108 protein-coding genes and 1 pseudogene are annotated in these 115,343 nt (G+C 56.3%); 49 read left to right on the forward strand and 60 right to left on the reverse strand.

The annotated features are described in order from the left end of the window. Nucleotides 1-466: 466 nt before the first annotated feature. Nucleotides 467-1,009: a hypothetical protein gene (locus IFT53_RS20980; RefSeq protein WP_192067560.1), complete on the reverse strand. Its 543-nt coding sequence runs from the start codon at nucleotides 1,007-1,009 to the stop codon at nucleotides 467-469. Between the two features lie 234 nt (nucleotides 1,010-1,243). Beyond that, the gene (locus IFT53_RS20985; RefSeq protein WP_192067558.1) at nucleotides 1,244-1,606 is read right to left on the reverse strand and encodes an ArsR/SmtB family transcription factor; all 363 of its coding nucleotides are present in this window, start codon (nucleotides 1,604-1,606) and stop codon (nucleotides 1,244-1,246) included. Nucleotides 1,607-2,576: 970 nt separating this feature from the next. Between IFT53_RS20985 and IFT53_RS20990 the strand changes: the two genes are divergently transcribed. The 9 genes from IFT53_RS20990 (at nucleotide 2,577) to IFT53_RS21030 (ending at nucleotide 9,784) form a co-directional block, all read left to right on the forward strand. Then, a complete protein-coding gene (locus tag IFT53_RS20990) occupies nucleotides 2,577-2,999 on the forward strand; it encodes a helix-turn-helix domain-containing protein (protein WP_311273468.1) in 423 nt (140 codons plus the stop codon). 16 nt (nucleotides 3,000-3,015) lie between these two features. Continuing rightward, nucleotides 3,016-3,741 (forward strand): helix-turn-helix transcriptional regulator, encoded by a 726-nt coding sequence (locus tag IFT53_RS20995; protein ID WP_192067556.1) that lies wholly within the window; start codon nucleotides 3,016-3,018, stop codon nucleotides 3,739-3,741. A 181-nt stretch (nucleotides 3,742-3,922) separates the two neighbouring features. Further along, nucleotides 3,923-4,990 (forward strand): class I SAM-dependent methyltransferase, encoded by a 1,068-nt coding sequence (locus IFT53_RS21000; protein WP_192067554.1) that lies wholly within the window; start codon nucleotides 3,923-3,925, stop codon nucleotides 4,988-4,990. Between the two features lie 75 nt (nucleotides 4,991-5,065). Continuing rightward, nucleotides 5,066-6,394 carry a hypothetical protein gene (locus IFT53_RS21005; protein WP_244656422.1) on the forward strand — a complete coding sequence of 443 codons (1,329 nt, stop codon included), beginning with the start codon at nucleotides 5,066-5,068 and terminating at the stop codon, nucleotides 6,392-6,394. 326 nt (nucleotides 6,395-6,720) lie between these two features. Beyond that, nucleotides 6,721-6,972 carry an AbrB/MazE/SpoVT family DNA-binding domain-containing protein gene (locus tag IFT53_RS21010; protein WP_192067551.1) on the forward strand — a complete coding sequence of 84 codons (252 nt, stop codon included), beginning with the start codon at nucleotides 6,721-6,723 and terminating at the stop codon, nucleotides 6,970-6,972. Continuing rightward, complete coding sequence (locus IFT53_RS21015; RefSeq protein ID WP_192067549.1) at nucleotides 6,969-7,367, forward strand: type II toxin-antitoxin system VapC family toxin; 399 nt, start codon at nucleotides 6,969-6,971, stop codon at nucleotides 7,365-7,367. Before IFT53_RS21010 ends, IFT53_RS21015 begins: the two co-directional genes overlap by 4 nt. Before the next feature lie 169 nt (nucleotides 7,368-7,536). After that, nucleotides 7,537-7,815 carry an HU family DNA-binding protein gene (locus IFT53_RS21020; protein WP_192067547.1) on the forward strand — a complete coding sequence of 93 codons (279 nt, stop codon included), beginning with the start codon at nucleotides 7,537-7,539 and terminating at the stop codon, nucleotides 7,813-7,815. 635 nt (nucleotides 7,816-8,450) lie between these two features. Further along, nucleotides 8,451-8,831 carry an ArsR/SmtB family transcription factor gene (locus tag IFT53_RS21025; protein WP_192067580.1) on the forward strand — a complete coding sequence of 127 codons (381 nt, stop codon included), beginning with the start codon at nucleotides 8,451-8,453 and terminating at the stop codon, nucleotides 8,829-8,831. Nucleotides 8,832-8,836: 5 nt separating this feature from the next. Next, entirely contained in the window at nucleotides 8,837-9,784 is a 948-nt protein-coding gene (locus IFT53_RS21030) for an arsenic resistance protein (protein WP_192067545.1), read from the forward strand. 58 nt (nucleotides 9,785-9,842) lie between these two features. Here IFT53_RS21030 and IFT53_RS21035 read toward each other — a convergent pair whose 3' ends face one another. The 8 genes from IFT53_RS21035 to IFT53_RS21070 form a co-directional block, all read right to left on the reverse strand. Next, entirely contained in the window at nucleotides 9,843-10,721 is an 879-nt protein-coding gene (locus IFT53_RS21035) for a glycosyl hydrolase 53 family protein (RefSeq protein ID WP_192067544.1), read from the reverse strand. A gap of 50 nt (nucleotides 10,722-10,771) precedes the next feature. Further along, nucleotides 10,772-11,146, reverse strand: coding sequence for a VOC family protein (locus IFT53_RS21040; RefSeq protein WP_192067541.1), 375 nt, complete (start codon nucleotides 11,144-11,146; stop codon nucleotides 10,772-10,774). A 69-nt stretch (nucleotides 11,147-11,215) separates the two neighbouring features. Continuing rightward, complete coding sequence (locus IFT53_RS21045; RefSeq protein ID WP_192067539.1) at nucleotides 11,216-14,476, reverse strand: error-prone DNA polymerase; 3,261 nt, start codon at nucleotides 14,474-14,476, stop codon at nucleotides 11,216-11,218. Then, nucleotides 14,476-15,990, reverse strand: a complete 1,515-nt coding sequence (locus tag IFT53_RS21050) for a Y-family DNA polymerase (RefSeq protein ID WP_192067538.1) — start codon at nucleotides 15,988-15,990, stop codon at nucleotides 14,476-14,478. Before IFT53_RS21050 ends, IFT53_RS21045 begins: the two co-directional genes overlap by 1 nt. Further along, nucleotides 15,911-16,663 (reverse strand): ImuA family protein, encoded by a 753-nt coding sequence (locus IFT53_RS21055; RefSeq protein ID WP_192067536.1) that lies wholly within the window; start codon nucleotides 16,661-16,663, stop codon nucleotides 15,911-15,913. Before IFT53_RS21055 ends, IFT53_RS21050 begins: the two co-directional genes overlap by 80 nt. Nucleotides 16,664-17,654: 991 nt before the next feature. Then, nucleotides 17,655-19,376: a GAF domain-containing sensor histidine kinase gene (locus IFT53_RS21060; RefSeq protein ID WP_192067534.1), complete on the reverse strand. Its 1,722-nt coding sequence runs from the start codon at nucleotides 19,374-19,376 to the stop codon at nucleotides 17,655-17,657. Nucleotides 19,377-19,493: 117 nt separating this feature from the next. Beyond that, nucleotides 19,494-19,868: a response regulator gene (locus IFT53_RS21065; protein WP_192067533.1), complete on the reverse strand. Its 375-nt coding sequence runs from the start codon at nucleotides 19,866-19,868 to the stop codon at nucleotides 19,494-19,496. Further along, nucleotides 19,868-21,271 (reverse strand): sensor histidine kinase, encoded by a 1,404-nt coding sequence (locus IFT53_RS21070; protein ID WP_192067531.1) that lies wholly within the window; start codon nucleotides 21,269-21,271, stop codon nucleotides 19,868-19,870. The genes IFT53_RS21065 and IFT53_RS21070 overlap by 1 nt, the downstream gene beginning before the upstream one ends. A 372-nt stretch (nucleotides 21,272-21,643) precedes the next feature. On the opposite strand from IFT53_RS21070, the gene IFT53_RS21075 reads away from it, so the two are divergent. Next, nucleotides 21,644-24,196 carry an HWE histidine kinase domain-containing protein gene (locus IFT53_RS21075; protein ID WP_244656421.1) on the forward strand — a complete coding sequence of 851 codons (2,553 nt, stop codon included), beginning with the start codon at nucleotides 21,644-21,646 and terminating at the stop codon, nucleotides 24,194-24,196. Between the two features lie 128 nt (nucleotides 24,197-24,324). Here the strand turns inward: IFT53_RS21075 and IFT53_RS21080 are convergent, their stop codons facing one another. Further along, a complete protein-coding gene (locus IFT53_RS21080; protein WP_067650325.1) occupies nucleotides 24,325-24,567 on the reverse strand; it encodes a helix-turn-helix transcriptional regulator in 243 nt (80 codons plus the stop codon). Nucleotides 24,568-24,689: 122 nt separating this feature from the next. On the opposite strand from IFT53_RS21080, the gene IFT53_RS21085 reads away from it, so the two are divergent. From IFT53_RS21085 to IFT53_RS21110, 6 genes are all read left to right on the forward strand, one after another. Beyond that, nucleotides 24,690-25,334, forward strand: coding sequence for a hypothetical protein (locus IFT53_RS21085; RefSeq protein ID WP_192067530.1), 645 nt, complete (start codon nucleotides 24,690-24,692; stop codon nucleotides 25,332-25,334). A gap of 287 nt (nucleotides 25,335-25,621) precedes the next feature. After that, nucleotides 25,622-27,217 carry an ABC transporter substrate-binding protein gene (locus tag IFT53_RS21090; RefSeq protein ID WP_192067528.1) on the forward strand — a complete coding sequence of 532 codons (1,596 nt, stop codon included), beginning with the start codon at nucleotides 25,622-25,624 and terminating at the stop codon, nucleotides 27,215-27,217. An 11-nt stretch (nucleotides 27,218-27,228) separates the two neighbouring features. Further along, complete coding sequence (locus tag IFT53_RS21095; RefSeq protein ID WP_192067526.1) at nucleotides 27,229-28,200, forward strand: ABC transporter permease; 972 nt, start codon at nucleotides 27,229-27,231, stop codon at nucleotides 28,198-28,200. An 11-nt stretch (nucleotides 28,201-28,211) separates the two neighbouring features. Beyond that, nucleotides 28,212-29,081 (forward strand): ABC transporter permease, encoded by an 870-nt coding sequence (locus tag IFT53_RS21100; RefSeq protein WP_192067524.1) that lies wholly within the window; start codon nucleotides 28,212-28,214, stop codon nucleotides 29,079-29,081. After that, nucleotides 29,082-30,764 carry a dipeptide ABC transporter ATP-binding protein gene (locus tag IFT53_RS21105; protein ID WP_192067523.1) on the forward strand — a complete coding sequence of 561 codons (1,683 nt, stop codon included), beginning with the start codon at nucleotides 29,082-29,084 and terminating at the stop codon, nucleotides 30,762-30,764. 80 nt (nucleotides 30,765-30,844) lie between these two features. Continuing rightward, nucleotides 30,845-32,083, forward strand: a complete 1,239-nt coding sequence (locus tag IFT53_RS21110; RefSeq protein ID WP_192067521.1) for a CapA family protein — start codon at nucleotides 30,845-30,847, stop codon at nucleotides 32,081-32,083. Nucleotides 32,084-32,142: 59 nt separating this feature from the next. Here the strand turns inward: IFT53_RS21110 and IFT53_RS21115 are convergent, their stop codons facing one another. From IFT53_RS21115 to IFT53_RS21130, 4 genes are all read right to left on the reverse strand, one after another. Beyond that, nucleotides 32,143-32,361: a helix-turn-helix domain-containing protein gene (locus tag IFT53_RS21115; RefSeq protein WP_192067519.1), complete on the reverse strand. Its 219-nt coding sequence runs from the start codon at nucleotides 32,359-32,361 to the stop codon at nucleotides 32,143-32,145. 504 nt (nucleotides 32,362-32,865) lie between these two features. Next, nucleotides 32,866-33,090: a hypothetical protein gene (locus IFT53_RS21120; RefSeq protein WP_192067518.1), complete on the reverse strand. Its 225-nt coding sequence runs from the start codon at nucleotides 33,088-33,090 to the stop codon at nucleotides 32,866-32,868. A gap of 204 nt (nucleotides 33,091-33,294) precedes the next feature. Next, the gene (locus tag IFT53_RS21125; RefSeq protein ID WP_192067516.1) at nucleotides 33,295-34,704 is read right to left on the reverse strand and encodes an amidase; all 1,410 of its coding nucleotides are present in this window, start codon (nucleotides 34,702-34,704) and stop codon (nucleotides 33,295-33,297) included. Nucleotides 34,705-35,204: 500 nt separating this feature from the next. Continuing rightward, a complete protein-coding gene (locus IFT53_RS21130) occupies nucleotides 35,205-35,591 on the reverse strand; it encodes a hypothetical protein (protein WP_192067514.1) in 387 nt (128 codons plus the stop codon). A gap of 207 nt (nucleotides 35,592-35,798) precedes the next feature. Between IFT53_RS21130 and IFT53_RS21135 the strand changes: the two genes are divergently transcribed. The 3 genes from IFT53_RS21135 (at nucleotide 35,799) to IFT53_RS21145 (ending at nucleotide 42,741) form a co-directional block, all read left to right on the forward strand. Next, nucleotides 35,799-36,833 (forward strand): DUF3991 and toprim domain-containing protein, encoded by a 1,035-nt coding sequence (locus tag IFT53_RS21135; protein WP_192067578.1) that lies wholly within the window; start codon nucleotides 35,799-35,801, stop codon nucleotides 36,831-36,833. A gap of 64 nt (nucleotides 36,834-36,897) precedes the next feature. Further along, entirely contained in the window at nucleotides 36,898-37,503 is a 606-nt protein-coding gene (locus tag IFT53_RS21140) for a DUF1419 domain-containing protein (protein ID WP_192067576.1), read from the forward strand. 144 nt (nucleotides 37,504-37,647) lie between these two features. Next, nucleotides 37,648-42,741: a DEAD/DEAH box helicase family protein gene (locus IFT53_RS21145; RefSeq protein ID WP_192067513.1), complete on the forward strand. Its 5,094-nt coding sequence runs from the start codon at nucleotides 37,648-37,650 to the stop codon at nucleotides 42,739-42,741. 164 nt (nucleotides 42,742-42,905) lie between these two features. Here IFT53_RS21145 and IFT53_RS21150 read toward each other — a convergent pair whose 3' ends face one another. Then, nucleotides 42,906-43,163: a hypothetical protein gene (locus IFT53_RS21150; protein ID WP_192067511.1), complete on the reverse strand. Its 258-nt coding sequence runs from the start codon at nucleotides 43,161-43,163 to the stop codon at nucleotides 42,906-42,908. 289 nt (nucleotides 43,164-43,452) lie between these two features. Between IFT53_RS21150 and IFT53_RS21155 the strand changes: the two genes are divergently transcribed. The 3 genes from IFT53_RS21155 (at nucleotide 43,453) to IFT53_RS24095 (ending at nucleotide 46,490) form a co-directional block, all read left to right on the forward strand. Then, nucleotides 43,453-43,770 (forward strand): hypothetical protein, encoded by a 318-nt coding sequence (locus IFT53_RS21155; protein ID WP_192067509.1) that lies wholly within the window; start codon nucleotides 43,453-43,455, stop codon nucleotides 43,768-43,770. A gap of 332 nt (nucleotides 43,771-44,102) precedes the next feature. Then, entirely contained in the window at nucleotides 44,103-45,848 is a 1,746-nt protein-coding gene (locus IFT53_RS21160; RefSeq protein ID WP_192067507.1) for a ParB/RepB/Spo0J family partition protein, read from the forward strand. A 306-nt stretch (nucleotides 45,849-46,154) separates the two neighbouring features. Next, nucleotides 46,155-46,490 carry a DUF7007 domain-containing protein gene (locus IFT53_RS24095; RefSeq protein ID WP_342365849.1) on the forward strand — a complete coding sequence of 112 codons (336 nt, stop codon included), beginning with the start codon at nucleotides 46,155-46,157 and terminating at the stop codon, nucleotides 46,488-46,490. A 36-nt stretch (nucleotides 46,491-46,526) separates the two neighbouring features. Here the strand turns inward: IFT53_RS24095 and IFT53_RS24100 are convergent, their stop codons facing one another. Beyond that, nucleotides 46,527-46,904, reverse strand: a complete 378-nt coding sequence (locus IFT53_RS24100; protein WP_342365848.1) for a hypothetical protein — start codon at nucleotides 46,902-46,904, stop codon at nucleotides 46,527-46,529. Between the two features lie 518 nt (nucleotides 46,905-47,422). On the opposite strand from IFT53_RS24100, the gene IFT53_RS21170 reads away from it, so the two are divergent. From IFT53_RS21170 to IFT53_RS21180, 3 genes are all read left to right on the forward strand, one after another. Next, a complete protein-coding gene (locus IFT53_RS21170) occupies nucleotides 47,423-48,010 on the forward strand; it encodes a hypothetical protein (RefSeq protein WP_192067505.1) in 588 nt (195 codons plus the stop codon). Between the two features lie 286 nt (nucleotides 48,011-48,296). Further along, nucleotides 48,297-49,223 carry an ArdC family protein gene (locus IFT53_RS21175; RefSeq protein WP_192067503.1) on the forward strand — a complete coding sequence of 309 codons (927 nt, stop codon included), beginning with the start codon at nucleotides 48,297-48,299 and terminating at the stop codon, nucleotides 49,221-49,223. 671 nt (nucleotides 49,224-49,894) lie between these two features. Beyond that, nucleotides 49,895-50,206 carry a DUF736 domain-containing protein gene (locus IFT53_RS21180; RefSeq protein WP_042615792.1) on the forward strand — a complete coding sequence of 104 codons (312 nt, stop codon included), beginning with the start codon at nucleotides 49,895-49,897 and terminating at the stop codon, nucleotides 50,204-50,206. Nucleotides 50,207-50,751: 545 nt separating this feature from the next. Here IFT53_RS21180 and IFT53_RS21185 read toward each other — a convergent pair. The 5 genes from IFT53_RS21185 to traC all read right to left on the reverse strand — a co-directional run bounded on the left by IFT53_RS21185 (nucleotide 50,752) and on the right by traC (nucleotide 54,244). Next, on the reverse strand, nucleotides 50,752-51,000 hold the full coding sequence (locus tag IFT53_RS21185) for a WGR domain-containing protein (protein WP_065661775.1): 249 nt from the start codon (nucleotides 50,998-51,000) through the stop codon (nucleotides 50,752-50,754). A 271-nt stretch (nucleotides 51,001-51,271) separates the two neighbouring features. Further along, entirely contained in the window at nucleotides 51,272-51,739 is a 468-nt protein-coding gene (locus IFT53_RS21190; RefSeq protein WP_342365847.1) for a thermonuclease family protein, read from the reverse strand. A gap of 58 nt (nucleotides 51,740-51,797) precedes the next feature. Beyond that, nucleotides 51,798-53,738: a Ti-type conjugative transfer system protein TraG gene (traG, locus tag IFT53_RS21195; protein ID WP_192067501.1), complete on the reverse strand. Its 1,941-nt coding sequence runs from the start codon at nucleotides 53,736-53,738 to the stop codon at nucleotides 51,798-51,800. Further along, nucleotides 53,725-53,940 (reverse strand): type IV conjugative transfer system coupling protein TraD, encoded by a 216-nt coding sequence (gene traD / locus IFT53_RS21200; RefSeq protein WP_065661776.1) that lies wholly within the window; start codon nucleotides 53,938-53,940, stop codon nucleotides 53,725-53,727. Before traD ends, traG begins: the two co-directional genes overlap by 14 nt. Nucleotides 53,941-53,944: 4 nt before the next feature. Beyond that, entirely contained in the window at nucleotides 53,945-54,244 is a 300-nt protein-coding gene (gene traC, locus IFT53_RS21205) for a conjugal transfer protein TraC (RefSeq protein WP_077121869.1), read from the reverse strand. Between the two features lie 252 nt (nucleotides 54,245-54,496). On the opposite strand from traC, the gene traA reads away from it, so the two are divergent. Genes traA through IFT53_RS21225 form a run of 4 tightly spaced genes read left to right on the forward strand, consistent with a single transcriptional unit; the run spans nucleotide 54,497 to nucleotide 60,165 of the window. Continuing rightward, complete coding sequence (gene traA, locus IFT53_RS21210) at nucleotides 54,497-57,823, forward strand: Ti-type conjugative transfer relaxase TraA (RefSeq protein ID WP_192067573.1); 3,327 nt, start codon at nucleotides 54,497-54,499, stop codon at nucleotides 57,821-57,823. A 26-nt stretch (nucleotides 57,824-57,849) separates the two neighbouring features. Next, nucleotides 57,850-58,386, forward strand: coding sequence for a conjugative transfer signal peptidase TraF (traF, locus tag IFT53_RS21215; protein ID WP_042615884.1), 537 nt, complete (start codon nucleotides 57,850-57,852; stop codon nucleotides 58,384-58,386). Next, a complete protein-coding gene (locus IFT53_RS21220; protein WP_192067499.1) occupies nucleotides 58,376-59,539 on the forward strand; it encodes a conjugal transfer protein TraB in 1,164 nt (387 codons plus the stop codon). The genes traF and IFT53_RS21220 overlap by 11 nt, the downstream gene beginning before the upstream one ends. Before the next feature lie 17 nt (nucleotides 59,540-59,556). After that, on the forward strand, nucleotides 59,557-60,165 hold the full coding sequence (locus IFT53_RS21225; protein ID WP_192067498.1) for a TraH family protein: 609 nt from the start codon (nucleotides 59,557-59,559) through the stop codon (nucleotides 60,163-60,165). 168 nt (nucleotides 60,166-60,333) lie between these two features. Here IFT53_RS21225 and IFT53_RS21230 read toward each other — a convergent pair whose 3' ends face one another. The 3 genes from IFT53_RS21230 to IFT53_RS21240 all read right to left on the reverse strand — a co-directional run bounded on the left by IFT53_RS21230 (nucleotide 60,334) and on the right by IFT53_RS21240 (nucleotide 61,621). After that, nucleotides 60,334-60,708, reverse strand: coding sequence for a DUF5615 family PIN-like protein (locus IFT53_RS21230; RefSeq protein ID WP_192067496.1), 375 nt, complete (start codon nucleotides 60,706-60,708; stop codon nucleotides 60,334-60,336). After that, nucleotides 60,705-61,337, reverse strand: a complete 633-nt coding sequence (locus IFT53_RS21235) for a DUF433 domain-containing protein (RefSeq protein ID WP_192067494.1) — start codon at nucleotides 61,335-61,337, stop codon at nucleotides 60,705-60,707. The genes IFT53_RS21230 and IFT53_RS21235 overlap by 4 nt, the downstream gene beginning before the upstream one ends. Before the next feature lie 62 nt (nucleotides 61,338-61,399). Continuing rightward, the gene (locus tag IFT53_RS21240; protein ID WP_065661784.1) at nucleotides 61,400-61,621 is read right to left on the reverse strand and encodes a helix-turn-helix domain-containing protein; all 222 of its coding nucleotides are present in this window, start codon (nucleotides 61,619-61,621) and stop codon (nucleotides 61,400-61,402) included. Between the two features lie 217 nt (nucleotides 61,622-61,838). On the opposite strand from IFT53_RS21240, the gene IFT53_RS21245 reads away from it, so the two are divergent. Further along, nucleotides 61,839-62,162: a transcriptional repressor TraM gene (locus IFT53_RS21245; RefSeq protein ID WP_065661785.1), complete on the forward strand. Its 324-nt coding sequence runs from the start codon at nucleotides 61,839-61,841 to the stop codon at nucleotides 62,160-62,162. Between the two features lie 2 nt (nucleotides 62,163-62,164). Here the strand turns inward: IFT53_RS21245 and IFT53_RS21250 are convergent, their stop codons facing one another. The 13 genes from IFT53_RS21250 to traI form a co-directional block, all read right to left on the reverse strand. Beyond that, nucleotides 62,165-62,869, reverse strand: a complete 705-nt coding sequence (locus IFT53_RS21250) for an autoinducer binding domain-containing protein (RefSeq protein ID WP_192067571.1) — start codon at nucleotides 62,867-62,869, stop codon at nucleotides 62,165-62,167. Nucleotides 62,870-63,131: 262 nt separating this feature from the next. Then, entirely contained in the window at nucleotides 63,132-64,430 is a 1,299-nt protein-coding gene (gene trbI / locus IFT53_RS21255) for an IncP-type conjugal transfer protein TrbI (RefSeq protein ID WP_192067493.1), read from the reverse strand. Nucleotides 64,431-64,442: 12 nt separating this feature from the next. Further along, a complete protein-coding gene (gene trbH / locus IFT53_RS21260) occupies nucleotides 64,443-64,883 on the reverse strand; it encodes a conjugal transfer protein TrbH (protein ID WP_192067488.1) in 441 nt (146 codons plus the stop codon). Between the two features lie 2 nt (nucleotides 64,884-64,885). After that, nucleotides 64,886-65,695 carry a P-type conjugative transfer protein TrbG gene (gene trbG, locus IFT53_RS21265; RefSeq protein ID WP_192067487.1) on the reverse strand — a complete coding sequence of 270 codons (810 nt, stop codon included), beginning with the start codon at nucleotides 65,693-65,695 and terminating at the stop codon, nucleotides 64,886-64,888. Nucleotides 65,696-65,711: 16 nt separating this feature from the next. Further along, entirely contained in the window at nucleotides 65,712-66,374 is a 663-nt protein-coding gene (locus IFT53_RS21270; RefSeq protein ID WP_192067485.1) for a conjugal transfer protein TrbF, read from the reverse strand. A gap of 20 nt (nucleotides 66,375-66,394) precedes the next feature. Then, complete coding sequence (gene trbL, locus IFT53_RS21275; RefSeq protein ID WP_192067483.1) at nucleotides 66,395-67,576, reverse strand: P-type conjugative transfer protein TrbL; 1,182 nt, start codon at nucleotides 67,574-67,576, stop codon at nucleotides 66,395-66,397. Then, a complete protein-coding gene (gene trbK / locus IFT53_RS21280) occupies nucleotides 67,570-67,764 on the reverse strand; it encodes an entry exclusion protein TrbK (protein WP_192067482.1) in 195 nt (64 codons plus the stop codon). Before trbK ends, trbL begins: the two co-directional genes overlap by 7 nt. Beyond that, nucleotides 67,761-68,567, reverse strand: a complete 807-nt coding sequence (gene trbJ / locus IFT53_RS21285; RefSeq protein ID WP_192067480.1) for a P-type conjugative transfer protein TrbJ — start codon at nucleotides 68,565-68,567, stop codon at nucleotides 67,761-67,763. Before trbJ ends, trbK begins: the two co-directional genes overlap by 4 nt. Further along, nucleotides 68,539-70,995 carry a conjugal transfer protein TrbE gene (locus IFT53_RS21290; RefSeq protein WP_192067478.1) on the reverse strand — a complete coding sequence of 819 codons (2,457 nt, stop codon included), beginning with the start codon at nucleotides 70,993-70,995 and terminating at the stop codon, nucleotides 68,539-68,541. Before IFT53_RS21290 ends, trbJ begins: the two co-directional genes overlap by 29 nt. Before the next feature lie 10 nt (nucleotides 70,996-71,005). Further along, nucleotides 71,006-71,305 (reverse strand): conjugal transfer protein TrbD, encoded by a 300-nt coding sequence (locus IFT53_RS21295; protein WP_042615771.1) that lies wholly within the window; start codon nucleotides 71,303-71,305, stop codon nucleotides 71,006-71,008. Further along, on the reverse strand, nucleotides 71,298-71,681 hold the full coding sequence (locus IFT53_RS21300) for a TrbC/VirB2 family protein (RefSeq protein WP_192067477.1): 384 nt from the start codon (nucleotides 71,679-71,681) through the stop codon (nucleotides 71,298-71,300). Before IFT53_RS21300 ends, IFT53_RS21295 begins: the two co-directional genes overlap by 8 nt. Then, complete coding sequence (trbB, locus tag IFT53_RS21305) at nucleotides 71,671-72,648, reverse strand: P-type conjugative transfer ATPase TrbB (RefSeq protein ID WP_192067475.1); 978 nt, start codon at nucleotides 72,646-72,648, stop codon at nucleotides 71,671-71,673. Before trbB ends, IFT53_RS21300 begins: the two co-directional genes overlap by 11 nt. Then, nucleotides 72,645-73,283: an acyl-homoserine-lactone synthase gene (traI, locus tag IFT53_RS21310; protein WP_192067473.1), complete on the reverse strand. Its 639-nt coding sequence runs from the start codon at nucleotides 73,281-73,283 to the stop codon at nucleotides 72,645-72,647. The genes trbB and traI overlap by 4 nt, the downstream gene beginning before the upstream one ends. Before the next feature lie 386 nt (nucleotides 73,284-73,669). On the opposite strand from traI, the gene repA reads away from it, so the two are divergent. The 4 genes from repA (at nucleotide 73,670) to IFT53_RS21330 (ending at nucleotide 79,700) form a co-directional block, all read left to right on the forward strand. Then, nucleotides 73,670-74,860, forward strand: a complete 1,191-nt coding sequence (gene repA / locus IFT53_RS21315) for a plasmid partitioning protein RepA (RefSeq protein ID WP_042615767.1) — start codon at nucleotides 73,670-73,672, stop codon at nucleotides 74,858-74,860. 84 nt (nucleotides 74,861-74,944) lie between these two features. Further along, on the forward strand, nucleotides 74,945-75,940 hold the full coding sequence (gene repB / locus IFT53_RS21320; RefSeq protein WP_192067471.1) for a plasmid partitioning protein RepB: 996 nt from the start codon (nucleotides 74,945-74,947) through the stop codon (nucleotides 75,938-75,940). A gap of 155 nt (nucleotides 75,941-76,095) precedes the next feature. Continuing rightward, a complete protein-coding gene (repC, locus tag IFT53_RS21325; RefSeq protein WP_192067470.1) occupies nucleotides 76,096-77,337 on the forward strand; it encodes a plasmid replication protein RepC in 1,242 nt (413 codons plus the stop codon). 1,172 nt (nucleotides 77,338-78,509) lie between these two features. Beyond that, nucleotides 78,510-79,700 (forward strand): GGDEF domain-containing protein, encoded by a 1,191-nt coding sequence (locus tag IFT53_RS21330; protein WP_192067468.1) that lies wholly within the window; start codon nucleotides 78,510-78,512, stop codon nucleotides 79,698-79,700. 262 nt (nucleotides 79,701-79,962) lie between these two features. Here IFT53_RS21330 and IFT53_RS21335 read toward each other — a convergent pair whose 3' ends face one another. Then, entirely contained in the window at nucleotides 79,963-80,409 is a 447-nt protein-coding gene (locus IFT53_RS21335) for a hypothetical protein (protein ID WP_192067466.1), read from the reverse strand. A gap of 23 nt (nucleotides 80,410-80,432) precedes the next feature. Beyond that, the gene (locus IFT53_RS21340) at nucleotides 80,433-81,581 is read right to left on the reverse strand and encodes a tyrosine-type recombinase/integrase (protein ID WP_192067464.1); all 1,149 of its coding nucleotides are present in this window, start codon (nucleotides 81,579-81,581) and stop codon (nucleotides 80,433-80,435) included. Nucleotides 81,582-81,768: 187 nt separating this feature from the next. On the opposite strand from IFT53_RS21340, the pseudogene IFT53_RS21345 reads away from it, so the two are divergent. Then, a pseudogene (locus tag IFT53_RS21345) lies at nucleotides 81,769-82,923 on the forward strand (RHE_PE00001 family protein). A 7-nt stretch (nucleotides 82,924-82,930) separates the two neighbouring features. Here the strand turns inward: IFT53_RS21345 and IFT53_RS21350 are convergent. Together IFT53_RS21350 and acpS are read right to left on the reverse strand one after the other, a co-directional pair. Further along, on the reverse strand, nucleotides 82,931-84,997 hold the full coding sequence (locus tag IFT53_RS21350) for an ATP-binding protein (RefSeq protein ID WP_192067462.1): 2,067 nt from the start codon (nucleotides 84,995-84,997) through the stop codon (nucleotides 82,931-82,933). 59 nt (nucleotides 84,998-85,056) lie between these two features. Then, on the reverse strand, nucleotides 85,057-85,455 hold the full coding sequence (gene acpS, locus IFT53_RS21355; RefSeq protein ID WP_192067460.1) for a holo-ACP synthase: 399 nt from the start codon (nucleotides 85,453-85,455) through the stop codon (nucleotides 85,057-85,059). A gap of 83 nt (nucleotides 85,456-85,538) precedes the next feature. Between acpS and IFT53_RS21360 the strand changes: the two genes are divergently transcribed. The 5 genes from IFT53_RS21360 to IFT53_RS21380 all read left to right on the forward strand — a co-directional run bounded on the left by IFT53_RS21360 (nucleotide 85,539) and on the right by IFT53_RS21380 (nucleotide 88,706). After that, nucleotides 85,539-85,880 (forward strand): hypothetical protein, encoded by a 342-nt coding sequence (locus IFT53_RS21360; protein WP_192067459.1) that lies wholly within the window; start codon nucleotides 85,539-85,541, stop codon nucleotides 85,878-85,880. Continuing rightward, nucleotides 85,877-86,251: a helix-turn-helix domain-containing protein gene (locus IFT53_RS21365; RefSeq protein ID WP_192067457.1), complete on the forward strand. Its 375-nt coding sequence runs from the start codon at nucleotides 85,877-85,879 to the stop codon at nucleotides 86,249-86,251. Before IFT53_RS21360 ends, IFT53_RS21365 begins: the two co-directional genes overlap by 4 nt. Continuing rightward, nucleotides 86,248-87,267, forward strand: coding sequence for an ImmA/IrrE family metallo-endopeptidase (locus IFT53_RS21370; RefSeq protein ID WP_192067455.1), 1,020 nt, complete (start codon nucleotides 86,248-86,250; stop codon nucleotides 87,265-87,267). Before IFT53_RS21365 ends, IFT53_RS21370 begins: the two co-directional genes overlap by 4 nt. Nucleotides 87,268-87,352: 85 nt before the next feature. Further along, complete coding sequence (locus IFT53_RS21375) at nucleotides 87,353-87,931, forward strand: C1 family peptidase (RefSeq protein ID WP_192067454.1); 579 nt, start codon at nucleotides 87,353-87,355, stop codon at nucleotides 87,929-87,931. Then, nucleotides 87,918-88,706 (forward strand): hypothetical protein, encoded by a 789-nt coding sequence (locus IFT53_RS21380; protein WP_192067452.1) that lies wholly within the window; start codon nucleotides 87,918-87,920, stop codon nucleotides 88,704-88,706. The genes IFT53_RS21375 and IFT53_RS21380 overlap by 14 nt, the downstream gene beginning before the upstream one ends. Here IFT53_RS21380 and IFT53_RS21385 read toward each other — a convergent pair. Next, entirely contained in the window at nucleotides 88,703-89,383 is a 681-nt protein-coding gene (locus tag IFT53_RS21385) for a uracil-DNA glycosylase (protein ID WP_192067450.1), read from the reverse strand. The genes IFT53_RS21380 and IFT53_RS21385 overlap by 4 nt on opposite strands. A gap of 236 nt (nucleotides 89,384-89,619) precedes the next feature. Here IFT53_RS21385 and IFT53_RS21390 point away from each other — a divergent pair, with 236 nt between their 5' ends. Together IFT53_RS21390 and IFT53_RS21395 are read left to right on the forward strand one after the other, a co-directional pair. After that, the gene (locus IFT53_RS21390; RefSeq protein WP_192067448.1) at nucleotides 89,620-90,120 is read left to right on the forward strand and encodes a hypothetical protein; all 501 of its coding nucleotides are present in this window, start codon (nucleotides 89,620-89,622) and stop codon (nucleotides 90,118-90,120) included. Nucleotides 90,121-90,123: 3 nt separating this feature from the next. Beyond that, a complete protein-coding gene (locus IFT53_RS21395) occupies nucleotides 90,124-90,864 on the forward strand; it encodes a dCTP deaminase (protein WP_192067447.1) in 741 nt (246 codons plus the stop codon). Here the strand turns inward: IFT53_RS21395 and IFT53_RS21400 are convergent. From IFT53_RS21400 to IFT53_RS21435, 8 genes are all read right to left on the reverse strand, one after another. After that, nucleotides 90,861-91,622, reverse strand: a complete 762-nt coding sequence (locus IFT53_RS21400) for a hypothetical protein (protein WP_192067445.1) — start codon at nucleotides 91,620-91,622, stop codon at nucleotides 90,861-90,863. The two genes, IFT53_RS21395 and IFT53_RS21400, sit on opposite strands and share 4 nt — an antisense overlap. Before the next feature lie 274 nt (nucleotides 91,623-91,896). Further along, complete coding sequence (locus tag IFT53_RS23850; RefSeq protein ID WP_244656420.1) at nucleotides 91,897-92,556, reverse strand: SH3 domain-containing protein; 660 nt, start codon at nucleotides 92,554-92,556, stop codon at nucleotides 91,897-91,899. Nucleotides 92,557-92,562: 6 nt separating this feature from the next. Further along, nucleotides 92,563-93,444: a hypothetical protein gene (locus IFT53_RS21410; protein WP_192067443.1), complete on the reverse strand. Its 882-nt coding sequence runs from the start codon at nucleotides 93,442-93,444 to the stop codon at nucleotides 92,563-92,565. A 5-nt stretch (nucleotides 93,445-93,449) separates the two neighbouring features. Beyond that, nucleotides 93,450-94,058, reverse strand: coding sequence for a His-Xaa-Ser repeat protein HxsA (gene hxsA / locus IFT53_RS21415; RefSeq protein WP_192067442.1), 609 nt, complete (start codon nucleotides 94,056-94,058; stop codon nucleotides 93,450-93,452). Then, nucleotides 94,055-95,143 carry a His-Xaa-Ser system radical SAM maturase HxsC gene (hxsC, locus tag IFT53_RS21420; RefSeq protein WP_192067440.1) on the reverse strand — a complete coding sequence of 363 codons (1,089 nt, stop codon included), beginning with the start codon at nucleotides 95,141-95,143 and terminating at the stop codon, nucleotides 94,055-94,057. Before hxsC ends, hxsA begins: the two co-directional genes overlap by 4 nt. Next, nucleotides 95,140-96,549, reverse strand: a complete 1,410-nt coding sequence (hxsB, locus tag IFT53_RS21425) for a His-Xaa-Ser system radical SAM maturase HxsB (RefSeq protein WP_192067438.1) — start codon at nucleotides 96,547-96,549, stop codon at nucleotides 95,140-95,142. Before hxsB ends, hxsC begins: the two co-directional genes overlap by 4 nt. Then, on the reverse strand, nucleotides 96,530-96,805 hold the full coding sequence (locus IFT53_RS21430) for a hypothetical protein (RefSeq protein ID WP_244656419.1): 276 nt from the start codon (nucleotides 96,803-96,805) through the stop codon (nucleotides 96,530-96,532). The genes hxsB and IFT53_RS21430 overlap by 20 nt, the downstream gene beginning before the upstream one ends. Before the next feature lie 78 nt (nucleotides 96,806-96,883). Further along, nucleotides 96,884-97,765 carry a hypothetical protein gene (locus IFT53_RS21435; protein ID WP_244656418.1) on the reverse strand — a complete coding sequence of 294 codons (882 nt, stop codon included), beginning with the start codon at nucleotides 97,763-97,765 and terminating at the stop codon, nucleotides 96,884-96,886. Nucleotides 97,766-98,279: 514 nt separating this feature from the next. Here IFT53_RS21435 and IFT53_RS21440 point away from each other — a divergent pair. The 3 genes from IFT53_RS21440 (at nucleotide 98,280) to IFT53_RS21450 (ending at nucleotide 101,136) form a co-directional block, all read left to right on the forward strand. Next, nucleotides 98,280-98,909, forward strand: a complete 630-nt coding sequence (locus tag IFT53_RS21440; RefSeq protein ID WP_244656417.1) for a hypothetical protein — start codon at nucleotides 98,280-98,282, stop codon at nucleotides 98,907-98,909. 133 nt (nucleotides 98,910-99,042) lie between these two features. Next, nucleotides 99,043-100,260 carry a DUF2235 domain-containing protein gene (locus IFT53_RS21445; RefSeq protein WP_342365846.1) on the forward strand — a complete coding sequence of 406 codons (1,218 nt, stop codon included), beginning with the start codon at nucleotides 99,043-99,045 and terminating at the stop codon, nucleotides 100,258-100,260. A gap of 228 nt (nucleotides 100,261-100,488) precedes the next feature. Next, nucleotides 100,489-101,136 (forward strand): hypothetical protein, encoded by a 648-nt coding sequence (locus tag IFT53_RS21450; RefSeq protein ID WP_192067435.1) that lies wholly within the window; start codon nucleotides 100,489-100,491, stop codon nucleotides 101,134-101,136. A gap of 533 nt (nucleotides 101,137-101,669) precedes the next feature. Here IFT53_RS21450 and IFT53_RS21455 read toward each other — a convergent pair. The 9 genes from IFT53_RS21455 to IFT53_RS21495 form a co-directional block, all read right to left on the reverse strand. Then, entirely contained in the window at nucleotides 101,670-103,190 is a 1,521-nt protein-coding gene (locus IFT53_RS21455) for a sensor histidine kinase (protein ID WP_192067433.1), read from the reverse strand. Between the two features lie 18 nt (nucleotides 103,191-103,208). Beyond that, complete coding sequence (locus tag IFT53_RS21460; RefSeq protein WP_192067431.1) at nucleotides 103,209-103,838, reverse strand: chemotaxis protein CheX; 630 nt, start codon at nucleotides 103,836-103,838, stop codon at nucleotides 103,209-103,211. Further along, nucleotides 103,835-104,218: a response regulator gene (locus IFT53_RS21465; protein WP_192067565.1), complete on the reverse strand. Its 384-nt coding sequence runs from the start codon at nucleotides 104,216-104,218 to the stop codon at nucleotides 103,835-103,837. The genes IFT53_RS21460 and IFT53_RS21465 overlap by 4 nt, the downstream gene beginning before the upstream one ends. Nucleotides 104,219-104,301: 83 nt before the next feature. After that, nucleotides 104,302-104,559 carry a hypothetical protein gene (locus IFT53_RS21470; protein WP_192067429.1) on the reverse strand — a complete coding sequence of 86 codons (258 nt, stop codon included), beginning with the start codon at nucleotides 104,557-104,559 and terminating at the stop codon, nucleotides 104,302-104,304. Then, nucleotides 104,556-106,517, reverse strand: coding sequence for a chemotaxis protein CheA (locus IFT53_RS21475; protein ID WP_192067428.1), 1,962 nt, complete (start codon nucleotides 106,515-106,517; stop codon nucleotides 104,556-104,558). The genes IFT53_RS21470 and IFT53_RS21475 overlap by 4 nt, the downstream gene beginning before the upstream one ends. Continuing rightward, on the reverse strand, nucleotides 106,510-107,385 hold the full coding sequence (locus IFT53_RS21480) for a CheR family methyltransferase (protein WP_192067426.1): 876 nt from the start codon (nucleotides 107,383-107,385) through the stop codon (nucleotides 106,510-106,512). The genes IFT53_RS21475 and IFT53_RS21480 overlap by 8 nt, the downstream gene beginning before the upstream one ends. Further along, nucleotides 107,385-108,470, reverse strand: a complete 1,086-nt coding sequence (gene cheB, locus IFT53_RS21485) for a chemotaxis-specific protein-glutamate methyltransferase CheB (RefSeq protein WP_192067424.1) — start codon at nucleotides 108,468-108,470, stop codon at nucleotides 107,385-107,387. Before cheB ends, IFT53_RS21480 begins: the two co-directional genes overlap by 1 nt. Next, the gene (locus IFT53_RS21490; RefSeq protein ID WP_342366660.1) at nucleotides 108,467-109,912 is read right to left on the reverse strand and encodes a chemotaxis protein CheW; all 1,446 of its coding nucleotides are present in this window, start codon (nucleotides 109,910-109,912) and stop codon (nucleotides 108,467-108,469) included. The genes cheB and IFT53_RS21490 overlap by 4 nt, the downstream gene beginning before the upstream one ends. Continuing rightward, on the reverse strand, nucleotides 109,887-111,647 hold the full coding sequence (locus IFT53_RS21495; RefSeq protein ID WP_244656416.1) for a methyl-accepting chemotaxis protein: 1,761 nt from the start codon (nucleotides 111,645-111,647) through the stop codon (nucleotides 109,887-109,889). Before IFT53_RS21495 ends, IFT53_RS21490 begins: the two co-directional genes overlap by 26 nt. A gap of 1,257 nt (nucleotides 111,648-112,904) precedes the next feature. Here IFT53_RS21495 and IFT53_RS21500 point away from each other — a divergent pair. The 4 genes from IFT53_RS21500 to IFT53_RS21515 all read left to right on the forward strand — a co-directional run bounded on the left by IFT53_RS21500 (nucleotide 112,905) and on the right by IFT53_RS21515 (nucleotide 115,031). Continuing rightward, a complete protein-coding gene (locus IFT53_RS21500) occupies nucleotides 112,905-113,150 on the forward strand; it encodes a DUF6894 family protein (protein WP_197980333.1) in 246 nt (81 codons plus the stop codon). 106 nt (nucleotides 113,151-113,256) lie between these two features. After that, entirely contained in the window at nucleotides 113,257-113,619 is a 363-nt protein-coding gene (locus tag IFT53_RS21505; RefSeq protein ID WP_192067419.1) for a PAS domain-containing protein, read from the forward strand. Nucleotides 113,620-113,634: 15 nt separating this feature from the next. Then, entirely contained in the window at nucleotides 113,635-114,663 is a 1,029-nt protein-coding gene (locus IFT53_RS21510; RefSeq protein WP_192067417.1) for a histidine kinase dimerization/phosphoacceptor domain -containing protein, read from the forward strand. Continuing rightward, nucleotides 114,660-115,031, forward strand: a complete 372-nt coding sequence (locus tag IFT53_RS21515; RefSeq protein ID WP_192067415.1) for a response regulator — start codon at nucleotides 114,660-114,662, stop codon at nucleotides 115,029-115,031. The genes IFT53_RS21510 and IFT53_RS21515 overlap by 4 nt, the downstream gene beginning before the upstream one ends. Nucleotides 115,032-115,343 lie beyond the last annotated feature (312 nt).

The raw sequence follows: 115,343 nt of genomic DNA on the forward strand, positions 1-115,343 counted from the left end.
GTCCGGTCGGGGGCTGATCGGTGGTGCCAGTGTCGCATTTCTAACGGGCCAGCGGCGTCGCAGCTCTAACCAGCTTTGACAAAATTTGTAGCCGGGTGGATTCAAACGTCAAGTGCGACTTGTTAATAATATCAGTGGTTTAATAGTCACAGGGAAGATGGATCGGACCCGGCTGCCCCTTATTGATCTCGATGAAGGTAAAAGTCATGGCCGGTCGCCACGATATTGTCTTCTCGGTGCCGTCGCTGGTTCTTTACGTTCACGGATTGATCTGTCGCGACCAAGAAAACTTGGTCGTTCGAAACTGAGCAGGACGATTGTGTGACGCTGGTCTTTGCGGCTCTCACTGCATCAGCGTTGTCTAATACGTGCAAGTTTGGCTGTCGATGCTGATTTGAGCGAGCGATGTCTGCTAGATAGCTTAGGACTGAAACCAAAGCCGCGCCCTCTTGAACGCAACTGCGGTCTAGCCAGTCACCGTCGGCGGTCCAGGCCAAATGAGGCTTGCAAAAAGGCCCCCTATTGCCGACGCAGTAGCAAGCCAGCGTAGCCAGGCAAATTCTCGAGTGTCTTTTGCGATCCATACCCGGATCACGAAGCTGAGGAAAATGAACATGACGCCGATGACCAGGCACTTGAAAAACAGGAGCCAGTACAATCCGGCTAACGCCAAACCGGACATGCCGCCCACAACGGCAATCGCGGCATCCTCGAAAACGTTGCTCATCTCAGCGAACAAGCGCGTCATCCGCTCAATCCACAACGCGGCAGTTGCGACGAGACACCATGTTGCGAATAAGACCCGTGCTACTGACAGATCAGCGAGCGCGCGGGCGTTCATCATAAAGTGGTCGCCTGTGATCCCGATCAAAGGTATGTATTGCAGAGCCCATGAAATGAGAGCAATCGGGAGTGCTGCTATACAGATAATCACGTACAGCTTGAGCAATTGCTTATATCGTATCTTTAGTTTCTCACGCTGGTCGGTGGATTGCATTTTTTGATCCATTTTGGTGGTCCGGATCTAGTTCGAAAACACTAATTGTTGTTTACTGGTTGAGTCCGATCTAAAAAGCGGAGGTCAAAAGGCATGGGAATTCCGCTTCGTACTGGCTTGGCCTCGTAACCAACGCACGGTTTTTAGCGCGGACAGCCCTGAGTTCAGGTAAGTTATTTACCGCAGACATTCGGGTTTTTGAACAGATCGCATCTGCACCGATCGCTACTAAATATTCAACTGTCGTCACTGGCTCGATCGTCTACGTCCCACTTCTGACGCTTCAATCATATTTTTCCTCAAGTCCAGATCTGCGATTACCGTCAAAATTTGTCTGACGTCGTCGGAATTGCAAGAGTAGAAAATTTGTTGAGCTGCCTTCCGCGTCGAAACCAAATTCATGTTCCTCATTTTTGCCAGATGCTGGGATGTCGCCGATTGGGTTAAACCGATTGCATCGGAAAGTGCGTTGACGTTCCACTCCCGGTCGATCAGTCGTCTCAAAATTTCTATCCTCATCTCGTTGGAAAGCATCAGCAGCAGGTTTGCCGCTTTCTCAAAATCAAATAGCGGTATCCATTTTTTCTCTGCACTATCGAATTTGTCCATGTGTTCGGCCCTTGCGGCGTACCGGGATTGCATTGGATTGAACTCCCTCACACGCTTTCAGGTTATCTGTGAGATCGTTGCGCATTCAAGGGTTTGAAAGACACTGTCCTGTTAGATTTGCGTAAAAATATACATTTTACGTAACAATTTCTTTGGATTTTTGCGGATCGACGCACGTTGCTTGAGAAGTAAGGGATTATTTATTTTTTTACAAGAATTCTCTTTCAAGAAGGTTGGACAAAGTCATGTGTTCGCTGATCAAAACAATTTTTACCCAGTGTCTAGATTTCTCAAAAAAGGAGTTCTTACGTCGACGCTCATGCTGTGTTCACAGTTTCGCTATCCCGGCCGAGGCCAGCATTGTTGGCTCGGCCGAAAAAAATTGGATATGTAGCTGGCCTTGAATGGGCAGCCGAGCAGTCGCAAGCCGCAAATGGCGGTTGTGGAAGATATGTTGAGAAACTCCAGCAGATATCGCGGCGCAAAGCATTGCAGCATGTCTAATCACTCATAATGAACTTTAGGTCTGCCACTCGCCATCTTATCAGTGCCTCGCACAAGACGCATGAACCTAAAGCAGATGTGAAAGCGTGGGAGCCGCGGGGCCTGAAAACGCCAAGGCTTCGAAGATGCTCCTATTCACGGTTTTTCAGCTTCTTGTGAACGCATAAAATGAGAGCATTCCACATCGAAAGTCCCGGCCTATATTATTCCATATGTTAGAACATAACGGAACGGAGCGATGCTATCACCTATTGAGAAAGCGTGCCTGCGCTGGAGTTCACAAGGCAGAAATATAAGAGATATCGCGATGCTTGCCGGTCGATCGGTGGCAGAAGTTGAATTACATCTATCCAACGCCCGTATTTCACTCGGACTCGTGTCGTTAACTGATGCTGTCAAGAAGGCCAAGTCGCCGGACACAGCACAAAAAGGCAGGGAAAAGGTCAGGACAAAGACGCCCAAGCCGATCGACGCCGAGGTCGGTTCCCGAATCCGCTCACGACGCCGGACACTCGGGTTCAGTCAAGGAAAACTCGGTGAAGCGCTTGGCATAACATTCCAGCAAATCCAAAAATATGAAAAGGGTACAAACCGTGTTGGGGCGAGCCGTCTTCAAGCTATCGCAAGCGTGCTTGGGGTTCCGATTGAATATTTTTTTGGTGGCAACGCAGTACAAGGGACTGGGTCTTCAACGCACACTGACCTGCTCGCGGTCCACGAGCTCACAGCATTTCTCCAAACGGCGGAAGCCAAGGAATTGAATGCCGCGTTTTCTAAGGTGAAATCACCGACCGTCCGTATGCGTGTTGTTAGTTTGGTCAAAGCAATCGCATCGTCATTTCCGCCGAAAACCCCAGCTGAAGTGATGAGGCAGCCCGCGGCGGAATAACTTTGAGGACTTGGCCATGAATGATACTGGACGACTTTCATCCTCGCTGACCCTGCTGCACTCGATCGACCGTTCGGATCAGGTAGAAACAGTATTGCGGCAGATCTGCGGGATTTTCAGTCTCAAGCACATGACATTCTTAGTCGTTCGCGCTGAAATCGCAGCGACCAAGTATCCCTACTTTTGCACCACCTATCCTACACGCTGGAAAGCAACCTACGTTGCAGAAAACTTCTTTGACGTTGACCCGGTCATCGATATTTTGAGATGGAGCAGAATGCCCGTTGATTGGTCAGCCCTAGACTCCGGGCGGAACCGCCAGTTTTTTGATGATGCTCGTCTAGGTGATGTCGGCTCTCATGGTATGACTATTCCTCTACGCGGGCCTCACGGAGAACGCTGTCTGTTCTCAGTGTCATCTGATCATTCTCTTGCCGACTGGTCGCTACTAAAAACCACTAGCGCGCATGAGCTCTCCGTCATTTCTCATTTGCTCCATGAAAAAATTCTTGCGGCACTCGATCTCGCAATTCGTCGCCCCTGGCGGGCGCTCTCGCCGCGAGAAAGACAATGTCTCGAAAATATTGCCGCCGGCCTCATTCCAAAACAGATCGCTGCAAAACTCTCCATTTCGGAAAGTTCGGTGCGCCTCTATCTGCGCTCTGCGCGACGAAAGCTTGATGCAAAGACAAGTCATCAGGCTGTGGCGAGGGCGAGCTTCTGCGAGATGATCCATATTTAGCGAGGACAGCCATGGCGTAAATTCCTCAAGCGTTCCCGTCAACCTGGCGAAATCGATAGATTGTTACCTACTCAGCTGGATCCGATCATAGTGTGTGGGCAAGTGGGACGTCGCGGTGCGGTGCCACATGTTCAGCAATCCAGAAGGGTTTCGTGCCACGCAGACGAGAAGGAACATCTCCATGGTTGCCATGCATGTTATTGAGCAGTGGAAAAATGCACCGCGGCTGACTTTACTCGCTGCATTTTTCGAGCGGACTGCAAGCGGATTGGGAGGTGCTCCTGATCGCGCTGTGCCAACCGTCGACTTGGGTCTCCTGGATTTCGATTTCGAATGTTCCGTATTTTCCGACACGCATCGGAGCTTGTGGGGCCCGTTTGACAAACACTATTTCGCAAGCATCCCCTACCGGTTGGAGGAGGAATGTCGGATCGGAGCGTCACTTCTAGCGTTCGGCCTGCGAAACTGGGCTAGGACACGAGCGCCGACTAACATCTATACTCTTGGAACCGGGACGGGCTGCCTTGCCCGCACGCTCGCGACGCTGGGCGGTGGTCGCATCGAAACGTTGTGCTGTAGCCCGACCGAAGCCAACCGAACAGCATTCTACGCAAAACGCAGCAGCCCGCATGCGCATTTTTTTCATGGACCGTTCTTCGATCTTGATGATGAACGATACGCTACCGATCCGCAACTGCAGCAGTTCCGCGACGGGTTCGACATCCTTATGGAGGATACGACCTTTCAGATGTACGATCGTGACCGTCTGAGCCAACTCGATTTTATAGCGCCGCGCCTGCGGCCCGGTGGTCTTCTCGTCCAAGTACAGAAGCTCGCTAATCACGATGTCGAACTCTACCAAGAACGCGAAAGGCAGAAGGACGACCTATTCAAATCCAGGTATTTCTCGTCGGCGAGAATCTCAGACAAAAGAGATGAAGTTTTGAATACGATGGACGATCTGCAGGTCGATCTGGAAACGACAACTGCGGCGCTCGGTGCCTTCTTTCGCTACTCGGTTGCGATCTGGAACAGCGGAAATTTCTATACAATCGTTTCGTCCAATGCGCGCCAGGCGATCCTTGATTTTACTTCTCTTATAATCCAGCCTGCTATTCCCCCGGCCTATTGTAATCATGTTTTGCCTCTTGTGCTGAACGAGACTGAGGCGCAACCACTCGGAACGGCATTGAAATGGCGATCCTCCCATTCGATGACTGAGGCGCTGCCCCGACTTCTGGCTTCATGAATCGGGAGTATTATGTCTCCGACACCTCTTCATTATTGCAGTCCTGACGACATTCGACGGGCGTTGACGATACTGATGCCATCGATCGAGCCATATTGGGAAAAGCCGTTGAAGAACTACGCCGCTGCGGCTTATGATCTTCGGCGGCAAACGACTTCGAGTGTTTCACGCGACCAAGCGATGCTTTTGTTTCGATCCATGGTGGATAAGGTTGCGCAAAACGCGGGTTTTGGTCTTGATGATGCCAGAAGTGCAAGCCTTGAGTTAACCTCCTCCCCTGTCCTGCAGACAGGCCCACACACCCTTTTACTGTTTGAGCCAGACGCCTTTTACACCCATCTTTTCAGCCGGATGGGATTGGAGGCGAGTGGACGACGGTGGCACGTCACCTATGCCGGGTCGACAATGTCTTTCAAAGAGTCCGCCAAAAAAGGGCCAGGATGGCTCCGGCTGGAGGGTGAAGCACTAAACTTGTTCGGATTGCCTAGAAGCAGAATGGATGGGCGCAGCATCTGTTGTTTCGATGGCCCATACCAGTTTGCTCTTTCGAATTCCTCGGGTGCGAATAGTGCGGCCAAGCGCTTACTGGCTGAATTGCCCCCTGTCCTGTTTCCCTCTGCAGCCGAAGCGATTAAGGCTGCCAATTACAAGCTTTGGAGGTCACATTTCGGCAATTCCGCGAACCTGCTTCAAATCGATGATTTCGATGTTGCGGGCCTGATCGCCGATCATCTCGACAATCCGACCTCGTGGCTGTCTGAGTTTTTTAATGTGGAAGCAATCACTTCACTTTTGCCGAACGCGATGGATTTGCTCAACACTGGACCTTGGCGTGGGTGGGTGCGAAGGACAACTGACTACTTTTGGTACGTCGGACCCGAGAGGGTGTTGCCGTTGGTGCTCGATGGCGGATATCTCAGGGGCGTGGCATCGCCACACATCAAGGTGAAGTTTTTGCCGCGCGACCTTGCGAGCGCAATCCGCGATCGTAAGCTCCTCCCTACCCTCTTCCTTGCGTTCCTTGTGATATCGATTTTACCTGGCATTAGAGCGCTTGGTGGGTGCAGGCAGCCAGTTTACCTGCCAGTTCTGAGATACCTTGCCGCGTTATGTGTCGAACGATCTGGTGATGGTGATCTACTCAACGATCTACGGCAGGATGATCACCCAGGGATGTGGGGACATCGGGTGTTGCGGCTTGGCGACGGTGATCCATTCAGTGACATCATTGGCTCTGGAGGTATTTCAACCCTCCTCGAAACCTATGGTGCGGTGCCACTATTCAAAGCAACCGGTGATCTGACGAGTTTTACTGGAGATAATCTTTGGGCAGAGATGAGCAAGCATCTTGCTTCTGGGGAGATCAAAGTCTCGGCGGCTGAGTGGAAATGGTCCGGAGTGTAGTCGAAGGTGGCGATGCATTCGCTCGGCTCCGGGCGCACAGGAGGCTTTAGTGCGCCACTAAACTCGCCGCACCAATCCGGCGGATCGTGCCAAAACACTTTTGACGAATGATTTCGTGCATGGTCCAGTTCTAGGTCTCTGCGTCAAGTCGCACATCCCAAGACGGCGCTACTTGACGCTCTTCGCCCCAGTCCGGCTCGGATGCGCTACCGCATCTCTGACGTTCAGGACCAAAACTGAGAAACAAGCAAAGCGCAACAGATGAAACTTGTTTGTAATGAAAAATTCAATTACTATATTAGTCTAGTTAGTGGAAGGAAACTCCTATGACGTCATTGGCGGTAACAATGAAAGGGCAGGTCACGCTTAAGCGAGATCTCCTACAACATCTCGGTATCAAGCCGGGTGAACGGATCGACTTCGACAAGCTTCCGGGGGGCGAGCTTCGGGTGAAGGCCGCAAAACCTTTCGGCACGATTGATAGCTTCATTGGCAGGCACGCATCCAAAGTCAAGAAGCCGATGACGATTGAGGAAATGAACGAGATTGCCGCCTCTGGGTGGGCGGGCGAAGAATGAAAATTTCAGTCGATACGAACGTGCTGGCTCGCGCTGTCTTACAGGACGACGCAAAACAAGGACGCGCCGCAAGCAAACTCTTGAAAGATGCTTCGCTGATCGCAGTTTCTTTGCCCTGTCTGTGCGAGTTGGTTTGGATATTGCGTAGGGGGGCGAAACTATCGAAGGAAGACGTAGCGGTGACCATCCGCGATTTGCTGGGTGCAGGAAATGTCGTGATGAACAGACCCGCTGTTGAATCGGGGCTTGCTATCCTCGAAGCGGGCGGAGATTTTGCGGACGGCATCATGGCGTACGAGGGCATCTGGCTCGGCGGTGAAACCTTCGTTTCGTTCGATAAACAGGCGGTTGAATTGGTGATGCAGCAAGGGCAGGTCGCACAACTCCTCTCCTGATTTTCATCGGCGAATTCGATCTTTTTTCGCGTTGGCCTGTTTCGCAGCTTCGTGCTGATGAGGCCATCTTATGAAAACGCAGGTCCTAAGGCCATTGCAAGCCAGCTCAAGGATGACAACCGCGCAAAACTATGAGAGGGATTTTCGAGTTTAACGAGGGAATTGAACAGTGACCACAACGAACGAAATTGCAGACAAGATCGCCGCCGATCACAATCTCACCAAAGCGCAGGCCAAAACGATTGTTGAGGCCGTGATATCCTCGATTAGCGAAGCAGCCGTTGCCGGAAACGAAACAAGCTTGCCCGGCTTCGGCAAGTTTAAAGTTAAAGCAACGCCAGAGCGCGAGGCTCGAAATCCCGCGACTGGCGCGACGATCAAGGTCGCCGCCGCTAGAAAGCTCGCTTTCACCCCTGCTAAGGCGCTTAAGGATGCCATGAACAAATAAGGTTGGGCAACCGCTCTTTGCTATGGAAGCCCGAGCTCCTGCAAGCTCGGGCTTTTGCTTTGAGATTTCAAGACCAACGCTTCGGAGCCTCTCACCTAGGGTTTGACCAGGCTCGCGAACAATTATGGATTTTTGAGGGGTATTCCCACCGCCCCCGTTTGCCGGAATAAACTCCACGCCCGCGTTTTCTAAAGCATCTTTTATCCGAGCAAGTGTGGGTTCAGGGAACTGCTCTCCCTCATTCGTCGGCTGAACCTGCTGTACAGGCTACGCCCTCGAGGTCGCACTGAAAACGCGTGCGATGGCTACGCTCGCAAACGCCTACCGTGAACGTCGGCTCAATTGTACCTGCGTTCAAATACTGTGCGATCGTGTCGCGCGACAGCCCGGTGCGTCGGCTGATCTCACGGATCGACTGCTTCTCTCGCAGTGCCATCCGACGGATGTTTAAAAGTCCCGTGTGGATCACTCCGTTGCCCCCGTCGCTCGCCGCGTTGGGGGAAGGTTCACATGGCTCAGTTCTCAAGGGAAATTATCTGATTTACCGGCTCAGTTAAGCGTGGAAACCAACATCCTTGACCATCCCACGTTTCGCCTCTAAGCATCATTTAAACATTTCCAGAATGGTTTAAATGATGGATGAGAAGAATGCTCTCAGCGGGTTCGCAGCGATTGCTCAAGAGACACGTCTGAAGATCATTCGGCTTCTTGTTACAGCAGGGGCAGATGGAATGGCAGCGGGTGCGATCACAGAGGCATTAGCGACTGCTTCTGCGCCACGGGTCTCCTTTCACCTCACCCATCTTGAGCATGCTGGCCTGATTGAAAGTCGCAGGAATGGAAGGAGCATCATCTACTCAGCGGTCTTTCCTGCACTATCTGACCTTGTGGCCTTCCTGATGAAGGATTGCTGTTCCGGTCACTGTGAAGTCTGTGACCGGGCTATCGCTTTGTTCGCCAAGTGTACTGGGCGACCGCAGCAAGTTGCCGAACCAAACCAGTTCGTTTGTGAGTGAGACGCATGCATAATTTGCGAGAAACGCTGGAGAACCAGCAGATCAAAATCTATTTCGCGACCGTCGTCGCGGCAGGTCTCATCGCTTACGCAATTCCGAGCACAACGGTTTTGGAGGCTGCGATTAACCCCGCTCTTGCCTTCATGCTTTTCGTTACCTTCCTTCAAGTTCCTATCGCGGAACTCGGGCGAGCGTTCCTCCGTGTTCGTTTCCTTGGAACGTTGATGGCGGTAAATTTCGTGGTAATTCCCGTTCTGGTGCTTGGCCTAATCCAGTTCTTGCCGACCGACCCGATGATCCGCATCGGTGTGCTTCTGGTCTTGTTGACCCCGTGCATCGACTACGTGGTGACATTCTCTCATCTGGGGCGAGCTGACGCGAAGCTGCTGTTAGCGGCAACTCCTGCCTTGCTGATCGCGCAGATGGCTTTATTGCCGCTATATCTCAGGCTGTTTCTTGGTGATGACGCTCACGGCCTAGTGCAAATGGGGCCATTCGTTCATGCGTTCGTATGGCTGATTGCGGTTCCCCTGATTGGCGCAGGTGTTTTGCAACTGATTGCCGGCCGAAACGCAAACGCAGCGCGGCTGAGCGCCGGGCTTGGGTTCCTCCCCGTGCCAGCGACAGCACTTGTTCTATTTGTTGTCGTCGCTGGCGTCGTCCCGCAATTGGGTCTTGCTTTGGAAGGAGCGGTGCGGGCACTCCCGGTCTACCTTGCGTTCGCCGTCCTGGCTCCTGCCGTCGGGTGGTTCATTGCACGATTGAACCGCCTCGATATTCCAGCGGCACGCGCTATCGCTTTCAGTGCAGGGACACGCAATTCACTGGTGGTACTTCCACTTGCATTTGCGATCCCCAATGCGATACCGCTTCTTCCGGCGATTATCGTCACGCAGACATTTGTCGAGCTTGTCGGGGAGCTTTTTTACATCCGAGTTATAGGGGCCGACTAGGGGATCGAGCGGTCGCCGCCTGATGTCCCCTTGTGGCGCTAAGCTGCCACAGCAACTTTCAGGACGAAAGCTGGACTGATGCAAGTTCCGCTGACAAGACTGAATCGACCGAAAGGTCTGACCGTATCAAACCATGGCTCCAGCGGTTTTTCGACCACGGCAAGTGCCAAGGCGGGCAGTCAACGATGGGATACCAGCAGATCCCGGCTATGGCAGCACAATGAAATGCCGCGACATCGACCTGCTGTAGAACATGCCGAAGCCAGCCACCCTTGTTGAACCCCGGATACCGCTTGTGGTGGACGGGATGGCCGTCGTGCCAGCTTGTCTCCGACACCATGATCGGCTTGCGGTACCGCCTCCATGTTGCGAGCAGGACTTTCACAAGCGAAGTTCGTGCCGTGTGCGGATAGTAGTTGACGCCCACAACATCCACATCGACCGCCGACACGATGGCATCCGTTGCCTCAAACTGGCGCTCGCCTACCCCAGTGATCGGATCGTTCGTGAGGATGCCGACATTTGGGTGATGATCCCGAGCGACCTTGGCCATCAGGACTGCCATCTCGACAGCCTCGTGACGCGGCATTCCCGCGATCATCGGGTAAAGGGATGGCTCGTTCACTGGACAGAGCCACAACTTTTCATCTCCATTCACCGAAATGGCGGACTCAGCCGCGATGCGAGCGCACCGCACTGGATCCTGATTGCGATGGTAATGGGAAAGATCCCAGATGGCCTGGACGCCAGCGTGTCGTGCTGCGACGAGGCGTCCACGCGCGTGATGTCCTGGGACGAGGCCGTCCCGGATCGTGAGAATTCCGTGCTCGCGAACAATACGGAAGTGATCGTCCAATCGCCCCTCCGCTGTGTGCCCGGTCGTGATCAGTAGGTCGTGATGACCGCGATGGACGAGGCCGCATTCAAAGCCCGCCATGATCGAACTTCGAAAGAGTGAAGCGGCCCGGAGCGGTAGCGGCAGTTGGCTCATCTCGTCGGTTGGGATCGCGCGGTCAATTTGTTTCCGTCCGGATCACGAAGATATGCAACGAATGATCCGTTCGGACGCTCCGATGGAGGGCTTTCGATTGCCGTGCCGCCGTTCGCGGTTCCGGCGGCATGCCAGGCTGAGACATGCTCACTGCTCGCAGCAGCGATCCCGATGGTTCCACCATTAGCAGCGGTGGCTGGCTCGCCATCGATCGGCGTTGTGATCATAAGCCGACTGCCATTGTGGATGTAAATAATCCTGCCTCGATCATCAATCTGTCCGGGCGTGCCTCCCAAGGCTATGAAGGTGGCATCGTAGAAGACTTTCGATCTTTCCAAATCGTTACTGCCGATCATCACGTGGGTGAACATTGTCGTTTCCTGTGCTGTTTGCTTCGTGAGGGCTGGAGCTTAACAGCAAAGGGATTGTAAATCCCAAGTCTACTGGAAATTCCGGCTCTTCACCTTGAGACTATCGATGTGCAAATCCGGGATGAAGATGTCACGAACCTTGTTCGGCTTTGGACGATCCCTCGCATCTCCTCCTCCGGGAGACCCATGTGCGAACTCGTCTCCTCTGCCGCTGGGGTTCCGGAATTCGGCGTCGCGGTCCGACAAAGATGAGAGATCGCTAGATAGGTCATAGAGCTGCCGCGCAATGAGGTGAACCACCTCTCCTTCCCTCTGGATCTTGCCCTGGATCGCCATCATGGATGCACCGAGCACGACGCGTCGCCGTTTCTCAAATAAGCTAGGCCAGACGACGATGTTCGCAGGCCCGGTCTCGTCCTCGATCGTGATGAACATCACGCCCTTTGCGCTACCCGGTTTCTGCCGAACCAGCACCAACCCGGCAACGCAGAGCCAGCTCTTGTCGCGCGCATTCATAGCATCGGCGCAAGTGATGATCCGGCGTGCGGCCAGATCCCGGCGCAGGAATGACAACGGGTGCGCTCGAAGCGTCAGTCCGACATGCGCGTAATCTTCCACGACGTTGTGGCCCTCCGTCATTTGCCTGAGTTCGACTTCCGGCTCCTGCTGCTCCGCCACTGTCTTCATCTCGCGCTCGGCGGCCGCCACGAACAGAGGCAGCGGTTCGTCTCGTAATGCTTTGATGGCCCACAATGCATCACGACGCTCGATATTGAACGCAGGTCGGAAAGCATCTGCCTCGGCGAGTTGGACGAGTGCTTCTGACGGGACGTCCGATCGTCGCCACACGTCGTCGACGCTCTCGAACGGCCGCTCGATCCTTGCGGCGACAATTCTCGCGGCATCCCGCACGGCTAGCCCAGCAACTTGACGCATACCCAGCCGGATGGCGTGTCTGTTGCTGCCGGGGATCTCTTCGAGTGTGCAGTCCCAGCGAGAATGTTGAACCGAGATCGGCCGGACTTCAACGCCGTGCTTCTGCGCGTCGCCGATGATTTGCGCGGGAGCGTAGAACCCCATCGGCAACGAATTCATGAGCGCCGCAGCGAACGCGTCCGGGTAGTGGCATTTAACGAAGCAGGATGCGTATGCGATGAGCGCGAAGGACGCGGCGTGGCTTTCAGGAAAACCATAGGAGCCGAAGCCCTCGAGCTGCGAGAAGGTCTTCTCCGCAAATTCCGGAGTGTAACCGTTCTTCACCATACCGGAGACAAGCTTGTCTTTGAAGCGTGACACGCCTCCTGTGAACTTGAAGGTCGCCATCGACTTGCGAAGCTGGTCTGCCTCGCCGGCGGTGAAACCTGCGCACACCATCGCGACTCGCATCGCGCTCTCCTGAAACAGCGGCACGCCAAGCGTCTTGCCAAGCACCGCTTCGAGCTCCGGCGTCGGATATTCCACAGCTTCTTTTCCCTCCCGGCGTCGAAGATACGGATGAACCATGTCGCCCTGTATCGGCCCCGGTCGGACGATCGCTACTTGGACCACCAAATCATAAAATGTCCTGGGCTTCAGCCGAGGGAGCATCGCCATCTGCGCGCGGCTTTCGACCTGGAAAGTCCCGAGAGTGTCGGCCTTGCGGATCATCGCATAGGTCGGGCCGTCTTCTTGCCTTACTTTTGCAAGATCGAGGTCCTCGTGTTTGTGCTCCCGGATGAGATCAAAGGCCTTCTGCATGCAAGTCAGCATACCGAGGGCCAGCACGTCGACCTTCATCATCTTCAGTGCCTCGACATCGTCCTTGTCCCATTCGATGACCTGACGATCTTCCATCGCCGCCGGCTCGATAGGAACGAGATCGTCCAGTCGTGAACGCGTCAGGACGAAGCCGCCGACATGCTGGCCCAGATGTCTTGGCGCACCCATCAGCTCTCGAGCAAGCCGCAGCGTCATCACGAGACGGTAATCGTCGGGATTGAGGTTCAACTCGCGAACGTTGCGCTCAGTGATCTCCTCCGACCACGACCACAGGCCGGACGACAGAGCTTTCGTCACGTCCTCAGGCAGACCCATTGCCTTGCCGACATCTTTAATTGCGCCCTTGGCACGGTAGCGCGTGACGGTGCAGACGAGCGCAGCCCTGTCACGGCCGTATGTCTCGTAGATCCACTGGATGACTTCTTCACGGCGCTGGTGTTCGAAGTCGACATCGATGTCCGGCGGTTCGTTGCGCTCCCTGCTGACGAACCGCTCGAACAGCAGATCGTTGGTTTCCGGATCGATAGATGTGATACCCAGGATGTAGCAGATCGCCGAATTCGCGGCAGAACCTCTGCCCTGACAGAGTATACCCTGACCGCGTGCAAAACGGACGATGCTGTAGACGGTCAGGAAGTATGGCGCGTATTCCATCTCCTTGATCAGATCGAGTTCGTGTTTGACGGCCCGCAGCACGCTCTGTGGCAGGCCCTCCGGGTATCGGTCAGGAATACACTCGCGGACGCACTGCTCCAGTGACTGCTGAGCATCCAGGCCGTCGATCAGCGCTTCCTCGGGATACTCGTAAGTCAGTTCCTCGAGCGAGAACCTGCATTGCTCGACGATCTCCATCGTGCGCTCGAGAGCCTGCGTGTATCGGGGGAACAAGCGCTCCATTTCCTCCGGAGGCTTGAGATAGCGGTCAGCATGCCGTTCCCTGTCGAACCCGACGTCGTCGATGGTCGTGTTGGTGCGGATGCAGGTTACGATATCCTGAAGCTGTCTTCTGGACGGCTCATGGAAGAGAACATCGTTGGTAACGACCGTCTTCACCTTGAACTTCGTTGCAAGGTTCGAAAGCTCGTGGAGCCGCATCTGGTCGTTTGGTCGCCGTCTGAGGCTGAGCGAAAGGTAGGCGCGCCTGCCGAAAATCTCCGTCATCTTGCGGAGCTGCACAGCGCAGACATCGTCTGCGAGATCAGGCACGAGAATGCCGATCAGGCCCTCGGCATAGAGGGCGAGATCATCGATATGCAGGATACAGTTGTTCTTTCCGCCTCTGGCTTTTCCAATGGTAATCAGTCGAGTGAGCCGGGAGTATGCTGCTTTGTCCGTGGGGTAGACGAGCACCGACATGCCGTCCTGCAGATCGAGCCGACAGCCAACGACAAGGCGTATCCCGGTTTCGCGGGAAGCCTCCAGTGCACGTACGATCCCAGCCAAACTGTTGCGGTCGACGACACCCACGGCTTCGATCCCTAGTTCTTTGGCGGTCGCAAACAGCTCCTGCGCCGACGATGCGCCCCGCAGAAAGCTGAAGTGAGTGGTGACCTGCAGCTCCGCATATTTCATCAGGCAAAGATTCCGTGCATGAACCAGCGATGGGAACCCGTTTCCGGATCGATTCCGTCCCCGGAGCGAAAAATCCAGAACCGCTCGCCGTCGTCGTTTTCGACAACAAAGTAATCTCTGACCGCTTCCAGCTCTGTTGGGCGCTTCCACCATTCCCCGAATATGCGCTCGGGGCCATCGGCACGCTTCACACGGTGGCGTTTGCCGCGCCAGGTTATGCTGGCGGGTGGATAGTCGGGCATGAGCGCGATCGCCTGAATCTGTTCTGGTCGTGCGAACAATCTGGTCGGTCTGCGCCAATGTCCGACCCAGCTTTCAGCTATCTGATCGGCGACGGCGGAGATCTGCTGCACGCTCCGCTCGGGCACATCCGATGCAACGGGTGCGACGCGGTAGACGCGCTGGCCGCCGCGGTTGCTGAAGATATCGATCAATGGCGTGAGGTCGGCTATCTCTTCTTCAACGAGAGACGAAGCCTTCTGCTCCTCGAGCAGCGGTTCCGCCGACACGGCAACAAGGACGAGTTTCTCGATACCGAACCCAGGATCAATCTGCTCAGTGCGATCCCTGAACAGTTTCGTGAGCCACGCAACATCCCTTGCTGGCTTCGCCGTCCCTGCCCGTATCGCCTGAAGGGTGTTGTCGACGCGATGCACGATGAGGTCAGTTCGGCGAGCGCCGAGGCCGCGTTTCTCCAGTTCGGCGACGAGCTGGACGACGAGTCGACCGACATATTTGTTGATGGTGTCGGCCGCGCCTATCGGTTCCTGAAACGATCTGGAGACCTCAACGAGATCGGCGGTTCGGATCGGATCGATCGGTTCTCCCGCGCGACCGAACATCTGGTCGAGACGGCGGCCGACCTCTGGTCCGAAACGAAGGGTCAGCGGTGCTCTTGGGGTATTGGAAAGTTCGGCTATGGAATGAAAGCCAAGGATACGGAGGTCTTGGACCATTTTCTCCGGCAGCCGCAGCAATGAGATCGGTAGCTTTTCGACGGCGCGCACGATCTCGCCGCGGGGAACGATCACGGTATCCCGGTTGATGGCACGGACGCATGCATGCGCCGCGCCCCATGTATCCGCGATCGCTACCTTCGCAGTCAGCTTCCTCGAATAAAAGGTATTCACGATACCGCTGATCATCTTTGCTTCTCCGCCCTGCAGGTGATCGGCACCCTCGGTGTCCAGCACAAGACCGTCCTTACCGTCGACGGCGACTATTGGGGAATAGTGCCCAAGCGCCCATAGCGCGATGCGTTCCAGCGCGGCGGCATCGGCGGCGGGATCTGCATCTATTAGCATCAGCCCTCGGAAGATCGCCTGAGCCTTCGCCGCGGCCATCCCGACGCGAACACCGATCTTTTGCGCCGCGACATCTGCCGACGACACCCAACGCTTCGATCCACTGTGCGCGATGACCGCGATCGGCTGATCATCCGGTATGGTGGGATCGTTTCGTCTGATCCTGTCCGTAGCCAGATCCGGCAGAAATATGGATACGACCCTTGCCATCACATGCTCCCACGCAGAACTCTTTGCACTCGCCCGCTCGGGACCTCATCAACTCAAGAAACCATCTAGGTCGCCCTACTCCCGGTACCGGAAGTTCTTCGGACGGCAGCACGCTCACCCGCCACCTCGTCGTTGATGCTGTCGGCTGCCCGAAGTCGTTGGCCTCGGTCTGCCTCCGCCAACGGCGCACTGCCAAGGCAATTGTCCCCGTTCGCTCGGCCACAAGTTGGAGCCGACGGCTCACGACCATTGGCAACCGCACCATCTCGCCGACGACCGCGCCACAGCCGCCGTAGGAAAGCGCTTCTTCCATGTTGGCAGCGACATCTTCTTCCTTGTCGCTCTCGACGAAGATGACCCTACGCGGATGCAGGCCTGCCTGAGCAAGAGCCGGAAAGAACAGATCGGGCCGCGTGAGGCACCAGACGATCGGCCCCTTCGTACGAGCAGCGATCCCGGCGGTAAAGAGAGCGGCCGCTGCGCCATCGACGGTTCCGGAACCACCACCCGCGAATTCATGGAGGGCTCCATGGGCCAGGCCCCCACCAGGAAGGATCGCGTCGATCTCCTCGACACCAAATGGAAGACAGCCTGTCTTCCTTGCGCCCTCCCCCTGAATGGAAGAGATGCGTTCGCGCAGATCAGCGAGCACTTGATCGCGAGCAGCCGACATTGGTCACGAATCCTTTCGAAATCGCAGTGGAAAGGTGCAACATCATGTCGCCAGAACTTGATTGTTCATCTTCTGTTCCCTATCGTCGGCGGCGTCAAGACACCTGAAAATCAGGAATCTACTCCTAGGATTAGCAAAGCCGAAGATTCATAGAGTTGAATCATGATGGTAGCGGAGATTCCGGCGCAGGCCTTCTGGCGTAAATATTTTTGGTACGCCAGCGCGGACATCGATGCGATGCCGGTCTGCCAGACCGGGTGACGCAGGGCAAATGGAAACGTGATGCCGAGAAGACGACCAAAGCCCGATAACGAAGGAGGACCGATGCTGAAGGATTGCCGTCTACCAGTGATCGAGATCGCATGTGCACCGTGTGGTCGTCGGGACCTACTAGAGCGAAAGGCACTGGTCGAACAGTTCGGTGCCGGGGTCAGCTTCTCACGATTGAGACGACGGCTGGCGATGGGGTGCGAGCGCCTTTGCCACCCAAATGGCGATCACTGCGGAACGCGGTTCCCCTGCCTGGAAGATGTCGGAGATCGCAATAGCGGCTGAGATGACGCGAATTGAAGGCCAAAGCGAGAAAGCAGTGGACAGGTTGGGCGCTCGTCTGGCGTTTCGTTGCCTGCGGCGAGAAATCGGAAAAACCGCTACATTCACCATCTCTGTCGTGTCCGATTGACACACCGCAATCTCGCAAATCTAACCAAAAACCATCGCGGAAGTTCCCGACACATCAGATGGTCTGGATATCGCTTATGATTTTCACGCGAAGGCAAGGCCATAACAGCCGCTTGCCGTGGACCGCAGTGAGAAGCAAGTCGACCGCGCCGTTTGGGTCCGACGCCTCGGCACGCCCTCTCCATTGTGAGTTCCTCCCGCTAGGCGTTGACCGACGACATGTTTCCAGAGTGCACTGCATGCCTGGACACATGCGCCTTGTGAGTCATCTGGATCGGCTGGTGCCGTCAAATCGATTGCCTTACCTAGCTCAAGGCGCAGAAGAAATTGGCATTCTGAAGGTAAAGCAGGTCTCGACCGAATCGGAATGAACGTCGATACACCCCCCGTGAGCTCGGGCGATCTGAGAAGCGATATATAGGCCAAGGCCGAGGCCCTGCGTACCCGATTTCCCCTCACCTCGTCTGAACGGCAGGAAGAGCTTGTCGATCTGAGATGCCTCGATGGGCTCGCCGCCATCGGTGACGGAAATTTCGAGCTCATCGTTCACCAACTGCGCTCTGATTTTAATAGGCCTGTCCTCTGCGCCGTGCGTGACTGCATTGGCAACGAGATTGGAAACCAACTGCGCTATTCGGAGATGGTCAACTGCGACCGCGTTTGCGATATCGATCGACGCAACGATCTGTCTCGCCGGATTGGCCACGACGACCTCATCAACGACGTGTCCGATGGTTTCAGCAAGATCGTCCAGAGACGTAGAAAGAACGAGACCGCTGCCCAGGCGAGCCCGCGCGAGGTCCATCACGTTTTCTACAAGACCCGACATCCTGGAAAGACTGGCCTTCATAAGCTTGAGGATCAACGGGCTTCGGTCAGTCCATCCCTCTTTTAGAAGACGAGACGTGCCAGCATCTACCGCAGCTATCGGGTTGCGAAGATCGTGTCCGAGAACAGCAATGAACTGCTCGCGCAATTCGGCTAGTTCCCTTTCCTGTTCCAGGGCGGCTCTGGTAACTTCAAGACGTGTCCCAGCATCAAGATGGTGGGCTATCAGTTCGGCAAACAGTTTGAATGCGCCCATCACTTCCGGGTTTTTGACCTTGGCCGAGTTTGGATCGATAGCGCACAGGGTTCCCCAGAACGCGCCGTTTTCCAGGATGATCGGTTCGGAGATGTAGCTCCGCAGCCCGTAGATGCGTGGCGTGTGATGATCGCGGTACTGACAATCTTCGACCGCGTCATCGAAGACGATGGTCTGCCGATGACCGCGGATCTCGTTGCAGAGAGTGCTTTCCAGCGGCAGCTCATCACCAGACTTTAGTCCGAAGCCGACCGGATCGAGAACCTGGCAGGCAACCCAGCGGTTCTCGGTGACGCGCGCGACGGCGGCGAAACCCATACCCGTCATCCGCAACACGACGTCAAGCATGGTCGGCACGGCGGCGATCCCAGATATGCGCTCAATGTCGTGTGCGAAATCGCCAGCCAACGTCTCTACTTCATTCTTTGCGGGCATCCGCGACGAGTTCACGGACTCTACGAAAGCTGCGTTCTCGAATGCGGTAGCGGTGGCTTCCCCGAGGGCCTCGAGCACCTCCACTTCCCAATCCGCTGGAGTATAAGGCTGTGACCAGTATGCACCGATCGCGCCGACTGGATTTTCCATCCGGATGGGTGCCATCGCCATCGCCCTTACGAAGGTGCCCGCATAGAGTTCGTAAGGAATACGGTCGTCCTGTCCAATGTCAGGAATGACGGCCGTCGCCCTGTTCATCATCGACCAACCGCTGACACAGGCAACTGATGGAAACTTCTGACCTTTCCACAACGAGCCGATGGCATCCTCTTCTACATAATGACAGAGGTCGCCATCTTTGAGGATGATCGCAATGCCGTCACACCCTATCACCGACCGGGCGGTATCGCGGAGCGTTTTGATCGCAGCCTCGGTGGTACGAGCACGCGCGATCTTCGCCAGAACTTTGGACAGCGACGCGAGGGGCGTTGAGGGTCTGGTTCGTTGATCCATCGACCAATGCCTTCCGATGCGAGCCGTATTTTAGCGCCCAATTATGCAAGAAAATGCGTTTCTGTAAAAGCAAAAGTTCTGTGACCAGTTTGTCGACACGCGACGTGGAAGCAAATGTCAGCGGATGACAACGAGTTGCCCGAGCGAGCTCAACACTTCCCTCTCGGAATAGGGTTTGCCCACGAAACCGAGAGGCTGGAGAGGAAGTGCGGCTTCCCGGGTGCGCTCATCGAGGTTTCCGCTGACGAACAGCGACGGGATGTTCCAGCGCTCCCGCAAAGCCGCCGCTGTCTCGACCCCGTTGGTACCGCGAGCAAGATTTACATCCATAATAGCAACATCGACATTGCCGCCATGTTGATCTGCAAGCGCGATAGCCTGTTGCATGTGCGATGCTTGGCCGACAACGTCGTAGCCCGCGTCGAGAAGCATGTCCTCAAGATCGAGCGCAAGAAGCATTTCGTCTTCGACGATCATGATACGGAGAGGCATCAGGCGCGCTCCCGTGGAAAAGTCACGGCTAGCTTATGAGCCGTTGCGTCCGGATGGTAATGAAGCTGCCCGTCGATCTGCGTAGCCATGCTCGTTACAAGCTTGAACGACAGATCCGACAGCACTGAAGGACCTCGGCTTGCCGCGTCAGGATCACGGATTTCAAGCTCCATCAGCCCGTCGGAAACCTCACGGAGCGATACGATGACAGGGCCATCGGACTTCGATGTGGTTTTGATCGGCAAACTCAGCAATTCGTTGAGGATGACAGAAAGCGGAATCGCGCGCTCGGTCGGCAGCGAAATATCTTCTGCTTCGACAATTATCTGTCGTGTCCTGGGTGAGCTAGCGAGATCCAGGCAAAGCCTACTGATGTGATCGACCATGTCGACACTCAGAGAGTTTTCCGTTCTGTACAGCCGTTCATGCACTGAGATGATCGCTCGAACCCGGGAGATGGCCTGGTTGAACGCCTCTAGCGCCGCGGGTTCTTCAAGTCTGCGGGCTTGCAAGCGCAGCGTGCTCACTACGAGCTGGAGACTGTTCTTTACACGGTGGTTCACTTCGGAAAGCAAACGCTCCAGAGCGTTAAGAGCACTGGATAGCTCCGCCTCTCGTTTCCGGTCGGCAGTCACGTCCATCAGAACACCAATCATCCTGACCTTTCCCGTCGATGTCCTCAGAACTTCGCCGCGTGAGGCAATGTATCTGATGTCGCCGTCGGGAAGATTGATCCTGTAGTCGAAGTTCATCGCTGTCTGATCCGGACAACCGATGACACTGGTGATCACGTTACGAACACGCTCGAGGTCATCAGTGTCCATTCTCGAAAAGAATGGCTCTGCAACTGGCCCGCCTCCGCCGGGAGGAAAGCCAAACATCACGTCGACCGAATGGCTTCTGCGCCAGATGTCGGTCTCAGGCTCGTATTCCCACGACGCGAGGTCCGCGGCGTGAAGAGCGACGCGCAATCGCGCATCCGCCTCTCGCTGCCGAACGACGCTGTCGGTGACATCCATGGGGTTCTGAATGATGTACCGGATAGCCCCATTCTCTCCGACAACAGGAGTGTGGATCGGTGTCCAGAACTTTTGAACGAAGCCACCGCCAGGCAGTGGGATGTCGTATTGGATGACCGCCATCTCGTGTGGTCTACCTGATGAGATAGCGTGTCGCAGCGAGACCTCAAGCGGGCCTTGCTCGACAGTGCCGGCTGCATCCGGGTTTTCCGGGAATGCGTCGAGAATGTTCCGGCCGACGATATCTGCTCGGCTGCGCTGAGTGAGTCTCAGATAGGCATCCGAAGCTCCAACGATCACTAGATCGACATCGAGAACTAGGTAGGGCTGCGGCATACCCATGAGGATTGCTGCGAAATCTGTCTGAACGTTCGGTGTTTTCAAGTGCTCATCAACTCCGGCCCGTCTCGAGGGAGGCGGCGCATAAATTTTGGCACCCGCAGACACCATTCAAAAAAAATCCGTAGATACTGACAGCGTTGCGTCTAAAGCTGCAATTTCTCCGCCTTTCTAACTCAAAACGGCTAAAAAAAGTTTCAACCGCCACCACAAAAAAGGCGTTACTTGCGTCAATGTGCGGAACAAAATCCAACAAATTCTCGTTTCCACGCGGTTTTCTAATGCGATCCATCTCGCAATTACGAAGATTACCTCGACGAATCCCGGGCCCTAAGGGGGTCGTATTCGTCGCGGCATGTATTTTTTGGGCAGAAAGAGTGCGATCCACGCGCTCTCCGGGGACGCGAGCAACTGACATTGAGTTATGACAGAACCAAGGTAGACCTGACGAACTGCGATCGGGAACCCATTCATATTCCCGGCAGCATCCAACCTCATGGTGCCATGGTCGTCGTGGACGACGAGACCAATCGCGTGTCCTTTGTCTCCAGCAACATCAATGAATTCCTCGGCGACACCAACCGTGACTACAAAGGAGCTGAGCTTGCCGACGTCGTTGGCTGGCGCGTCGCGCACGATATCGCAAACGCGGTGGCGAAGTCCGGCGTTGGCCAGATCGCAGGCGTGGTACTTAAAGCCGACCTGGGTGAGAGCGGCGTTAAAGCCGACATCACAGTTCACCGATATGCAAGGCGCACCTTTCTTGAATTCGAGCCGCCTGCTTCGTCGGAAGACACGGAAGTCGCACTTCACCTCACTCAAACACTGATGAGGCGGGTCGACGCACATAAGAAATTCGAAGGCCTTTTTTCAGCCACCGCGCGCCTCATCAGGGCCACGCTCGGTTACGATCGCGTCATGGTCTATCGCTTCCTCCACAACGGTGCCGGTCGCGTCGTTGCGGAAGCGAAAGCCCCTTCTCTCGAGACCTTCATGGGACAGCATTTTCCGGTGTCCGATATTCCGGTGCAGGCACGAGAGCTCTACGTGCGAAACTGGGTTCGGGTTATCGGTGATGTTTCCTTTGTTCCGGTGCCATTGCAGCCCAGGATCGCTGACGGTGATGCTCCGGTTGACCTCTCGTTCGCCCATTTGAGAAGCGTGTCGTCGATCCATTGTGAATACCTGAAGAATATGGGCGTAGCGGCGTCGATGTCGATATCGGTGGTCGTTGATGGCGAACTGTGGGGGCTGATTGCATGTCATCACAATACGCCGAAACACCTCTCGATCCCGCTTCGGGTTGCGACTGAACTATTTGCTCAATATTTCTCCCTCCACGTGGCAACGATCGAGCACCGGACCCAGAAAGCCGCGGCAATCGGCACACGGGCTCGTCTCGATGCCATTATTTCTGATGTGGATCCGGCAAGCCCGGTCGAACTCACCCTGCGAACCCGACTGCGCGAATTCGCCTCGCTGATCGCATGCGACGGTGCTGGCCTCTGGACGAACGGTGAATGGTCGTCCTTCGGTGTCGCTCCCCCGGAGTTCGAGGTGCCTTCCCTCATGGAACTTGTCGCGCGCAAGGCAGGCCGAAACATATGGGAGACGCAGGATCTCCGGACAGAGACCGGAAACGAAAGTGCGTACGGCTCCCGCGTCGCTGGCATGCTTGCCATCCCGATTTCCGTATCCGCTCGGGATTTCCTCGTCTTCTTCCGCAGCGAGGAGGCACATCAGATCGAATGGGCTGGCGAGCCTCGCAAGAATGTCGAAATTACCGGCTCGGGAGAGCGTTTGACACCGCGTGGAAGCTTCGAGACCTGGCGTGAGGATGTTCGGTACAAATCCATACCTTGGACAGATGCTGACCTAGTCGTCGCGGATGCTATTCGTGGATATGTCCGGGATGTGATGCTCTCCCACAATGACGCTACCGAGGAGCAGCGCGGAAAGACCGAGGAACAGAGAAAGCTGCTGAATTCGGAGCTCAATCATCGCGTCAAGAACATTCTCGCCTTGGTGAAGTCCATAGCGACGCAGACCGGAGCCAACTCCCTGTCTGTCGATGACTACGCAACATCATTTGAAGGAAGGCTCCGGGCACTGTCTTTTGCCCATGACCAGTCATTCGCTGGCGCGGATGGTGGCGAACTGCGCGGTCTCATCGAAGCCGAGGCGGGCATGCATCGTTTCGCGCAGATGCCCGACAGGATCACGATCGGTGGTGATCCGGTCGGGCTGACCGAGCGGGCCTTCGGGGTCTTCGCGCTTCTGCTTCACGAAATGATGACGAACTCAGCCAAATACGGCAGCTTGTCAGTGCCTTCTGGTAAGCTCGAAATCTCATGGCAGATCGGCGTCGATGGCCATTGCGAACTCACCTGGATCGAACGCGGGGGCCCGGAAGTCGAGCCACCCACCCGACAGGGCTTCGGAACGAGCCTGATTGAGAAGACGATCTCTCACGACCTCGGCGGATCGGTCGACATCAACTTTGCGCGGGAAGGTCTTCGTGCCCGGTTCATCCTTCCCGGAAAACATCTTCATGCCGTCACGGAGCGTGTTGTCAGCCAAAATCCTGATCAGATCATGAACGAAGAAATCTTGGCTGGCCTCAGGGTTTTGCTGGTGGAGGATCAGGCGCTGATCGCGATGGACACGGAGGAACTGCTCCGAACCATGGGCGCTTTGGAGGTCGTTGTGGCTGCCGACGTAGCCGCCGCTCTCGACAAGATTGCAGAGATAGTTCCGGCATGCGCCGTGCTCGACCTCAATCTAGGCTCTACTTCGTCGGAGGGTGTCGCTGTCGAACTGGAGCGCCGAAAAGTGCCCTATGTATTTGCGACGGGTTACCGCGACAGCGTGAGCATTCCTGATCGCTTCGCCGGCGTCCCGGTCGTGCGAAAGCCTGTTGCTATGAAGGCGCTGGCCATCGCCTTGCAGCAAGTCATCGTTGGCTCATAACGGATTGGACGCGTGGGTTATACGGGAGCGAAAGCTTCCTTGTTTGATACCCATTGCAAACGCGGATCATCGAAAGTTTGATCGCCTAGGGCTCGGCCAAGGCAAACAAACGCGTCTCGCTTTTGGTGTTACGGGTTCTTGAACCTTACGCCGACACCACCGCCATTGGTTGGGATGAACTCAATTCCATCCGCTTCGAGCGTCATCTTTATGAGCTTCAGATTTGCCGGTGTGATCGCCGGAATTCCGTTATCCATTTCGGCGCGCCGAATTGTAGAAACTCCTACGCTGGCTGACTCGGCAAGATATTCAGCCGTCCATCGGAGCAACGCTCTCGCTGCTCGAATTTGAGCTCCGGTTATTTCGCTCATTTTCTACGTTTTCTCATTGAAACATTTTCGTTCATATGCGATATTTTCGTTCACTCGGTCACATCCGGTGTTTGAGCCCCCGGATGTGACCTGACCAAACCTAGCTGTATGGAGCTCGGATCATGGCTGATTCTGAGAATAGCAGAACTTTGCCTGCAATCACGTGCAGAAACTCTCTGCAGATCGCGGAATGGTTCCTGTTCAACAATTTTTCTGACCAGGAGCTCTGGTCGCCGAGCTTACGCGATGGCGTTCTGACGAAATGGCATGCCTGGAACCGTGCTTTTCAGGAACTCGCAGCTATTGGACGAGCTCAGCAAAAGCTCGAGAGCCAACTGATGTACATGGCACCCGCGCTTCAGGTAGAAGTTGTCTTGCCGAATAGCGCCGCGCCTTTCATCACCTCCTCGATCTCAGAGATTCAGGACCGATTGAGAGGAAATGAGTTTAGGGTAGCCCGAGCAAAAGCAGAGGCAGATTTGCTTGCTAAGCACAAGCAGTGGGAGGCTGTGGACGAGTCTCTCGGCTACAGCCGCGCAAGGCGCGCGGAGGACGAGGCATCTCTCGTAGAGGAGCGTTTGGCCCTCGATCTCTCGCAAGCACCAGGTATGACAACCGTCGCCGTCGCCGCAAAGCTCCACTGTATTTTGGAACGCGGCTCCCCCCGACCAGACAGTAACGAGTTTCCTTGGCCTCAGATCAGGTCAGTCCTGATCGATATTCTCGCAATGCATGGTGTTTTCTCAAAGGAGACCTGTGCCCGGTAAGTCTCAATGCTCGCTAATCTCTGTTTAATTCGGGGTCTAACGAGACGTGACATTTCCCCACACCCAATCAACTTCTGATTTTAAAACGTTCATGCATTTTTATCGGAATTTGCACTTTTCAGGAGCAATACGTTGTGTAATGTAGAGTATACGACGACAGAGCATACAATTCAATTGATGAAGTTTCTGACCCGCGATGCGCAAGGCGCGCCATGGGAAAGACGACCTGCGCCGAAAACCTGCTGCCAGCAACGAAGTCGAAGAAATCAAAAGAAGGGAACGACCTAATGCAATTTCTAGAAGGATTCCGCCCACCTCTCCTGGCTTTGGCAATCGCCACCGCTACCTCCGCTGGATTTGTCGGGATCACCGCCGCATTTGCGGAGGAATTGCGGGTCGGCACGCAGCTTAAACTGATGACTCTCGATCCCCACTATGCGGATCTCAATGAAAACAACGCGTTGCTGGCTCATATCTACGAGCGCCTGGTTCGGCAGGATGAGCACCTCAATCCCCTGCCTGCCCTTGCTGTGTCATGGAAGCGTCTATCCCCGACCCAGTGGGAGTTCAAACTGCGCGACGGTGTTCGTTTCCATGATGGCTCGGCATTTTCCGCTCAGGATGTCATTTACTCGATCGAGCGAGTTCGTGATTTCCTGAAGCCTCCAAGTGGTGGGTTCCAGGGTTACACCAAGCCGATCAAGTCCGTAACAGCACCGGATCCCATGACTGTGGTCATCGAAACAAGCGGAGAGGCCCCTACCCTTCCATTGCAGATGACCACGTTGTTCATTCTCCCGCATAAGGCGAGCGGTTTTGCCACCACCGAGGAACTGAATGCAGGTGCGCAGCCAAATGGAACAGGTCCTTATAAATTCAAGGCGTGGCAGTCCGGTGAACGTCTGACGCTATCGAGCAATCCAGATTACTGGGGCGGCGCCCCGGCATGGTCCGATGTCACCTTCCGCATCATCGAAAGCCCGGCTGCGCGCGTGGCGGCGATCACGACCGGTGATGTTGATCTCGCGGACTTTATTCCGGCACGAGATGTCGAGGGTCTCAAGGCACGCAAGATCGAAATCGACAGCACGGCCGCGTCCCGGTCCAACTTTCTTCAGTTCGATATCGGAAGCGATGAGCCTCCAGGCGTGACGGGCAAGAACGGAAAGCCCATCGGCAATCCCTTCCGCGACAAGCGCGTTCGCCAGGCGCTGACAATGGCAACGGATCGATCATTCATCACCGATCGGATCCTGTCCGGTTACGGCACTGCCGCTGCACAGCTTTTTCCACCGGGCCTGGCGGGAACGTCGGATAGGCTGAAAGTCACCCCGCCTGACTATGCCGGGGCCAAGGCTCTTTTGACAGAGGCCGGATACCCTGACGGCTTCAATGTCGTGCTGGCAGGTCCAGGTGGCCGTTATCCCGGCGATGCGGAGTCGCTCCAGTCGATTGCCCAGAACTGGGCTCGTGTCGGTGTCACGGTCCAGCCTGTCGTCTCACCCTTCTCCGTTTTCATGACGAAGCGGTCTAACGGCGAGTACCCGGTCTGGTATGGCGGTTGCTCAGGTGAGGCGGTCACACTCTGCCTTGATGGCGTCCTTGCATCGTCAAATGCAGCACGGGGCACAGGATCGCTCAATTACGGCCACTATGAGAACAAGGCCTTCGACGAAATGCTGGTCAAAGCGAAGGCGATGGAAGAAGGGCCGGGTCGTCACGAGGCTCTGGCACGCGCGACGGAATTCGTCATGACCGACTATCCAACCATTCCGCTTTACCACTACCATCTGATCGTCGGACACGGGCCGAAAGTCGGGTCCTACACTGTGCATCCGCGTGGCTGGACAATGGCCATGCAGGCCGCCTCACGAACCGAGTGAGGGCAGCGCAGATGGTATCGACAATTATTGGAAGGCTGTCACAAGCCTTTCTTCTCCTCCTCGTCATGTCGCTCATTGGCTTCATCGGCATTCACAGTGTCGGCAATCCTGTCTTCAATCTCGTCAACATCGAGACCGCGACAGCCAAGGACATCGAAATGGCGACGATCGCGCTGGGACTGGATCAGCCCCTTTGGCATCAGTATTTCCTCTTCATCGGAAACGTTCTGAGCGGCAATTTCGGGACATCGTATATCTATCACCTCCCGGCGTTCGAACTGGTGATGAGCAAGTTGCCCGCAACCCTTGAGCTGGCAATCGTCGCGATGTCGATTGCAGCGCCCGGCGGAGTGCTTCTGGGATTGCTTGCGGGCCGCCGGAAAGGAAAGCCAATCGACCGTGCGATCCTCCACGGAAGCGTTATTGCGCTGAGCGTTCCATCCTTCTGGCTGAGCATGATGCTCATTCTGGTGGGTGCCATTCTGACGGGCTGGTTCCCGTCCGGTGGCCGAGGCTCCACAGCCGCCTTGTTCGGCGCGCAGTGGAGTTTCTTGACGCTCGATGGTCTTTGGAATCTGACATTACCAGCACTTGCGCTCGCGCTCCCCAACATTGCTTTGATTGCAAGGCTAACGCGGTCCGGAACGATCGAAGTCGAGACACAGGATTTCACGCGGTTTTGCCAGGCGAAGGGCCTGTCGTCCCGACGGATCCTCTTCCGACACACGCTACCGAATATCAGCGTTCCGATCGTGACGATCATTGGCATGCAGTTTGGCGGGATGCTGGCATTCGCCGTCGTGGTCGAGTCCATATTCAATTGGCCGGGTGTCGGAAAACTATTGATCGACTCGATCCAGCTTCTCGACCGGCCAGTCGTCATGGCCACCCTCACCTTCATCTCGATTGCTTTCGTCGGGCTCAACGCGCTCGTCGACCTCTTCTACGTCGTGCTCGATCCGCGCACACGCCGTAGCGCATGAAAGGGAACCCCATGAAAACCGACACGTTGCGCGCTTTGTGGAAGCGTCCCGTTCTATCCCGTATCAGCTTCCCGCTGACGCTCCTCGCCGCTTATATTCTCCTGGCGCTTGCGGCATCGCTCATCGCACCTCAAAACCCCTATGACCCTTTGCAGATTTTCGCATGGGAGTCGTCTTCACCTCCAGGAACCGCCAGCAGCGTTGGCTACACCTATCTTCTGGGGACAGACGGCCTCGGACGCGACATTTTCAGCACCGTTCTCTACGGACTGCAGATCAGCCTGTTCGTCGCCGTTACCAGCACGGCTCTTGCGGCCTTAATTGGAGTAACCGCGGGCGTCACCGCGGCATATTCCAACCGGTGGATCGATGCGCTCATCATGCGGGTTGTCGATCTGCAACTCAGTCTTCCAACAATCCTTGTCGCGCTGATCGCCATCGTGACCCTCGGGCCCGGCATCGATCGCATCATTCTTGCGTTGGTCATCGTTCAATGGGCGACCTATGCGCGCGTCACACGCGCTGTGGCTATGACCGAAGCGAGCAAGGCATATCTGGATGCTGCGCGCCTTCTGCGCCTGTCTCCGCCCCGGATCGTGCTGCGTCATCTTCTCCCGAACAGCATTGCGCCGGCAATTACACTGATCCCGATCGAGCTCGGCCATGCGGTCGCCCTTGAAGCGACGCTATCCTTCCTCGGCCTTGGTGTTCCCATCGACAAACCTTCCCTCGGCTCGGCCGTTGCGAACGGATTTCAGTATCTCCTCACCGGCCAATACTGGATCAGCCTTTTTCCTGGGCTGGCCCTGTTCGGTCTTATCGCAAGCATCAATTTCGTCGGCGAGGACATGCGCCGGCGGCTCGATCCAAGGAGCCGATGAATGGAACAGGATCAGAAGCAATCTCCCCTCCTCGTGGTCAGCAATCTTACCTTGAAGCATCAACGGCCCGACACCTCGACGACAATTCTACGGGACGTCTCTTTCGAGCTTCGTGCAGGTGAAATCCTCGGACTGATTGGAGAATCCGGCGCGGGCAAATCGACGCTCGGGAATGCCGTGCTTGGTTTGCTTGCGCCTGGCTTCAGCCAGACCGGTGGTCAAATTCTTTTTCGGGGACAAGCCTTCGATGAAATGAGTGACAAGGACCGATTGATGGTCAGAGGACGCCGAATCTCGGCGATATTTCAGGATCACACGGCCTCACTCGACCCTCTGATGTGCATTGGTTCCCAGATCGTCGAAACGATCCAAGCTCTGGATCGTAGTCTCACCGCTCGACAGGCCAGAGCCCACGCGCTTGACCTCATGGAGCGTGTGGGGATCCAGGATCCGGCGGGCCGATACAGTCAATATCCGCACCAGTTCTCTGGCGGACAGCGCCAAAGAATTGTGATCGCGATCGCATTGGCTGGCAAGCCGGATATTATCGTGGCGGACGAACCGACCTCTGCTCTCGATGCGACCGTCCAGAAACAGATCCTCGGCTTGTTACGCAAGCTGACTGAGGAGACAGGTGTTTCGATCATTCTTGTCACGCATGACATGGGCGTGATCTCCGAGATCGCAGACAGGGTCGTCGTCATGCGCCACGGCAAGGTTGTCGAACAGGGCGCGACATCCTCGATCCTCGACGCGCCAGCCGAACCTTACACCCGCGATCTCCTCGCCGCCGTTCCGCGCTTGCGCCTTTCGGGCGTCCACCAGCCGCCTGTGAATTCGCATGGCGCGGAAGTGAATGGAGACACCATCGATCCGGTCAGACTGGCGGGCGCGCGTTCCATCTTATCTGTCAAAGGCGTGACCAAGACATTCGCTCGCCGCAGCCTGCCATGGCTCCGAAGCGATCGGCAGTCATTTGCGCTCCAGGACGTTACCATCGAAATCGAGCGCGGTGCCATCACCGGGATCGTCGGTGAAAGCGGCAGTGGCAAGAGCACGATCGGACGCATTGTCGCGGGTCTTGAGACAGCCAATCAGGGAACACTCGAAATCGATGGTGCAGGTTTCGATATTTCCCGATCAGGTCGCAAGAGCGGTCTGTTGGGACAGGTTCAGATGATATTCCAGGACCCCGCAATGTCACTCAATCCTCGCATGTCGGTCGGCTCCGCGCTTGAACAAAGCGTTCGATCCGGCAACCGGGGATCGAAGTCATATGCTCACGAGGTCGGCGATCTCATGGACCGGCTGGGCCTGCCGAAAAACCTGTTGAAGAGTTTTCCGCATCAATTGTCCGGTGGCCAGAAGCAGAGGGTCTGCATCGCACGCGCCCTTCTCGCAAGACCCAGCATTATCGTTGCTGACGAGCCGACCTCGGCGCTCGACGTCTCGGTTCAAGCCGAGATCGTCACCCTTCTCAAGGAAACCGTTCGCGAGCGCGGGTTGTCGATGCTGTTCATCTCCCACGACCTGGCCCTCGTTCAGGACCTCTGCCATGCGATCTACATTTTCAAGGATGGCATCGTGGAAGATTCCGGCCCCACCGATTTCATATTCTCCCAGTCGGACAATCCCTACACGCGGCGGCTGATTGACGCTCGCCCCTTGCGGTTCACGCACTGACCTCAGACCGGCCGGAACTCGAATTCGAGTTCTGTGCCAACCAAAACTTCACTCCTTTCCATCATGCAGGAACACATAACATGACGAATGCCTTCACGGTCGCAGTAACCGGCCAGTCGCTGATCAAACACGACATTCGCACCTTCGACACGCCTGGCTTCGAGGCCGTGCGCAAGACACTTAGCAAATCGGACTTTGCATTCACCAATTTCGAGAGCACGATCTTCGGTAGCCATGGCGGATGGCCGATGAAGGGCTCGTTTTTTGGCAGCAGCCAACCCGTCGTCCTCGACACTCTCCAGTCGCTCGGGTTCCATGGACTATCTCTGTCGAACAACCATGCGTACGATCTCGGCTCGCCCGGCATCCTTTCGACGCTCGAGGAGGTCGAGAGGCGCGGCTTTCTCCATGCCGGTATCGGTCGCAACCGGACGGCTGCGGCACGATCCGGGCTTGGGTCCGTCGCTGGTCGCAAGATCGCCTTGGTCGCCATGGATGGGGGGCCGGGCCCAGATTTCATGTACGCAGCAGATGCAGCTCCGGGCCGGCCTGAGCGACCCGGAATCAACCGACTGAAACTGACCCAGATCATCGACGTGGATTCACAGGCTTTCGAACAGCTCGCGGCGATCCGGGACAAAGTCGGCTATACCAGCATGGATCTCGGCAATGACAGTCAGCCAGACGACAAGCCAATGGTCGACGACCTCTCCGAGATCGCTCTTGCTCGTGGGCTTTTCAGACGCTCGGAGACGTTCGGTCGGAACGTGAAAATCGATCCGGACGACCTAGCCCGAAATCTTGCGGCGATTACAGCTGCTGCCACCAGCGATTGCCTTGTCGTGGCTTATCTCCACCATCATCATTGGGCGTCCGACTGGTATCAGGTTCCGGGATGGGTCGGATCTGTAGCCAGACGGTGCATAGATTCGGGTGCCGACATGTTCGTCAGCCACGGCGCTCCCGTTCTTCAACCGCTGGAGATTTATCAAGGGAAACCGATCTTCTACAGTCTTGGAAATTTCGTCTTTCACATTCGTCCGGGCAAATCCAAATGGACCGCGCGTGAGGTTTGGGAAAGCGTGATTGGCTTATGCACATTCAACGAGATCGGCTCATTGACTGGAATTGCCTTTCATCCGGTTATCATAGGCGGTCCCGAAGGGTTGAAGAACGAAGCGCTCGACCAGCGCCTCGCGCCAGAGATTGCTACTGGCGAGGACGGGCAACGGATACTGCAGAGGTTTCAGCAACAATGCGCGCAATTCGGCACGGCCATCAGGATTTCGGAAGATGTCGGCTATTACGACACCAACTGATGGCTAAGGGTTTACCGAGCGCCCTCGTTTCACAGCGGACGTAAGATCGGCTTTCATCGCTAGATGGCCGATCTCGCTTTCAGCAAATCGGAGGGCTCGACATCGAGGATCCGCGCGAGCGTTTCGACCATATCGATTGTCGCAGAATACTGGCATCTTTCCAGTGAACTGACATAGGTGCGGTGAATGTCCGCGCGGTGCGCGAGCTCTTCCTGCGAAAGACCTCGTTTCACGCGAATTTCCCGCAGATTGTAAGCGAAAGTTTCTCTGATACCCATGAACGGATTCATGCGTTTTGCAGCGCATTCATCTACAGAGTATACTCTGCATTTGTTGTCGTGTGGCACCCCATTTTTAGAATTCGGGGCCAACGGACCGCAGGGGTCAGGCCACGGTTAGGTTGTAGTTGCCCGCGACTGCGTTGCGGAAGACCTTCGAGGGAAGGCTTACTTCTATCCAAACCGTCGCAGCATGTCCCTCAATTCTTTATTTTCGCTGCGCAGCTTATCGCTCAGGAGTCCTTTGGGAAGACGGCTTTCGATTTCGAGAGCAGCAAGCACATCATGTTTGACGTCAAAAGCGTTAGCGAGAGAGGCCGTAGTTTTCGGTTTGCTTCTCGCGCGTTCCTGCTTGTCGGCGCGGTGCGAATTCTTAACCTCAAGCCGGGTCGCTTGTGTCGGTGTTGAACTGTCGCGATCTCCGCGTATCGTCGGAGCGTGTTCGAGCTCGTATTCGGGGGATGGCATCGATTCAATCGGCTGATTCACCGAAACTGAGTGAGATTATTCGTTTTCTCCCGACATCTCTTGCCGCTCGTCCACAGCTGGCGGGGGCATATCGTCAACCACCGCATCGGAAAGAGCACGCAAGTCAGCATCGCCCCATATAGCCTTCGCCGCATCCTTGGGCTGGCGGCGGTTCGATTTGTATTCGACGACGAAATTTCGCTGGCCGCGATTGATTTGGTTTTTCAAATTTAATCCTGCATGCCGGAGGATGGCCATCATTGTAATGATCGGTGCTTGCGGCACGTCACGACTTGTGGCCTCAGCGGCTAGATACACCTTGAAAGCCGGATCGCGGCAGCAAGCGCTCGATCAGACTGAGGTGAGGTTCCCTCAATTCCCGCAGGCCTGCTCAACCAGTCAGCCAAGGCGCAAGCACGGTGACAACAGCAAGTACTATAACCAGCACTCTTCCACCAAGCAAGATCAGAGCTTGCCGGCTCCAAGCGCGCGGATTGACCTGCGGCCGATTTCGTCTTCGATGACCCGAGCCGCGCGGTAGATGCTGAACTCGTCGAAATTCCGCCCGACGATCTGGACCGAAAGGGGCAGGCCGTTGGCGCTGATGCCCGCAGGCACGCTCATGGCGGGCGATCCCGTCAGATTGAAGGCAGCGTTAACGGACGGGGTCCCATTCACAAGGGAATTTCTGGCCACGTCACGGATGAGAGGTGCGACGCCAAGCGCACCGATCACCAAAAGGAGATCGACAGATGAAAAGGCCTCGGCGAGCTCTGTGGTCAGTTCCCCACGCCGGCGGCATGCCTGGAGGTAATCGGTCGCGGTCAGCAAGAAGCCTGGTAAAAAGCGCTCGACCGAATACGCACCATAAAGATGAAGATTGCGCCTGAAACCGTCTTCGTGGACGGCTGCTGCCTCGCTATACATGATGACGCGCTGGGCGGCGAAATAGTGACGCAGAGGTGATAATGATACATCCGTGGTGGTGGCACCAGCGTCTTCAAAAAGTCTGGCAGCCTCTTCGAAAACTGCGACGCACTCGTCCGAAAAGAAGTCGGGCTCCTCTTCATGGAAACTGCGCACGAGACCTATCGTCATACCGCGCACGCCTAAAGACGTAGCCTCTGTCCATGGCTGCGACGGAATGTCGACTGAAGATGAGTCGCACGGGTCATGACCTGCAAGAGCCTGGAGTGCTATCGCGTTGTCCTCAACGGACCAAGTCATCGGTCCGGCGGTGTCCATCGAATAGGCTTGCGGTGTCATTCCCCGGCGGCTCACCCGACCATATGTCGGTTTCATGCCCGCGATGCCGCAATAGGCTGACGGCGTCCTTATCGATCCGCCCGTGTCCGTTCCGATCGCAAACGGGACCGTTCCCGCAGCGACGGCTGCCGCCGACCCACTTGACGAGCCTCCGGTGAAGCGATCGAGATCCCACGGATTGCGTGCTGGCCCAAATGGCAAGCTGAAATCCGGACCACCCATGGCGAATTCCTGCGTTTCGGTCTTACCCAGCAAGATAGCGCCAGCGGAGCGCAGCCTTGCGACGACCGACGCGTCAGACGTTGCGACGTCACCCAGTGTGAGGCGGGAATTGTTGGTGGTGGGAAGGCCAGACACATCGATGATGTCCTTCACCGCATATGGGATGCCATGCAGAGGTCCTCTGTATTGACCTTCCATGATTTCAGCCTCAGCCTTGCGGGCTGCAACGCGTGCGAGATCGTTCTCTATCGTCGTGAAACAATGGAGTGTGGAATTGAGCGCCGTAGCACGGGCGAGAAAATGATCGACGACATCGACGGGTGAGATTTGTTTTCGAGCAATCATTCGTGCGGTTTCAGCTATCCCAAGTTCCCACAGCTCCGACATCGGTCAGACCTCTTCCGTCGATGGTCGATCGTCCGTGGTGCAGGGCCTTGGAATTGCTGGTCCATCGACACGGAACACGTGGGGAGATTCCACCCGGCGATCACGCGGTATTCGCACCAAATCGGCTAAGACCCGGAGATTTGCGTATGATGCGCGGGCAGCTTCAAATTGATCGTCGTCAAGTTTCAGCCCTGCCCGTTCGATCAACACGGAAAATTCGTCACGGCCAAGCATGTCCTATCCACTCCCGCGTTTCTTCAGGCAATGCTGTCAGGTTCAGAACCATTTCGCTCATTAGAACCGTCGGTCATCAGTAAAATGGCCTTTTTTCGCATCGCCGATACCTAGCGAAATTGACAGGATGACAATAGGTCGGGAGGTCAGGCCGGAATGCGAACGATCTCATCATCTCCGCTCACATAGGTCTCGTGCCTTTTCGAATGAGCACCATCATAACTGTCTTAAGTTTGGCCCGCATAGGTACGGGACAACCCGCCGCATCACATCGTGATCGCCAGTATGAACCACGGCCAATCCCGCTCTCTGTCGAGGGCTTCCTGGCCCAGATCCGGATCTTCCACGATCAACCCGTGAAGGGTCCGCAGCCACGCTGCGGCCTCTTGGCTTCGCCTGCGAGGTGATCGCGCCCGTCTCAGGGCCTTTTCGGAGCCATCGAGCGGGAATTGGCCCGCTCCCCAATGGAGCCGATCACGATGTCGCACGATCTTTCCCTCGCACAGTCCCACGCCTTCCAACTCTCCCGTGACCTGATGGTCCCGGTCACAGTCTTTGCAGTGGACGGAGAATACGGCGTCCTGCCTTCCGACGAGATCGACGACGGCGACGACCTCGAAATCGTGCACGAGTTTTTCCCCTGGGCGGCTCATTGAGCCGCCTTTTGCCGTTCCGGCTGCCGCTTGCGAGCGAGCGGTGGCAAGGGAAGCGACGGCGGGGCTGGCAAATCCTTTGCAGGATTCACCAATTGCCAACCCCGCCCTTGCCGCCTTCGCTCTTCGCGCCGGACGTGAAGGGGTCCGCGAAGAACGCGGAAAGGAAAATTTACAAGGGACGATCGCCAGGCGATCGGAAAGATGATGAAGCGAAGAGATATTGAGGAAATTCGCGAACGGGTCGGGTGCGGAGCAGTTTTGGCGACATCGGGCTTCGCGATCGATGCGAAGGAAAGCACCCGCCGGGCTGTGAAATACCGCCGCGGCGGTGAGATCGTTATCGTCACCCATGGTGGCCAGGGTTGGTTCGATCCGCTAGGCGATGACAAAGGCGATGTGTTCTCACTTGTTGCACGCCTCGACGGAGGCGGCTTCCTGGACGCGTTGGACCGTGTCGCCGGTCTCATCGGCTTCCAGTCAATAGAACCGAAGTGGATGGCGGCAGCGCCAACAAAGGCAGCGATTGCGACGATCCATGATCGATGGATATCGCGTCGGAATCCTCGACCGTCATCTGAAACCTGGCGCTACCTGCGGTTCACGCGCTTCGTACCGGGACGGATTCTGAAGGGTGCCATCAAACAGGGTGTACTTCGTGAAGGCCCTTACGGAAGCATGTGGGCTGGCCATGTTGACGAGGACGGTAACATCTGTGGCTGGGAAGAACGCGGCCCGGACTGGCGGGGCTTTGCGACGGGCGGCGCGAAGGTGCTGTTCCGGCTCGGCCCATCCGGAGCCCATCGGCTTTGTGTGACGGAAGCTGCGATCGATGCAATGAGCCTCGCAGCAATAGAGGGGATGCGAGAAGACACCCTCTATCTCAGCACCGGCGGCGGGTGGTCGCCGAACACTGCCGCAGCGTTACGACAACTGGCTCGGTACCCGGATGTGCAACTTGTTGCGGCGACCGACGCTAATCGCCAGGGCGACGCCTTTGCATATCGCCTTCGTGAAGTTGCCGATCAGGCTGGATGCGATTGGTTGCGTCTGCGACCGCCGGCGGACGACTGGAACGAGGTCCTGAAATGTCAGGAAAGGGAGAAGCAGGAAAAGGAAGGAGAAATGAACGGCGTGCCGCATTCGCGCCTCCCGCGTCAAGGGAGGCTTCGCCCGGCTGCGCCGGCCCCTGACCCGGGCGGACACGATGCCGGCGGCCCGGGAGAGGTCATGGAGGATTGAAGAGGTAAGCATGGTCGTGACGACGGTGTTCTCTTCGGTCCGGACATATCCCAAGGAGCCGGAAATGAACCCCTCTGCCGCAATCCGCAAGGTTTTCCAAGGCGTGGCAACACGCCAGCAAATGTACCGCATGTTTGACCGTCATGCCCAGCGACCGGACCGATGGGATGGCGATGCTTCATCCCTTTATGCCGGGGAATGGTTTGAGATCACTGACACCGAGCACGATTATATGTTCGAGATCCTCCCGCCGCTTTGGATCCGCGGATCGATGTTTGCCATGCGTGAGTTCCTGACCGACTCCGTGACGTCAGTGTTCTTCAGCATGCGCATCGATGGGGTCATCCGTCACTTCCATGGATATTGCGACCTGTCCGAACGTTCTATGGCCGAGCATATGCGCCTGGCCATCGTCGAGCGGGAAAGTCGTCCGGTCCGGTCGATGTCTCGGCAAGAGCGGCTCGAGCACATCTGGAGCACCACGGCTGACGACTATCGCGGCTATGCGGTCGATCGATGGCCGCAAAGCAACCGGGGGCATCGCACGGTTGTCCTCTACAGTGGCAAGGAGGGCACGTTCCTGAAACTGCTCGATGATCTGACGGACGAAGAAACCTCCGCCAAGCTTCCGGTGCATTTAAGGCACCTCCCCCTCTCCATCGCCGCCTGAGCGGCCCAACAGTCGTCACAACCGGTCGCGACGAGCGGCCGAACTCTCGCACAATCGGCCCGGCCGGATTCCCACCCTCTGCACACTTCGAGCTGCCCGCGCCGGCAGATCGCAAAATGGCGCCTTCAACAGGAGTTTCATCGCATGAGCAGCAATTCCTTTTCACTCGACATGTTCGGTAACACCGCACTGTCCACCACCCTCGATCTTGGCATCACAGGTTTCGCGGGCACCGCACCTGATGCGGCAAACGATGACGAGCCGGATCCGACGCCACCTGCGCCCGCACCTGCCTTGGTAGCCCCGACAAATTCACACCCTCGCCCCCGTGGCGAGCGTTCCAACTTCTACCTCGATGGCAACCGAGGCCTCGCCGCATCCTGGCGGGATCGTGCCCGCGCCAATGTCGCGGCCATCATGATCGCCGAGGCGATCGAACAACGGGATCGACCGGCCACGCCAAATGAACAGGCGCAATTGATCCGCTTCACCGGCTTTGGTGCCGGTGAACTGGCCAACGGGATGTTCCGCCGTCCAGGCGCGGTCGAATTCCGGACGGGTTGGGACGAGCTTGCGGTTTCGCTGGAAAATTCCGTCTCGCAGGCCGACTACGCATCACTTGCGCGCTGCACTCAATATGCCCACTTTACGCCGGAAGGGATCATCCGCGCGATCTGGGCCGGATTACTGCGTCTTGGCTGGCGCGGAGGGCGCGTGCTCGAGCCAGGGATCGGGACCGGCCTGTTTCCGGCGCTGACTCCACAGGAATTGCGGCGAGATAGCTTCTTCACCGGCGTCGAACTTGATCCGGTCACCGCACGAATCGTACGCTTGCTGCAGCCGAAGGCCAGAAACATCAATGCCGACTTCGCGCGGACCGAGTTCTCACCGATCTTCGATCTGGCGATCGGCAATCCACCTTTCTCCGATCGAAATGTTCGGTCAGACCGCGCCTATCGGAAGCTTGGACTGCGCCTGCATGACTATTTCATCGCCCGGTCGGTCGATTTCCTAAAGCCCGGCGGGCTCGCTGCCTTCGTCACGACGCACGGCACACTCGACAAGCTGGACGGCACCGCGCGCGACTACATCGCCACGTCGGCCGACTTGATCGCAGCCATCCGTTTGCCCGAAGGCAGTTTCCGTCGCGACGCCGGCACAAATGTCGTCGTGGACGTTGTCTTTTTTCGTAAACGCAAGTGTGGCGAAGAGGCAGGCGATCTCTCGTGGTTGGAACTGGAAGAGGTTCGACCTGCCAGCTCCGACGCGGAACCGATCCGGATCAATCGCTGGCTTGCGCGCAATCCCGAGTTTGTTCTGGGCAGCCATTCAACAGTCTCCGGTCCGTTCGGCGAAGCCTACACCTGCATAGCGCCCGCTGATCAGGATCTCGAGGCCGTGCTTGGCACTGCCATCGCCCGGCTGCCCAAAGGCCGTTACGACGGTGAACCGACACCTGTTGACATCGAGCTTGAGACAGAACTTGGCGATACCGTCGATCTGCAGCCGAAGGATGGTCGTGTTCGCGAGGGAAGCTTCTTCCTTGATCGATCGAAAGGTCTGATGCAGATGCTCGATGGGGCGGCCATGCAGGTCACCGTTCGCAAGGGTCGCTTTGGCGATGGCATCCTGGAAAAGCATATCAGGATCATCAGCAAGCTGATCCCCATCCGTGATGCCGTGCGCGACGTGCTGAAGGCGCAGGAGGCGGGCCGGCCCTGGCGAGATCTCCAGGTCCGGCTGCGCATCGCATGGTCGAGCTTCGTGCGAGATTTCGGACCCATCAATCACACAACTATCTCGATCCAGGAAGATGTCGAGACCGGTGACGTCAAGGAAACCCATCGCCAACCGAACCTTGCGCCCTTCCGTGATGATCCCGATTGCTGGCTGGTTGCCTCGATCGAGGATTACGATCTGGAAACCGGTACAGCCAAACCGGGGCCGATTTTTTCGGAACGGGTGATCGCGCCGCCGGCTGCACCAACCATCACCTCATCTGCGGATGCGCTCGCTGTCGTGTTGAATGAACGTGGCTACGTGGATCTCGACCATATCGCCGAAGTGCTCCATAGCGATACTGCGACTGTGGTGGATGAACTCGCCGAGGCCATTTTCAAGGATCCTATCGACGGATCGTGGCAAACTGCCGACGGCTATCTTTCCGGGGCTGTCCGGACCAAACTCTCAACCGCGCAGGCTGCAGCCGAGCTCGATCCTGCTTACCAGCGCAATATTCGCGCCCTCCTGGAGGTTCAGCCGACCGACCTTTGGCCCTCCGACATCACCGCTCGTCTCGGCGCACCATGGATCCCGGCCGCTGATGTCGCCGCTTTCGTAAAAGAGACGATGGAAGCCGATATCCGCATTCACCATATGCCGGAACTCGGCTCATGGACAGTCGACGCTCGACAGCTCGGCTATAGCGCCGCCGGCACATCGGAATGGGGAACCAGCCGCCGGCATGCCGGGGATTTGCTCACGGATGCGTTGAACAGCCGCGTCCCACAAATCTTCGATACCTTCAAAGATGACGACGGCGAGCGCCGGGTGCTCAATGTCGTCGACACCGAAGCCGCTCGCGACAAGCTACAGAGGATCAAGCAAGCGTTTCAGGACTGGGTCTGGACCGATCCGGATCGTACCGACCGGCTGACGCGCGACTACAATGATCGCTTCAACAATATCGCGCCGCGCAAATTCGACGGCTCCCACCTGAAACTTCCCGGCGCCTCTGGAGCCTTTACTTTGTACGGGCATCAGAAGCGCGGGATCTGGCGGATCATTGCAGATGGCTCGACCTATCTCGCCCATGCCGTCGGCGCTGGCAAGACGATGACGATGGCTGCCGCCATCATGGAGCAGCGCCGTCTCGGCCTGATCGCCAAGGCGATGCTCGTCGTGCCCGGCCATTGCCTGGCGCAGGCCGCGCGAGAATTCCTGGCGCTTTATCCGAATGCCCGCATTCTTGTCGCTGACGAGACCAATTTCACCAAGGACAAACGCGCTCGCTTCCTGTCGCGAGCGGCAACCGCCACCTGGGATGCGATCATCATCACGCATTCGGCATTCCGCTTCATTGCTGTTCCCTCGGCCTTCGAGAGCCAGATGATCCAGGGCGAACTGCAGCTTTACGAGGATCTGTTGACCAAGGTCGATGGCGAGGACCGCGTTTCGCGAAAGCGCCTTGAGCGGCTGAAGGAAGGATTGCAGGAACGGCTTGAAGCCCTCGCCACCCGCAAGGATGACCTATTGACGATCTCCGAAATCGGAGTCGACCAGATCGTCGTCGACGAGGCGCAGGAATTCCGCAAGTTGTCGTTCGCGACCAACATGTCGACGCTCAAGGGCATAGATCCGAACGGGTCGCAGCGTGCGTGGGATCTCTATGTGAAATCGCGCTACATCGAGACAAAGAACCCCGGCCGTGCGCTGGTGCTCGCCTCGGGAACGCCGATCACCAATACGCTGGGCGAGATGTTCTCGATCCAGCGCCTGCTCGGGCATGCAGCTCTTGCCGAGCGAGGCTTGCACGAGTTCGATGCCTGGGCCTCCTGCTTTGGCGACACAACCACAGAACTCGAAATCCAGCCATCTGGAAAGTACAAGCCGGTCAGCCGCTTTGCGTCCTTCGTCAACGTGCCGGAACTGATTGCCATGTTCCGGTCCTTCGCCGATGTCGTGATGCCGGAGGATTTGCGTCAATATGTGAAGGTGCCGGATATTGCGACCGGTCGCCGACAGATCCTGTCCGCCAAGCCAACGGTGCTGTTCAGGAGCTATCAGACGATGCTGGACACCCGGATCAAGGCGATCGAGCAGCGTGAGGGACCGGCCAAGCCCGGCGACGACATCCTGCTCTCGGTCATCACCGATGGACGGCATGCCGCGATCGATCTGCGTTTTGTCATGCCGGCGGCCCCCAACGAAGCGGACAACAAGCTCAATCTGCTCGTCCGCAATGCCCACCGAATCTGGAAGGAAACGACCAAGGCCATCTACCGTCGCCCCGATGGCAAGGACTTCGATCTTTCGGGGGCAGCCCAGATGATCTTTTCCGATCTCGGCACGATCAGTGTCGAAAAGTCCCGCGGCTTCTCGGCCTATCGCTTCATTCGCGACGAACTGATCCGCCTCGGCGTTCCACCATCGCAGATCGCCTTCATGCAGGATTACAAGAAGACCGAGGCGAAGCAGCGGCTATTTGGCGATGTCCGCGCCGGCAAGGTGCGTTTCCTGATTGGATCGTCGGAGACGATGGGCACCGGCGTGAATGCCCAACTGCGGCTCAAAGCGCTCCATCACCTCGATGTGCCGTGGTTGCCGTCGCAGATCGAGCAGCGCGAGGGACGGATTGTCCGCCAGGGCAATCAGCATGACGAGGTCGATATCTTCGCTTATGCCACAGAAGGTTCGCTCGACGCCTCAATGTGGCAGAACAATGAGCGCAAGGCCCGGTTCATCGCTGCAGCGCTTTCGGGCGATACATCGATCCGCAAGCTGGAGGATATCGGCGAAGGTGCCGCCAACCAGTTCGCCATGGCCAAGGCGATCGCGTCGGGCGACGAGCGGCTGATGCAGAAGGCAGGACTGGAGGCAGATATTGCCAGGCTTGGACGGCTGCGCGCTGCCCACGAGGACGACCAATATGCCGTCCGCAGGCAGATGCGTGAGGCAGAGCGAGAGATCGAGATTGCCACCCGGCGCATCGGGGAGATCGGCCAGGACATCGTGCGACTGGCGCCGACCACCGGCGATGCCTTCACTATGATGATACTCGGTGAAGAGTACACCGAGCGCAAGGAGGCGGGCCGAGCGCTGATGAAGGAAATCCTCACGCTTCTTCAGCTCCAGAAAGAAGGTGAAGTTCATCTGGCGACAATCGGCGGCTTTGATCTCGTCTACGAGAGCGAGCGGTTCGGCAAGAGCGATGGCTATCGCTACGAGACCCTTCTCCAGCGCACTTGCGCCGATTACGAGATTGATCTGGCGATCACGGTCACACCGCTCGGCGCCATCTCACGGCTGGAGCACGCACTTGGCGGCTTTGATGAGGAACAGCACCAGTATCGCCAGCGGCTCGACGATGCCAAGCGGCGATTGGTATCCTACCGTTCGCGAGACGGAGGCGTTTTCGCGTTCGCAGACGAGTTGGAGGACAAGCGGCTGAAGCTGCGGGCAATCGAAGCTCAACTGGCGGCAGATCTGGACGACGAGACCGTCGCGGTGCCTGCATAGCTGCGTTGCATAATAAATGTTTTCCTGATGGTCAAAAATCAGGCATAGTGCCTCCAGCTGATGCATATAACGGTGACCTCCCAGTTCCGTCGCAGCAGCTGTTCCCCTCTGGAGGTTTTAAATCTCCACACTTCATGGGCCGCGGTTTCCGCAGGCCCATTTTTTTATTCTTCGTCCGCCTCGTCCGACCATTTCGAGAGGTTTATACTCAGGGGCTTTTGCGCAGACCCCCGCTGGGCAGCTTGAACCGCGGCTGTATCTAGGTACCGTTCGCGCATAGCCTTCATGTCGATATCTCCGCGGATCCATTCTTCCAGCAAAGCAACGAAGGCAGGATCCTTGTCGATCGGCATACCGCGCGCCGCCGCGCGATCAATCACACGCTGCGCGATGGCTCTGCGGGTCTCGGGATTTGTGCTCATGCTGCCTCGCCTGACGTTCGGATGGACGCGAAGATCTATCAGGGGGTAGTCCAGATCGCGACTTGAAATTCTCCTTCGTCAACAACATCTGAGCGTCACCTCCCGATAAGACGATGTCCTGCTCACTGCAATCGCAGCGGCGTTTGATGTTGTCCTGGGATCTAAAGAAGGCGCTCCCCCAACGGGTCGAGCGCCTTTTTGCGTCGGAGGCGACCGCAAATGTGGTCCTCCACCTTGACCGAGACCGATTTGCAGACGACACCTCAATTAAAACACGCCGTGGAAAAACATGCCTTTTTTTCTTGTAACGCAGTCATCGCTGGTAGAAGCTCAAGATGATCGAGAGGCCGCTCAAACGGGGGTCGACCGTCTCCGCTCTGGAGCACAGGTCACCGTTTCGGTAAAATCCGATGAAACAACGATCACGCACATCGTTGTCCCCGCAATGATCGAAGAGCCCCTCCCGGTTCGGCCCTCCGAAACCGCCATGCCCTCGCCTGCTGCTGTTGCTATCCCGGAAGCGGCCTTTGTCGCACCGGAAAACCGGAAATTCATCTTGAAGCGTATGATGGCTGACGCGCTGGCCCTTCTAGGGCGCCGAACCTAGTCCCGTCCTCCGGGCATCGCTGCCGCCAGCATCTATCGTCTTCAAGCGTCGGCTCGAATTAAGACGCGAAAATTGAAAAAAGAAAAGCAGGGAGTAAGAACCGGTCGCAGACCGGTCCTCCTACCGACGCTGTCGCTCAACCGCCGCCTGCGCGATCCCGGCCGCTTGTCCCGCGCAGGGCTTTTAGCCCCGCTCGTCCCGCACAGCAGGGATGCTCGGTCGCAGTTGCGGCAGTCCGGCCGCTCGGCGGTCTGGGAGGTGTCTTCGAAAAAATGAAGACAGGAAGGGTCGGCAAGGTGCCGGTCCGTAACCTCTCTATAAGGACAAATCCCATGCAGATCATGAAGGTTGACCCGCGCGCGCTGAAGGAAAATCCCGACCGTATGCGCCAGTCGAAGTCGTCGCCGCAGGCCGACGCGCTGATGCTGGCCACGATCAAGGCCGTCGGCATCGTCCAGCCTCCCGTCGTCGCACCAGAACCCGATGGCGGAAATGGTTATATCATCGATGCCGGCCATCGGCGCGTGCGCCTTGCCATCGCCGCCGGCTTGGAAGAAATCGAAATCCTAGTCGTGGATGCCGCCAACGATAATGGCGCCATGCGCTCAATGGTCGAAAACTCGGTTCGCGAGGCGCTAAACCCCGTGGATCAGTGGCGCGGCATCGAACGTCTCGTTGCTCTCGGCTGGACCGAGGAAGCGATCGCCGTCGCTCTCGCCCTCCCCGTTCGCCAGATCCGCAAGCTGCGTCTGCTTGCCAATGTCCTGCCGGCAATGCTCGAGCAGATGGCGCTGGGCGACATGCCGTCCGAGCCGCAGCTGCGGATTATCGCCGCAGCAGGCCAGGTGGACCAGAAGGAAGTCTGGAAAGCGCACAAGCCGAAGAAGGGAGACACCGCTCCGTGGTGGCAGATCGCCAATGCGCTCACCAAGAAGCGCATGTACGCTCGCGATGCGAGCTTTGGTGACGATCTGGCCCAGGCCTACGGCATTGAGTGGGTGGAGGACCTTTTCGCGCCGGCCGACCAGGACGGGCGCTACACCACCAATGTCGAAGGGTTCCTTGGCGCGCAGCACGAATGGATGACGAGCAACCTTCCGAAGCGCGGCGGAATTGTCGAGGTCAACAGCTGGGGCCAGCCAGAGCTGCCGAAGAAGGCCTCCCAAGTGTATGGCAAGCTCTCCAAGTTCGATCACACGGCGCTCTATCTGGATCGTGACGGCAAGGTGCAGTCCGTGCATTACCGCATGCCGGAGGAGGCGAAGCCGAAGGGGGCTGCTGGTGACGCATCGGTCGCTAGTGGCGATGACGCCGATGCAATCACCATGTCGAAGGCCCGGCCCGACGTCACGCAGAAGGGTCATGACATGATCGGTGATTTCCGCACCGACGCCCTACATGACGCACTCGGTCGCGCGCCGATCGAGGATGACATGCTGATGGCGCTGACGGTGCTCGCCTTCGCCGGGCAGAATGTTCGCGTCGACTCCGGCGCTGATGGCACCATCTACGGGGGCAAGCGCTTCTCACGCCATGCGGTCGGACTGTTTGACGAGCATGGCAAGCTCGCCTTCAATCAGGAACAGCTCCGGGTCGCGGTCCGCTCCATGCTGATCGATGTTCTCTCTTGCCGCCGCGGCATGTCGAACAGCGGCATGGTCTCGCGCATCGCCGGCGTCGCGATCGGCGCGGACGAATTCATGCCGAACATGGGTTCGGAGGAGTTCCTCTCGTGCCTGTCTCGCCAGGCACTGGAAGCGTCTTGCGCCGAAGCGGCCGTTCAGCCGCGGCAGAAGGTCCGCGAAACCCGCGCAGCGCTCGTGGAGCATTTCGCGAATGACCGTTTTATCCATCCGTCTGGCCACTTCGCGCCAACGGCAGACCAACTGCTCGAATGGATCCGTGAAGGCGCTGCCACGGATTTGGTCGGCGTTGGGTCCCAGGATGATAGGGATAAAGATCTCGATGACCCATTGGACGATCAGACCGAGCAAGAAGCCGACGATGTGATCGACAGGGTACCGCAGGATGCGGATCTGCCGGTCCACGACGACCGCGACCAGAGGGCAGCAGCATGATCGCCGCTGTCCAGTCGACATGGCAAACTCCACCCCCGATCTTTCGGGGGTGGAGTTTGCTACCAGCGCGGACGGCCTGCCCGTCGCCCGCATTGGTGATCTGGTCCTTGCTATGGTCTTTTCACCCAGTGGATTTTCTTATCTTGGCCGTGCCGTCGCTATCCGTCGGCCGCTTGCAGAACTAACACGGGCCGACTTCATCGGGCATGACGGTAGGATCGCTGACGAGGCCGAATTCCGGTCGCGCGTCGCTGAGGCTACCGGGCATAACGCGATCTCGCTAGCCTGGATCGTGTACGGACCCGCATGTCAGCGAGTACCCCATGGGGTGGATCGCAGATGGCGGTCATTTATGCCGATGGCATAGTCTTCCACATGACCTCCGGTCACGGTGGTCTCCATCTCTCAGCTGATCGTAACACCAAAGTCCATCCTTTGTTACGCAAGGATACGCCGTGGTACGAGGAAGACTGTGAGTGGACGATCGTGGCTGTTACCTTCCCGGACCTGTTCACCGCCTATGAGCGGTCCTTGGCCGAGAAGACCGTTCGCAATATCTGGCCCTACGCCTGGGAGATGATCCACGGCTGCGTGCTGGCCGAGGGCGAGAGCTGGGCCAAGGACCGTCGGGCGTTCGATTAACGCCTCAGGAACGACTTCGTTGTCACCTCTGCGATACTATCTGGCGAACACGCTGGTATGACCGAGGTCGTGGCGGTCGTTGATAGTGACCGAAAGCCAGGCAACCATCGGCGTCGCTTCCTTGTCCCCAGTGAGGAGTATGCTGGTCGCGGCCGGTTCGGCTTTGTCATCGTTCACGCGCGTCACGTCGAATATGACGGGCCATCCTCTTTCGTTGGTTGGGAAAGCCGGGGGGGATGGGCCATGATCGACCTCCGCACTTTGAACGTGGCGAAAGCAATCGGCGCTCGGCGCGAGACCCAGCTGCATCTCGATTGTCTGACGCGGCAAATTGCGGCGCGCGCCGGAAGACAGGCGACGACGGTGAGGGTCTTGAGCCGGGCGAGGCATCAATCGGATCCTCGTATTTACCATCAGGAGCTCGTGGACTGCCTCACCTTCGAGCATTGGGCGAACTCAACATGATCGCTCGCAGAATGGCGATGAATGAGCTGGTCATCGGTGAATGCCAACGTCGCGATCATGAGCCTGTGCTTCATCCGCCGATATTGGCGGACCCGAAACGAAGGCGCTGGTGCTGGACTTGCTGGGCTTCGATGTCACGGCAGGGCGGGCTTGGCCATGGTTCCTTCTCGTTGCTCGGGATTGGCGTCGGACCCTTGCCGGACTGCCCTTCTTCTCGTTGCGGTCTGAACCGGCGGCCGGCCGTTTCAAGGCCGCTATCGCGCCGCGTGGCGGCCGACCCAGCCTCCCGGCGCAGGGCAGGCCCGCGGGCCTACGCAGGTCAAAACCTGCTGGTCCGCAAACCTGCACTGCTGGTTTAGCCGGATCGGACCTGTGAAGCCGCCGTCCTTTGCCGGTTCTGGTCGTCCGCATCGAAGGACAGACCGGCACGGGCCGGACCCGCTTCGGCAGCCAAGGAAGGAACTGACATGGCCAAGCCCTCCAACACCAACCGCTCCAATGCCCGGTCGTCGCAACTCCGCAAGGGAGCAACCCTCGAAATGGTCCGCCTCTCCTGCCCCGATGCCACCCAGGCATTCAAGATCGCCGAAAGCTTCGGCACGGCAGTCGTCGACAGCGATGGCATCCGCAGCCTGCATGAGCGGCTGATTGTCGAGACTGCCGATAGCCTCTCCGAAGGCTTGGGCGAGAAGGCCATGCAGATACACCTGCAGCGCATCGTCGGAGCCTTCGTCGGATCGGCGCATGGCGCCGGGCAGTTCTACTCCCGCGCCGTCACCGAAGCGCGCGACGCAACCGCCAAGGCGTCGAACGACGCCCGTGACGAGGACCTCGATGGTCCAGTCGGCTACGACAGCGCCGCCCAGCGCAAGCGAGAATTCGCGGCCGACATGGGCATCCAGGCTCATTCACTCAGGATGGCGGTAGAGGGGACAGTTGCCGCCTACGAACAGGTTATCGGCGAGACTTGGAAGCCCTTCGAACGCCCCGTCGAAAATCCAGGTGCCAGTCTCGACCGCAAGGCGGCGGAAGCTCAGATGGATGCTCTCTGCTGACCCCAACCGGCGGGGCTCCGGCTCCGCTCAATTTCTTTCTTTCAAATCGGGCGGGCCTAGTGGGGGTCGGCCCTTTCCATGTTGAGATTTGAACCCGGAGAGCGCCGCGGTTGATCGCGGTCCGTCCCGGCCGGTGGTCCTGCAGGAGACGGTTTTCGCGCGCAACGGCTTTGCCGTCCTCCTCTTCGTTCCGGCCCCCTGGGTGCGCACGAGATCCTTTGCCTCCTGCTTCAGGACCTCCGTGACGAACCGCGATCGGCGCGGTCGGACAAGAAGGAGAAAGAAGATGACCAGGAAATCGGCAGGCGACCGCAGCGACATCTATTCCCGCATTACCGATCGTATCGTGACCGATCTCGAACAGGGCGTTCGACCATGGATGAAGCCATGGAGTGTTGCCCACACACAGGGGCGCATCAACCGACCGTTGAGGCATAATGGCCTGCCCTATTCAGGAATGAACGTGCTGCTTCTCTGGTCGGAGGGGGTAGCGCGGGGTTTCTCCTCACCGATGTGGATGACATTCAAGCAGGCGCTCGAAGTCGGGGCTTGCGTGCGCAAGGGCGAAACGGGCTCGACTGTCGTCTTCGCCAGCCGCTTCACAAAATCCGAAAGCGACGGTTTAGGCAATGAGATCGACCGTGAGATTCCTTTTCTCAAAACATACTCGGTCTTCAACATCGAGCAGATCGATGGACTTCCCGATCACTACTACGGGCAGCCTGCTGAGAACCTTGATCCCCTAGAGCGGATCGAGCAGGCCGATCGCTTCTTCCTCAAAACAGGTGCCCTGATCCGACATGGCGGCGGTCAGGCCTATTATTCGCCGGTGACGGATCATATTCAGATGCCGCCGTTCGAGACGTTTCGCGATGCTGCGGCCTATGTGGCGACGCTCAGCCATGAAGCCACGCACTGGACGGCACATCCTTCCCGTGTCGGCCGCGATCTCAGCCGCTACGCGAAGGACAAAAGCGAGCGCGCCCGCGAAGAGTTGATTGCAGAACTCGGGAGTTGCTTCCTGTGTGCCGATCTTGGCATTGTTCCGGAACTGGAGCCGCGACCCGATCACGCCTCCTACCTGCAGTCCTGGCTGCGCGTGCTGTTAGACGACAAGCGCGCCATCTTTCAGGCAGCGGCACATGCGCAGCGCGCTATGAGTTATCTTCATGATCTGCAGCGGGTAGCCGAGGCTGGAACCAAGGCGGCTTGAAGCCAACCATTCTGTCAGCAACGGAGGTAATCATCGCCGGCCATCGTTGCCACGACCCTACATCGTTCAGTGCGGGACCTGTTGCAGCGAAGATCCAGCTTCCAACAGACCGAGGGCTGGCCAGTCTCGGACGTGAGTCCACGGGATGGCTCTCGTTCAACAGTTGTTGGCTTTGTGTCCTGACGAATGGATCCTCATGGCAACGTCACCGACGAACGAGCGCGCGCGAATACTTCCATGTAACCGGCTCCTTTCATGAAATGGGTTTTCGCTGGGGATGGGTGATGATCGACGGATTGTCCGAGGTGATTATTCCAATATTGCCCCTCTCGAAGGGTCCGAGTCCCGAGATCGCCATAGCGATATCCCTCTACCTGTTTCCGGGGCTCCATCTGCGGGCTCGATGGGGCATGTCTGACCAGAGACCGGCTGCGCCTCGATCGTTTTCCCGCAACGACCCTCTGTAACTTTCTTCCCCAGCGAACTGCGTTCCAATTCCTCGCGCACAACAAAGTTTCCTCCGGCCGCCCTTCATTGCATTGCGGCCCTGTGCCACCCCATCGCGTAAGGCGCGAAGGGGACCCCGGCGGGTGCGGTCCGATCGTCCCCGGTCTTTGCGACTGCCATCGAGGCCGCAATGGTGCGGCCCGAGCAAGCAAAGGAACACCACCATGGCAACCATCGGCACTTTCAACTCCACCGAAACTGGCTTCACAGGCTCCATCCGCACCCTCGCCCTCAACGTCAAGGCCCGTATCTCTCGCGTCGAAAACCCCTCGGACAAAGGCCCGCAGTTCCGCATCTACGCCGGCGCTGTCGAGCTGGGTGCGGCCTGGCAGAAGCGATCCACTGAGAGCGATCGCGACTACCTCTCGGTCAAGTTGGACGACCCAAGTTTCCCGGCTCCGATCTACGCAACCCTGACCGAAGTCGAAGGCGAAGATGGTTACCAGCTGATCTGGTCACGACAGAACCGCGATTGAGGCATTGAGGCTCCGCCCATCGGGCGGGCCTCTTCCCTTGGACTATGGAGCCGGGAACGGGCGTCGTCCGGGCCCGGCTCCTTGGTGCCACACGGAACCGGGAGATAGCTGCTCAGATCGAGCGAGGCTGCCAGCCGAGGCGACTGCGTCAAGGACGAGCGGTTCCCCCAAATCTCGCGCGGTTGCTCTATGAGCGCCCGCATTTAATGGTCTGTGTTGCCAGGGAGGTCAGCCGTGTTACCAATTGATCACTCCAATGACGCGATCAGTTTTATACAGGCTTGCCGGATGTCGAGACTGACCTCAGTGGAGTAATCGCGCCTTTGACCATGGGGCAAACTGCTGCCTCGGCAACTTTGCGCCAACTGTGACTTACGTAAGCGTGTCTATGGCCACGCAATCGATGATATTGTCGCCACTTTCCTTTTACGACCGTCTTTGGTGGCGCATCTTGGCGTCGAATAGCCATTCATAGCTCTGATCAGGGTGCTCCAACTGATCGAAATCATACCCGCGATGTCGCGTCTCTATCGTCTCGGGCGTCTTTACGCCGATCTCGGCACATAGCCTCGCGATTTTTTGTGGCGGGCAAGGTCGAGAAAGAGCACTACAGCATCGTGCTCGTTTTCGAAATGATGCACAATGCTCTGCCCGGATGCTCCAATGCGGCCCCAGCGCCGGATGAGGCAGGGCTCTCCGAACAAGCTTCGGGAGATTTCCATGGCATAGAACCGGGCCATGTTCTTCGTCGGGTCCGTTCGTTCTGTATAGATATGATAGGGCTGGTAGATCATACGGACAGATTCGCCGATCCTGCCTTTCTCGTCCAACGAGAGTTATGAATCGGTCGACACCATTCGATTCATTTTTGTGATGAAACAGCCCGGCGAATGATCGGGCGAGACGGCTTCGCCCTACGGCTCTACTCGCTTTGCTCCCCGAACCCGGCTACGCGGTTTCGGCCATTCTGTAACGATCCTCTCGCCGTCACACGTCGCATAAGGCACGACTTGGTAGAGCCGACCGGAATACAGGGAAACCATGACGCAAATGGGCACGATAGAACTAGTCAAATTGATTGCACCACGGTCTTCTACGAACGTCCCACCGGCGTGCGAGGTTTTCCTCCACGAGCACGGTACCAATTGAGCGGCCATTCCTGGTGATAATCCTCAGATCGCGACCGAAGCGGTCCTGGTCCCTGCCAGTGGCGGTAATTGAGAACTTTCCGCCGTTGAGAAGCGCAAGCAGCCGCTGTTTTGCCGCTTCCCCTTTCGCACGCTCGACCTCGCATCGGGGCGGGCTGAGTTCAGGCGCATCGATATCGGCGATCCGGATTTTCTTGGCGTGAAACCAAAATGTATCGCCGTCAACGACGCAGTTTACGCGGCGACTGTTCCCGCAGATAGAAAAATCGGCCGACTGTGTGTCAAGTGACAGCGGAGAGGCCATCGCAGTCGAAGCAGAAATCCCAAGATCGACGCCCAACGCTGTGTATGCAGCACCGGCTACGATTGCGACCAGCAGCGCCACACCGGCCTCTTTCGCGCCTACCCGCCACCCCATCCGGTGTGTCACGTCACTCTCCACTTCATTTTATTTTCGTTGGTGGCACAGATTGGTTGGAATGGAAACGGTTCCCGTCAACGCAAGCCTTCATGTCATCTCGCCGGAACCAGATAGCTCGTCCGCATCGCAACGGTGCATTTCCCGCGGTGAAGACGATCTGTTCGTCGGCACGCATGCGTAGCACTTCATGGGGCTGGATGAGTGGCCTGGCAGCGAGATGTTTCGAGCGTGTTCGCGACGATCCTCTTGCCTGGGAGCTGAGACTTATCTGGTCGATCTCCACGGTGGTCATACCGCAGCGTCGGGAGATGTAGTCGGCGGTTTCGGGATCGTTGATAGCGGCAAACGAAATCCAGCTGACACTCTCGAACCACTTGCTCGCCGCGTCGCGACCGCCATAGGTTTCGCGCATCTGGCCGATGGATTGGTAGATCATCGTCAGGGTGATGCCGTATTTGCGTCCGGCGTCGCGCGCGGTTTCGATGATCCGCATGTAACCAAGGCGGGCTACCTCGTCGAGGAGAAACAGCGCACGCCCTTCCATCTGACCGTCGCGATTGTAGATGGCATTGAGAAACGAGCCGATGATGACCCGCGCGAGACCCGAATGGGTCTCCAAGGTCTTGAGGTCGATGTTGATGAAGACGTCGGTGTTTCCTGCCGCGATGTCGCTGGTCGAGAACTTCTTTCCCGATACGAGGGCAGCATAGTTCGGATAGGAAAGCCAGTGCGTTTCCTTGACCGCATTGGCATAGACACCGGAGAAGGTTTCCGGCGTCATGTTGACGAAGGCTGCGACATTCTCCTTCACGAAGTCCGAGCCCGAATTGTCGTAGATATCCTGAAGCCGCTTGCGCAGTGTCGGCTCCGGCTCAGAGAGGTTCATGCGCACCTGCCGAAGCGTCCGGTTCTCGTTTACCGTATGACCGGACAGGCACACATCGGCAATCAACGCTGTTAGCAGTTGCAGCGCCGATGCGCGAAAAAAGTCATCACGCACACCGCGCGTGCCGCTGCTATCGCTCATGATCCATGAGGCAACGGAGGCAATGTCCTCTTCCTTGGTTCCGCCGAAACGTCCGACCCAGTCGAGGGCGTCGAAGCCGACGTCCGGCTTCTTCGGATCGAGGACAAACACGTCCCGCCCCGCTCCGCCGCGATGCGCAGAGACCATCGGCGCGACCTCGTTCGAGGGGTCGAGCACGATCAGCGTGCCGCCCCATTTCAGTGCCGTCGGGATTGTCACCGACGTCGTTTTGAAGCCGCCGGACCCGGCAAAAACGATCCCGTGCGACGAGCCGAACGAGCCATCGAAGCACAGCAAGGGTGATTTGCCACCGGCACCCCATGTCTCAGCGCTGTCGGCACGAAACGCCCGGGCTCCGACACTGTCCTCGTCTACCCGATAGTGTTCCCCGATGACGATACCGCCATTCTCCGCAAACAACTTCGCGGCTTCCGTCAGTTTCATCCAATCCGCTTCGCCATGGAGCGCCCGCTTGCCATGAACCCGTTTCGGCTCGGGCCGTGCGAACGCGGCATTGCCCATCAGGACAACGCGGATTGCGAAGCAGGCGCACATCAGTGCTATGCCCGCTCCGAGCGCTGTTGCCGGATCGAGAAACGCAAAGACCGTCTTGTCGGTTGGCAGCGTCTTCGTAAAGGCAGCAAGGCGCATCGTCTCGCGGACCGCTGCGACCAGGATCGTCCCACCGCATCCGGCAAGGACGCCCCAACCTGCCTGCTTTATATTGATCGAGCCGGCGCTCGCGAACAGGAACAGAACTCCGGTTACCGCACTTGCCACATAGGGAAATGCGATCCCCGCCCGCCCCCAAGCCTGTCGCACGGCCTCGCTCTTACCGAGCCCGGAAAGCCATTGCTCGATCCCCGTCATTCCGATGACAGTCAGGATCATCAACGTCCCTGGTGCGACCACGAGCGCAACCCTACTGATGGTCATCGCCGAAGGCCTCCACACCGATTGCCGTAAGCCTGGAGCGCTCCTCCTCGTCGCCTTTCATTCTGCGAGCAGCATCGAGAAGCGCGCCCAGCAACAGCGCGCGCTTCTCATAACGCAGCCCGGCTTTGACGATCAGGCCGCCGAGCTCGATCTTTTCGCGCGTGTCCTTCTTGCGGGCGTCGGATGTCATCGTTCTCGCCATACGCTCAAGCCTCACCACCGCTGCCCGGGCCCGCGCCAGATGCGTCCGCCGCTTCTCCGCTGCCGTCGCCGGTGCTCTTCTTCCCTCCGCTCGTGCCGCCCTTGTCTGCCCTATGGCCTGCGCGAAATCGTTTCGCCAGTTGCTCAAGCGCTGCCTGAAGTTCTCCCTCGTCGATTTCGATGTCGCCAAGACCCGCCTTGAGCGCGACCCTTCCGATCCGCTCGGCTTCTCTCGTCTCGGCAAGTTTGAGCTGTTCCTGCAGCTTTGCGATTTCATCGCGGATTTTCGAGGATGGCTTCTTCATTTTCGATCGTCTCCCTGGGTGAGAAAGCGTGTCTTTCAAACCCAGTTATTCGGAATGGAGTGCGGGACGCACTACTGTGAATCCTACAATCGCCACCGGCGATGCGTTGGTGAATGATCCCGGCCGTTCGAAGGACGGCTTCCAAGGGCGCAATTATACGTCGCTGGCGCGACGTGTTGCTGACAGAGCCTGATAATGCCGCCGCTCCCGACGAACCCTTTGATGTCGTTCGCAACCAGGGAGAACTCCGCCGTGGCCGTCCCTCACTTCTCCGTCAGCATCGTCGCCCGTGGCTCCGGCCGCAGCGCCGTCCTGTCGGCGGCCTACCGGCATTGCGCCAGGATGGAGTTTGACCGGGAAGCCCGAACGATCGACTACACCCGCAAGCAGGGGCTCCTGCATGAGGCGTTCGTGATCCCTGATGACGCGCCGGAATGGGTGCGCAGCATGATGGCCGATCGCTCGGTCGCCGGCGCATCCGAGGCTTTCTGGAACAAGGTGGAGGACTTCGAGAAGCGATCCGACGCACAACTCGCCAAGGACGTCACCATCGCCTTGCCGCTCGAGTTGTCGGCTGACCAGAACATCGCGCTCATGCGCGACTTTGTGACAAGCCACATCACCGCGAAGGGCATGATCGCCGACTGGGTCTATCACGACGCCCCCGGCAATCCCCACGTCCATCTCATGACCACATTGCGCCCGCTGACCGAAGACGGTTTCGGTTCAAAGAAAATCGCGGTAACAGGCCCGGATGGCACGCCAATCCGCAATGATGCCGGCAAGATCGTCTATCAGCTATGGGCCGGTGACACGGAGGACTTCAACGCGTTTCGCGACGGCTGGTTTGCCTGCCAGAACAGACATCTGGCGCTCGCAGGTCTCGATATCAGCATCGATGGCCGCTCCTTCGAAAAGCAGGGTATTGACCTCGAGCCAACCCTTCACCTCGGCGTCGGCACCAAAGCCATCGCGCGCAAGGCCGAGGAGACCGATCGGAAGCAGCAAAGGCCTGCGAGCAAGCTCGAGCGCATCGAGATCCAGGAGCAGCGTCGCAACGAAAACGCCCGCCGCATCCAGCGCCGTCCGGAGATCGTGCTCGACCTGATCACGCGGGAAAAGAGTGTCTTCGACGAACGCGATGTTGCGAAGGTCCTGCACCGCTATATCGACGATGTCGCGCTGTTCCAAAGTCTGATGGTCCGTATTCTGCAAAGCCCTGAAGCCCTCCGGCTGGAACGCGAGCGGATCAACTTTACGACTGGCATTCGTTCTCCAGCAAAGTACACCTCGCGCGAGATGATCCGGCTTGAAGCCGAGATGGCCCATCGTGCAACCTGGCTGTCCGGCAGCACCTCTCATAGCGTCCGAAAGGCTGTGCTGCAGGCGACCTTTGCGCGCCATTCCCGTCTGTCGGAGGAGCAGCGAACGGCAATCAGCCATGTCGCTGCGCCCGCGCGGATTGCCGCTGTCATCGGTCGCGCCGGCGCTGGCAAGACGACGATGATGAAGGCGGCGCGCGAAGCCTGGGAAGCGGCTGGCTATCGCGTGGTCGGCGGTGCCCTGGCTGGCAAAGCCGCCGAAGGTTTGGAGAAGGAAGCGGGCATCGTTTCCCGCACGCTGTCGTCGTGGGAGCTTCGCTGGAACCAGGGTCGCAACCAGCTCGACGACAGATGCGTCTTCGTGCTGGACGAGGCCGGTATGGTCTCGTCACGGCAAATGGCGCTGTTGGTCGAAACCGTCACCAAGGCTGGCGCCAAGCTCGTCCTTGTCGGCGATCCGCAACAGCTTCAACCGATCGAAGCGGGTGCCGCCTTCCGTGCAATCGCCGATCGCATCGGCTATGCCGAACTCGAGACGATCTATCGTCAGCGCCAGCAGTGGATGCGCGACGCCTCGCTTGATCTGGCGCGCGGTAACGTCGGCCAGGCGGTCGATGCCTACACCGCCCAAGGTCGAATGATCGGTTTGAGGCTGAAGGACGAGGCCGTCGAAAGCCTGATCGCCGATTGGGATCGCGATTACGATCCTTCGAAGACCAGCCTGATCCTCGCACACCTTCGTCGTGATGTGCGAAAGCTCAACGATATGGCCCGCGCCAGACTTGTCGAGCGTGGTGTTCTCGAAGACGGTTTTGCCTTCAAGACAGAGGACGGATCTCGCATGTTCGCGACCGGCGACCAGATCGTGTTCCTCAAGAACGAGGGCAGCCTTGGCGTCAAGAACGGCATGCTCGCAAAAGTGCTTGAAGCCGGTCCTGGCCGGATCGTTGCCGAGGTTGGCGACGGCGAGCATCGTCGCCAGGTCACGGTCGAGCAGCGCGTCTACAACACTCTCGATCATGGTTATGCGACGACGATCCACAAAGCCCAGGGCGCCACCGTCGACCGCGTGAAAGTCCTGGCATCCCTCTCGTTGGACCGGCATCTCACCTATGTGGCCATGACCCGCCATCGCGAGGATCTCGTCGTCTACTATGGCAGTCGCTCTTTCTCCAAGGCGGGCGGCCTCATTCCGATGCTGTCGCGCCAAAATGCCAAGGAGACGACCCTCGATTACGAGCAGGCGTCGTTCTACGGCCAAGCCTTGCGATTTGCCGAGGCCCGCGGCCTGCACCTCATGACCGTCGCCCGCACGATCGCACAGGATCGTCTTCAATGGGCCGTCCGGCAAAAAGACAAACTCGCCGACCTCGGCACCCGTCTTGCCGCCATCGGCACAGCGCTCGGACTGGCTCGCGGCAGCAACAAACACGCCATCACCGATACAATCAAGGAGGCCAGGCCCATGGTATCAGGCATCACCATCTTCCCGAAATCGCTCGACCAGACTGTCGAGGACAAGCTCGCCGCGGACCTCAGTCTCAAGACGCAATGGGACGACGTCTCGACCCGTTTCCATTTCGTCTATGCGAACCCGCAAGCAGCCTTCAAGGCCATTGATGTCGACACCATGTTGAAGGACCAGTCGATCGCGCAGTCCACCCTGGCAAAAATCGCGCAAGACCCAGAGAGTTTTGGCACCCTCAAGGGAAAGACCGGTCTATTCGCGGGCCGCCGCGATAAGCAGGACCGGGAAAAAGCCATCGCCAATGTGCCGGCGCTCGCCCGAAATCTTCAACGTTACCTTCGTGAGCGGGCCGAGGCCGAAGTCAAACATGAGGCCGAGGAGCGCGCGGTTCGACTGAAGGTTTCGGTCGACATCCCGGCGCTCTCTCCATCTGCCAGGCAAACGCTTGAACGCGTGCGCGATGCCATCGATCGCAACGATTTGCCCGCAGGTCTCGAATACGCGCTCGCCGACAAAATGGTGAAGGCCGAACTCGAAGGCTTCGCCCGGGCGGTGTCCGAGCGTTTCGGGGAGCGGACCTTCCTGCCCTTGGCCGCGAAAGACACCGGCGGCAGGACGTTCGAGACCGTCACAGCAGGCATGACAGCCGGCCAAAAGGCTGAGGTCCAGTCCGCCTGGAATTCCATGCGGACGGTGCAGCAGCTTGGCGCGCATGAACGAACGACCCAAGCGCTCAGACAGGCCGAGACGCTGCGGCAGACGAAGAGCCAGGGGCTCTCGCTCAAATGACGGCGGGAACTGGAACGCGCCGGGCCATGACCGCTCAGCAGCGACGAGCCATAGTGGGTCTGGCGATAATGGCCGTAGCTGCCATCCTGCTGGTGGTTACCGCCGTCTCCGGCGGCTATCGCATCAATCTGACCCCGAGCGCGCCACTCGGCCTGTGGCGTATCATCCCGCTTCATCGACCGGCAGCAGTCGACGACCTCTTGTTCATCTGCCCACCGGAAACGGTGGCGATGCGTGCAGCTAGGGCACGAGGTTATTTCCACTCTGGTTCCTGCCCAGGCGGTTTCGCACCGTTGATTAAGACAGTGATCGCCGTTGCAGGACAACATGTTGAAATCGGCGACAGCGTGAGCGTGGATGGAAGGAGGGCCCCCTCCTCAGATATCGCACTGCGCGATGGAAAAGGTCGGTCGTTGACGCCCTTTCCGAGTGGCACCATTCCGCCAGGACATGTCTTCCTTTACTCCTCGTTTCCAGGTTCTTACGACGCCCGATACTTCGGTCCGGTGCCCGCCTCCGGCGTTCTCGGTCTAGCGCAGGAGGTTCTCACCTATGCGCCGTGAGTACCTTCGGGCGATGACACTCGTTTTCGCTTCCATCGCGATCGGCGTGGTTGGCTGGAGCGGTCACGCGTTGCTTTTGCCGGTCGCGCTTGGATTTCCCGTTCTTTGGTCAATCGCGCGAACGAGATTGGTCGCGGCATTTGTCTCCGCCGGATATTTCCTGGCCGCCTCGCGAGGTTTGCCACAGGGCGTCGCCGCTTTCTATTCGTCCGATATCTGGCCCGGCTTGTTGCTCTGGCTGTGCGCGTCGTTGGGCTTCGTTGCCGTGCATACAGTAGTTTGGACAATAAACAGCGGAGCCCGTCCGTTTCGCTATCTTGTGGCAGCAGGTGTCATGGCCATCCCACCATTCGGCATCACGGGCTGGGCGCATCCCGTCACAGCCGCAGGTGTTGTGTTTCCGGGATGGGGATGGTGGGGACTTGCGTTCATGACAGCTGGCCTTGCGGGCCTCGTAACCCGCATCTGGCCAGCTGTTGCCATTGCCTTGACAGGCTTGTGGCTTTGGTCCGCCGCGATCTGGACCGATCCGACCCTACCTGAGGGATGGCGCGGCGTCGATCTGCAAATGGGCGCTTCGCTTGGTCGGGACGCCGGTCTTCAACGCCAACGTGACTTGAGAGCAACGTTTCAGAATGCGGCCAGCGATGGCGCACGTTACGTGGTGCTTCCCGAAAGTACGCTTGGCTTCTGGACACCGACTGTCGAGCGGCTTTGGGCAGGCGCATTCCGTGCAAGCGGGGCGACGGCCATTGCTGGTGCCGCGCTGCTTGACGCCACCGGGTATGACAATGTCCTGGTCGCGATCGACAACCGGGGTGGCCGCATCGTTTATCGGGAACGTATGCCGGTTCCTGGCGCGATGTGGCAACCATGGCGATCCTTGTTGGGGCAGAGCGGTGGAGCACGGGCGGATTTCTTTGCGAACCCCATAATCCCGATCGGGGCCAATCGGGCAGCGCCGCTGATCTGCTACGAGCAACTGCTCGTTTGGCCGATCCTCCAGTCCATGCTGCACGACCCGGATTTTGTCGTTGCCGTGGGAAATGGCTGGTGGGCCAGAGGGACGTCGATCATTGCCATCCAGCGCGCCACAGCGACATCGTGGGCAAAGCTCTTCGCAAAACCGCTTGTTGTTGCCTTTAACTTTTGAAAGCCGAGGAACACTCCATGCTCGACGCCGCACTTATAAAAGAATGCGCAGACCCTTCCCTCAAGCTCGCGATGGTGGAGCAGTTCATAGCCGCCGCCGGCTCCAGTGATCCCCTCGCCGTCACTGTGAAATCCGGCGGCCGATTGATCCTCGTTCCGAAAGCCGCATCGGCCGAGGAGGCTTTGGCGATCGTGCGGCAATATGCCGGTCACGCCGTCGTCCGTGTTGGGCTGACCCAATTCCCCGCGGGTGTGGGAGTAAAAGAAACGGCAGATCTGAAATCCGACCTCGTTGATGCCTGCCAAAACCTTCGCAAAGGCACGGCGATGTTCGCCAAGGTGCTTAGGATCGTCGCCAAATGGTATGGCAATCCTACGAGCAACGAGGTGTTCCCGCAGATATTCGAGGACGCGCTCTACGCTTGGAAGACTGGTGAGTTCGAGGGTGTGAGTGTGTTTCAAGCGGAGAATCCGGGTGGGGCAATAACCAACCAAAGGGAACTGCAAGCCGATACATCGGAGACGGATACGGTCGATACCGAGGCCCCCGTGCAGACTGGGGACGAAAAGAAAATCGGCACTGCGGAGATGCGGGTGGACTTATCTCGCATCGGTGGTCAGCCATAGCGTTGAAGTCGTCTTCCCGCGAGGGATGTTGATCGACCTACTTCGCAGCGTTCTTCCGAAAGCATCAAATTAGTGTGCTTCCAACGCATGAAATTAGTGTGAGCCAGATATCCAGTGTCGGCACACTGGTATTCGGATCGATCTGTCCAAATTAGCGGGGTTTGTTCTTCACTCTGGTAGTGCATAGCGCGTCAGCAGAGCCTCGCCATCTTCGATGGCAATTTCGATCACCTCGTTCACCAAGTCCGGGGAACCGGCGAGTTCCTGCAAAACGAGCGCGAACAATTCTCTCTGCTGCACTGGTAGGACCTGCGGCACGATGAGCACAAGGCCAGCGTGCAAATCCTGTCGCGCATGGAGTTTTCTGAAATCACGGGCGTTGTTCGTAACGAAGGTAAAGTCTTCCGCAACGATTCGGGGCATAAGATCCCAGTCGGTCTCGCCGCTCAGGCCCAGCCAATTGACGTGAAAGCAATCGTGACCGTGCTCTTGAGCCACGGCTACAAGAGACGTGTGCAGGCATTCATCGACGAGAAACTTCACGAGGTCGTGCTCGATGGCTCTTCGTTGCCAGCCTTTCTAAGAGGCAAGCGCTTCACTGATTTGACGTTCAAACCCTGTTCCGACAACTTTCGTGGCCGCCCACGGGCAGGATGAGCCGCTACCCAGATTTCGGCGAGATCCACCATACGCGTAGTAAGAGCTGGATAGCCCTCGACGATCTCGTCCGTAGCGGCGCCTTGCAATTTCATCGCAGCGATCGTTCGGACTGGAACGCGCGTGCCTTTGAAGACCGGCTCGCCGCCAACCACGCCTTTCACGCTGTGTATGATCTTGTCCGCTTCCCTGAGCGCTTCGCCACGCGCGGTTAAATGCTCCCTCGCTCTCGCAACGTCGACGATCAGATAGTCGTCCGCTCTGACGGTGTCGGCTTCAGGATTTTCGTCGATGGCGGCAAAAAGGCGCTTCCTGCGTTCGGCGGAAAGGATTGAACCGACGCCGAACCAGAGCTTCAGGCGCAACAGATCGTCGTCAGTGATCGCACGGCTGCGCGAATTGGAAGACAGACTTCCAATGATTCGTTTGTCGATTGCGTTATGTACCGATTTAATGCCGATCTCACTCACGGCAGCCGCCTCAGTGGGCGTATATTCACGAAGTGCTGCAACCATAATCGTTCTCCTTGAGGAGAATATATACGATACTGGCGTAATCTCAAGGCCGTCGGCTCGCTCTACTCTCTCTCGTTTACTGGACAAATTAACTCGACGTGGCTGACATCCAAGGCCTGAGCGAGTTCATAAAGCGTAATCACGGTCGGGTTGCGCCGCCCTCGTTCTAGACTACTCAGGTATTGTTGACTGAAACCAGAGCGCGCCTCAACCTCTTCCTGGGTCAGGCCTTTCTCCCGACGCAGGCGTGCAAAGTTCGAGCCGACCAGTTTGCGCATGTCCATGCGCAGAAGATCGCTGTTTACACACTTTGAGTTTATCAACTAAAGTATGTAAACGCTCTTCCGATCTGCGCTGATGGTTCGAGTTGGAAACGGTTTCCGTGTAGACCCAAGAACCGAGCCTATTCCTGGACTCAGTGATTGCGGATGTAAGGGTTGGCAATTTATATGGGTGAACCGTCGGTATCAGATGGTGCGAAATGACGTTAGGAGCGGAGGGATGAATAATGCAGGCTCAGCCGACGGTAACGACGAGGCAGAACACAAAGAATCACAATTCACCTTAATGCAAAAGTCAGAATTGGAAGCTCTGGCGATCGCTGCGATCAAAGTGCACCGCCGCCTAATCGACGCCGACGAAGCTGTTTACGAAGAATGGACCCGCGCCTCATCTGATCCTACGGCGTCGAGCGCTGTAGTCGAAAACTTGCAGCGAGAATACACCGCGCGCCAGCAGAAGTCTGAAGCCCAGCAAGAAGAACTTTCGGAAATAATTGATGCGCTCGGCTACGTGCCTGACGTTGCCCCAGATGTTGACGATTGACTCTATAGCAGACCGTGGTCCTTGGCGATTGCGACGAGGTGGGGAACAGTCGCCGCTTCGAGCTTCTCTCGCGCCTTATCCAGATAATGCTGCACCGTCCTCGATTTGATCCCTGTCAACATTGCGGTTTCCGGCGCGCTTTTGCCTTTTGTCGCCCACATGAGACACATAGCCTCTCGTGATGAAAGCACTTTTTTTGGCGAAATGATCGTCGTCGCAGCAATGATCTTTAAACGGTAATGGATCGCTAGAACTGCCCGGTACGCTATGTGCGGATCCTGCAACTTTGAAACGTCAGTTGTCAGGGCTGAGGATGCAAATGTTAGCATCATCGTCGATCCGAAACTTCCCTCAACGGGTATCGTCACGCCGCTCCTGATGCCGTGATCGACCGCTTGCTCACGAAATCGTCTGAGTTCGGAACTTCCACGATCCGCCCAATTGTCAGCCGTCCACGAGAACAATTCCATGCGACGTTTGCCTTCCGTAACGACGGGATCAATGCGGGAATATCGGCTTTTGAGATAAACGCCCTGCCAATCTTCTGGATAAGAATTGAAGGTGCGCAGGTCCAACCCCTCGGTATGGAGATATGCGAAACGCTCAAAGCCACATGCATGCGCAAATATCTTCAGTGCACCTTTGATCATGCGCTCATCATGCGCGGCTTCAGTCATATCAATGAGTGAGCGAATGTGACCGTCCACTAACTTTCTCCTATGCGGCGAATGCGAGATGGCCCGAACCAGGCGACACCGAAATTTCTTAAATATAAACTGTTCGGCCATAGGCCATTCTGCGAATGCAGCGACGGATCTGAGTTTACGACGAGATCGCCAAAAAATGTTGCGATACTGATAATACTCAGCTTTTCCGAGCGTTTCTAGAGTTAACTGTCAAAAAAGTGACATACTAACGCAGAATCTTACTAGTATGTACAATCTGTGATTGAAAATATCGACGTGAAATCTACCGTATGCTATAGGTCGAGGGAAAAATCATGTCTTGGTCAACAAGGACGTTGAACTTGTAGCCCGGTCGGATGTTGATCGTCGGCTGAACGTTCAGGTTTTTCGATATCGTTTCTTCCGCAACGCGACCGAAGCTCTCGGCGAAATTTCGCCGTGCCGCGTCGGAGGCTGTATCCTGTGTCGCTAGCGTCGAACTTTGAGGCATCGACATATCGATCCCGGTTCCGATCAATGCCACCAGCGCTGCCGAACCGAAAGTCCTCCACAGACGGCGATCGACCTTGTCCCGGAAGCCGCCATATCCTTCGGCATCCGTGCCGGCCATGCCGCCGATTTGCAGAGTAGATCCATTTGGGAAAATAAGGTCCGTCCAGACCACAAGAACGCGCTCTTGGCCAAACGATACCTTTGAATCGTAACGACCGAACAGCTTTGCACCCTGCGGGATGAGAAGCCGGTGGCCGGTGGCACTGTCATAGACGTTCTGGCTGACCTGAGCAGTTATACGGCCCGGCAGGTCAGAATTGAGCCCAGTGATCAATGTGGCGGGAATGACCGATCCGCGCTTCAATTCATTGGGTGACATCTGCGGCACGACCTGGTTTAGCAGATAGCCGAGATCCTTGATGTCCTGGTTGAAAAAATCCTCCTTCGATGCTTGCCCGTTCTGATCTGCGTTCTGTCCCATCAAGCCGGATTGCAGTGCCGCATCATATAGATCGGATGTCCTGTTCGCAGCGCTGGTGGCTGGCTGTTGGCCAGTGTCACTTTTGGTATTCACGGTACTATCGATATCCGAAACGTCGACCTTCAGCGGCGAATCGAGCGCTGTGGCACGAGCCTGAATGCGGGCCATGCGTTGGCGCTGCGCCTCTCGCATATACTGTTCATCCTGCTCTCGCTTCAGGCGAGCCTTCCAGACCTCTTCCGGTTCGAGACTTTGCCCACTTTCTTCTCGCTCAACTGACTGGCGCTCGACGATCGGTTGCTGCTTCTCCGATTTTTCCATTTCGACAGGTGCCGGTTGGAAAACCTCCTGTTTGTCCGGCTCACCGATAATTCCATCGGAAATACCCCGCTTGAGTTGATCCCCGAAACTAGTCGCGGGGCTGTTCGAAGCGTCATCGAAGTTCCCACGATTGAAAGAAAGTCCGCGCAGTGACAGGCCAATCACAACAACGCCGATAAAGACCACGACGACAATGATTGCTATGATGATCGGCAAGCGGTTGAGTCGGCGCATGCCATTCTGTTCGTCTGCGTGGCTGGACGTGCCGAGCTGGAGCGACTGAACCATTGTAAATCTCCGTCAGTTGCGCTGCATGATCGAAAGCGGACTGGTTGGCGCCGCGCCGGCCGCACTCGGCGCATATGCACGGCTCAGTGCTATCGATGAAGTTGATACGCGGGCCAGAATTTGTCCGTCGAAGCCCTCGATTGCATAAGCAAGCTCGATGAGCGTGGCGGTCTTAGATACCTTGCCGTCCGGGACGACCCTATAGCCCCAGCCCTTCAGGGCTGCTTCGAGGGCAGTCCCGAATTCCGACTTATCGTTGTGCATGACAATCGTCGTGGTTCCGCCAGCCGAGCCGATCTGCTCAGCCAAGCGGCTTGCCATGTCGCCTGCGACCGCGCTCGCGGCTGGTCCGCTTATGGAAACGGGGGCAGAGCTGGTTATCAAGGTGTCGTCTGCCGTCTGGCAACCAGAGAGAAACGCACCCGCAACACAATATGCGAAAAGCTTGCGCATGGTCAGCCTCCCCGCCAGATGGTAATCTTCTGTTGCCGCCAACCAACGCCTGATACGAGGATCGCCTTGTCGATCGCATAGTCGACCGTCATCATGTCGTTCTTCATCCGGTAGTTGACGATACGGTTTTGACCGGCTGAAACGACGAAGAGCACAGGTGCGTCCTGTCCCGAAATAGACTTCGGGAACTGGATATAGGTCTTCACCCCGTCGGAATAGACCCGCTTCGGTTTCCACGATGCGCCGCCGCTCACCGAATAGGAGAAGTTCAGTTTCTCCGGCGCAGTGCCCGGAATACCCGCCGTTTCGAGACGGGAATTGATGTCGGCGAGTTTGTTGGAAACATCTTCCGGATACTCGAACCCGACCCGCGCCATGTACTGGCTTTGATGGGATTTGAGCTGAATGTGATAGGTGCGACGGGAGGTCGTGACGACCATTGAGGTGAGAAGGCCTGGTTCCGACGGTTTGACAATGAGATGGATCGCCTGTCCGCTTGTCGCCCCCGAAGTGGCAGGTTCCACCTTCCACCTCACCGTGTCGCCGACAAGTACGTCGCGGACAATCTCCCCACCCTGAAGTTCGATGTCGCAGACCTGCAGTGGAGAGCAGATAACGGACGGTTGGGTCTCGCCGAACAGAAAGATGACCTTGCCGTCCGGACCTGTCGTGACAAGCCCCGGTGTGCCGCGCCATTTCCGTGAAAGATTTATACCTTTCAGTTCGTTACTCGTCATGCTCTGAGCATATGCGCCCCCTGCAAGGGTGGCCATGCAGACGGCGGCTGCCAATCGTAGTCGTGTTCGGTGCATTGAAAATCCCCTGCCCTTAAAGCTGTGCTGTCCAATCGAAATCCCGGACGTAAAGGCCGATTGGATTGAGGCGGATCGTCGCCTCATCCTGAGGCGTGGTGATCGTTACAGTCGCGATCCCGCGAAACCGCCGCGTGCCGGTTTCCTTGCCCTTGCGGTCACGCTCATATTCGGTCCAGTCGATCTGATAGGTTTGGTTTGAGAGCGCAACGATGTTGTTGACCTCGATCGCAACCGTCGAAGCTTTTGCCTTCTCAAATGGAGAATTGCCTCGGAACCAGGCGTTGACCTTCTCGGTCGACGGGTCGGAGGTGCGAAGAAGCGCGTAGGTGCGGTCGATATATTGTTTCTGCACCACTGCGTCCGGGGTGATCGAGCGAAAACTTGTGACGAAGGTTCCGAGCGTGGCGCGCACCACGCGCACGTCGGCATACTCGATCTGCTGTGGAAAGCCTGCCGTGACGGCGGTCCCAAGCTTGTCGACCTCGACGATGTACGGCACCAGTCGCACCTGCGTGCTCAGATACATCGCATATCCAAAGCCGATCACAGCCATGGCCAGCCCAAGGACACCTACGATACGCCATGCGGCTGCCGCTCTGACATACGAGCCATAGCGTTCACTCCATTCCTGGCGAGCGGCAAGATACGGGTTTTCCGGTGCGCGGTTTGCGGCCATTTGTTCTTCCATTGTTTCGATTATTGTTTGTCGTTGCGTTCGGGAAGAGGTTTGGGGCCGCTGTGAGCTCCACGCTGTTCGTCGAGCTTTGCGTTGGCCAAGCCGAGGATGGACCCCGCATAGGCACCGGGCGAACCGATCGCTTTTTCCTTCGCGGCGGAACCCGCAGCCTGCGCGCCGGAGCCGAAGCTTGCGCCTATGCCGCGCATGGCAGCTCCAGCGACCGATGAGCCCCCAGCGCGTGCGGCTTGTGCCGCCGCAAATCCCGCGCCTGCCGCGCCGGCGGCGAGAAAGCCAGCGCCTGCGGCGAAAGACGCCGCCTGGCCTCCGTGACGGATTGCTTCCATTCCTCCAGACACTGATGCGCCTTGGACAACGCCTTGGATGATGTTCGGGACATACATGGCGATGATAAAGACCACTACGGAGATACCGGAAATAGCCAACGTCGTGACAAACTGGTCCGACGATGCCGTGGGCGCTTGGGCGAGACCAAGCAGAACGCTCGATCCGATCTTGGCAATCATCACCAGGGCCATCAGTTTCATTCCGACACCAAAGGAATAGACGAGGTAGCGGACGGCGAAGTCTTTGGTGAAGGACGAACCGCCCAGTCCGAGCATGATCATGCCGGCGAGCAGTCCGACATACATCTCAACCATTACCGATACGAAGATCGCTGCAACAAGTGAGAACGAGATGACAACGATGCCCATGGCGAGAACTGCCGCGATCGCAAGGGCATTGTCTTCGAACACCCCGAATTGTGCCTGCCCTGACATTTGAGACGCAACGCGTATGCCGGCATCGAAGACCTCAGCGGGCGACGCTGAACCGCCGCCGGCACCAATCTGGAAAAGGCTGTCGACTACAGCTCGCGCAAAGGTTGGACCCTGCGCCAAGACAAAGGCAAAGAACCCGATAAACATGATCCGCCGGACCAGTTCGGCGAACCAGCTGTCTAGCGTGACGGATTGAATCGCCAGCCAAACCGCCGCAATGCCGATCTCGATCGTTGCGAGAATCCAGAACAGCGATCTCGCAGCGTCCATTACGGTAGTCTCCCACCCCTTCGCAGCGGTCGAGACTTGGTTTTCGAGTTCCGTGAGAACCTGTCCTTCCTGCGCGAACACGGGAACAGCAAAGGCTAGGACATAGAGACCTATCATCAGGAACGAGCGTGCGGCGGCTATTTTCACCATCTCGGGCGCATCTCCTGACCTTCCTTGATTGGCGGCAGTTCCCTGTCAGAGCCAAAAAAACCTTCCCAGGCGGCGCGCTGCGCTTGCGTCGGTGGGGGTGTTCCTGTGTTTCGGGAACTGACGATCAGCACCGTTGCAACCGAAGCGGCAACGGCGAGCAGCAAGGCAACGGGCAAGGCACGGCTCACCAGCGAGGCTCCATCTTCTGGCCCTGCGGCACGTTCTTGACCTCAGCGTTGAAGAACTTTTCACGCCGTGCCTGTGCAAGGTCCTTGTCGGTTTGTTCTGTCTGCAGCCACGTCCCCATCATCGTCATCTGTTGGGAGACGAGACCGCGAAGCTTCTGCATTTGTGCGACTTGCTGAGCCGCGATCTCATGCCCGACCTGCAGAGCTTTCACCTGCCCATCTGCCGTCTCGGACATTGACCGTAGTGACGACATCGTATCTTCTTCGCTATCGAATTGGTCGGCCGTAAGACTAGCCGCCCTCAGCGAGCTGGCGATCGTGTCGCGGTTGGTGTCCGACCAGGACTGGTAGGTCGAGGAGAACGTTGCGTTGTCGGGTAAACTCGTCCTGAGATCAGCGTAACTCTCAAAGCGCTGATGAAGAACATCATCGGCATTCCCCAGAGAAAATGAGATGCTCTGACCCTGTTCGACAATGCTGCGTAGCTGGTTGAGATCGCTTTCGACCTCTCCCCAGACATAACTGGGAAGCTGCGCCGTGTTTTGCAGCATGTTCTCGTAGATTTTCAGCTGGTTCTGGATCTGCGCCGCAAGCTGGCTGATCTGGGTCAACTGATTGTCGACCTGGATGCCGGAGCTTTTCATAAGGTCTACGAGTTGTGCGTTGTTGGCCAGCTGCGTCCATTCCGTTGCGGCACCAGTGGCTGAACCGGCTTGCACCGAACCTTGATTGACAACCGTGATGGCGAGCGCCGCCGCCAGGCAGGCAATCCTTCTATTCGTACTTGAGTAGCGATGCGGCATCGTGAACTCCTCTCGTTTCAAGCCAGCGGATCGGCCATTCACGGCCGTGCTCGGATTTAAGGATGCGGACCCGTTTGAGATCCTCTTTGCCCGTCGCGCCGACAAAGCTCAGGGCGACCGGCCCAAGCGACATGTTGAAGAGCCGCCGGCCTTCCGGCGTGGCGACGTAGTACTCGCGCTTTGGTATCGCCGTTGCGACGATCTCGATCTGCCGCTCATTAAAACCGATATGCTCGTAGAATTTGCGCGTCCCGGACTCGCGGGCGGCGCCGTTTGGAAGGCAAATCTTGGTCGGGCAGGATTCTTTCAAGACGTCGATGATACCGGACCGTTCGGCGTCCGAGATCGACTGGGTCGCAAGGACGACAGCGCAATTCGCCTTGCGCAACACCTTGAGCCATTCCCGGATTTTGTCGCGGAAGACCGGGTGACCGAGCATGAGCCAGGCTTCGTCGAGTACGATCAGGCTCGGCGAACCATCCAGACGCTTCTCGATCCGCCGGAACAGGTAGGTCAGCACGGGCACTAGATTGCGCTCTCCCATATTCATCAACTGCTCTATCTCGAAGGTTTGGAAGGTTCCGAGCGTGAGACCGTCCTCCTCCGCATCGAGAAGCTGACCCATGGCGCCATCGACGGTATAGTGATGCAACGCGTCCTTGATTTCGCGCAACTGAACGCCGCTGACAAAATCCGAGAGTGAGCGGCCAGATGCTTTTGCCATGAGGCCGACCTGCCGAGAGATGGCGTTGCGATGATCCGGGGTAATCGTAATACCCTGCAGACCGACCAACATCTCGATCCACTCCGACGCCCAGGCGCGGTCGGCATCGGTCTTGAGTTCGGACAATGGGCAGAAAGCCAGGCCCCTCCCCTCTTCCGCAATGTCACCACCGATCTCGTAGTGATCGCCGCCGGCAGCGAGTGTCAGCGGAAGCAGCGAGCTACCTTTATCAAATGCGAAAATCTGCGCATTTTCGTAGCGGCGAAACTGCGCGGCGATCAAGGCAAGAAGTGTCGACTTGCCTGACCCTGTCGGACCGAAGATCAGCGTGTGGCCGACATCATCGACATGCAGGTTTAGGCGGAACGCAGTCGAACCGCTCGCAACTTGCATCAAGGGCGGGGAATTCGGCGGGTAAAACGGGCTTGGGGAGATCGGGCTTCCGGACCACACCGAGTTAAGCGGGATCAAGTCGGCGAGATTGTTGGTGTTAATCAGCGGCTCACGGATGTTGCAGTACCAGTTACCAGGCAGACTGCCGAGATAGGCGTCAGTAGCGTTGAGCGTTTCAATCCTTGCCCCGAAACCTTCTGCCTGGATCAGTCGTCGGATCGCTTCGGCCTTCTCCTGCAGTGTTTCGCGATCGCTGTCGAACAACACGACGACGGGCGTATAGTAGCCGTATGCAACAAGCTTCGATGAAGCCTGCGCGATCGCGTCCTCTGTTTCAGCGACCATTGTCATCGCGTCCTGATCGACCGAGCGGCTTTGTGTCTGGAAGATCTGGTCGAAGAACGGCCGGACCTTCTGTTGCCATTTCTTGCGGGTGCGTTCGAGCTTTTGCCGAGCTTCCTCTGCGTCGAGAAATATGAATCGTGACGACCACCGATAGGTCAGCGGCATAAGCTCAAGGCTGTTCAGGATACCCGGCCAGCTTTCGGCCGGCAAACCGTCGATCGCAACGATGCCGAGGAAACGGTTATCAACTTTTGGCGTCAGCCCGTGCTCAAGCTCGGCGGTTGCGATCCAGTCGAGGTACATGGGGACATCGGGAAGCCGGACCGGGTGGCTTTCGCCAGTGATGCAGAACCTTGCGAACTGAAGGAGTTCGTCATAGCGAGCAATCCTCTCCCCTCCCCTCTCGATCGTTTCACGGGTTTCCATTCGCCGGATTGAAAGGGTGTTGGCGAAATACTGCTCAACCTCTCGTATGGCGCTCTTGAAGACAAAGAGCACCGTGTCCGCGTAAGACTTCTTCCGGCTCTCTTCGTCTGAATAGATATATTTGCTCAGAGAGGTTCTCTTGGACGCGAGTGGTCGGTAGGTCAGGACGATTGCGTGCTTGCTCTCAAAGTGTCCCTGCTCACGCTCGAAATGTGCCCGTCGCTCGGCGTCGATCGCGCGGGTCACCGGGTCGGGAAAATGGCAGCGGTCTTCTGACGGATAGTCGACTGTTGGAATACGGATAGCCTCTACCTGGATCATCCACCCGCTTCCAAGTCGCGACAGGACCGCATTTATCTGCCGCGAAAGTTCGTTGCGCTCCGGATCGGTAGCGCTTTCGGAATCTGGCCCCGCGAAGTACCATCCGGCCATCAGGCTCCCATCCTTCAGGAGCAGGACACCATTGTCGACGAGACCAGCATAAGGAACGAGATCGGCAAACGAGGGCCCGGTTACCCGGAAGCGCTTGAGAGCTACCATGGCCGCCACCTCAATACCGTCGCCAGGGCGAAGTGGTCGCCTTGTAGGTGGGCTTGTAAGAAACGTGTCTGATATAGACCTGGCGCATGAGCGGGTCGGACTTGGCCATTATCCTCAGCGCGCCAACGATCACGACCCAGACAGCAACACCGAAAAGTGCCGAGTAAACTGTCATTACGACAAAGATCAGGATCACGGCCGCAAGGCCGGTGATCAGCACCAGCTCCCTGTCGGCGCCCATCAGCAGATTTGGGCGAGACAGCGCCCGATGGATGCGGTTACGCCGCAGGCCGGACAGGGACTCAGCCATGATCCCCCTCCCCTCCTACGTCCGGAACAATCGGCATCATCTCCACGCCGGTCAGTCCGATCGACGCACCGGTCGCGCCGAACAAGCCGACGATGTTGGTAGCGCCGAGAAGAATGCCGGCAACGAGGACGACGTAGACAAGTCGCCGCGCGAAATCGTTTAGCTCACCACCAAAGATGAGCATTCCCCCGGCGATCGCCACGGCTGCAAGCGCGATCGCACCCGCGACAGGCCCGGTGATCGACTCCTGAATCTGCTGCAAAGGACCTTCCCAGGGAAGCCCGCCTCCGGAACTGGCCAGCGCTGGCGCAACCGAGGCAAAAACGATGGGTGCCGCCAAGAGCGCGGCGGCGATGAGGGTATGGTTACGCGACATCGCGCGCCTCCTGTTCTTCCGTGAGCTGATCGGATTCGATTTCGTACTGTCCGTTGATGAAACGCTCGACCTGGATGATATCGCGTACGATCCGCCCGCGCGGTGTTCGCTCGATGGAGATGACCAGGTCTACCGCTTCTCCGATAACCTCGTGCATCGGCTGCTGGCTCGCTTCAGCGGTCAGCTGCTCGAGACGCCGCAGCGCTGACATGGCGGTGTTCGAATGAATGGTCGCTACGCCCCCCGGATGACCAGTGTTCCAGGCTTTAAGCAGTGTAAGAGCTGCGCCGTCGCGGACCTCGCCGACGACAATCCTGTCGGGACGCAGCCGCATTGTGCTCTTGAGCAATCGCCCCATGTCGATCGTATCACTGGTATGCAGGACGACGGCGTTATCGGCGGCGCATTGTATTTCCGCAGTGTCCTCGAGAATAACCAGACGATCCTCGGGGGCCGATTTGACGATTCCGTCGATCACCGCGTTCGCAAGCGTCGTCTTACCAGAGCCCGTCCCACCGGAAATGATGATGTTCAGCCTCGCTGAAATGGCGCTACGGATCGTGGCGGCCTGGTATTCGGTCATCACACCTGTGCGAACGTAGTCTTCGAGTGGAATGAGGCGTGATGCGCGGCGCCGGATGGTGAATGCGGGCTTTGCGACAACTGGAGGCAACAACCCCTCGAAGCGGTGGCCGCCGATTGGCAGTTCGCCTGAGATAATCGGTTGCTCGGTGTCCACTTCGGACTGAAGCGCATGCGCCACAGTCCCGATCACCATCTCCGCTGCTGCAGATGACATCTCGCCAGCCAGCGCAACGCCATGGCCCAGTCGTTCGATGAACAGTCTTCCGTCCGGATTAAGCATGATCTCGACGACAGTCGCGTCATCCAGGGCGATACAAAGCTGATCGCCCAGCGCTTCCTGAAGTTTGCGGACAAGTCTGGGATGAGAGCGAAGCTGGTTCACCAATGTCTCCTAAAGCTACCTGACCGAGAGGGGTCGAGTTCAGAACAGTAGTCGGAGGGTCGAAGCCTCGCGAATGTGTCCGCGTCGGCGGGAAGTGTGCCAGCGACCGCTATTGTCACACCGATTTTCTTCGGCTCGCCCAAACGCCGCAAAGGCCATCCGACGCGAGCGAGGATTCTCTCAAACCGAAGATCGGTTACTGTGACGATCTCGGTGTACCCATTGGTCATGCACCATTCGACGATGCCCGCGAACATGGTCAGCGTTGCCTGGTGGACCGAGCCTGTTCCCCTCCCCTCCGCGAGAGTGGTATCGACGCAAAACCGAGAACTTTCGATCATCGCTGCATGACCGATGAGCTGACCGTCTGGGAGAAGCGAGGGGAAAACGTCGGACACCATCGTCGGACCAAGCGCCGGGAGAAGTCTCGCGCATCCCGCCAGTTGGTCGGTCTCGGTAATCGCGATAACGTAGGTCGGTTGAAGGGCATCGAAGCCGTCCGACTCGCACCCTGCCGTTACGTCGACCTCCCAGCCAAGGCGATCGGAAAAAACCCGCGCACGAAGCTGGTATTGGAGGTGAAGGAGGCGAGCTTCCTGAATCGTCCGGGGTGTTGAGAACGCGACTACCTGCATGACTTTCCTCCGTCATTGGTGGACGGTTTGGAAATCAGCACAGATTCGAACGGATCGGCAGTTGTATAATCCTACAAGTCGAAGCGTGAGTCGGATCCCTGTCACAGACGTTGTCGCGCCGTGTCTTTCTTTCCAAGTCGCTTTGCACAGGAGTCTTTGTAGGATTCACAGTAAAACGGAGAGTGAACGAACTCATCCGAAATTGAGTTAAAAAGCTGATTCCTTTAGCTATTTTGCAAATACAGAGACAAAACGATTTCCGCGTCTAAATTCTTCGTTAACTTTAAATCCCTTGCGGCATTATGGGAATCGCGAGATAGTTTCTCAAATGACGGCTTCGCGGCCACTTTTTCGAAAGTGATGCCCTACTGGAAATAGTTCGCAAAATGAGCAACTCGCTGCCCAACAGATTTGATATTGAGATTGCCCAGCAGGGTGCCAAGATCTCCAACGCGTTGCATATGTTACGCAGCCAGCAGTATCCTCCTGATGCTCGCAAAGGGCTTCGTAAATTCCAACTAGGGGAAGTCGCGGATTTTATGGGGGTTACCCAGACCCACCTCCGACAACTTCATTCTGACGGAAAGGGCCCGGAGATAGAGTCGGTCAGCGGACGCCGCTACTATACGGCTGATCAAATGTTGGAACTCCGGGACTATCTTGAGGCCAATAAGAAATCTGACAAAAGGTATTACGTTCCTCGGCGACGCGAAGGCGAACCGATGCAGGTCGTCTCGGTCGTAAATTTCAAAGGCGGAAGCGGCAAGACAACTACTGCCGCACACCTCGCGCAATACCTTGCTCTTACTGGCCATCGCGTGTTGGCGGTCGACCTTGATCCTCAGGCGTCCCTCACCTCCCTTTTCGGGATCCAGCCCGAACTTGATGATACGGCGTCCCTGTATGAGGCTCTTCGTTTCGATGAGGAGCGGAAATCTATCGCGGACGTTATACAGCCAACCAATATCCCCGGTCTTGACGTCGTGCCTGCAAATCTGGTTCTGCAGGAGTACGAGTATGACGTCCCCCTGGCAATATCCTCCAAGAAAGGTGAGGATGGCCGGCTGTTTTATATGCGCATTTTCAATGCGCTTAAGCAGGTGGACGACAGGTATGATGTGGTGGTCATTGATTGCCCGCCACAACTTGGATATCTGACAATCACGGCGCTCATGGCCTCGACAGGCATTCTGATCACGATTCACCCTCAGATGCTGGACATCATGTCGATGAGCCAATTCCTGATGATGCTGGGCGGTATCATGGGTCCGGTCGCAGAGGCGGGCGCCGAGATGCGTGTCGAGTGGTTCCGCTATCTCGTGACGCGCTTCGAACCGACCGACATCCCCCAGGCACAGATGGTCGGGTTTATGCAATCCATGTTCGCGCAACAGATGTTGCGAAATCATGTGCTCAAATCAACGGCCATTTCTGACGCGTCGATAAAAAAGCAAACACTGTACGAGGTGGAGCGAGGCGATTTCGTCCGGTCTACCTATGATCGGGCAATGGAGAGCCTGAACGCGGCCAATGGTGAAATCCAGGACTTGATCCACGGCGCATGGGGGCGCAAATGACGTACTTGTCAGCCGTTTTTTTAGAGGTATTTGTGAACGATATCAATTACCTGTCGCTGATGAAAGCGAGTTCGGAGGCTGGCTATGGCGCGTGAAAATCCTTTTGCAAAACTAGACATGGCGTCAATCGCGTCGAACCAGACGCCGACAAAACCTGGGTACGGCATGACAGGGGCCGCTAAGACCGTCGTTCGGTCGATCGAGGATATGGCGGAGAACAGCAAGAAATTGATGCAGGGCGAAGTGATCGTCGATCTGGACCCGCAGTTAATTGACGGTTCCTTTGTCGCAGATCGCCTTTCCGACGATGGCGAGGAATACCAGGAGCTCAAGCAGGCGATAAAGGAATCCGGCCAGATAACGCCGATTCTGGTTCGCCCCAGCTCATCAGACGGCCAACGCTTCATGGTTGTCTTCGGTCATCGCCGTCTCAAAGTTGCCAGAGAGCTTGGAATTTCGGTCAAGGCAGTCGTCAAGAAACTGGACGATGTTACTTCCGCTATTGCACAGGGACAGGAGAATTCCGCTCGCTCCAACCTGTCGTTCATAGAGCGTGCATATTTCGCACAGAACCTGCTTGAGTCGGGAATGACGAAGGACGTGGTTCGGTCGTCGCTTGCGATCGACGAGGCGATGCTTTCGAAAATGCTGGGCGTCGTGGAAGCGGTCCCGGCTTCGATCCTCAGGGTGCTAGGAGCGTCCAAGAAGATTGGACGCGATAGGTGGCTGAGTCTCCGTCAATTGCTCCTCGCCCCTGCCCTTTCGAAGGTGGCCACAGAGCATACGGAAACCGCCGACTTCATGGAGTTGACCGAGGATGAGCGGTTTGATGAACTGCATGATTTTTTAAAGCGCTACAAAGTCAAATCAGCTGCCAAGAAGCCAAAGATCAGTTCGTCCGTGAAGGATTGGACGTCAACTGACTCTTCGCTGAAATTCGTGATGAACGCCAAGTCGAAGAAAGTTGCAATCGAACTCTCGAATGTCGAAGCGAAGCCTTTCAGTGAGTGGCTTTCAGCCCACATGGATCGTTTGTACGTCGAGTACAGAGGGTCGAAGCAGGAAAACAACGGAGACTGAACAGCAAAAGAAAAAGGCCCCCAAACGGTAAACCGTGGAAGCCTCTCTCGTATCTCTCGCAGGATTGAGAATCGCATTTCCCGGAATCACAGTCAAGAGTCTTGGCACCGATTTGGTGAGCGAATTTCCTTTGCCTGAAGAAAGGTGAAAGAAAAATGCATACGGGACATATAACGACGCCCTTTGGGCGGCGGCCAGCGAAGCTTGCCTTGGTGAAAGAGCAGTTCGCGATCGCGGCATCAACACCAAGCACGCGTGTCGAAAAGTGGAAGGTCTTTCGCGATGTGTGCGAAACGAGGGAGCGCTTCGGCCTGCAGGACCGAGCAATTGCCGTTCTCGATGCCCTTTTGACATTCTACCCTGATACACAGCTCGACGCCTCGAATGGGCTTGTTGTATTCCCATCCAATGCGCAGCTGTCGGTCCGCGCTCATGGGATCACGGAAAGTACACTGCGGCGCCAGCTCGGTGCGCTCGTGGATGCTGGACTTATCCTGCGTCGTGATAGTCCGAACGGGAAACGTTACGCACATCGTAGTCGCGATGGTGAAATCGAAAAAGCCTACGGGTTTGATCTGAGCCCGCTGCTCACACGGTCCACCGAGCTAGCCTTACTAGCCCAAGACGTCGCAGCGGAGCGGATGCGGTTTCGCCGGGCGAAAGAAACGCTTACGATATGCCGTCGAGACGTCCGCAAACTGATTACAGCTGCGATCGAGGAAGGTGCCCCTGGCAATTGGGGGCATGTCGAAACAATATACGTTGGAATTCTTAGCCGCCATCCGCGCTATCCAGACAGAAATGAGGTCGAGACAACGCTTGGAGAGATGGAGCTCCTGCGTGAAGAAGTCATCAACATGTTGGAGATGCAGGTTGAATCTAAGAATATGCACGGCAATGCCGGTCCAAATGATCGGCACACACAGAATTCAAAACCAGAATCTATAAATGAACTTGAACCTAGCTCTGAAGAAGAGCAGAGCGCAAAGGTGGCGGAAGAACCGAAAGCAAGGAGTGTGGCGGGCACAAAGACAAAGGCAAAACTCGAACAAATTAAGGCTTTCCCGCTTGGTATGGTCCTTAGGGCTTGCCCGCAGATTATCGACTACGGTCCCGTAGGCGGCATTGCACACTGGCGAGAACTGATGACGGCGGCCGTGGTGGTCCGCTCGATGCTAGGCGTCAGCCCGTCAGCCTATGAGGAGGCCTGCAGTGCGATGGGACCCGAAAACGCTGCGGTGGCGATGGCGTGCATTCTCGAACGATCGAATTTCATAAACTCGGCTGGTGGATATCTGCGAGACTTGACGAAAAGATCGGAGCAGGGAGAGTTTTCGCTCGGGCCAATGCTGATGTCGCTCTTAAGGTCCAACGGTGAAGGGAGTGCTGTTGCGTGAGAGATGATTTTACGCAAAACCGCTCGGATAAACTTGTCGAATATATCAACGCTTTCGAGACACGTTTGAAGCGACAGCACCCGAGGCAAATCAATGCCATACCATTCGTGGACTCTGCCCAATTCACTGGATGCCCGAAAGGTCATGCTGGCGAATACGCGACAAAGTTTGCAAACATCATCAATAATCTTACTAACCACCTGGACCGGTTGCGTGCGTGGGATAAGCTCATTTCCGAGCTCGACAATGACGAAAAGTATGCTGTGAGTCATGAGTTCTTGAATACATCGGGTTGGGGGCGCGCTTGGCCAATCCTATGCGATCAAATCACGCTTTGCCAGCGCCTCCCGGCATCTGTGCCATCAGGCAAACCGGGCATGGCAAACAAAAGTTTAGCTGGAGGACTTTTCCGAAGAACCTCTACCTCAACGATATTCAATCTTATGGCGCTGGTCGGAGTTCGAACCGACGCAGTCGGGGGGCCGCCTTTAAGGCTGCCTCTGTTGACTTCGGAAAATCATGGTATCTCGTCCAGATTTATACTGGGTATCACCGGCACCGTCCGACGGGCGGTCAAGTGAGAGATGAATTGGTGGCGACGAGCCTTTCGGCATTTTCAAAATTGCTCGATTGCTGCGAAACGAGGGAGATTGTTCTTAGGGAGCATGCGATGCGTTTACCCGTCTCGGAGCAAACGGCCGTAATCGCATCCGGCCCCTTGATAGGTCCCCTAAGGTAGGAGTAGCAGAACTTGTCAGCCGGTTTTTTTTGTCATTTTATCAGAAATTTCAGAGTGTTATGCGATTTGAGAGATTTTAAAGCCGAGGAAGGGTGCATACCATGAAGATCGGTATGAGGTCGTCAGTACAGACGATCTCCGACCCATTGGTTTCGTGGCGAGTTGCCTAGCCGCACGTGGTCAGCCGCAAACTGAGTTGGTTTTGGTCAGTCGGGGTCGAAGACTGCGAAGGTCCCGCGTTGGTAGCACTCTCGTGCAGCAAGGTCGCTGGCGACACAATCCTCAATGTGTGTTCTGAGTCTGCGAGATTAGCACGCTTGTCTGGCGGATCATCGCCGCGCCCGTCAGCAGGACAGCTAGGGTTTCTTAATCTTCCGGCCCTATACTCCTCCAGCACTGGTGTTTCGGGGAAAGCTTATTGTGCGGGGGCTTAATGGAATCGCACGATAATTTCGCCTATCTTTTGCCGTTTATCTTCTTGGCATTCGGCTGCTCATTTCTGTTTATACAGCGCTGGGGCATTGCCTCCGGGTTATACTGGGGGCTAGGCTATATTGCTGCCGCCTTCGGTTTCTGTGCGCCTCTTCTGCTTGTGGCGCTGTCGCGCGAGGCTCAAGCGGTGATCTCGAACGCCTTCTTCTTTGCCGCATTCTTTTTTTATGGCCAGGCGCTTCTGCATCGCTTTGGCCTTGGCCGCTCCTTGTTTGCCCTGCGCCTGAGTATTGCCGTTCTGGCTCAAGCCGTTGTCACTTATCTTATCGTCGAAAAGCATGATCTTAGGAGCGAGCTAATTGCGAGCGATATGGCATGCGCGCTTCTACTATTTATGCCGCTCTTGCAGGTCCGGGATCAAATCAGAAGGCCGATCGACCGACTGCTTGCCGGAATGGTCGGGCTGGTTGTTGCGGAAACTATCGCGCGGTTTTCCTCGCTTTTGCTGTTCACGTTCGGCGACGCCTATGTCTCACTCGACCAATTCCTGTCGTCCGACTACGCTTTCGTTATGCAGGTTGGGGCAAGTGTGCTGGGCTTCCTGCTGGCGCTCACTGTGCTTGGCACAATGATGCTGGATGTAATCGGCCAACATCGCCACGCGGCAGAATACGATCCGCTGACCGATCTTCTCAACCGTCGCGGTTTCGAGCGGGCTCTCCCAGATTTTCGGAAGGACAGCTTTCCGTCAGGCGCAGTGCTGGTTTGCGACATTGACCTCTTCAAGCAGGTCAATGACGGATTCGGCCATGCGGCCGGTGATGCGGTCATCGTCGGTCTCGCCAAGGTGCTGACCGAACTTCTGCCGTCGGGCGCGGTGGTCACTAGGTTCGGCGGCGAAGAGTTCGTAGATTTTATTCCGGGCGTGTCGCTAGCCGATGCGGGGATTATGGCAAATATCGTGAGAGTCTCGTTTGCCGAAAAGGGTTGGGACGAGACGGGAATCTTGAGCCCGACCACAGCAAGTTTCGGTGTTTCTTCCACGGCGCCTAACGATCATTCGGTGCATGATGCGATTTGTCGCGCCGATGTCTGCCTCTATGCGGCAAAGGCGGGCGGGCGTAATCAGGTCGTGCTGGAAGGCCATCTGGCGCCAAGGCCGCCGCCGCTGCGCGTCGTATCGGTTGCATGATCAGCCTCACTGGCCGCACAGGTCTCACAATCGCCTGCATCAGGTCATTGTCCACCCATATGTATGAACTTCGACTCGAGACAGGCTAGCTTATTGAGTAATCAGTGTCACTCGCGCGAACGAATGGTCGCGCAGGAAACGTTGTTATACGGGTTCAACATCGAGCGGCACGTCCTCTTAAAACCTTAGAAGAAGTGAATCAGAACTGCGCACCGACAGCAACGCCGACTCTCAACGGTATCGGCGCAAGGCTGGCTCGGCATCACTGAGATTTAACGGGTTTGTTCTCAAAGCGAATTCTAAAGTTGCGACGTTGGAAATCTTCTCTGAAACAGACGAAAATCAGTTCGAGATCTTGCAAAGCGTCTTTCCGTCCCAGGAGGCTTAACGAAGCTACGATGACGCCGTTATAGCCGCGTGTGATACGAAAAGCTGCATTGCGCATCGCGATGGCATCAGGATCTCCACGATCCTCTCGACGGTCATAGACAACCCAAAACCGGGCTGCTTTCCACGTCACCTCCAGCATTTCCCTCACTTTCGCGAGAAATTCTTCGCCGCTCATTGAGGGTCCCCACGACAGAGGCGTCTCGCCATCATCGTCCGCAACACTGAAATAGCCGTCGTATTCGCGACCGGTGTTCAGCGCTTCTTCGATCTTTGCAAATGTCTGGTCTTCAGTGATCGTCGTTTTGAACAAGATTGTCATGGACTAAGTTCCGAGCCTCTCAATTACAGCATTCTTGCCGCGCGACCGCTTCGACGTGTGGCATTGTTATAGTAGCTGGATGCTTGCTGAACGGAACGATGGCGTGATTGCTCCATAGCCTCGGGGAGGGGGATCCCACGGTTGGCAGCCTCGGTGAGGTAACCCGACCGCAACCCGTGTGCCGAAAACTCCGCGCTCTCCAACCCGGCCATCTCCGCCCGCTGTTTTAGAATCGCATTGACCGACTGCGGATCGAGCGCCCGCCGCGAGACCGTCCCCCATCGCCCGATCCCCCTGAAGACACTGCCCCTGTCGATCTTCGCCGCCGATATCCATGCATAGAGAGCCTCGACCGGCCGGCCGGTGAGATAGACGACATCGTCCTGCTCGCCGCTTGTGGTTTTCGTCCGGCCGAGATGAATGGCGAGAGAGGGAAGGGGAGGGCCGTCCGGCATCTCGATTGGCGGCTCGACGGTCAATTGTTCGGCCCGAAGTCCGGCGATCTCACTGCGCCGACGGCCGCCGGAGGCAAAGGCGACCATCAGGATCGCCCGGTCACGCAGATCGCGTAGGCCGTCGCCCGCGCACGTGGCCAGCAGTTTTGACAACACGTCGCCCGTAACCGCCTTGGCGCTCTTGCGAAGACGTTGTCTTGGCGCGGCTCGGATCGCCAGCCGGATCGCGGATTTGAGGGCAGGGGAGGTGAAGGCACCATCGAGGCCGCGCCATTTGGTCAATGTCGACCAGTTGGCCAGACGCCGACGCACGGTGGCTGGCGCGTGCGGGCCGATGGATTTGAGAAACCCCTGCTTTCGGAGTTTGTCATCGACCTCGGCCGGCATCCCATGATCCGGATCGGTGTTTTTTTTCTCGGGGTCCCAGAGATGATGCGCGACGAACTTGAGCAGCAGGGCTTCGGGCGCCGGCCAGGCAAGAGAATGCCCGGTCGCTGCCAGTCCCCAGGCTTCGAGGTAAGCCAGATCCGATGTCAGCGCCCTGAGTGTATTGGTGCCCATGCCGGCATTGACCAGGTGGCGCAGAGTGTCGATGTCCTGGTCGGTGAGAAGCTCGGCAAGTTCGTCGCGACGTTCAAGCGGAAGCACGGACGCAATGGTGTCGAGCTCTTCGGCGCGCCGTTCGACGGATGTCTGTGATTTTGAGAACTTGGCCACGAACGCTCCAGAATGGCTATTTTTGCGGCCCTGATGGCCCTGCTTTGCTGCGATTCTGTCTGATTTGGGGCTTGATATCAACTACCATCGATAAGAGGTAGTTATCGATGGTTCGACGCCCAACTCTAGACCATACCATGTAGTGAATCTTAACCCATATATAGCTTTCATTATATAATTATTAACCATGATTTCAATGGCTTACAATCTCGCAAAATTGCCAATATTGAGCTTACTGCGGCCGATTTCGGACGCAGCTTCAGCGTTGTCGCGTCTCGACGAGCGCATCGCCCGTTCTCCGGCCGGTCAAGGCTTTGTCGAACGCTCCCATTTCGCAGACGCCTGTGCTTCGCTCTGGATCGACGGCGAATTGGTGCACCTTGAAGACCTCGTCCTCCACGACGCCACCAAGGACATTCGCGCCCCGACCCACGAGCTCACCATCGCCCGCGATGTCTTGCGTACCCGCCGGAGACTTGTGTCTCAGCCGCCCGGCTGGGCACTATCTACCGAAGGCCTCCGCAGCCTCCTGCAGGGCCGGGCATGGCCCGGGCAGGCGTTGCCTGCAGCATCTTTGGGTGATGAGACCTCCGTCGTCGCTGACGACGACGCGCTGCCCGACATTGCGAACGCAGCAGGGGAGGGCAGCGAGGACAAAGGTGCGAGCGCGCTTGACGACGAATTCGCCGCGATAGACGCTTTACTCCCCGCTCTGAAGCCGCCATAGAACTAGCAAAGCGTCCCGGCCAGTTGGCGGCCGGGCGTGCGGCCGAAAAAAATCCTATGATTTATGATCTCGACTGGGATGAGGATGAGCGGCTGGACGAATGGCACGGCGTGGTGCGGCAGGCGCAGGATTTGCCGCCGGTGCTGCAGGCCATCGTCGCCCTCGATGCCTGGAATGAATTGTCAGTGCTGCAGCACGCACCCTGGCTTGGCCGGCTGCTGGCCGCCTCGATCCTGCGCCACGCCGGCATCACGTCAGGTACGCATCTGGCTGCCATCAATCTTGGCCTGAAAACCATCCCCGTGGATCGGCGTCGGCATTGCGACCGGGAGACGCGGCTGCTCGCCATCGCCTTTGGTTTGTTGGTGACAGCAGAACTCGGGCTGAAGGAGCATGACCGACTGGCACTGGCGCGAACACTGATGGAGCGCAAACTGGTCGGTAAGCGGACGTCGTCCAAACTTCCAAAAATAATCGAGATGGTTATGGGAAAACCATTGGTGTCGGCGGGGATGATCGCGAAGGACCTTGGCGTCACGCCGCGTGCGGCGCTGCGGATCGTCGAGGAGTTGGGCTTGCGGGAGATGACGGTTTCGAGCGTGGGGGATTATCTAGCAGCCATCTATACCTTTCCAGCCATGAGGTTGAGCTTGTCGAAGAACACACGATTACGCCGTTTTGCGTCCGTCAGCAGCTTTGTGTAATCAATCACTTCGAAGTAGACAGAGTGGTTTTTGTGGTAGCCGTAATAACTAAGGCCGTCAGGGCTTCCCTGAGCGTCTCGGTCGAGAAGCACCTCACGCAACGAAGGCGTGATGTCACAAATTATGTACGCGAAGGTTGGTACCTTCTCGTAGGCTAGTTTGATTGGTCTGCCCTTTTCGTCTTTGACCTGACCTTTGCGAATGTCGCGGATCTGATCAAGAACCTGTTGCAGGGGATTATCTTGGTCTGAATAATCATCCCTTTGCGGACGTTTGAACTCGACCACCACCAAGCTATTGACTGGTTGCTGACCTTCCTCCCCTTCCGAAAAGGTGATCTTTCGGTCAAAGATGAATAAGTCTGGTCGAAGGGCCGAGGTAGAGTCGAACTCTTCAAGCGACTTGAGCGGCTTATCAGACGATAAAAACCAGTGATAGGTCAGTCGTTCGTCGATCATCCACAGATTGTGTTGTGAATATAGTGTATCCCGGTCGGTGGACCGCATAGGGAATAGAATATTATGCACCGCTTCCTCGAGCGGGTACTTCTCGGTCTTCCGATCTGCGGATAGCGCCTTATCAAAGAGCTCAAGGACAATTTTTCGATGCATCACGTATTGTGCAAGGGCGCTCGCGCCCAGCTCATTCGACTGCTCCAGGAACTCTGCTAGACGATCGCGATAACCGTCGTAGTCTTTAAGCTTAGCGGCCTCAACGAGAATCTTCCCGCTTTCCTTCTTCAACGCGACCTCACGACGATGGAGCTCTCGATGTAAGGCGAATTCAATTTCGGTCTTACTTGCGTTTGGGGCGATGTCTCGAATAAACGACGGCAAGTAACGGAGCAAGGGCTTGTACTGAGGAGCATACGCCTGCACGAAACTCACAATTCTTTGTGTTTTAAGCTCATTCAGTGTCGCAATCAGATTGGCTAGGTCCTGCTCGATGAATTTAATCGACGCGTCTCTAATCTCTGAACGTCGGATTTCCCCGACGAGAGAGCCAAGCAACTCTTCCTCTGTATCTTCGCTCATTTCGAAGTCTGTGCGGAAGTTATTGACCTTATCGTTCAAATAACCGCCTTGGACAACCGCCAGATACGCGAAGCTCTTTCCGTCGACATTCTGGAGCTTGGTTGACAAATTAGGCACAAACTTGTCGAGCATCTCGGACAGAACACCGCGAGAATTCGCCGCGTATATAAGCTTGTGTTTCGTAGCGCGCGGGGCCGTGAGCCGGAAGCCATGAATTGTGAATTCCCGATCGCGGATCGTAAAAGTGTCACCAGAAGCATACTTCTCGAAGTGATCACGGTAGACATCGTTCAGAGACGTCTTGATCCCGCCGTCGATGATGTCAACGTAAGGGCAGTCATCGTTCATGAGAACCAGGATGAAGTGCTCTGCAAGACGAAGAGCCAATTGGTCAACTTCACGGGGGCATTCTTCGCTATAAGGGTTTCGGAAATGTTCTAGGCGAACGACTGTCTTTACCTCGACATCTTTGGCTTCGTCTAACGAAGCAAATTCGGGATCGTAACTGAAGTCGAACGCGAATTCCCTTCGCCATTTAGTAACTTGGCCGCCATCGTCCGCCTGAAAGACACTGGAGATGTGGACGCGATCAAATGCTTTGAGCCACATGAAGCGGCCGAGGCCTTTGCCGCCACGATCATACTTGTGATCTGAAAACGCAGTGTTGAATGACTCAAAGTTATCGTCGTCGAAGCCGATTCCGGTATCGGTGATAACAAACCCTCGAATTGCAGGTGTCTCATCTGCAAACAAACCTGGTTCGTCTCGTTCTATCTCGATTGTGATCCGATGATCTCGTTTCGCCCTCGAATCCTGTACGGCTTGAAATGAATTCATAACCGCTTCAAACAGCGGCAAAAGAGCCTTCCATTTAGGGAGGGGCGTCTGCCTGATCTGATTCCGCAAATTTGTGCGGAGCATTCCGGCTTGAGTTGGCTTGATTTGATCCACAGGTGATATCCACGAGGCAATTTGTCAAGTTGTACCAGTTCACCTTGAATTCCGCTACGTCAGGGTTGGAGATCATTTAGCTGCGGTGCCTGTTCGATAATCACAATTGCCTGCGCGTAACCTTTCGATGCGTTTGTCGAGCATCTGATTTTGTATCCTCCCAGTTTTGCGAGCCTCCTCCTTGCACCACGTCTAAGTTCAATCCCGGTCGCGGCGGGCGTAATCATGACTTCAATGTCGTGCCAACCGACCCAGCGCGTAACGCCTATCCCGAGCGCTTTCAATACGGCCTCTTTAACTACAAAGAGCGTGGAAAAATACCTCGTGTCCCCAAGGCCTTGCGCTCGTCGGCGCTCGTCGTCCGTACAGAATCTTGAGACAAATCGCTCTCCCCCATGATCGAGTGCATCAGCAATCCGTTCGAGCTCGATTAAGTCCATACCAACTCCAATAATCATTCAAAGTTTCACTTTCGGACATTGAATGTTTGATTTTCGGACATTAGTATGTTAGCATTCTTCTAGTTGTAAAGGAGATTCTCGTGAGTGCGATGTCGTTAACCTTGCTCAAAACAGTTCCTTTATTTCCTCGCGAAGATGTGATGGCTGTTCTTCGCGAGGATTTACTTCGGGCCGTTAGGCGGCGATATCGGCGAAAGGGTCTTCCGCTTCCAAAAGATGATATAGAAGTTGTTCTCCTAACCATCGAAATCGATTCCCTAACCGTTGTCGAAATTCTTGCTAGCTTGGACGACATTCTCCCGTTCAAAGTCACAGAATGCGTTGTGAAAGCCGGCGGATACAAATCTATCGCCAACGCTCTCGATCATCTCGCCTCAAGAATCGAAAAGAAATGGGACAAGTTTCAAGGACATAGCAGATGACTGAACATACGACGTTTGGAGGCGACGATATCCATCGTCGGCGTCTTGGCGAACGCCTACGAGAGGCTCGTGAATATATCGGCTACTCGCAGGACGAAGTGGCTGCCTTTCTCCGTTTGCCACGCACAGCTGTGACGAATATGGAAAGTGGCACTCGAAAGGTTGAAGCACTCGAGCTCTCTAGACTCGCTGAGCTTTACCGGAAGACCGTCGGTTATCTCATGGAAAATGATGCCGCTGGTGATGCTTTACCCCCGGACGTCGCTCATTTGGCCCGACAGGCGGCAAAGCTGTCGGTGAAAGATCGCGAAGAATTGGGCCGGTTTGCTGAGTTCTTGAAATCCCGTTCGCCGAATGGGAATAACATATGAACGACATTGCCGGTGCGGTTCGCTTAGCTGTATTGGAAGCCAACCGACTCCACCGTGATCTGGGCATCCAGGCGAGGGTGATCCGGGGTAATGGGCGAGTTGATGTCTACGACGCGATCTCCCGGCTCGACGTTCCATTGTTTTTCACTAAGCTCGATGGCCTTTTAGGCGCATACTACCGACATCCCTCACCGGGTATCCTGGTGACGACAGAGCGACCGCTGAACCAGCAAAGATTCACTGCGGCGCACGAGCTTGGACATCACTGGCTAGGACATGCTCCAAGCATTGATGATACGCACAGTGCCCTTCGACGCATGCCATTCCAGCAAGGACGAGGCGACAACATTCAGGAAATCGGTGCCGAGACGTTTGCCGCGTCATTTCTGTTGCCGCGATGGTTGCTGGACTGGCACTGCGAGCGCCAGGACTGGACCGACGATACGTTCTCCGATCCTATCATGATTTACCAACTCGCCCTTCGCGTGGGCGTCAGCTACGCGGCGACGGTGTGGACGCTCCAGCGTTACGGCGTCTTCGACAGAAATTTTGCTTTTGCCGCAGCTGCGGTTGAAGTTAAAGAGCTGAAGAAGCGGTTATTACGTGGCTACAAGCCGACAAACTACCGCGGCGATGTCTGGCTCGTTACCGAGAGTGATGAACGCCGTCCGGTCCATGGCGGGCCTCTCGACCTGCTTGTCGTCAAACTTCGTGAGCAGAGTGGGGGCGGCTATCTCTGGCGCGTAAAAACAATTGATGATGAGGCTCTTGCGATTGTCGATGACGAAAGGGAAATGATTCCTGACTCGACGGTGGGCAGTCCGACCTTAAGGGTCCTGACGGCGTCGGCGCGGGGACGCTACGAGGGAGTTCTGGCCCTTTCGCAGGCACGACCGTGGCAGCCGGCTGAGGTCCTTTCCAGTCTCCAATTCCACTATGATTTCCATGGTGCGCATTCACAGGGTTGGTACAAGGATCAGCGCGATCGGTACCGTGACAACCTGGCGGCGGCTTAAAATGATTAGCATCACAGTAGATCTTCGCAGCAGGTTTGGAACGGCACGCGATCAGGGGCCGCGCCCCACTTGCCTGGCGTTTGGGATGAGCGACTTGCACGCCTTTCATCGGGGCCTGTGGCAGCCGCTTTCCTGCGAATACTTGTTTTACCATACTCAACGGCGGTTCAAGCGATCCTTAGATGCCGGAGCTTCACTGTCGGAAATGCAGGTGGCGCTCGAAGAGGACGGTCAACCGGTCGAACACGATTGGCCATATCTCGTTCAATTGCCTCAAGACATCGAGCACTATGGCCCGCTAATTGCCAGTACCGTTTACCGGCGGCGATCAGAGCGACACGCTATCGGTCTTGGAGCGATAGAACAAGCGTTGCTGGAAGGCATTCCCGTGCTCGCAGTGATCACGCTATCGGACGCATTCTATATGCCTGACTCGAACGGCATTATCGTACCAATCCCCGGTGATCTGCCAGACCCCACCCGACGGCACGCCTTGGTTCTAACGGGTGCGGCAACATTAAACGGCGAACGGCATTTTTTAGTGCGCAATAGTTGGGGCAAAGATTGGGGTTTGGCAGGTTATGCATGGCTATCAGCGCCGTTTTTGCAGCCAAGACTGGACCATGCCGTTATCTTAAAGGAGGATGTCTATGTTTCTGCCTAGAATTCAAAAGCCGACCTGCGCCACCGCTTGGCTTGCGGCATCGCAAGCGGTTTACGGTATGAAGGATCATGAGTCCCATAACGTCGTCATTGACGTCGCCGATCCATTGGCGGAAACGCCGGCTGACAAGGCGACCGTGGATCTGTTGGACAAGTACCTTGCCAGTTTTACTGAAAACGAATTCCTTGTTCGCACGGTCGCGAACACCATCTTTCCGCAGGCGCTCTACGAAGACCATGGCTCGCCGGAATTCTACGACATTTACCTAAATCGGGTTTTCCCTCGGTTGAAACGATCATCGCGCGACTGGGGCCGTTATTTCGAGCGAATGATTGCCTACCCGGGCCCGGGAGGGGCCACCAATCTTCTAGGCGACTTAGTTTCCAAGATGAAGCGACATGTCGCTAGCGGCACGGTCTACCGTAACATCTACGAGCTGCCGATTTACAATCCGGCCAAAGATGCGGGCGGATCTCCACGGGGTGGGCAGTGCCTGAGCTTCCTCAGTTTCAAGATAGACCGGTATCGCAGGCTGCATCTGTCTGCAATTTATCGAAACCACTACTATACCGAAAAACTGCTGGGGAACTTGATTGGCCTTGGAAATCTTATGTCTTTTGTCGCCGATGAAACTGGGCTGACATGTGGACCGCTTACGGTCCTCTCAACTCATGCAGAGGTGGACAAAGGAGGCGGCCTTCAGTCCGACCTTCGTGAACTGCATCAGGCCTGCGCAGCGTTTCTGGAACAAATCCATCAACCCGTTGCGGATTAAAAAGGAAGAGTGGCTTGTTTCGGAGCCGGGCTTGGAAGGCCATAATGGTGATACATTCCCGAAACGAACTCAGTTTGTCCGCCATAGCTTGGATGTCGGACCTGTTGCGAGATAATGTCGAGTTCCGACAGGGCGGACTGTGCATCCCGCCCAATAGCAATGACGCTGCTTGGCCGAAGCGTCTCAAGCAACCACGCAATGAACGGTCGGCAAGCATGGCGTTCAGCGCGGGTATGACAGCGGTTGGACATCGCGTCGCCCCGCTCATGTGGATGCAGCGGAAATACATTCCAAAGAAAAATTGGCTGGCTGACCGCGCTCAAAACATCCCAGATAACGGTCGCAGTTCGCTCCGACAGAGCCGGGCCATTGGTGGCACGGGCGAGCGGCAAAGATCCGTACAGCTTACCATGCGCCTCAAGGTGCATTTCGTCAGTCAGCGCAAGGCCCGTCCTGCGGCCGCCGCGATAGCCAAGGTCTCGTGCAATCCAAAGTGAGGCGACGCCTTTTTCCTGGGCTGCATCAAGAACATGCTTCAAATTCGCACGGCGGACAGCAGGCGCGTCAGGAACGTCGAATTTTCCGCACCGGTCCCGATAAGGGTTGAAGGCAGCATCAAACTGCAGGTTACTCAATTTATCGAGGAAATCGTCTGTGCTCTTGATGGTGCTGTGCATATCGAATCGCCTAACGGAGGAGTTAGCGACGTTGTGACACCACTTTTCTCGCCTGCTCGCAACTCAGTCTTGGGTTCCCCAAAGGGAAAGTGTTCTATTTTGCCTGGGGTGCGGCAAAAATACACATTTTCCAGTGGACGATTGAAGAGATCCCATAACGATGGAATTACCATTGTTGTCTGCCGACCGACGCACGGTTATAGATACTCTACCAACAGCGAAGGATTTATACGCTCGTGACAACGCTAACCTCAGCTGACCTGATTCGCTTGCAGCAAGAGCAATTCCGCCACGACCAGCGGAACCATTCTGACATCTGGTGCTTGGCTAAGCCAGATCGGTTGAAACACTACGGATTGCACTTTGCAAAGTACGTGGGCCGAGTCGCGCGGGGGGCGGATGAAAGTAAGAGTGTTGAGCGCACCATAGTAGATACAGCGTTGGTATGTTTAAGCGCTGCCAATGTTCTGCATCAGCACTTGCAGCATAAGGATCCAGAACCTCTCAGCAGTCAAATCGATCCATTGCGAAATTTTGCCAATGCGGCAGGACGTTTTGCCGACGCCTGCGAGAAAATCGATCACTTAGAAGAATTTCTGACAATTGCCCGCTCGGCTAATGACGAAGTTCTTTCTTGGGTTGTCACAGCGGCGAGCGAACGTCAGTTCGATCTTGAAGAAGGGATCAGGCAGCGGCGGAAAGAGCTCGCTGCCCGGCAGTTTTACATAGCGGATTGATTGATGAGTTTCTGGAGCGGTGAAACCTTAAAAGCTAACAAGTCCGTCGTAGAAGATTTTAGTGACGCGCAGATTGACGTCAATGCGTACAACCTACGTATGGGCGATTCCTACTTCCGAACCGCAGACGGATCTGTCGTCAAAGAAGCTAAGAAAATGAAACTGCAGGCCGGAGAAGCGTTCATTATCCCGCCTGGTCAATTCGCGTTCTTGGTATCAAGAGAAGTTGTTCGTGTGCCTCCGGACGCTATGGCTTTTATCTCGATGCGCACGAAAATAAAATTTGAAGGGCTAATCAACGTATCTGGATTTCATGTCGACCCAGGTTACAACGGTAAACTAGTTTATTCTGTTTATAATGCGAGTCCCGCCTCAATCCAGATATGTGAAGGCGACAACCTATTCAAGATATGGTTTGCTCAACTCGACAGAACCTCGGAACCGCCTTATCTCTTCGATGGCAAGGCTCAAGCCGGCATAAGTAATGAACTTGTTCGTGGCATGAGCCAAGAGGTTTTCTCTCTTCAGGCGCTGGCTGTGAAAATGCGCGAGCTTGAGGCCAGCATCAATCAGAAACTCGCGGAACAAAAGCCGGTTATTGACAATCTGACCTTTATCTGGCGGGCTGTACAACTCGCAATTTTGGGCGCTCTTATTCTCGCGTTCCTTACGGCAGCTTGGCCATCCCTCCACGCTGCCGGCGAAGCGCTACTAAATTTCCTGCAGGACAAGACCAAGTCCTAGTCTATGCTTTCGTCAGCAGATTTAGGGTCTGCAGCTATTAAGCGGTATGAAAGAGCATATGATTGCACATCCTGCAGCATAGCACTCGTTGCTAACGACAGGATCAGCCCTTCGGCGAGGGCGGTTGGGCCTGATATAAGTTGAGCGAACGGCGGTTGGCTTGAAAGCGTCATCCACAAACCGGCCGCGAGTGCCGAGACCGCAAACAGGCCGGATATCGTAAAGAAAATCATCAAAACCCACAACTTTGTTAAGTGCCAATCACTTGCTAGGGAAAACCAACTCTCCTTTCTCACAACGTGTTCACCCGCACTCGAATAAAGAGATATCACGCCCAGTGGATCGGTCGGATGATATATAAGTATGTCAATTACATCTATTGATGGCTGGATTTTATAGAGCGCCGCGAAACGGATCTGGCGTTCCGCGGCTGTCAGACCTGAATACGCTTTGAAAAACGCAGCCTCTACCTCAACGTCGTTTCGGGTGCGAAATATGCCAGTTTGTGAAACTTTAGCATATACTGAGATCGCGATGATCAAAATGCAGGCGAACTGTAGCGGCTGAAATATCGATCCGGTAGTGGGCGGCAGGGATGTGAAGGTTTGGCTTAAAAGCCGCGCGGCCAAATGCCATACGTTGCAAAACAGAAAAGGTGTCGCAGCAAGGATCGCCAAGGTTAGAAACTTGTCTAGCTTTAACCAAACACCTAATTTAGCTGCAAAGTTACGGCTCAGGTAAACACTTTCCTTTGACACTATTGGACCCCTAAAATCATTCAAATTCAACAAACGGTTGAGATTCTGCATATTAACGGTTAAAGTGAGAATAAATTCTTGTCAATCGCTAAGCATAATTGAAATATATAAATACAAACAAATAACTATTATAATATTTTATCTATTTTGATAAAATTCAATAGAATAAAATAAGGCGATCAATAGGCTGTTGATGTTTTATAGTTAGGTTTTAAAGTGCTTTACACGCGCCCCTTCGGTTTTCATTGAGGGACGACAATAGCGCTAATTTGACCTACTCGCTCTTCAGGAATTTCGCATTCACCCATCCTTTTTGGCCTGTTTCTTTGACTAGGACTTGGACCCAACCGGCCTGCTCATCGACTACGGTTACAGCGAGCCCTGCTGACAGTACCTCGATCACGGGCGAACTGGGATCTGGCCCTCTTCGCATATTAAGGTTGGTCGTGGTTCGCGATACCTTTGCGCTCGTTTGCGCATCTGACGGAGCGTCCGCTATCCCAGGGGTCGCTTTCACTTCTTTCGTGGTCAAGGGTGCGAGCGGCGAAGCTGCATTGCCAGACTCAGCTGCGGAAGCAGCGGAGCCACCCATTTTCTGCGCCAGCGCAGCCTCGATTGCAGTATCAAATGCCTGTTTGATATCCTTATCAATGCTTCGAAATTGCCTCGCAGGCGGGTCTTCTTCTGCCGCCTTCATCCCTGTTGGAAGAGATGGGGGCTTCTGATCGGTCGTCGTAGATGGCGTTTCAACGCGTGCAGACGTCTGCGGGCCTGGGGTCTGGTTTTGACCCGATGAACCATTGCCAACTGTTTGAGATGAGCCTGGTGAAATTTTACTAGAAGCAACCTCTGGCTTGGAGGATATCTTTGCTAAGACAGTCGCGGCGACCGTCATAGCGACGATAATCCAGAAATTCCGATAAGGTGCAGACATTGGCGATTATCCCCTGTCTACTTCGATTTGCTTCATCTGGACTAGTGCATCGTACAGGGTCTGCGGAGGTTCGTTTCGAAGGCGTTCTGCAGATTCACAAACGCTTTTCAACTGATCAGGAGCATTTGCGAGTTTTTGTTCAAGCCCCACGCGTTCCATGGTGATCGCGCTCTTGACCTGTTGAACCAGATGAGGCTCGGCTGGAGCTGTCGGGTTGAAAGCAAATTTTTGGCCCACGGAGCTCGCCCACGCTTCCACTTCCCCAACGAGAGAAGGTCCAAATCCTGGAAGCTTCGGGACACGCCGATTTTTCACATCAAGGGCATTGGCGAAACCATAAGAGGCGAGAGTTGCTTTGCGACTTTGACCGACCCCTGGTATCTTAGCGCGCTCGATTAATTGCGATTTCATGTAGCTTGTGAACTGTCGCTCGCGCTTGGTCTTTTCGAGCTCGCCAAGCAGCTCGCGCTCTTTCGCTGGCAAGCCTGAATATGTGTCGGCAAGCGACAAAAAGAGTTTTCGCTTCTCTTCAAATGTCGCCGGACCCGCTAGGGCAAGCCAAGCCTGTCGTTGCTCGTCCCATTTGGCCTTGGCATCCCGGTATGCGACCGCGAATTTTGCCTTCAGGCTCACCGAGACGGAAGCCATCACGATTGCTCCGACGCACAGCGCTGTTCCCCAGAAGCCGTGCACGAACAGTGCAAGGTAGCTCCCGACCATCAGTGCGGCGGCTCCCGCAAAAACCGTTAACGTTCTCTCAGATCTGGCAGCACGCCCCACCTCGGATAACTGGAGGGTTGGAAGCGGCGGTAACGCGGTTTCCAGCTCTGGAGGCGAGGGCGGCGCAGGCATTGCCTTAATCGCTTCAACTATGTGGCTGATATCCATGACGGTCAGTTCGCAGTGATCCCGAAGGCGTCGAGCACATCGGGCGTAATGGTTCCGGTCACTTTAAGATTGTAATCAGTCTGCATCGCGATCAGCGCTGTTTTACATCCCGGGCCGACCTGACCGTCGATCAGCCCCGAATAGTAGCCGTACGCGGTCAGTGCTGTCTGAACCCGCATGACAATCATTTTGAACTTGTCTGTGTTGCCGGCAAGAGGCTTCAGCGGCGCAGGGCTTGGCGTGACTGGCGCACTATAAAGCGGTGCAGGCGTTGCTGGTACCGGGGGTGCTACAGGCGCGCTGGGCGCAGACGGATAGATCGAGCGGGCGGGTGGGTTGTAAGAAGGGGACGGCGACGAGTATGTCGATGATCCACCATAGCTGTATCCACCGCCGCTACTTGATCTGTGACTGGAGTGCGAGCGGTGACTGGAATGAGATCGATGTGACCTGTGCCCCGCAAGCGTGAAGACATGCTTCAGTTTCAGCCGTTCGAGAATTGTTGGAACAGAGTTCTTCTTCTCGACAAATTCACCAATTGGCATCGCTGTCGTTTTGGACGGCAGAAAACCGGCCGCTAAAAGCGACGGGATCAAGAATATCCGCGATTTCATAATGGCCCCAGTGCAGCAAACCCCTGCCGATGATCATACCACTGAAAGAACCCACCACAAGTTCCGCGAGCACTACAACTATCGCAAAAATCAAGATACTTCCGTTTCCAGTCGGAAATAGTTGATGGTGCATGCGCGCGGTAGCCCGGAGGAACCGAGCAGGCTGGGAAGTTGTAGAGCCACGCCTGAATCCCTCGCGCCGCAGCAATATCAATCGCTCTGGCAAGCGGATCGAAATCAGTCGAAGTGTCTTTGAATGAAGTCGTCCAGTTCATCCGACCGTATCCGATCCGTTCAAGTTGCATCACGGCCCAGAATGATACAGCACTCAATCTCGTCGAAACGAAATCGGCAAGAGCTGGAAGGTCGTCCCAATTCTGCTGCAGAACAACTGTGCGAAGTTCTACTGAAGCACCTGCGCGAAGCAGAGTAGCGAGCCCGCGTTCGAGAGATCTGAACGCTCCGTCTTTTCCAACTATTCGATCATGGACGTCGGCTGTGGCTGAGTAGATTGGGACACCCCATAGAACGCGATCCCATCCGAGGTCGGAAAGCGTTTCGATATCTCCGGCATTGAGGTGTTGGGCGTTGGTCAGAACGTGGAAGCGAATATCCGGCCGGGCTTTCGTAACGTGCGAAAGCATTTCGAACAGTCGATGCTTATGTAAAAGAGGCTCGCCACCGGAAATCCCGATCGTGGCGCCTATCGGGGCCAGCAGAGCCGCGAGTGCAAAATGTTCAAACATGTCATGGTGATGCTTCTTGGGCGGCTGCGAACACATGACGCACAGCTGGTCACATTGCTCCGTGACGAGAAACGTGTTGTGTTCCGACTTAGCTCGTATCAGACGATGAGCGCTAGCTTGTCCTGGCAGCAGGAGAAGCACGTCTCCATCCATGCATTCATCGACGCCTGCGTAAACACCCAGGGAAAATCCATTGAAATCGTACTCCCGTCGTTCGCCAGCGACCTCATTTAAAAATGCATCGTGCTGACCGTTAGCGTCGGAAGGATCATCGTTGAGCCTGACGACCAGGGGAACGTCGATTGGTAAGGGATCGACTTTGAGGCGCAACTCAATCATCGGTGAGACTTCGCAAGCGAGCGATCGAAGCGAGCAGATCCTGACCATATGGCAAGGGATTTTTGAACCTTCGGATCGTCTGAATAGATCAGGGAAAAAATCTTATCGAACAGGTAGGTATGGCGTTGGCAAAAATCCGTGAGATGTTTCGGGAGATCGATCCGTCCGTATCGTGACAGGTCGTCTACCAAGTCAACACCACAAAAGGCCTGATAGGGACAATGGACGCAATCCGGGTGCAAGTTGTTGATCGCTTCGCCGTTTAAAATCTCAATCTTATCCCGGTTCATGCCGTTGAAGACATCGCCCATGGACAGGTCCAGCTGCCCCACGCGGGTCACCATGCGCGCTTCATCAGTGGGATAAAATTTCCCGTCGTAATCGATGACGACGTAGCTTTGACCGATGATATTCGGGTTGCGAAGATCGGCATGATGGTTATGGCCGGACCGTAGAACCCGTCTGAGACAGTGCGTGAAATAATACTCTTCAACGGGTTGGTCAGCATCCCAGTTGAAGGCAATCAACTCGTCGATGAAATCCGAGTGGTATTGATTCCACACCGCTGCGCTGCTGCGAGCGTCGAACTTTTTGCGAGCAAAGCCCTGGTAGTTCACAGGGCGCAGATAAATTGAGTAGAACCCGTAGTGAACGAAAGACGCGATTAATGCGCTCGGTGGCGGTGCTTTGCGTGGGTCAATGGTGGGGAGAGCTGAAACTTTGTCGGCGCCCAGCCTTTCGATTGCGATGTCGAGATTATTGAAAAACGCTGTCGTTTTCTCGTCACTCACAGTTCTCTGTGCTTGATGGATTGCTCTCGTCGCATCGAGTGACGTGCTGGTGAACACGTCCGGCTCTTTCAAGACTGCCCAAGCTTCATCTGAAACCTCTTGTAGGTTTGTACAGATGACAAACTCACAGTGATCGAATTTGCTTCGACAGAATTCCATCACATCCTTGATGACGTCGAGACGCAGGAGCGGCTCGCCTCCCTGAAACTCGATCTTGATGGTGGTGGTTGACAGGCCGTCAAGGAAGCTTACGACACCGGCCAAGGTTTCAGCATCCCAGTCGAAGCCTCGCGCACTCTCGTTGACGCGCGATACCTGACAATAACCGCAAGCCAGGTTGCACCTCAGCGTCGGCACCAGAATGACGTAGTCGATCTCAGCCGGAAGGTAGAGACGGCTGGCGAAACGCTGCTCAAAGCCAAGATAGGTGAGGTCGCCCACCCCGCTGAACGCACTACCGTTCGTATGCAAGAAGTCGAGATCTGACGCCAGCAGCTCGTCGCGGGCATAGCGGTGCAGAAATGCTTCGCCTGCTTTGAAATAGCCACCGGCGTCATCTGCGAAAAGGACATCCCCGTCGCCGGCTACGCGGAACTTAAGAGGTGCGACCAGCAACGCCTGTCACTCCCTCAATTAGCATCTTGCGCATTGGCAACGTCTGTTCGAAAATCTTCTGACGATAGAGACAGAACTGAAACTCCTGCTTCACGCGTGGATCACCAGCATTCGTCCCAGTGAAGCGAACGATGTTTCCATCGACGTTAAGCTCGAGCTCCGGATACAGATACTGAAACCGCACCGAGGCGTCCGGGAGCCATTCCATGAGCAACTGGTCGATGATCAATTGCGAACTGTTGGGTAGATTTTCCATTTCAAGACCATTCATTAGACGCCAACTAGACAGGTAAAAGCAGGCTATCACACGTTGAGAGCTGCACTAGAGAAAAGACTACCGCAGGTTATATGAGAGGGACGTTGAACAGCCCTTACTATCGCCAATCTCGTGCTTGAGAAGCTCGATCCATTCTCCGTCGTCGAAGCTGAAAAACTGGATTGCGCATTCTCCTGAGCCGGCGTCTGACCATTGGGCGGTCATCAGGCGGCTGGATAGCTCGTACTTCAGAGAGAGATCGAGGTTATTTCGTCCGCCTACAGGCAACTTGAAAACCTCACCGGTGCGGACATTTCCGACATAGGCGTTCGAACAGCGAGCGCCGCAATCGATTTGGATGACCGCATATTCACCGGCGAAAGCAGGGCCTTCCGCCATCCGCATTGCAATCCGGTCTTGATAAGAGCGGACTGTCGAATTTTGGCCACTCAAATCAGGGGGATTTCTCGGCCCGGAATAGACACGGGCCACAGGCAATTGCGTGTATTTTATCCTCGACAGCACCATTTTTCTTTTAGGTTTGTCGGTGGAACTGCTCATCGGTGTCCATGCGATAGGACTATATCCAATATCCGCAATCGATGTCGCGCCGCGAAGGTTCTTGAAATAAACCGCGTCGGATATCGCCATCGAATGAAGCGTGGCAACCGTCTCCATATGAGCATATGCATCCGCGCCATGTCGACGTTTCAGGCCAAGGAGCTCTCTTCGCCCGATATTTGTCACGAAAGTCGCTATCGTCTTCGAACCGGAGACTTCATAAAAGTTCGAGATCGTGACGCCGCCATCCGGAGTGCTCGAGACCGATGAGCCGCCTGCAGGCAACAGACCAAGATTGCCAAAGCGCTTCTTGATATCTGCGAGAGTTGTTTGGCCGAACCTGAAGTCGGAAAAGTAAGCGAGCTGGCGCAAGCCTTTTCCATCCCATTTGGCCTCCAAGCGAACCAGTTTCCCGGTCGACTGCTCGGAGGTCGCTGAGACTTCGACCCCATTTGCAGCCATGAATTTCCCGTCGACATAACCGCCAAAACTGTTCTGCCAGGCAACGCCATCCAGCTTACCACGGTCCTCTCCGATTGAGTGCCCAGCGACGACTTGAGCTGCCGCCTCAGAAGGAGCATGCAAGACGACCACGCCAAGGGCAACGGACAAGCTGGCCCACCGGAAAACAGATCGCAGCTTTAGTGATAACATTTCGTGCCGGCCCCCGCCCGTGTTCCATTAGGACGATCTCACGTTATCAGGTTCGGCACACTACGAAATCACTAATTGAACGCAGTGGATGGATTTTCGCGAAGAACGCGAATTTTGTGCGCTAATCCAAACCGGCCGTCGTGTGAACGGTACTCCACCTAGCTGATGCAGGGTCATAAAAGTCTATTCTAATCTATTCTCACTCGACTCTAGATTGTCGTCGTGCTTATTTCCTTTCGGGGATTTTTTCGGGGGCATCATGAACACCAAATTCGCTGCAGCGCTCTTGTCTTGCGCTATGCTGACGGCTTGCCAATACAAGGCGGAGCCGCTCACAGTCGCAACCTACAATGTCTATTCGTCTTATGAAGGCAAGCTTCCCGGCAAGTACTTGCTCTTCGTTGATGGGTCGAAGCTGGATAAGCCAATCAAGCCATCGGACATGAACTGCGCAGCGCACACATTCCCGCTCAATCTCTCATCCAGCTTTTCTGGCTCGGTAAGGCAGACCTTTGCAAACCTGGTGACCGAGTTGGAGCCTGTTCAAGCGCCTGTCGGCCGCGATGAGCTCAAGGCGCGTGGTGCCCGTGGCATGATTATCGTTAAGGGCGAAGACGTGAACGCTCGACTGCGCGTTGTGCCAGGCTTCTGGGTTGCCGGCATGGAAACGGAAGTTGAGGTCGCGGCATCCATTACTGTTGACGGGCAATCGGGGCGCCTGCTTGGCACTACAGTCTCCGGTGACGGCAACGCGCAAGGCGATGCCGGCTTTGCTTGTGAAGGTGGTGCAAAATCGCTCACTCAATCTGCTGAGCAAGCGATGAAGGAAACGTTAGGCCGCTTGGGCGAGGCACTGACCAATTCAGATCGCGTTCGCAACGGCAAATAAAAGGTTAGTCGAAAGTGTGGAAACGCACTCAAACTGCTTACAAAAAAGTGTTCGAAGGTGCTCTGGCCGCACAGCTTTTGTAATAAATAACTGGGCGTACACCAACAAGAGACAGGTCCGCGTTTGACCAGTAGTGAAGCAAGCGACCCCCGAATTTGACGTGCGTATTTTTGGAAAGGTGGAGGTAGTGGAAATATCGGGTCTGCCCTTAGCATCGAGTAAGAAGCTTGCCTTATTCCTCGACGGAACGTGGAATGCAGTTGGCACGAACACAAATGTGTGGCGTCTCCGCTCCCTTTGCGCAGACAAGGACACCGAAGGCCGTCAGCAGCTTCGATATTATGACACGGGAGTTAACGGCGTCATTGGCGGCGGCTGGGGTAAAGGCCTAACCGAAAAAGTGCAGGAGGCCTACAATTGGCTTGTCGATAATTACGAGGACGGCGACCAAATCTTTATCTTCGGGTTCAGTCGCGGCGCCCACACGGCACGGAGCCTTGCCGGATTTATTTCTATCTGCGGGCTTTTAAAACCAGGCGGAGCGCTGGGGGTAAATCAGCTGTATGATCGGTACCGTAACGACGATGACCGCACGATCTACAAACTTCCTACCTTTGACGCCCAGACCATGACGCTCGAAGAGCGCTGGATGCTGAAGTATTCGCGACCGGTAGCGATTGAAATGGTCGGAGTCTGGGATACGGTTGGTGCGCTCGGCGTCCCAGCTTTCAGTCTCGCCGGCATCAGCTCTTCAACGCTCAAGTTTCATCATACCGGTCTTCGGAAACCAGTCAGGCACGGGTTTCATGCACTCGCAATTGATGAGCACCGAGCTAAATTTGCGCCAACACCCTGGACAATCAGAACAAAGACGGGCGCTCCAGCAGCAGCTCCAATGAGGGCTGTAGAGAGCGTCGAACAACGCTGGTTCGTAGGCGCTCATGCGAACGTGGGTGGCGGGTGCTTTAATGACACGCTGGCGCAAATACCGCTCCGATGGATGATGGAAAAAGCGGCAAATCTCGGACTAGCTTTTCGCAATGAGCTTGAAATGGATGGTGATGAACATCTCGGCGCGATCTCAGACTCTTACAAAGAGTTCCTCAGGGGGACATATTCTTGGGTGAAAAAGCGGGACTACCGACCTATCGCACCAGAACCGTTCGGTGATTCGACTGGAACTCACACGAGGGTTAACGAGACAATCGATGGTTCCGTTTTTGCAAAATGGCGTGACGATAGCAAATACCGCCCACCAAATCTCGTAGAGTGGGGAAAGCGAAAAGGGGTCAATCCTGCGGAAATTCATAGTTCCATAAGGGCGAACTCGCCGGGTATCGCTGCGCAGTAATCGAAATAATTTGCGTTTTTGAATTCTCAACGATGAAAGAAGCGATTGCCTAGTTTCGATCATTGAAATGGTCGGAGCGTGAACACAGCGCTCCGATTTCCCTAAGTTGTGCAAGGACAACGAACGCTGAAGCACAACTGCTCTACTGTATGGTAGTGCACGGCTCGCCTTCCACGTTGACGAAGTGAAAAGTCATGTTTTCTCAAGCATAATCGGAGCCAACGTTTTTTGGATCAGTCGCCACCGTCGTCATTCGACATTGAGTACCATCTTCAAGAAATCGAGAAAATAACTGCTGTGCTGTCAAGAATGCCCAGTGACCATCTCGGACCACAGGGTACAACAATTCCAGATATCGAATGGTATGCGCTTGGCGCAATCAAAAAGACAGCTTCGCTCAGCCATGCGTTTTGTACTCTCGTGAGAGCGAAAAACACATTATCAGCTGCCGCCCTCGTCAGGTTGCAACTTGATACGGCCATGCGCATGTTCGGCCTTACTCTGGTCGAAGATGTAGAAGCTGCCGGCATTTGGTTGATGGATGACAATATTTATCGAAAGCTCAAGGCGCGCACGGGGGAACCTTTGAGCGATGCATTTCTCCATCGAAAATTGAATGAAGAGTACCCCGGCCTGTCAGAAGCATATGAGGCAGCTTCTGCTTACGTACATTTGTCGGGGCGGCACATAAAAACTGGACTTTGGTCTCGAGAAGGAACCAAAACCTTATTCTTCAACCTTCACGGCACGGATGATACGCGGCCTGATGAATGGTTTGCCGATATCATTGACGCTTTTGATCAAGCTACTAGGCTGACAGCTGACCTTACTTCTCAATTTCTGAACAAACGCTCCCGCGACCGGAGAAGGATCTGAAGTATCAGGATGCCTTAGATAAAATATTTCGGTGCTCGATCAGTCTTGCAAACCTCAGTCGACATCATCTGATGATTGTTGAGGTCAGTGCTACGTTATCTGCACAGCCAGCCGCTGGTCAGTTTCGAAAAGGAACAGATACGACATTCGATCGGGGTACGACGGTGATGAATTTCTGCCAATGTAAGCTTTTCTCGCGGTATTGTACTGCGTCAAAAAGCCACGAGGCGTTCCCTTACGACCAATCGAAGATCAAGTATCTGATCGGACTATAAAATTATGGGTAAATATGGCCACTGAGACTAGGGTGGCGAGGGTTCGATTCCACTCAAGGCGTGGGAAGAAGAAACGTAAGGGTAAATATTTTCCGTTAAGTGCCCGCGGTCGCTCGCATCTCGACGCCAAGCAGCCGCTCACGCGACAGCAGATAAACGGCTCAGGCTATCCGAGTGAACTGGGTACGACATAGGACGCTGGCTCAATCGCTTTGCGTTGAACGATAAAAAATTCCAGCCCCTGACGATACTGAGATTTTAGAGCACGACGTCCTGTCTGGTATCAAGGGGCATTCTGAACGTGAAGCATGTTCGGCTCGTGTCTGACGAGACTTGAAGAACGCCGCCATGTGCCTTTGCAATCTCACTTGCGATATATAGGCCGAGGCCCAAACCTTGCTTGTTAATATTATCTCCGCCCCGGTAAAATGGCTGAAACAAACGCTGCATTACGGCTTCTGGTATCGGCTCCCCGCCGTTGCCTACTGTGAGCTGAAACTCGTTCTCCATCACCATTGCAGATACAGTTACAGGCTCTTCCGCTGCACCGTGAGTGATCGCGTTTCCAAGCAGGTTCGAAAGCAGTTGTTCCAAGCGGGTCTGGTCTACATTTATAGACCGATGCAAACTAAATTCTGTCTGGATGGTCCGCTCTGGATGCGCGGCTTGGATTTCGTTGACGATTCTCGCAAGCAGGGGCTCGATCCGTCCTCCCCGTGTTATTTCCAGGCCGATCCCATTCCCCAATCGACCGCGCGCAAGATCCAACAAATTATCGATGAGGCTACCCATGCGCTGTACGCTCTCACCCATAAGCCGCAATATCCTTGTGGACCTTTGGTCAGTCGCTTCCTTTACGATAACTCGCAAGCCGGCGGACATGGAAGCCAAGGGATTTCGCAAATCATGACCGAGCACGGCTATGAACTGTTCGCGCTCGCGGGCAATTCCGGCTAGTTCCTCGTTCGCTTTTTTCAAATTATCCTGTGCCTGCCTGGCCTCAGTGACATCGAAGATAACACCAACGTAACGTTGACCGCTGGTTTCGCTGTCAACGACATATTCTCCCCGACGCGCTAGCCACCGCACTTCGCCGTCATCAGCGCGCCTGACCCGGAACTCGATGCTCCGCGGTTCCTGACGCCCGTCTGGATCGCTCAGATTGATAATGCGCTCATCATCCGGATGGATGAGATTGTTCAAAATTACGACCGGTATAACGCGCGACGGGTGCAATCCAAATAGTCGACAGAATTGTTCCGAGACATTGACAGTCGCCCACCCTACCTTGTGTTCGAACGTCCCTATACCCCCTGCGGATTGTGCGACGCGCAGTTCCTCGGTGATCCGCTTCTGGTCTGTGATGTCTATCAATATTCCAACGAAGCTGACGGGCTCATCATCCTCGTCGAATATGGCGCGGCCTCTGGCGTGAACCCATCGGTATCCACCCTCTGCCTTCAGCAACCGATACTCTTTCGAGAAGACCTCCGAACCAGCCAACATTCCAGCCACGGCAAGTTTGACCCGCGTGAGGTCGTCAGGGTGGATCGACTTGAAAAAATTGTCGGTCGACACGCCGTCAGCGAGAGCGACAGGGTCTTGTTGCGTAACAGCCGCGAAACGGACGTCTGCAACGAGCCTTGCTCGGCGGATATCCCATTCCCAGGCGCAAGGCGCTCCTGCTACGTCTAAAGTGAGCTCCAATTGCCGACGTACCATCGCAAGTTCCCGGCGCGTGCGCTCCAATTCCGGGTTATCGTCAACGATGGCGGCCATCAACCACACGCAATCTACTCATGCCATTACCCGATCAATAAAGTCAGCGATGAGCTTTTTCAGCTTCTCCAAAGACGGCAGGTCCATCAACATCGCAATATAACCTCGGATCTCTCGATCCTGGACCGAGAAGTTGATGTAAAGAAACAGAACAAAACTTTCATCAGCAGCGCGGTCGAGAACTCCAAACAAGGCGGTGCTTTCGCCGCGATGCACCTCGGGAAGTGACATTTTAAGGGAGTGTTGCAACATGTTGGCCATTGAACCAAGGCAACCGTTCAAGATGACGTTGCCGGTTTCAGCCAAAGCCTCATCTTCCATCTCCGCGAGATCTGCCTCGTCCATTTCATCGCCGACAATCGCGCGCGCTAGGGAAAGGCCATTGCTCTCGGGAAAGATCAGCATGGCACGGCCGGAAAACGGGCCTTCGAATTGCTGCTGGACAGCGATAAAGTCTTCGCTCTCTCGTTGCCCAATCAGAGAGGCAGCGGACCGTCTCGTGACAATTTCGACGGAAGGGACCGATAGGATCACCTGCTTATTGACCATCTTGCGCAGGCTCGCTGCTGCGCGGCTAACGCCGATGTTGACAAGCTCGGTCAGCGCGTCTCGTTCAAGTTCGTCGAGGGCAGCAGTGTTGTCAGTCATGCCCGGGCCTTCCTGAGCCGAAGGGCGGCTCCAGAGATGAAGCCGCTGATGGCATCCTCCGTCACCGGTTTTGCAACGAATGTGGCATTCAGCTCGCGAACTCTTGCAATGATCTCATCTTGGACATTGGCCGTGATCACGGCGATTGGCATGTTCGGATGGGACGCGCGCAGCTCAGCTGCAAGCTCAAGTCCATCTTTATCAGGCATGTTGAAATCAAGAAGCGCGAGATCAATCTTCTGACCAGCAACGATGGCCAGAGCGTCTGCAGCATTTGCGGCTTCAACCCTTGTCCAATCGGGTTGCAAGGCTACAACTGCCTTGCCAGCAACGATCCGAGCAAGCTTGCTATCATCCACAATCAGAAAGTTTACTGTCATATTGCCCCCAATAAACGCGGTGACCTTCATCCCCGTACACGTGTTACACTTATTTTCATGGCGAAGTTTACGCAAGTTCGCCATTATGGTTTTAGGCCTTGGTAATACACGAAAAGGCCAGATAAAATTCGACTAACTGACAAAGACGAGGGCTGATTCCCGTTTATCTTCGGGCGGAAAACCATCAGCGCCTGCCAATGGGCTGTATGAATGGCAGTGGCACCAGCAAGATCGACGACACCGTCCGGTTGATCTTCGAGAAAGCCAACGAGCGTCTCGACTTCATCGACCCCGCAGGCACCGGCCATTATAATGGAATTTCCGTCGCGGGTGACCGTCATTGCATTAATCCCTGGATATCGAGCACAAGCATAACTTTTCCGTCGCCGAGCAACGTGGTGCCGGATATGCCCTCAACACCTTGCAACAAGCCGGATAAAGGTCGCGTCAGCGTTTCGGCCCGCTCTGCGATCCCGTCGACGGCGATCCCTATCAGGTCTTCACCAATTCTCACGATCAGAACCTTCAAGTCCTCGGGAAGGGGCTGCTTCTTTGACAATTGAAGCAAATCGGAGAGATAAAGCAGGGGCACCGTCCTGTCGCGAAGGATGAATGCGGGGTTGCCTCTGACCAACTGAACGACAGTGGCTGCCAGCTTATGCGTTTCGAGGACGTCAGTGATCGGTATGCCATAACGTTCACTGCCGACTTCAACCACCATCAACTGGGTCATCGAGAAGCTGATGGGAAGCTTCAATATGAAGGCCGTACCTATCCCTGCGGTGCTCTGCATTTCGAGCGCTCCGCCCAAACTTTCGACGGAGCGCCGAACGACGTCTAACCCGATCCCTCGACCCGACAGCTCTGAGACAGAGGATGCGGTCGAAAATCCCGTAGCAAAGACCAGTTGGGATACGTCTCTTTCGGATAGAGCAGATGCTTCGATCGCTGATATGAGACCGCTGTCGATTGCTTTTTGTCGAATATGCTCAGTCTGCATACCCCGGCCATCATCCTTGAGTTCGATCTCAATTTGATCCCCGCGTTTCTGCGAACGAAGGAGAAGGCACCCCCGTGCTGGCTTGGACGCCAGCAGTCGCTCTGCTTTAGGCTCTATGCCGTGATCGAGACTGTTTCGAACAAGATGGAGCAGCGGCTCGAACAGGTTTTCAACGATTTCGCGGTCAGCTTCAACGGTTTCGCCGTCGATAACGAGGTCGACGGCTTTGCCGAGTTGTGACGCAGTCTCACGCACCAATCTCGGAAACCGGCGAAAGGTTTGTTCCAGAGGGACCATGCGTGCTCGGGTGACGGCGCTGTAGAGCGACGCCACCAATCGCTCAATTTCCTGGTGACTGGACCCTATGCGTCTGGCAAGCGCTCGGTTGCCAATCTTGCTGGCCGCTTCTGCCAAGGGGGCAAGGCCATTTTTTGCCGTGATAAGTTCGCCGGCAATCTCGATCAACTTGTCTATACGGGCCGGATCAACACGCATCGTCGTTGCTTGGCGTTCGCCGCCCCTCCCTGAAAATACGCTGGGTTCTGAGAGAGTTGCTCGCTCGATTTCTTTTTGTAGCGGCACCAAAGTCACCTGATCGGGAATGAGGCGAAAAAGAGCCCGAACCTCCTCGGGTGGTTCATTGCAGACCGCCTCGATCACCATGTCGCAACAAAAGGGATCGTAGTCCTGAACTGCGGGAGATGCCTGCTTCAGGGAAAGTTCGAGGTGTAGAAGATTGGGTAGCCGCGAAATCATCGCGAGTGGGTCGTCGCCGTTAAAGAAGCACTCCGGATGAGGTTCGTAACGGATGGCAAACAAGGTGCCATCGCTATGAGCAGTGGGAAGGCGCGTCCGCAACGCAATCGCCCAATCCGGGACAGCATTGATCTTGCCTAATTCTCCAGCGGTTTCGCGCTCCATCGTTTCACGCGTCAGCTGCCGGAGGAGCCGTGGCGCCTGCGCCTCGTGCATTTCTAGGAGACGCCCGGTCTCCATGATGCCTTCGATGCTGCCGTCGACCCACTCGATCACAGCCAGAAGCGTATCGACAAGAGCCGGATTGACGACGATGGCACTAGCTCGGGCCTGAGACAGAAGATCTTCCGCGCGATGCAGAACACCTTGCATCGGCCCGAAATCGAAGAGCCCGACCGAACCCTTGAGCGTGTGGACCGCCCGAAACACGCTTTCCAACCGCTCGCGGTCGTCTGGATTTTGCTCAAGCGCTAGAAGATCGTCCGAGGCGTGCTGGACCAGTTCGCGTGCCTCAACGGCGAATTGTTCTATCAACTCATCCATCGCTTAGTCTCACAGCTTCTCGATAAACAATGGCGTCGGGAAATCGAACAGCCTCAAACGTTTCAGATATTCGCGACATCGATTCTGTGTGGCCGAGGCAGACATAGCCGCCAGGAATGAGCAATTCATGAATGTTGCGCGCCGCCACCTCACGCGCCGCCTCATCGAAATAGATCAGCAGATTTCGGCAAAATATCACATCGAAACGACCAAGTGCCACGAGGCTTTGCCGGTCAACGATGTTGCCTTTGGCGAACGTTACGGACTCCCTTAGATCGCGGATCAATTGGCGCTGCTGATTTTTTTCCGGCTCGAAATAACGGTTACGGACTTCCTCAGGCAGCTTCGAGAGAGATCGTTGCCCGAAACAACCGTCTACCGCTTGGCTTAGTATGGCCGTATCAATGTCCGATCCTACAATCTCGATATTATAGGCATCAACCAGTGGCCAGTTTTCAAGAAGCCATATCGCAATCGAGTACGGTTCCTCGCCGCTTGAGCACGGCATTGACCACATACGTATACGATCACCTGGCCCTTTTTTCCGAACAATTTCCGGAAGGATCGAATTGCTCAGGCAGGCCAGCTGGTGCTGCTCGCGGTAGAAATAGGTTTCGTTGACGGTGAAGCTGTTGATGAGCAACTCCGTCTCGTTCAGGTCGCTCCGCAATATGGAGATGTAATTTTTAACCGAATGGGCCTGCCGCTGATCAATAAGGTCCGTGATCCGGCGCTCGATGTAATAGCGTTTCGTCTCGCCGAAAACCATTCCGCTGCGCTTGTAGATGATTGCGCAAATCTCCTCGAGATCTCCCAGTGAAAGTGGGACGCTGCTGATGTTTGCCGGGGCCACCGGACGAATCACCATCAGCGAAACCGATCCAACAAAGTCAGTCCAATCTCGTCGACTCGTTTGATTTCGTTCGCTCCGCCGAGCCGCACCAGTTCGCCCGGCATACCCCAGACAACCGCGGTCTCCTCAGCTTCGGCAATGGTATAGCCGCCAGCTGCCCGTAGCTCGGTCATGGCCGCGGCGCCGTCATTTCCCATGCCGGTCATCATCACCCCGACCAGATCGGCTGCCGGAACGTGCTTCATGGCTGAGCGCACCATCCGTTCCACGCTTGGATGCCATCGGTAGGTCTGCTCACTTGGAGCAGCCATCGCAACCAGAGCTCCGGCGCGTGAGCCAATCAGAATGTCCGCGTCTCCCTTGGCAATATAGATATTGCCTGGTTCAAGTCTGGTCTGCCGCGTGACTTCCGAGACTGTCAGCGCACATAACTTATCAAGGCGTCGGGCAAGCGGTCCGGTAAATGAGGCAGGCATATGCTGCGCGACGACAACCGGCCAGGGAAAGTCACTTGGCAACTCCCCGAGCACTGCGTCCAATGCTGGTGGACCGCCGGTCGACGTCCCGATCAAAACAAGGCCGGGCTTTCCGACTAAGAGCGCCGATTGCCGCGGCTCGGTTCTGCGAGCTCGTGTCGCTATGCTTTGGGGTGAAGCCATCGGTTGAACTAGGCGAACGCGTTCGGCAAGCCGCCGACTGCGGCGAATACGCACTGCTGCGGCCGTACGAACCTTCTCAACGAGACGCGGGGTCAATTCGTCGATCCCAAGTGAAATTGCCCCGCCCGGTTTGGCGATAAAGTCGACTGCGCCCATTTCAAGGGCGGCCAAAGTCTCCTCAGCACCGTCTTCCGTAAGCGACGACACCATCACCACGGGGCATGGATGCTCAAGCATGATGCGATCAAGACAGGCCAAGCCATCCATCAGCGGCATGTGGATGTCGAGTGTCACCACGTCCGGTCTGAAGCTTGAAATGATCTTCAGGGCTTCCGTTCCGTCACGGGCAAATTCTATCTCGAAGTCTTGCTCAGCCGAGAAAATCTGGCCAAGCAGTTTCCGCATCAGGGCGGAGTCGTCAACGACGAGGAGACGGATCAAACCGCCACCGCCGTCTCTTGATGGGCGATCGCTGCCACCACATCCCGTTCCGCTCGCGTCAGAAGCTCTTGCGGATCGACCAAAAGGATCATCCGGCCTTCCGCCTCGATGTGAGCGATGCGATCGAAGACCCCGGTTTGTTCCGAGGAGAATTCGGGCGCGGCGGACAACGCGGCCAAAGGTACGGCTTTTAACTCGGAGACCGCGTCCACGACGAAACCCGCCTGGAGCGCCCCAAGCGTAACGACGATCGCGCGTGCCTTGGTGCTTTGCGTGGAGTTCGGCGTGTCGAAGCGGCGGCGCTGGTCGATCAGCGGGATGGCCTTACCGCGCAGGTTGATCACGCCCATGACGAAGGCAGGGACGCCGGGCACGCGGGTAATCTCTCCAGGAACGCGGATGACTTCGTCGACCGATCCAACAGGAAGCCCGTAATGTTCTTTGCCGAGCTGGAAGATCAGGAACTGTTCAACGGCATCATCTTGTTCAGCTTTTGTCTCCATCGACTTGGCTCCCGTGTTCTGGCTGAGGGCGTGAGCGACCGCATGATGACCGAAGAGTTTTTCTGGCGACAGAATGGAAATCAGCATTCCGCCCTCGGCAATTCTGCCAATCGCCTCGATCTGCGCATCGCCGCGGCCTCTTTGAAGCACGGCCGGCACAGCGTCGATCGCCTGTTCGTCCAAACGGTGGATGACGTCCATCTCGTCGACGACGAGACCGATTAGCTCGCCATCACTCTCGATGATGACGATACGGGAGCTACTATCCATACTGCGGAGAGGATCAAGTCCCATCAGAGACGCAAGCGAAACCAGGGGAAGGACGCTTTCACGCATCGCTATGAGGCCGATGACAGCATCCGATGCGCTCGGAACAACGGCAAGATCGCCGCCAAACGCGGTAACTTCGCGAACATATTGCAGTGGCAGGCCATAGAGCTGACCCGCTACCCGGAACGACAGCAGTGGCCTTAGTTTAGCGCTGGCCTGTTCCGTTGAAAATTGATTGGAGTAGCCTGCCCGCTCCACCGGCGCTCGCCGTGCAACCATGAACGCAACGTCCAAAAGCTCACTGAGATCCTGAAGCGACGTTGCCGTATTGTCTCCCGAGAGCCGGATCACGTCGTCGACCAGAAGTCCCACCCAACCGCCGTGATCGTAAATGATTATCTTGGCATCATCTTGAGCGATTTTGCTGCCACCATTCAGGATCTGGTCCATTGACAGAACTGGTATCGGCAGGCCGCGAAGGTTGGCTATGCCTTTCAATGACTTGGGACCACGTGGGACCCGGGTTATATGCGGCACTCTGATGATCTCTCGTACGAGGCCTGCATTAACCTCGTAATTTTTCTCGCCAACACGGAATATCAAATGGCGCTTCGCGTCTGCCGCTGGTGAGGCTTTCATAGCATCAGTTTCCCGACAGTTGGAGTTCATCCGCAAGCGACGCAATTTCCTCGACCGCGGCTGCCAGGTCCTCCGCTCCGCGCGATTGCTGTCGCGCTGCGGTGGCGGCCTCTTCAGAAGCCGCACTCGCCTCCTGAGCAGCCGCCGCGATTTGCTGTGTCCCTGCTTGTACTTCTTTTGCTGCGACGAGAATCGCCTGCGTTGCATCAAGGATCGACGCGTTGCTCCGCGCCATCACGTCCACGTCGGCTTCGGCCAATTGCAATCGATCGACAATCTGCTTGTTTTTGGAAATCTCCGCTTCAGATGCCAATGCGATCAGCTCAAGCTCTCGATGGACAGCGGCAATCTGGAGCTGGATCTGCCTCACCGTGTCCTTGACGCCATCTATATTCTCTGCGGCATCCTGGGCGAGCTTCCGGATATCGGTCGAAACGATCGCAAAACCACGGCCCGCATCGCCCGCTCTTGCCGCCTCGACTGAGCCACTGACTGCCAACATGCTCGTTTGCACCGCGACAAGCACGATCCGGTCAATCGTGCGCTCAATCTGAAAACCGATCTCGCCAAGCGTATTCAGCTCCACCAATGCGTTGCGGGTTTCCTCAAGGGCATCGGACACGCCAGATGCTATGCCGTTCAACCCCGTCTTGTTCTTGGCCAGAAGCGTCTTGATCTCGTCGGCACGCTTGGTAGCCTCCTTGGCACTTTCCTGGGTTTGGGAGGCGCTCTTTTCGATTTGCGTCATCGCGGTGTTTGCTTGCTGCGTGGCAGCGGCCTGTGCTTCCGCACCACGGCTGATTTGCTCGATAGCGACAAGGATTTCGCCAGCAGCACCAGAAAGCTCCTGAACGGTTGCCGACAGTTCTTCGGCAGCAGAGCTCAGCTCCTCCGCCCGCGATGCGCGGCCGCTTTCGTTCATCAAGTCATCGGCGAGTGTCGCGAGCGACTGTGCAGTCTGTTGGCTTTCTTCGAGAGCCGCGCTTTGCTGTTGGACGGCTCTTTGAGCCTGCGCCGCCGCAGCCGACTGCTGCTCCGCCGCGGCTGCGACGGCTTCAGCGCCTTTTTGTGCTTCCCTGGTCGCCACCTCAGCCTCAACCGCGGCAATCAAGATCATCTGGCTATTTTGGGAAAGGCCGATGAGACCAGAACGTATAGTATGGAGGTCGTTGGACACTATTTGGCCCGAAACAGTTTGTTCCTGCGCCTTGCTAGCAGCCGTCTTTATGCGGTCTGCTATCCGGCGAACGCCATCGACTATGACGGCTGCATGTTGGCTGACATCGCGCGAGCTGCGCTCAGCGATTTCCGCAAGCGATCGGACTTCGTCGGCAACGACGGCAAATCCGCGACCGTTGTCGCCCGCGCGTGCCGCCTCTATTGCAGCATTCAGTGCCAGAAGGTTGGTGCGATCCGAGATATCGGCTACCGCGACGGTGGTCGCGCCGATGTTTTCGGCTTGCGATTGCAGCCTGTCTGTGACGGTCACGGACGCGATTTGCCGGTGAGCATTGGCATCGATGGCGGAAATAGAAGCATCGATGTGACCGGTGGATTCCAAAAGCGAAGCCTGAAGCTCTTCGGTGCGCCTGCGCGCAGCTTCAGCTTCAGACCTCGCGTCAGAGAACCTAGAAAATAAATGCGTGGTAGCCGAAAGCGACTGATGCGCTGCTCCTGCTGCTTCCTCAGCGCCACTGGCAATCTGCTCCAGAGCCCGGCGCAGTTCTTCAGCGGCTGCTGCAGCTTCCGAGACGCCTTTCGTCAATTCCTCCGTCGAAGTCCCTATCCGCTCGGCGGCTTTCTGCTGCCGGACCCGGGACCGGTCCTGAGATCGATTTGTTAGTGGTTTTGCGGCAGGAACTATGGACGAAGTTGAAGCCTCCTTCGCTAGGCCTGCTTTTGCGCCGAGTTGAGACGTTTTCACGAGTGCCATAGGTTGCCCATCCTTTTACGCTGAAATCGCACACGCGACGAAGGTTGCCGCTCGTTGATTAAATGCCAAGTACCCTATTTCCTATGACCCAAGGATGGGGACAAAGCAAACAATTCGAACATCAACTACTGCGGTTTGGACTGCGCCAGTAATCTGTCCGGATACCTACAACAAGAGCGCAAAGAATGCCCGCATCGTTCAAGGTGTCACATGCTTCGGCATTTATTCGATTTCGCTCTATCCGCCCCACCACGCGACCGAAGTCAGGATCCGCATCCACCGTCTCGATCATTACCTAGTCGCTCGTGATCATCGAATGACGAGTGCGCGCGACGAATTTGTGCGGGTCAATATCTCGTCGTAGAGCGTCTTGCTGTTGCAAGGGCGTGCTAGTGTCTAGGGCATCTGGAACTATCACATTACCCAGATCACGTCGGCATTCAGTTTTAATTGAAGACATGACTACAGCTAACATAGAGGCTAACGAACGCCCGAACGTCAAGGCATTATGTTGCCTTGCGAGGGCAGCTTTACAGCAAAGTTATCTTCAACAAATTGTTTGTATAGAACAATAGCTTCATCATCCTTGGGGTATCAGGAACAAACCACCGTCCTGTAGCTTTAGGGTGCATGAAAACCGCAGAATTCGAGCAGCTTGTTAAACCCATCGCCCTTATCGTCGACGACGAGCCGCTCATCCTCTTGGATACGGCCGATATGATTTCGGATGAGGGTTACTCGGTCGTGGAAAGCCTACACGGCCGACCAGGCGTTCGCTTTCCTCGACAGACATTCAACACTCCAGCTTCTTTTCACCGACGTTCAGATGCCCGGCGACGTGGACGGCTTCCGTCGGGCGCGCATCGTAGCGGAGCGCTGGCCGCACATCCGTGTCGTGATATCTTCCGGGGCGGTCGTTCCTGGTCCAGGCGATCTTTCAGGCAACGCAAAGTTCATAGTCAAATCGTTAATGGCCGAGCTCGTTCATCAAACACTGGTAGAGCATGGCTTCCGCAAAACAAGACGCTGATGACTCCATTTAGCTTCCGCGACTGACCGGGATCGTATCCCGAAAGCATAGGACCTTCGATGGTGACCCGGTATTTTTTCGATGTCCACAACGGCGACGGGGAAATGATTGACGTTCACGGCATGCTATTATCGTCAGCAGATGACCTTCCCAGAGAAGTGGGACGCATCATGGCCGATATCGCGAGGGACGAGTTACCTTACGATGACCACCGAGGGATTGTGACCGTGAAAGTGAGAGATGAAGGAGGTCGAGCCGTTTCCGTCGGATCGCTGACCTATACCTATGAGCCGATCGACAGCTGATGTGCCAAATACTTCACTGCATAGACATTGGATTGGGCGATTTATTTTAGGAACTTCTAACTCCATAGTCTATTATGGCGAAACAGAATCTTGGGTGCCGCTTTTTATGTCTACGTCTACCACGAACTTCGCGGCGATCCTCAAGGGAATGCCTCAGCCATATTTGGTACTCGACACCGACCTTGCGATCGTCGGAGCCAGCGACGCATACCTTGCGCTGACCGACCGTACCCTCTCTGACATTGTCGGCCGAAATATCCTGGTGGCGTTCCCCGAGAACCCGGATGCCGAAGGAACCGTCGAGCAGGGACCGCTTGAGGTGTCGCTTCGGCATGTTCTCGAAACTGGTAGGCCGCACGAGATGGCTGTCATCCAGTACGACATCCCGCAGCCGGGCGGAGGGTTCGCGCAGAAGTTCTGGACCCCTGTTCATACGCCCGTCATCGGTCACGGCGGAAAGATCGAATAAATTATCCAGAACCCCATGGATGTCACGGAGAGCGTCCTGAAGGCAAAGGAGGCTGACGCCCGCCTTCGCGTCGCCCTCCATGCCGCCGACCTTGCCAGCTGGGAATATGAACCGGAGACCGATATCTGGAGGCGCAGCCACTCCGTCGACGTGATCTTCGGGTTCGAGCCTGGCCAGGGCGGTCCCGTCGCCGCGCCTTTCTTCGCAAGAATGCACCCCGACGATCTGCCTTCCGTCAGGCAGGTGGTCGCTGACTTCATGGCCTGTCCGGACAGAACGACAATGATGTTCGACTACCGGATCGTCCTGCCCTCGGGAGAGGTGAAGTTCGTTACGTCACGGGGAGAGGTTCTGCGGACCTCGACAGGGAAGGTACGCATGATCGGCGTATTGATGGATGTCACCGCGGACCGACTCAGGGAGGCGATACTCAGCGAAGCACTCGCCGCCCAGGCGGAACTGACCGAGCAGAAGGAGCTTCTTCTCGCCGAGGTGAACCATCGCGTGAAGAACAGCCTACAGCTGGTCGTCAGCACTCTGCGTTTGCAAGCGCGGACGCTGCAGGACCCTGCCACAAAAGCAGCTTTTGACTTGGCGATCTCGCGCGTCCGTGCCATCATATCCGTCCATGAACGGCTTTACCGAGACAGGAATTCACTCAGAGTGGATATGGCTGACCACCTTTCGAAACTCTGCCTCGATCTCGTCGCTGACGGATCACGTGCGATCACCGTCGACGCCGATGCTCTTGAGTTGCCAACTGAACGGGCGATCCCGATCTCGGTTATTGTCAACGAGTTGCTAGCCGGGGCGTTAAGAGGTGCCGACGAGGAGAAGCCGATCACGGTTTCACTGAAGACCGCCGCCAACGGGCAGATCAAGCTCGAGGTTTTGGGTGCGCAGTTGGTTTCACCGGTGGCCGACGGCGACCTCGGGAGTAGGCTGATAGCCACGATGGCAACACAGCTCGGAGGGGTGGTGGCAGCATCCAGTGCACGGGATGGCTACCGCTTCATGCTAGCCTTCGAGGGGACCGACCGATGACGGCTTTGCGGGTTATGATTGTCGAAGACGAAATGTTGTTGGCCCTCGACCTCGAGGACATGCTTCTGGACGCGGGCTACACGGTTGTCGGCCAGGCTTCCGACATGCCCCAGGCCCTGGCCATCGCCGAGAGCATGGACGGTGAAATCGACGTCGCCATCATGGACATCAACCTGGCACGCGGGTCGAACGGTGTCGAGACGGCCGCCGCGCTGAGGCAGCGTTGGAACATCCCGTCCCTGTTCGTCAGCGGAAACCTCGACGAGCGAACTCGACAGATGGCGATGCAGTGGCAACCGATCGGTTTCGTCGGCAAGCCCTATTCGGAACGCGAGGTCCTGACGGTGATCAGTTTGGCTGCCGTTTGACGAGCGTCTCATATTCGTCGCTTTGCAACGTGCGTAGGTACAAGCCCAATACACCCCGAGTTCTTCAGCCTAGGAAACCTTTTTAAAAAATCTAGCTGTCGACCTCCCGGCAGAACTGCGGCTGCCGCGTTGTATTCCTGTGACGTTTTGGACACGAAACCGCAGAAGGATTTCGACGACATTGCCAAGATCGCATCCACCAACGTGGCGGAACAGGTGCTGACGTGAGGTGACCGCGGAGAAAGGGTAAATATAGCACTGGATATCCGCTTGCCAAACATCCGCTGCTTTCCACGATGCAGACGCTGGGGC

This window comes from Rhizobium sp. CFBP 13644, from assembly GCF_014842165.1.
Taxonomy (GTDB): domain Bacteria; phylum Pseudomonadota; class Alphaproteobacteria; order Rhizobiales; family Rhizobiaceae; genus Agrobacterium; species Agrobacterium tumefaciens_C.

Bases quoted from the DNA above. Each gene is read 5' to 3' on its own strand.
- IFT53_RS20980 (WP_192067560.1), bottom strand. From the start codon at position 1,009: ATGGATCAAAAAATGCAATCCACCGACCAGCGTGAGAAACTAAAGATA.
- IFT53_RS20985 (WP_192067558.1), bottom strand. From the start codon at position 1,606: ATGGACAAATTCGATAGTGCAGAGAAAAAATGGATACCGCTATTTGAT.
- IFT53_RS20995 (WP_192067556.1), top strand. From the start codon at position 3,016: ATGAATGATACTGGACGACTTTCATCCTCGCTGACCCTGCTGCACTCG.
- IFT53_RS21000 (WP_192067554.1), top strand. From the start codon at position 3,923: ATGGTTGCCATGCATGTTATTGAGCAGTGGAAAAATGCACCGCGGCTG.
- IFT53_RS21005 (WP_244656422.1), top strand. From the start codon at position 5,066: ATGCCATCGATCGAGCCATATTGGGAAAAGCCGTTGAAGAACTACGCC.
- IFT53_RS21010 (WP_192067551.1), top strand. From the start codon at position 6,721: ATGACGTCATTGGCGGTAACAATGAAAGGGCAGGTCACGCTTAAGCGA.
- IFT53_RS21015 (WP_192067549.1), top strand. From the start codon at position 6,969: ATGAAAATTTCAGTCGATACGAACGTGCTGGCTCGCGCTGTCTTACAG.
- IFT53_RS21025 (WP_192067580.1), top strand. From the start codon at position 8,451: ATGGATGAGAAGAATGCTCTCAGCGGGTTCGCAGCGATTGCTCAAGAG.
- IFT53_RS21030 (WP_192067545.1), top strand. From the start codon at position 8,837: ATGCATAATTTGCGAGAAACGCTGGAGAACCAGCAGATCAAAATCTAT.
- IFT53_RS21035 (WP_192067544.1), bottom strand. From the start codon at position 10,721: ATGGCGGGCTTTGAATGCGGCCTCGTCCATCGCGGTCATCACGACCTA.
- IFT53_RS21040 (WP_192067541.1), bottom strand. From the start codon at position 11,146: ATGTTCACCCACGTGATGATCGGCAGTAACGATTTGGAAAGATCGAAA.
- IFT53_RS21045 (WP_192067539.1), bottom strand. From the start codon at position 14,476: ATGAAATATGCGGAGCTGCAGGTCACCACTCACTTCAGCTTTCTGCGG.
- IFT53_RS21050 (WP_192067538.1), bottom strand. From the start codon at position 15,990: ATGGCAAGGGTCGTATCCATATTTCTGCCGGATCTGGCTACGGACAGG.
- IFT53_RS21055 (WP_192067536.1), bottom strand. From the start codon at position 16,663: ATGTCGGCTGCTCGCGATCAAGTGCTCGCTGATCTGCGCGAACGCATC.
- IFT53_RS21060 (WP_192067534.1), bottom strand. From the start codon at position 19,376: ATGGATCAACGAACCAGACCCTCAACGCCCCTCGCGTCGCTGTCCAAA.
- IFT53_RS21065 (WP_192067533.1), bottom strand. From the start codon at position 19,868: ATGCCTCTCCGTATCATGATCGTCGAAGACGAAATGCTTCTTGCGCTC.
- IFT53_RS21080 (WP_067650325.1), bottom strand. From the start codon at position 24,567: ATGAGCGAAATAACCGGAGCTCAAATTCGAGCAGCGAGAGCGTTGCTC.
- IFT53_RS21085 (WP_192067530.1), top strand. From the start codon at position 24,690: ATGGCTGATTCTGAGAATAGCAGAACTTTGCCTGCAATCACGTGCAGA.
- IFT53_RS21090 (WP_192067528.1), top strand. From the start codon at position 25,622: ATGCAATTTCTAGAAGGATTCCGCCCACCTCTCCTGGCTTTGGCAATC.
- IFT53_RS21095 (WP_192067526.1), top strand. From the start codon at position 27,229: ATGGTATCGACAATTATTGGAAGGCTGTCACAAGCCTTTCTTCTCCTC.
- IFT53_RS21100 (WP_192067524.1), top strand. From the start codon at position 28,212: ATGAAAACCGACACGTTGCGCGCTTTGTGGAAGCGTCCCGTTCTATCC.
- IFT53_RS21105 (WP_192067523.1), top strand. From the start codon at position 29,082: ATGGAACAGGATCAGAAGCAATCTCCCCTCCTCGTGGTCAGCAATCTT.
- IFT53_RS21110 (WP_192067521.1), top strand. From the start codon at position 30,845: ATGACGAATGCCTTCACGGTCGCAGTAACCGGCCAGTCGCTGATCAAA.
- IFT53_RS21115 (WP_192067519.1), bottom strand. From the start codon at position 32,361: ATGGGTATCAGAGAAACTTTCGCTTACAATCTGCGGGAAATTCGCGTG.
- IFT53_RS21120 (WP_192067518.1), bottom strand. From the start codon at position 33,090: ATGATGGCCATCCTCCGGCATGCAGGATTAAATTTGAAAAACCAAATC.
- IFT53_RS21125 (WP_192067516.1), bottom strand. From the start codon at position 34,704: ATGTCGGAGCTGTGGGAACTTGGGATAGCTGAAACCGCACGAATGATT.
- IFT53_RS21130 (WP_192067514.1), bottom strand. From the start codon at position 35,591: ATGAGCCGCCCAGGGGAAAAACTCGTGCACGATTTCGAGGTCGTCGCC.
- IFT53_RS21135 (WP_192067578.1), top strand. From the start codon at position 35,799: ATGAAGCGAAGAGATATTGAGGAAATTCGCGAACGGGTCGGGTGCGGA.
- IFT53_RS21140 (WP_192067576.1), top strand. From the start codon at position 36,898: ATGAACCCCTCTGCCGCAATCCGCAAGGTTTTCCAAGGCGTGGCAACA.
- IFT53_RS21145 (WP_192067513.1), top strand. From the start codon at position 37,648: ATGAGCAGCAATTCCTTTTCACTCGACATGTTCGGTAACACCGCACTG.
- IFT53_RS21150 (WP_192067511.1), bottom strand. From the start codon at position 43,163: ATGAGCACAAATCCCGAGACCCGCAGAGCCATCGCGCAGCGTGTGATT.
- IFT53_RS21155 (WP_192067509.1), top strand. From the start codon at position 43,453: ATGCCTTTTTTTCTTGTAACGCAGTCATCGCTGGTAGAAGCTCAAGAT.
- IFT53_RS21160 (WP_192067507.1), top strand. From the start codon at position 44,103: ATGCAGATCATGAAGGTTGACCCGCGCGCGCTGAAGGAAAATCCCGAC.
- IFT53_RS24095 (WP_342365849.1), top strand. From the start codon at position 46,155: ATGTCAGCGAGTACCCCATGGGGTGGATCGCAGATGGCGGTCATTTAT.
- IFT53_RS24100 (WP_342365848.1), bottom strand. From the start codon at position 46,904: ATGGTAAATACGAGGATCCGATTGATGCCTCGCCCGGCTCAAGACCCT.
- IFT53_RS21170 (WP_192067505.1), top strand. From the start codon at position 47,423: ATGGCCAAGCCCTCCAACACCAACCGCTCCAATGCCCGGTCGTCGCAA.
- IFT53_RS21175 (WP_192067503.1), top strand. From the start codon at position 48,297: ATGACCAGGAAATCGGCAGGCGACCGCAGCGACATCTATTCCCGCATT.
- IFT53_RS21180 (WP_042615792.1), top strand. From the start codon at position 49,895: ATGGCAACCATCGGCACTTTCAACTCCACCGAAACTGGCTTCACAGGC.
- IFT53_RS21185 (WP_065661775.1), bottom strand. From the start codon at position 51,000: ATGATCTACCAGCCCTATCATATCTATACAGAACGAACGGACCCGACG.
- traG (WP_192067501.1), bottom strand. From the start codon at position 53,738: ATGACCATCAGTAGGGTTGCGCTCGTGGTCGCACCAGGGACGTTGATG.
- traD (WP_065661776.1), bottom strand. From the start codon at position 53,940: ATGGCGAGAACGATGACATCCGACGCCCGCAAGAAGGACACGCGCGAA.
- traC (WP_077121869.1), bottom strand. From the start codon at position 54,244: ATGAAGAAGCCATCCTCGAAAATCCGCGATGAAATCGCAAAGCTGCAG.
- traF (WP_042615884.1), top strand. From the start codon at position 57,850: ATGACCGCTCAGCAGCGACGAGCCATAGTGGGTCTGGCGATAATGGCC.
- IFT53_RS21220 (WP_192067499.1), top strand. From the start codon at position 58,376: ATGCGCCGTGAGTACCTTCGGGCGATGACACTCGTTTTCGCTTCCATC.
- IFT53_RS21225 (WP_192067498.1), top strand. From the start codon at position 59,557: ATGCTCGACGCCGCACTTATAAAAGAATGCGCAGACCCTTCCCTCAAG.
- IFT53_RS21235 (WP_192067494.1), bottom strand. From the start codon at position 61,337: ATGGTTGCAGCACTTCGTGAATATACGCCCACTGAGGCGGCTGCCGTG.
- IFT53_RS21240 (WP_065661784.1), bottom strand. From the start codon at position 61,621: ATGGACATGCGCAAACTGGTCGGCTCGAACTTTGCACGCCTGCGTCGG.
- IFT53_RS21245 (WP_065661785.1), top strand. From the start codon at position 61,839: ATGAATAATGCAGGCTCAGCCGACGGTAACGACGAGGCAGAACACAAA.
- trbI (WP_192067493.1), bottom strand. From the start codon at position 64,430: ATGGTTCAGTCGCTCCAGCTCGGCACGTCCAGCCACGCAGACGAACAG.
- trbH (WP_192067488.1), bottom strand. From the start codon at position 64,883: ATGCGCAAGCTTTTCGCATATTGTGTTGCGGGTGCGTTTCTCTCTGGT.
- trbG (WP_192067487.1), bottom strand. From the start codon at position 65,695: ATGCACCGAACACGACTACGATTGGCAGCCGCCGTCTGCATGGCCACC.
- IFT53_RS21270 (WP_192067485.1), bottom strand. From the start codon at position 66,374: ATGGCCGCAAACCGCGCACCGGAAAACCCGTATCTTGCCGCTCGCCAG.
- trbL (WP_192067483.1), bottom strand. From the start codon at position 67,576: ATGGTGAAAATAGCCGCCGCACGCTCGTTCCTGATGATAGGTCTCTAT.
- trbJ (WP_192067480.1), bottom strand. From the start codon at position 68,567: ATGCCGCATCGCTACTCAAGTACGAATAGAAGGATTGCCTGCCTGGCG.
- IFT53_RS21290 (WP_192067478.1), bottom strand. From the start codon at position 70,995: ATGGTAGCTCTCAAGCGCTTCCGGGTAACCGGGCCCTCGTTTGCCGAT.
- IFT53_RS21295 (WP_042615771.1), bottom strand. From the start codon at position 71,305: ATGGCTGAGTCCCTGTCCGGCCTGCGGCGTAACCGCATCCATCGGGCG.
- IFT53_RS21300 (WP_192067477.1), bottom strand. From the start codon at position 71,681: ATGTCGCGTAACCATACCCTCATCGCCGCCGCGCTCTTGGCGGCACCC.
- traI (WP_192067473.1), bottom strand. From the start codon at position 73,283: ATGCAGGTAGTCGCGTTCTCAACACCCCGGACGATTCAGGAAGCTCGC.
- repA (WP_042615767.1), top strand. From the start codon at position 73,670: ATGAGCAACTCGCTGCCCAACAGATTTGATATTGAGATTGCCCAGCAG.
- repB (WP_192067471.1), top strand. From the start codon at position 74,945: ATGGCGCGTGAAAATCCTTTTGCAAAACTAGACATGGCGTCAATCGCG.
- repC (WP_192067470.1), top strand. From the start codon at position 76,096: ATGCATACGGGACATATAACGACGCCCTTTGGGCGGCGGCCAGCGAAG.
- IFT53_RS21330 (WP_192067468.1), top strand. From the start codon at position 78,510: ATGGAATCGCACGATAATTTCGCCTATCTTTTGCCGTTTATCTTCTTG.
- IFT53_RS21335 (WP_192067466.1), bottom strand. From the start codon at position 80,409: ATGACAATCTTGTTCAAAACGACGATCACTGAAGACCAGACATTTGCA.
- acpS (WP_192067460.1), bottom strand. From the start codon at position 85,455: ATGATTATTGGAGTTGGTATGGACTTAATCGAGCTCGAACGGATTGCT.
- IFT53_RS21365 (WP_192067457.1), top strand. From the start codon at position 85,877: ATGACTGAACATACGACGTTTGGAGGCGACGATATCCATCGTCGGCGT.
- IFT53_RS21370 (WP_192067455.1), top strand. From the start codon at position 86,248: ATGAACGACATTGCCGGTGCGGTTCGCTTAGCTGTATTGGAAGCCAAC.
- IFT53_RS21375 (WP_192067454.1), top strand. From the start codon at position 87,353: ATGAGCGACTTGCACGCCTTTCATCGGGGCCTGTGGCAGCCGCTTTCC.
- IFT53_RS21380 (WP_192067452.1), top strand. From the start codon at position 87,918: ATGTTTCTGCCTAGAATTCAAAAGCCGACCTGCGCCACCGCTTGGCTT.
- IFT53_RS21385 (WP_192067450.1), bottom strand. From the start codon at position 89,383: ATGCACAGCACCATCAAGAGCACAGACGATTTCCTCGATAAATTGAGT.
- IFT53_RS21395 (WP_192067447.1), top strand. From the start codon at position 90,124: ATGAGTTTCTGGAGCGGTGAAACCTTAAAAGCTAACAAGTCCGTCGTA.
- IFT53_RS23850 (WP_244656420.1), bottom strand. From the start codon at position 92,556: ATGTCTGCACCTTATCGGAATTTCTGGATTATCGTCGCTATGACGGTC.
- IFT53_RS21410 (WP_192067443.1), bottom strand. From the start codon at position 93,444: ATGGATATCAGCCACATAGTTGAAGCGATTAAGGCAATGCCTGCGCCG.
- hxsA (WP_192067442.1), bottom strand. From the start codon at position 94,058: ATGAAATCGCGGATATTCTTGATCCCGTCGCTTTTAGCGGCCGGTTTT.
- hxsC (WP_192067440.1), bottom strand. From the start codon at position 95,143: ATGATTGAGTTGCGCCTCAAAGTCGATCCCTTACCAATCGACGTTCCC.
- IFT53_RS21430 (WP_244656419.1), bottom strand. From the start codon at position 96,805: ATGGAAAATCTACCCAACAGTTCGCAATTGATCATCGACCAGTTGCTC.
- IFT53_RS21440 (WP_244656417.1), top strand. From the start codon at position 98,280: ATGAACACCAAATTCGCTGCAGCGCTCTTGTCTTGCGCTATGCTGACG.
- IFT53_RS21455 (WP_192067433.1), bottom strand. From the start codon at position 103,190: ATGGCCGCCATCGTTGACGATAACCCGGAATTGGAGCGCACGCGCCGG.
- IFT53_RS21460 (WP_192067431.1), bottom strand. From the start codon at position 103,838: ATGACTGACAACACTGCTGCCCTCGACGAACTTGAACGAGACGCGCTG.
- IFT53_RS21465 (WP_192067565.1), bottom strand. From the start codon at position 104,218: ATGACAGTAAACTTTCTGATTGTGGATGATAGCAAGCTTGCTCGGATC.
- IFT53_RS21470 (WP_192067429.1), bottom strand. From the start codon at position 104,559: ATGACGGTCACCCGCGACGGAAATTCCATTATAATGGCCGGTGCCTGC.
- IFT53_RS21475 (WP_192067428.1), bottom strand. From the start codon at position 106,517: ATGGATGAGTTGATAGAACAATTCGCCGTTGAGGCACGCGAACTGGTC.
- IFT53_RS21480 (WP_192067426.1), bottom strand. From the start codon at position 107,385: ATGGTGATTCGTCCGGTGGCCCCGGCAAACATCAGCAGCGTCCCACTT.
- IFT53_RS21490 (WP_342366660.1), bottom strand. From the start codon at position 109,912: ATGAACTCCAACTGTCGGGAAACTGATGCTATGAAAGCCTCACCAGCG.
- IFT53_RS21500 (WP_197980333.1), top strand. From the start codon at position 112,905: ATGGTGACCCGGTATTTTTTCGATGTCCACAACGGCGACGGGGAAATG.
- IFT53_RS21505 (WP_192067419.1), top strand. From the start codon at position 113,257: ATGTCTACGTCTACCACGAACTTCGCGGCGATCCTCAAGGGAATGCCT.
- IFT53_RS21510 (WP_192067417.1), top strand. From the start codon at position 113,635: ATGGATGTCACGGAGAGCGTCCTGAAGGCAAAGGAGGCTGACGCCCGC.
- IFT53_RS21515 (WP_192067415.1), top strand. From the start codon at position 114,660: ATGACGGCTTTGCGGGTTATGATTGTCGAAGACGAAATGTTGTTGGCC.